A 115,343-nucleotide genomic window follows, 5' to 3' on the forward strand; every position below is an offset into this window, starting at 1 on the left:
GGCGTTGAACTCGTGCTCGGCGTACAGGATCAGCGAGGTGTGCATCGCGCGCTCCCACAGCGCCGACGGCGCCTCGCCGTGCAGCAGGTGCAGGAAGTGTCCGCCGATGGATTCGTCGTCGGTCTCGACCTCGATGCGCCGGCCGTTATGGCTGTAGTGGTACCAGTACAGCAGCATGGAGCCGAGCGAGGCCATCAGGCGGTCGGCGATATCGCGCGCGCCGGGCGTGTTGTGGTCCTCCTTCTCCGGCAGCACGGTGCCCAGCACCGACACGCCGGTGCGCATCACGTCCATCGGATGGGCCGAGGCGGGCACCCATTCGAGCGCGGCCTTGACGTTGGCGGGCAGCCCGCGCAGCGCCTTGAGCTTGCGCTTGTAGGCATCGAGCTCGGCCTGGGTGGGCAGCTTGCCGTGCACCAGCAGGTAGGCGATTTCCTCGAACTCGCAGCTCTCGGCCACGTCCAGGATGTCGTAGCCGCGGTAGTGCAGGTCGTTGCCGCTGCGCCCGACCGTGCACAGCGCGGTATTGCCGGCGGTCACGCCGGACAGCGCCACGGACTTCTTGGGCTTGGGGCCGGCGGGCTGCACGGGTGCTGTCGGAGCCGAGTGGGCTTCGGGAAAGGGCGCGGACGCTGCCGGGGCGGCGCCGGCGTCTGGCGTGCCGGACATGCCCGCGAATTCGGCGGACGGTTGCGCGTGGTTTTTCTTGGGCGAGCGTTTCGACATCCGTGTCTCCTGTGCCGCCGGCCGCCCCGCATGGGCCGGCGCAGCGTGTTGTTGTCAGCGTCTTGTTTCAGCGGTTTGCCGCTGGCGCGGCCGCATGCCGCGCTCAGTCGAAAAACAGCTCGCGGGCATTGTCGGGCAGGGCGGCCCCGGTCGCGTGCGCGCGCTGCAGCAGCGACCAGTAGTAGCGGTAGCTGGCGCGGTCGTGCAGCCGTCCCTGGTGGCGGATCGGGGCCCAGTTGTTCTCGTGCGCCGCCAGCAGGATCTCGCTGGCCAGCCCGATCTCGTCGCGCCCCGGCTGGAAGGCCTGCACGATGGGATCGATCTGGCTCGGATGGATGCTCCACTTGCGCAGGTAGCCGAACTCCGCGCGGGCCCGGTGCGCGTCCTCGCCCGCGCTTGCCGGGCGCTGGATATCGGTGCTGACGTTGTGCGACGGCACCTTGCCATGACGGTGGCAGGCCGCCGCGATCTCCAGCATGGCGCGGCGGATCAGCGGGTGTTCGAACTGCTGCGGCGAGCCCATCGCGTCGCCCGGGATGGCGCCGTGGTGCGCGGAGACGAAATCCATCAGGCCGAAGCTGAGGCATTCGACCTGCACCAGCGCCGCGATGTCGAACACCTGCTCGAGCGCGGCATGGGTCTCGATCAGCACGTGGATGGGAATATGCCGGGCCACGCCAGCGGCGCGCGCCGCCTGGTTGACCCGGTCGGTCACGCGCGCGACCTCGACCACGTCGGTGACCTTGGGCACCACCACATAGGCCAGCCGCGCGCCGGCGCGGCTCACCAGAATATCGATGTCGTCGCGCCAGTGCGGATGCGCCGGATCGTGGATGCGCACGCCGACGCGATTGTGGGCGTTGTCGGGGCCGTTGATGATGGCGGCGCACAGCTCGGCATGCTCGCGCTCGAGGCCGACGGCCGCGCCGTCCTCGCAGTCGAAGGTAATGTCGAATACCGGCCCCAGCTCCTGCTGCAACGCAAGCGACTTGCGCATCAGCTTTTCGCTGCCGGCATAGTGATCGCACACCGGCAGCTGCGCCGGTATGGCTTCGCCCTGGAACAGGACCTCGGAAGGATGCACGTTTGGCTTTGGTGGGGTAGGGGTTGGCATCAGGCGCCGCGCCGCCGCTCGCGGGCGCGGCGCCATGAAAAAACCGGGGCCCGCAGCGATCCGTGAATCGTTGCGCAGCCCCGGTCTGTCATGGTGCTGAAAGCGCTAAGCGCGATCGTCGGCGATCAGCCCAGCAGGTGCTGCACGCCGGCACGCTCCTCTTCCAGTTCCTTGAGCGTGATGTTGATCTTTTCCTGGCTGTAGGCGTCGATTTCCAGGCCCTTGACCAGCTCGTACTTGCCGTTGGCCGTGGTCACCGGGAAGCCGAACATGGTGTCGGCCGGGATGCCGTAGGAGCCGTCCGACGGGATGCCCATCGTGACCCACTTGCCGTTCGAGCCCAGCACCCAGTCGCGCACGTGGTCGATGGCGGCGTTGGCTGCCGAGGCGGCCGACGACAGGCCACGGGCCTCGATGATGGCGGCGCCGCGCTTGCCCACGGTCGGCAGGAACACGTCGTTGTTCCAGGCGTGGTCGTTGATCAGGTCCTTGACGCTCTGGCCGTCCACGGTGGCGTAGCGGTAGTCGGCGTACATGGTCGGGCTGTGGTTGCCCCACACGAACAGCTTCTCGATCGAGGCGACCGGCTTGCCGGCCTTGGCGGCGATCTGCGACAGCGCGCGGTTGTGGTCCAGGCGCAGCATCGCGGTGAAGTTCTCCTTCGGCAGGTTCGGGGCCGACTTCATGGCGATGTAGGCATTGGTGTTGGCCGGGTTGCCGACCACCAGCACCTTGACGTCGCGGCTGGCGACTTCATCCAGCGCCTTGCCCTGCACGGTGAAGATCTGGGCGTTGGCTTCGAGCAGGTCCTTGCGCTCCATGCCCTTGCTGCGGGGGCGGGCACCGACCAGCAGGGCCACGTCGGCGTCCTTGAAGGCCACCTTCGGGTCGTCGGTGATCACCACGCCGGCCAGCAGCGGGAATGCGCAGTCTTCCAGTTCCATCACCACGCCCTTGACGGCGTTCTGGGCTTGCGGCAGGTCCAGCAATTGGAGGATGACCGGCTGGTCTTTGCCCAGCATGTCGCCATTGGCGATGCGGAACAGCAGGGAGTAGCCGATCTGGCCAGCGGCGCCGGTGACTGCGACGCGCATTGGGGCTTTAGCCATGTGTAAATCTCCAAACGAGAAGAGGGGAAACTGGTCGGTGCCGCGCCGGCCATGTCGCGTGCGGGATCCGCGGGCCGCGACAGCCTGCGCCTGGACGTACCGAAGCGGGATTGCCGCCACGACGGGGAAGGCGGCCCCCCGGGCGCGGCATCGGGCCGGCGCGAGGGTCGCGACAGTCGTGGTGGCGACAAGGCGTAAGTCTACTGCCAAGCGCGGGCGCACATCCACTTTGGCGCGTCCCGGGCTGGCGGGAGTGTAGGCTTACGCACTATACGTGTCAATTCATATGTCTTATATAAGACATAAGACGTTTCATATCAGGCTGGACGCCCTTTGTCGATCTGTGGTGAAATCCGCCTATGCCTTCGCTACCTTCGTCCCTTGCCGCCGCTTCCTTGCCGGAAGCGCACGATGGCGCCGCTTCGTCCGGCGCCGGGACGTCGGTGCCTGTCCCGCCCCAGTCCGGCGCGCTCGCGCCCGCGACGCCGGCTCCCGCCGCTCCGGCCCCCGCTTCGGCGGGCTCCGCGGCATCGTCCTCCGCCCCGTCCCCCACTTTCAGCCCGCTGTACCAGCAGATCAAGGCATTGATCCTGCAAAGCCTGCAGTCGGGCGAATGGAAGCCGGGCGAGATGATCCCGAGCGAGATGGACCTCGCGGCGCGCTACAAGGTGAGCCAGGGAACGGTGCGCAAGGCCATCGACGAGCTGGCCGCCGAGAACCTGGTCGCGCGGCGCCAGGGCAAGGGCACTTTCGTCACCACGCACCACGAGGACGGCGTCAAGTTCCGCTTCCTGCGGCTGGTGCCCGACGAGGGCGAACCGCACTACGGCGCGAGCCGGGTGCTCGAATGCAAGCGGCTGCGGGCGCCGGCGGAAATCGCGCGGCTGCTGGAGATCCGCACCGGCGACAGCGTGGTGCAGATCCGCCGCGTCCTGTTCTTCTCGGGCGAGGCCACGGTGCTCGACGAGATCTGGCTGCTGGGCGCCAACTTCAAGGGCCTGACGGCCGAGAAGCTGACGGAATGGAAGGGGCCGATGTACGCCCTGTTCGAGGCGGAATTCGGCACCCGGATGATCCGCGCGACCGAAAAGATCCGCGCGGTGAGCGCCGATGCGCCCACCGCCGCGCTGCTGTCCGTGCAGCCGGGCGCGCCGCTGCTGTCGGTGGAGCGCGTGTCGTTTACCTACGGCGACCGCCCGGTCGAGGTGCGGCGTGGCCTGTACGTGACCACGCGCCACTTCTACCGCAACGAGCTGAGCTAGGCCGGCGGCGCCGGTTGTCGCGACGATTGTTGCGCAGGCCGCGATAGCCGCTCTGGCTGTTGCCGAAAATACCGCGAATGGTCCCGGCGGAAGCGGTTTTGCACGCTTGTCGTGCACGCCATGATGGTGCTCGATAGCTGAAAATTATTGGTGCGCCGCGCAACAAAGGCGCTAAAATCACGTGATTTTGCACTTTGTGCACTATGAAGTTTCGCTTTTGGCTGTACCGCGTGTCGCTGGGTTTTGCACGCGTCTTTGTTTACCGCTAGTTTGTTCTACCGCTAATGGGGTCTCGCATGGCTGAAGCCGTCAAAAAAGCCAGGCCGGAATTCCGGAACATCCATGTGACGCAGCTCGCGCGTTACAGGTTGCCCTGGGCCGGCAAGGTGTCCATCCTGCATCGCGCGAGCGGCGCGCTGATGGTTCTTCTTCTTCCCTTCGTTCTGTACCTGTTCGAGCAGAGCGTCACTTCCGAACTGAGCTTCGCAAAGTTCTCGGATCTCCTGTCCGGCGGCTTCGTCAAGCTGGTTCTGCTGGCGCTGATCTGGGCCTACCTGCACCACTTCTGCGCGGGCATCCGCTTCCTGCTGCTGGATGTGCACGTCGGCGTGCAGAAGCCCGCCTCCCGCCAGTCCGCGATTGCCGTGCTCGTCGTCAGCCTGCTGCTCACCGTGGTCTTCGGCCTCAAGCTGTTCGGCCTGTTCTGAGGAGAATCCAAGGTGGCAAATAATAATATCGGTCCCAAGCGTCTGGTCGTCGGTGCGCACTACGGTGTGAAAGACTGGCTCGCGCAACGCATCACCGCCGTGATCATGGTGATCTTCACCATCGTCCTCGCGGTCGCCTTCCTGCTGTCGAACGGCGCTTCGTACGAAGCGTGGGCAGGGCTCTTCGCCAACCAGTGGATGAAGATCCTGACGTTCCTGACCGTCCTGTCGCTGGCCTATCACGCCTGGATCGGCGTGCGCGATATCTGGATGGACTATGTGAAGCCGGCCGGCATCCGCCTGGTCCTTCATGTTCTTACGATTCTGTGGCTCGTCGGTTGCGCGGGCTACGCTGCTCAGATTCTCTGGAGGGTGTAATACATGGTCGCAGTCAAGACTGGATTGCCGCGTCGCCGCTTTGACGTGGTCATCGTCGGGGCGGGCGGCGCAGGTATGCGCGCATCCCTCCAGCTCGCCGAGGCGGGCCTGAACGTGGCCGTGCTGTCGAAGGTGTTCCCGACCCGCTCGCACACCGTGGCGGCGCAGGGCGGCATCGGCGCCTCGCTCGGCAACATGAGCGAAGACAATTGGCACTATCACTTCTACGACACCATCAAGGGCTCCGACTGGCTGGGCGACCAGGACGCCATCGAGTTCATGTGCCGTGAAGCGCCGAAGGTCGTGTACGAGCTCGAACACTTCGGCATGCCGTTCGATCGCAACCCCGACGGCACGATCTACCAGCGCCCGTTCGGGGGCCATACGGCCAACTACGGCGAGAAGCCCGTGCAGCGCGCCTGCGCCGCGGCCGACCGTACCGGCCACGCGCTGCTGCATACGCTGTACCAGCGCAACGTGCGCGCCAAGACCCACTTCTTCGTCGAATGGATGGCGCTGGACCTGATCCGCGACCAGGACGGCGACGTGCTGGGCGTGACCGCGCTCGAAATGGAAACCGGCGAGGTCTACATCCTCGAAGCCAAGACGACTCTGTTCGCCACCGGCGGCGCGGGCCGCATCTATGCCGCGTCCACCAACGCCTTCATCAATACCGGTGACGGCCTGGGCATGGCCGCGCGCGCTGGCGTGCCGCTGGAAGACATGGAGTTCTGGCAGTTCCACCCGACCGGCGTGGCCGGCGCGGGCGTGCTGATCACCGAAGGCGTGCGGGGCGAGGGCGGTATCCTGCGCAACAAGGACGGCGAGCGCTTCATGGAGCGCTACGCGCCGACGCTGAAGGATCTGGCGCCGCGCGACTTCGTGTCGCGCTCGATGGACCAGGAAATCAAGGAAGGCCGCGGCTGCGGCCCGAACGGCGACTACGTGCTGCTGGACCTCACGCACGTCGGTGCCGAGACCATCATGAAGCGGCTGCCGTCGATCCGCGAGATCGGCATGAAGTTCGCCAACGTCGACGCGATCAAGGAACCGATTCCCGTGGTGCCGACCATCCACTACCAGATGGGCGGCATTCCGACGAACTTCCACGGCCAGGTGGTCACGCCGAAGAACGGCAACCCCAACGAAGTGGTCAACGGCTTCTACGCGATCGGCGAATGCTCGTGCGTGTCGGTGCACGGCGCCAACCGCCTGGGCACCAACTCGCTGCTGGATCTGGTCGTGTTCGGCCGCGCCGCGGGCAACCACATCGTCGCCACCGCGCTCAAGCAGAAGGAACACAAGCCGCTGCCGGCCGACGCCGCCGACCTGGCGCTGTCGCGCCTGGCGAAGCTGGAAAGCTCGGCGTCGGGCGAGTACACGCAGGACATCGCCAACGACATCCGCCGCAACATGCAGTCGCATGCCGGCGTGTTCCGCACGCAGAAGCTGATGGACGAAGGCGTGGAGCGTATCCTGGAAGTGGCCGAGCGCGCCGACAACATCCACCTGAAGGACAAGTCCAAGGTCTTCAACACCGCGCTGGTCGAAGCCCTGGAAGTGGCCAACCTGGTGGAAGTGGCCAAGGCGACCATGATCTCGGCCGCGGCACGCAAGGAATCGCGTGGTGCCCACGCCCACAGCGACTTCCCGAACCGTGACGACCAGAACTGGCTCAAGCACACGCTGTTCTACAGCGAAGGCAACCGCCTCGATTACAAGCCGGTGAAGATGGAGCCGCTGACGGTGGAAAGCGTTCCGCCGAAGGCCCGTACCTTCTAAGCACCGCCGTAGAGGACCCACAGGACCTAAAGAAATGAAGCGTATTTTCGAAGTCTACCGCTACGATCCGGACAAGGACGCGGCACCCCGCATGCAGACCTACGAGGTCGAGCTCGACGGTCACGAGCGCATGCTGCTGGACGCGCTGGTCAAGCTGAAGAAGCTGGACGAGACCATCTCGTTCCGCCGCTCGTGCCGCGAAGGCGTGTGCGGTTCGGACGCGATGAACATCAACGGCAAGAACGGCCTGGCGTGCCTGACCAACATGCGCGAGCTGCCGGACCGCATCGTGCTGCGCCCGCTGCCGGGGCTGCCCGTCGTGCGCGACCTGATCGTCGACATGACGCAGTTCTTCAAGCAGTACAACTCGATCAAGCCGTTCCTGATCAACGACGAGCCGCCGCCCGAGAAGGAGCGCCTGCAGTCGCCGGAGGAACGCGACGAGCTGGACGGCCTGTACGAGTGCATTTTGTGCGCGAGCTGCTCGACGTCGTGCCCGTCGTTCTGGTGGAACCCGGACAAGTTCGTCGGCCCGGCCGGCCTGCTGCAGGCCTACCGCTTCATCGCCGACAGCCGCGACCAGGCCACCAGCGAGCGCCTGGACGACCTGAACGATCCGTACCGGCTGTTCCGTTGCCACACCATCATGAATTGCGTCGACGTGTGCCCGAAGGGACTGAACCCCACCAAGGCCATCGGCAAGATCCGTGAATTGATGGTCCGCCGCGCGGTCTGACCGGGCGGCACCAGGGGCGGGGCGGCAACGTCCCGCCCGAGAAGTACAAGCCATGACCGAGAGCCTTACCAACGCAGCCCCCGCTGCGAACTATTCCCATCAGGCCGATCCGCACAAGCGTGCGCGACTGCGGTGGCGCGCCCGGCGCGGCCTGCTTGAGAACGACATCATCGTCGAACGTTTCTTCAACCGTTACGAGGAGAGCCTGTCCGACGAGGATGTGGCATCGTTGAGCGTACTGTTCGAGCTCAGCGACAACGAGTTGATGGACCTGCTGCTTGCGCGCAAGGAGCTGGACGGTGAGCTCGACACGCCCCCGATGCAGCGCCTGGTAGGGCTGCTGCGCTCGGTGTGAGTTTGGCCAACATTACTATTCATAGCATTAGAAGGAACCGACATGACGCCGTCCGATGTGAAAGCCACGCTATCGTTCTCCGATGGTTCCCCCAGCGTTGAGCTGCCGATTTATACGGGCACCGTCGGCCCGGACGTGATCGATATCCGCAAGCTCTATGGTCAGACCGGCAAGTTCACCTACGACCCGGGCTTCATGTCGACCGCCTCCTGCAATTCGAAGATCACCTATATCGACGGCGACAAGGGCGAGCTGCTGTACCGCGGCTACCCGATCGAGCAACTGGCCGAGAAGTGCGATCACCTCGAGGTCTGCTACCTGCTGCTCAAGGGCGAGCTGCCCAACGCCAAGCAGAAGGAAGAGTTCGTCAACTCGGTGATGAACCACACGATGGTTCACGAGCAGATGCAGTTCTTCCTGCGCGGCTTCCGCCGCGACGCGCACCCGATGGCCGTGCTGACGGGCCTGGTGGGCGGCATGAGCGCCTTCTACCATGACGCGATGGACATCGACGATCCGCACCAGCGCGAGATCTCGGCCATCCGCCTGATCGCCAAGATGCCGACCCTGGTCGCCATGGCGTACAAGTACAACATCGGCCAGCCGTACATCTTCCCGCAGAACGACCTGTCCTACTCGGGCAACTTCATGCGCATGATGTTCGCCACGCCGTGCGCCCCGTACAAGGTCAACCCGGTGCTGGAGCGGGCGCTGGACCGCATCTTCATCCTGCACGCCGACCACGAGCAGAACGCCTCGACCTCGACGGTGCGCCTGGCCGGTTCGTCGGGCACCAACCCGTTCGCCGCGATCGCCGGCGGCGTGGCCTGCCTGTGGGGCCCGGCACACGGCGGCGCCAACGAGGCGGCGCTGAACATGCTGGAAGAGATCGGCAGCGTCGACAACATCAGCGAGTTCATCAAGCAGGTCAAGGACAAGAACTCGGGCGTGCGCCTGATGGGCTTCGGCCACCGCGTGTACAAGAACTACGACCCGCGCGCCAAGCTGATGCGCGAGACGTGCCACGAGGTGCTGAACGAACTGGGCCTGCACAACGACCCGCTGTTCAAGCTGGCGATGGAGCTGGAAAAGATCGCGCTGGAAGACGAGTACTTCGTCAGCCGCAAGCTGTACCCGAACGTCGATTTCTACTCGGGCATCGTGCAGCGCGCGCTGGGCATCCCGACCTCGATGTTCACCTGCATCTTCGCGCTGGCCCGCACGGTCGGCTGGATCTCGCAGTGGGAAGAGATGATCACCGATCCGGAATACAAGATCGGCCGTCCGCGCCAGCTGTTCAACGGCGCCGCCGCCCGCAACGTGCCGGACATGGGCACGCGCTGAGCGCAGCGTTCGCATCGCCGCCGGCCACCGGCGGCGGTACGAGGAAAACCCCGCGACCGTTCCCCGGCGCGGGGTTTTTTCTTTGGGCCGCGGGTCCCGCGGGGTGCGTTGAACACGACCTTTTCGCCATCGGCGAAATCCCCCTTTCGCCAATCACAGTCGGGCGCCAGGCCAGTGCCGGCGCGGTGCCGTGGCATAATCGGCCACGAAGTCAATCGCTGCAGCCACCGCGATTCGACCGCCTTTCCGCCACGATTCGCGCCGGCCACCCCGTCATGAATCCGTCCGCGCCGGCGCCACGACAGGGCCCGGCCGGTGGCGCCATTCAGGGCGGTCGCGCTGCAAAACAATATCCCCGCAAACTCATACGCGGCGCTACCCCGTTCCATGCCGGAGCGGCGGCACGCCCGCCACGCACCATGGCCAAGACGCTCTACGACAAACTCTGGGACGACCATACCGTGCACGTCGAGGAAGACGGCACGACGATGCTCTATATCGATCGCCACCTGCTGCACGAGGTGACCAGCCCGCAGGCGTTCGAGGGCCTGAAGCTGGCGCAGCGTCCCGTCTGGCGCATCAGCGCGAACCTGGCCGTGTCCGACCACAACGTGCCGACCACCGACCGCACCCACGGCATCGCCGATCCGGTCTCGAAGCTGCAGGTCGATACGCTGGACGCCAACTGCGATAGCTACGGCATCACCCAGTTCAAGATGAACGATCACCGCCAGGGCATCGTGCACGTGATCGGGCCGGAGCAGGGCGCCACGCTGCCGGGCATGACGGTGGTCTGCGGCGACTCGCATACCAGCACGCACGGCGCGTTCGGCGCGCTGGCGCACGGCATCGGCACCTCCGAGGTGGAGCACGTGCTGGCCACGCAGACGCTGCTGGGCAAGAAGGCAAAGAACATGCTGGTGCGGGTGGAAGGCAAGCTGCCGCGCGGCTGTACCGCCAAGGACATCGTGCTGGCCGTGATCGGCAAGATCGGCACCGCGGGCGGCACCGGCTACACCATCGAGTTTGCCGGCTCGGCCATTCGCGAACTGACCATGGAAGGCCGCATGACGGTGTGCAACATGGCGATCGAGGCCGGCGCGCGCGCGGGCCTGGTGGCCGTGGACGACGTCACGCTCGAATACGTCAAGGGCCGCCCGTACGCGCCGCAGGGCGTGGAGTGGGAGCAGGCCGTGCGCTACTGGCGCACGCTGCATTCCGACGCCGGCGCGCATTTCGACGCCGTGGTGGAACTGCGCGCCGAGGAAGGGCGCCCGCAGGTCACCTGGGGCACCTCGCCCGAGATGGTGGTCAGCATCGAGGACCGCGTGCCCGATCCCGAGAAGGAGAAGGACCCCAACAAGCGCAACGCCATCGAGCGCGCGCTGCAGTACATGGGACTGGAGCCGAACGTGCCGATGCAGAGCATCAACATCGACAAGGTCTTCATCGGCTCGTGCACCAACAGCCGCATCGAGGACATGCGCGCCGCCGCCTGGGTCGTGCAGAAGCTGGGCCGCCGCGTGGCGTCCAACGTGAAGCTGGCCATGGTCGTGCCGGGCTCGGGCCTGGTGAAGGAACAGGCCGAGCGCGAGGGGCTGGACAAAGTGTTCAAGGCCGCGGGCTTCGAATGGCGCGAGCCGGGCTGCTCGATGTGCCTGGCGATGAACGCCGACCGGCTGGAGCCGGGCGAGCGCTGCGCCTCGACCTCGAACCGCAATTTCGAAGGGCGCCAGGGCGCCGGTGGCCGCACCCATCTGGTCAGCCCCGCGATGGCGGCCGCCGCGGCCATCGAAGGCCACTTCGTCGACATCCGCTCGCTCGGCTGAGCCGGCCGACCGCGCAGAACGAAAGAGAACAAGCCATGGACAAGTTCACCGTACACAAGGGCCTGGTGGCTCCGCTCGACCGCGAGAACGTCGATACCGATGCCATCATCCCCAAGCAGTTCCTCAAGTCGATCAAGCGGACCGGTTTCGGTCCCAACCTGTTCGACGAATGGCGCTACCTGGATGTGGGCCAGCCCGGCCAGGACAACAGCCGCCGCCCGCTGAACCCGGACTTCGTGCTGAACCAGCCGCGCTACCAGGGCGCCTCGATCCTGCTGGCGCGCCGCAATTTCGGCTGCGGCAGCTCGCGGGAGCACGCGCCGTGGGCGCTGACGCAATACGGCTTCCGCGCCGTGATCGCGCCCAGCTTCGCCGACATCTTCTTCAACAACTGCTACAAGAACGGCCTGCTGCCGGTGTCGCTGACCGAGGCGCAGGTCGAGCAGCTGTTCGACGAGACCAATGCCTTCAACGGCTACCAGCTCACCATCGACCTGGACAAGCAGGTGGTGATGACGCCGTCCGGCACCGGCTTCGCGTTCGATATCGCGCCGTTCCGCAAGTACTGCATGCTCAACGGCTTCGACGATATCGCGCTGACGCTGCGCCATGCGGACAAGATCAAGGCATTCGAGGCCGAGCGCGTCGCCAAAATGCCGTGGCTGAACAACCGCCTGGTCGGCTGACCGTTCGCGCGAAGCCACCCCGACGGCCGGCGCGTGCGCCGGCCGCCTCACAACGAAACACAGCAAACACAAGGGCACCACAGCATGAAGATCGCAGTCCTGCCGGGTGACGGCATCGGCCCCGAGATCGTGGCGGAAGCCGTCAAGGTCCTGAACGCGCTCGACGAGAAGTTCGAGCTGGAAACCGCGCCGGTGGGCGGCGCGGGCTACGAGGCAAAGGGCCATCCCCTGCCGGACGACACGCTCAAGCTCGCCAAGGAAGCCGACGCCATCCTGTTCGGCGCGGTGGGCGACTGGAAGTACGACAGCCTGGAGCGCCCGCTGCGCCCGGAACAGGCCATCCTGGGCCTGCGCAAGCATCTGCAACTGTTCGCCAACTTCCGCCCCGCGATCTGCTATCCGGAACTGACCGGCGCCTCGAGCCTGAAGCCCGAACTGGTGGCCGGGCTGGACATCCTGATCGTGCGCGAGCTGAACGGCGACATTTACTTCGGCCAGCCGCGCGGCGTGCGCGCCGCGCCGGACGGCCCCTTCGCCGGTGCGCGCGAGGCCTTCGATACCATGCGCTACAGCGAGCCGGAGATCCGCCGCATCGCGCACGTGGCATTCCAGGCCGCCGCCAAACGCGGCAAGAAGCTGTGCAGCGTCGACAAGGCCAACGTGCTGGAGACCTTCCAGTTCTGGAAGGACATCGTCATCGACGTGCACAAGGAGTACCCGGAAGTCGAGCTGTCGCACATGTACGTCGACAACGCGGCGATGCAGCTGGTCAAGGCGCCCAAGAGCTTCGACGTGATCGTGACCGGCAATATGTTCGGCGACATCCTGTCGGACGAGGCTGCCATGCTGACCGGCTCCATCGGCATGCTGCCGTCGGCGTCGCTCGATGCGAACAACAAGGGCCTGTACGAGCCCTCGCACGGCTCGGCGCCGGATATCGCCGGCAAGGGCGTAGCCAATCCGCTGGCCACCATCCTGTCGGCGGCGATGATGCTGCGCTTCACGCTGAACAAGGCGGAGCAGGCCGACCGTATCGAGAACGCGGTCAAGAAGGTCCTGGCCCAGGGCTACCGCACCGGCGACATCCTGACGCCGGGCTGCAAGCAGGTGGGCACCCGCGAGATGGGCGACGCCGTGCTGGCGGCGCTGTAAGGCCGCGAGAAGCGCAAAGGGCGCCGAGCGGCGCCCTTTGCATGGAAATGTCGCTGGTTTTCCGCCCAATTCCGTCGTGCGGCGGCGCGGAAAAATCGTGTAGACTCGCGCAATGGTCCGAATCCTACAGTCCCTTCCGATTGTCGCAAGTAGCTGCGCCGCTGTCGTGCTGACGACGCGCGGGCTCGTGTGCATGGATTCGCACGGCCGCACGATCACCGCAACGACGATTAAAACCATTACCAAAAAAGCGATCGCCTAGATCGTTCGTCGTGCCTGCCCGTCTTCCCCGCGCAGCCACGCCGGGCGAGGAAAGTGCGGGGAAGTGTTCATACAAATCCGAGGTTAGTCATGATTGTAGGTCTCGTCGGTTGGCGGGGAATGGTTGGCAGCGTCCTGATGCAGCGCATGCAGGAAGAGCGCGATTTCGACCATATCGAGCCCGTATTCTTCAGCACGTCCAACGCCGGCGGCAAGGCGCCCGCCATGGCCAAGAACGAAACCACGCTGAAAGACGCCAATGACATCGACGCGCTGAAGAAGTGCGATGTCATCCTGACGGCACAGGGCGGCGACTATACCAACGACGTCTTTCCCCGCCTGCGCGCCGCGGGCTGGAACGGCTACTGGATCGACGCGGCTTCGTCGCTGCGGATGAAGGACGATGCCGTCATCGTGCTTGATCCGGTCAACCTCAACGTGATCAAGGACGCGCTGACCAAGGGCGGCAAGAACTTCATCGGCGGCAACTGCACGGTCAGCTGCATGATGATGGGCCTGGGCGGCCTGTTCCAGCACGACCTGGTCGAGTGGATGACCTCGATGACCTACCAGGCCGCCTCGGGCGGCGGCGCCCAGCACATGCGCGAACTGCTGACCCAGTTCGGCACGCTCAACGCCGCGGTCAAGCCGCTGCTGGACGATCCCGCCTCGGCCATCCTCGAGATCGACCGCACCATCCTCGCCACCCAGCACGGTTTGCCCGCGGAAGACACCAAGCAGTTCGGCGTGCCGCTGGCCGGCAACCTGATTCCCTGGATCGACAAGGACCTGGGCAACGGCGTGTCCCGCGAGGAATGGAAGGCAGGCGCCGAGACCAACAAGATCCTGGGCCGCGGCGAAGGCTTCGTCGGAGCCACCGGCTCCGCGCCGATCGCCGTCGACGGCCTGTGCGTGCGCATCGGCGCCATGCGCTGCCACTCGCAGGCGCTGACCATCAAGCTGCGCCGCGACGTGCCGCTTGACGAGATCGAAGGCATGCTGGCCGCCAACAACCAGTGGGCCAAGGTCGTGCCGAACACCCGCGAAGCCAGCATGACGGACCTGACGCCCGCCGCCGTGACCGGCACGCTGACCATCCCCGTCGGCCGCCTGCGCAAGATGCAGATGGGCGGCGAGTACCTGTCGGCCTTCACCGTGGGCGACCAGCTGCTGTGGGGCGCGGCCGAACCGCTGCGCCGCATGCTGCGGATCCTGATCGAGAAGTAACCGGCGATCGTCCCGGAAGTGCCCTTCAGGGCTTGCGGCACGATTCGTTGCTCCATGGCAACAGAATCGGCGCCGATCCCCGCAACGCCGCGCGCCCGCGCGGCGTTGTCATTGCCGCGTGCCTATTCGCACAGCCCATGGGTCACAATACAGCCGGCGTGGGCCCGGGCCTTCCGGTCCCAGGCCGTGTCGGTCCGGTCCGGGCCGGCCTCCGGCGATGCCGCGGCGGGGCAGGGAGTTCGCCGACTTGCCGCGCCAAACCCAATGATGCAAAGTTCGTTTCGCTACTAAAACACAACGGAGCACGAGGTGAATGTGAGCCAACATCGCCGGAAAGATGCGCCTATCGCCCGTCAGCGCTGGTCAACGCTGGCCTTCACGGCAATCGGGTTGCTGTTCGCCCAGCCCGCGGCCTACGCCGCCGGCTTCGGACAATTGCGGGTTCAGTCGAGTCTGGGTCAGCCGCTGCAGGCGGAGATCGATATCAGCGGGGTCACGCCGGAAGATACGGATAACCTCGCGGTCAAGCTCGCGCCGCCGGACGCCTATGCGCGCGCCGGCCTGACCTATCTGCCGGCGGTGAGCGGCGTGCGCCTGCAGCTGGAGCGCCGGCCCAATGGCAGCTATGTCGCCAAGGTGCGCTCCAACCAGCCGGTCAGCGAGCCCTTCGTCGACATCCTGATCGACATGACGTGGTCCAGCGGCAAGGTGACGCGGGCGTACACCTTCCTGCTCGATCCGGTCGGCTCGTCGCAGGCCAGCCAGTCGGTGTCCCCGACCCCCATCGTGCAGGCCGCCACGCCGGAGCCCGCTACCGCGCAGCCCGCGCCCGCGGTCGCCGCGGCCCCCGCGCAGCCCGTCACGCCGCGTCCGGCTCCGCAGGCCCGAGCACCGCAGCCCGCCCCGGGCGCCGCCGGCGACAGCTACACCGTGCAGCGCGGCGACAGCCTCTACGGCATCGCCGGCGACGTGTCGCAGGGCCAGGACGAGATTTCGCTGGAGCAGATGCTGGTGGCGCTGTACCGCGCCAATCCCAACGCCTTTATCGGCGGCAACATGAACCGGCTGCGCGCCGGTGCGGTGCTCAAGGTGCCGTCCGCGCAGCAGGCCCAGGAGGTGACGCCGCGCGCCGCGCGCCGCGAAGTCGTCGCCCATACGCAGGGCTTTGATGCCTATCGCAGCCGTCTCGCGACGGCCGCCGCGGCCCGCACGCCCGAGGCGGGCAGCGGGCGCGCGCAGTCCGGCAATGTGACCGCGCGCGTGCAGGAGCAGTCCGCCCCGGCGGCCGGTCCGCGCGACGAGCTGAAGCTGAGCAAGCCGGACGCCGGCGCGCAGGCGCCCAACGCGCTGGCCGAGGCCAACGTGGCCAAGGACCGGCAGTTGAAGGAGGCCGAGGCGCGGCTGGCGCAGCTGGAGAAGAACGTCGGCGACATGCAGCGCCTGCTGGAGCTGAAGAACGCAGAGATCGCGCGGCTGGCGCAGGGCAATGGCGCCAGCGCGGCCCAGGGAGCCAGGACGGCGCCCGCCGCGGACACCGCGCCGCAGGTGGTCGCCGCCGGCAATGCCGGTGGCACGGAACCCGCGGCGGCCCCGGCCGCCGCGCCGGCGCCCGAAGCGGCCGTCGCCGCCTCGGCGCCCGCCGTGCCGGCCACGCAGGCGGCCGCCTCGGCGCCGGCCGTTGCCCCCGCCACGACGGCCAGCGCCGGCAACCAGCCCGCCGATGCCTCCGCGCCGGCCGCCAAGCCGCCGGTGGTGGTGCAGGCCCAGGTGCCGCCGCCGTCGTTTATCGACGAACTGCTGGCCAATCCCATGACGCTGCCCGGCGGCGGCCTGGTCCTCGCGCTGCTCGGCGGCTATGTAATCTATCGCAGCCGCCGCAAGCAGAAGGAAGACGAGGGCGCGGCCTTCGAGAACAGCATCCTGTCGCAGGAAAGCACGGTGATGGCCGGCTCCCACTCCCTGTTCGGGACGGCGGGCGGCCAGAGCGTGGATACCTCGCAGCACAGCGTGTTCGGCGCCGATTTCCGCATCGGCAACAACGTGGCCGAGGCGCACGAGGTAGATCCCATCGCCGAGGCCGAGGTGTATATCGCCTACGGCCGCGACGCCCAGGCCGAGGAAATCCTGCGCGAGGCGCTGTCGCGGGAGCCGGAGCGCCAGGCCATCCGCCTCAAGCTGCTGGAGATCTACGCCAAGCGGGAGGATGTCGATGGCTTCCGCGTCATCGCCGAGGAAATGTTCGGGCAGACCGGCGGACAGGGCGCGGAATGGGCGCAGGCGGCCGAGATGGGCCGCCGCCTGGAGCCGGGCAACGCGCTGTATCTGACCGTGACCCCGGACGCCGATGGCGCCGGACCGCTGACCGCCGGAGGCGACCAGTGGCGCACGCAAGACCCGTCGCTGGATGCCGATGTGCCGCCTCGGGACACCGCCCTCGACAGCCCGCTCGGCGACCTGGCACTGCCGCTCGACGCCTTTCCGGCGCCCGCGCCCGGCGCGCCCATCACGGCCCCCGAATCGGCCACCCGTGCCTTCGGCGATCCGGACGGTTACCCGTCCGCGCGCCTGGACGAGGAAGCGGATCCGGGCCTGCCCGAAGGCGACGATGCGCATGCGGGCGTGCCCCGCCTGGACGAGCCCACGCGGGTCCGCCCGCTGGACTTCGACATGAGCGGCATTTCGCTCGATTTCCCGGACGCCCCGTCGGCGCCTTCGGCCCAGTCGGTGCCCCCGGCGCAGCCGTCGCCGGTGGAGCCGCAGGGCGACGGATCGGCATCGCTGCCGGCGCCGACGCTGCTGCGCGACGGCAAGCTGGTGGAGCCGCTGGACCTGTCGCACTTCTCGTCCGCCGCCCCGGCCGACACCGTCGGCGGCATCTCGCCGACCACGATGTCCGCCGATACGCTCGATGGCGGCCGCGACATGCAGATCAAGTTCGACCTGGCCAAGGCGTATATCGAGATCGGCGACAAGGAAGGCGCCCGCGAACTGCTGCAGGAGGTGGTGGACCAATCCGCCGATCCGCTGCGCGGCCAGGCGCGGCAGTTGCTGGCCGAAGTGGCCTGATATCATGGCGGCTTCGGCCTGACGCCACGCGATCGGGCGCGACATGACGCGATACGCCGGAAGCGATCCTTCCGGCGTATCGCTTTTGGCAACGACGTTTTCGCCTCCCGCAACGACGCCATTCCCGTGATGGCTCCCGGCGCCGGCCCCGCCGCGCCGCTTTCCATTAATCCATGACCCGCATCGCCCTCGGCCTTCACTATGACGGCGCGGCCTTTTCCGGCTGGCAGTCGCAACCGCACCGCAATACCGTGCAGGATCTGCTCGAGGATGCGATCGAGCGCTTCGCCGGCGTGCGGCTGCAGACCACGGTGGCGGGCCGCACCGATGCCGGCGTCCATGCGCTGGGGCAGGTGGTGCATCTGGACACCGCGTTGTCCCGCGAACCGTTTTCCTGGGTGCGCGGCATCAACGCCTTCCTGCCGCCGTCCATCGCGCTGCAATGGGCCAAGCCCGTGGACGACAGCTTTCACGCGCGTTTCCTCGCCTTCGAGCGCATGTACTACTACGCGCTCTATGTCGGGCCGCACCGTGCCCCGCTGGTGCATGGCCGCGCCGGCTACCTGATGCTGCCGCCGGGCCGCCGGCTCGACGTGGAGGCGATGCGCGAGGCCGCCGGGTGCCTGCTGGGCGAGCACGATTTCTCGGCCTTCCGCGCCGCCGAATGCCAGGCGAAGTCGCCGGTCAAGACGATGTACGACGTGACCCTGAAAGCCGACCGCGACTGGGTCTTCCTGCGCTTTCGCGCCAGCGCCTTTCTCCACCATATGGTGCGCAACCTGACCGGCTGCCTGGTGGCGGTGGGGCGCGGCCGCTATCCGGCGAGCTGGATGGCCGAGGTGCTGGCCTCGCGCCAGCGCGCACGGGCGGCCCCGACGTTCATGCCGGACGGGCTCTATCTGGCGGACGTGAAGTATCCTGAGGCGTACGGCATCCCGCCGGCCAATCTGGCGGGCAGCCTTTTTCATGGAGTGTTCAGCGATGGCTTCGGAGACCGCGCAGCAGATGGACCAGCGCCCGGCGCAAGCAGCGGCGCAAACACCGGAGCAGGCGATGCCCAGCCCTGATTTCGCCACCAGCCCGCGGGACGAGGCGGCGGCCCACCGGACGCGCATCAAGATCTGCGGCCTGACGCGGGAGGAAGACGTGCGCGCCGCGGTGGATGCCGGGGCCGACGCCATTGGCCTGGTGTTCTATCCCGGCAGCCCGCGCCATGTCGATCTCGCCCGCGCCGCCGCGCTGGCCGAGGCGGCGGGGCCCTTCGTGTCGGTGGTCGGCCTGTTCGTCAACGCGGATGCCGACGAGGTCGCCCACGTGGCCGAACGCGTGCCCCTGACCCTGCTGCAGTTCCACGGCGACGAAAGCGTGGACGCCTGCGCCCTGGCGGCCCGCCGCAGCCGGTTGCCGTTCATGCGCGCAGCCCGTGTGCGCCCGGGGCTCGATTTGGTAGAATTCGGCGATCAATACCGCGACGCCTCCGCCGTCCTGCTCGATGCCTTCGTCGAAGGCTATGGCGGCGGCGGCCACGTCTTCGACTGGACCCTGATTCCCCCCGCATGGATCGCGCCAAGCAGCAGCAACCCGATCGCAAGCGCCGCTCCTCGCATCGTTTTGAGTGGTGGCTTGAACGCGCAAAACGTCGCTGGCGCGATTGAACGCGTGCGACCCTACGCCGTCGATGTCAGCAGCGGCGTGGAGCTCGCCAAGGGCGTGAAAGACCACGCCCGCATCGCCGACTTCGTGCGCGCCGTGCGCGCGGCGGACGCGGCCTGACCCGGTGGCCGGCTTCGATTCTTCGCTACGCCCCGACCGCGTCGCGCCCGCTCCGGTCCTGCCCGGCCCTGCCGCACCCCGGCCCCATCATCGCGTTGCCGCCCCGCGGGGCGCGCATGCCATCCGGAAGCTCTGAACCATGTACGACTTGCCCGATTCCCGTGGCCACTTCGGCCCCTATGGCGGTTCCTTCGTGTCCGAAACGCTCGTCCACGCGCTGGACGAACTGCGCGAGGCCTACGAGCGCCTGCGCAATGACCCCGACTTCGATGCCGAATACCGCCGCGAACTGAAGCACTTCGTCGGCCGTCCGTCGCCGATCTACCATGCGCAGCGCTGGAGCGAGATGCTCGGCGGCGCGCAGATCTTCCTCAAGCGCGAGGACCTGAACCACACCGGCGCGCACAAGATCAACAACGTCATCGGCCAGGCGCTACTGGCCAAGCGCATGGGCAAGCCGCGCGTGATCGCCGAGACCGGGGCAGGGCAGCATGGCGTGGCGACCGCCACCATCGCCGCCCGCTTCGGCATGGAATGCGTGGTCTATATGGGCGCCGAGGACGTCAAGCGCCAGGCCGCCAACGTGTACCGGATGAAGCTGCTGGGCGCGACCGTGGTGCCCGTGGAAAGCGGCTCGCGCACGCTCAAGGACGCGCTGAACGAGGCCATGCGCGACTGGGTCACCAACGTCGAGAACACCTTCTACATCATCGGTACCGTGGCCGGGCCGCATCCCTACCCGATGATGGTGCGCGATTTCCAGTGCGTGATCGGCGAGGAAGCCAAGGTGCAGATGCCCGAGCTCACCGGGCGCCAGCCCGACGCCGTGCTCGCCTGCGTCGGCGGCGGCTCCAACGCGATGGGCATTTTCTACCCGTATATCGAGCACAAGGACGTGCGCCTGATCGGCGTCGAGCCTGCGGGCGACGGCATCGAGACTGGCCGCCACGCGGCCTCGCTGATCGCCGGCACGCCGGGCGTGCTGCACGGCAACCGCACCTACCTGTTGCAAAGCCCCGACGGCCAGATCATCGAGACGCATTCCGTGTCCGCCGGCCTGGACTACCCCGGCGTGGGCCCCGAGCATGCCTGGCTCAAGGACAGCGGCCGCGCCGAGTACGTCTCGATCACCGACGACGAGGCGCTGCAGGCTTTCCATGACTGCTGCCGCATCGAGGGCATCATCCCGGCGCTGGAGTCGAGCCACGCCATCGCCTACGCCTGCAAGCTGGCGCCGACGCTGTCTAAGGACAAGCTGCTGCTGGTCAACCTGTCGGGCCGGGGGGACAAGGACATGCACACCGTGGCCGAACGCGCCGGGCTGGTCCTCTGATGCGCGGCCTGCCTGAACCGGGCCTGGGCGGGGCGGGCGGGCCGCCCGATGGCGGCGCCGGCCCCGCGCCGATTCCGCTGTCGACGCCCCCCGCGCTGCCCAGCGAGCTGTTCCAGCAGGACATGCTCGAAGGCATCCACCGGCTGGCCGACGGCTCCATCGACCTGATCGTCGCCGACCCGCCCTACGGGCTCGGCAAGGACTACGGCAACGACTCCGACCGGCTCTCGGGCGACGCCTACCTGGCGTGGTCCGAGCGCTGGATCGACGCCGTGGTGCCCAAGCTCGCGCCGCGCGGTTCGCTGTATCTGTTCTGCACCTGGCAGTACTCGCCCGAACTGTTCGTGATGCTCAAGCGGCGGCTGACGATGATCAACGAGATCATCTGGGACCGCCGCGTGCCCAGCATGGGCGGCACCACCCGCAAGTACTCGTCGGTGCACGACAACATCGGCTTCTTCGCCAAGGCGCGCGACTACTACTTCGACCTGGACCCGGTGCGCGTGCCCTACGACGCCGAGACCAAGAAGGCCCGCAGCCGGCCGCGCTTCGAGGGCAAGAAATGGCTCGAGGTCGGCTACAACCCGAAGGACCTGTGGAGCGTCTCGCGCATCCATCGCCAGGACCCGGAGCGGGCGGACCACCCGACGCAAAAGCCGCTGGAGATCGTCGAGCGCATGGTGCTCGCCAGCTCGCCGCCGGGCGGCCTGGTGCTCGATCCGTTCGCCGGCAGCGGCACCACGGCGGTCGCCTGCGCGCGCCACGGACGCCGCTTCGTCGGCTTCGAGATCAATGCCGACTACGTAGAAGTCGCGCGGGCGCGCGTGGCGCCGATCGTGCCGCTCAAGCCCGGCCCCGAGCCAATCGCCGCGGCCTGTCCCGCCATGCCGTCCACGGTACCCCATCCCGCGGCCGCGAACGACGAGCCGTCGTCCGCCACGCTGCCCACTCTCGCACAATGACCATGTCCCGGATTTCCTCCACTTTCGCGGCCCTGTCCGCACAAGGGCGCAAGGGCCTGATTCCGTTCATCACCGCCGGCGATCCGGAACCCGGTCTCACCGTGGCGCTGATGCATGCGCTGGTCGAGGGCGGCGCCGACGTGATCGAGCTGGGCGTGCCGTTCTCCGACCCGATGGCCGACGGCCCGGTGATCCAGCGCGCCTCCGAGCGGGCGCTTGCCAACGGCGTGACGCTGGCCAAGGTGCTGGAGTGGGTGCGCGAATTCCGCGAGCGCGACGCCACCACGCCGGTGGTGCTGATGGGCTACGCCAACCCGATCGAGCGCATGGGCCAGGAAACCTTCGCCCGCGCCGCGCGCGAGGCCGGGGTCGATGGCGTGCTGGTGGTGGACTATCCGCCCGAGGAATGCGAGTCCTTCGCCGGGCTGATGCGCGAGAACGGGATGGACCCCATCTTCCTGCTGGCGCCTACCTCCACCGAGGCGCGCATCGAGGCCATGGCCAAGGTGGCGAGCGGCTATCTGTACTACGTGTCGCTCAAGGGCGTGACAGGTTCGGGCGCGCTGGACCTGGACAGCGTGGCGGCCAAGCTGCCACTGATCAAGCGCCATGTGAACCTGCCGGTGGGCGTGGGCTTCGGCATCCGCGACGCGCAGACCGCCCGCGCCATCGGCGGCATCGCCGATGCGGTGGTGATCGGCAGCCGCCTCGTGCAGCTGCTGGAAGATGCGCCGCGTGCACAGGCGGTACAATCGCTGCGCGCGTTCATCGCCGAGATCCGGGCCGCACTCGACGCCAAGGCGTGAGCGATCGGCCACATCGCGACGGTTTCGCTTAGGGGCAGGGGCGCAGGCGTGGTAAATTCGCGCCCTGGCCGCCTGACCCCTCGTAAACCCGCCCTCGGGACGGGATGCAGCGAGCCGCCGCTGCCGCAGATTTCCCGCCCGAACCGTTCGCGGGACCGGCATTATCCGAAAGGAGCCTGATATGAGCTGGTTGGATAAACTCCTGCCCCCCAAGATTCAACAGACCGACCCTTCCTCCCGCAAGGGCATCCCGGAAGGGCTGTGGGTCAAATGCCCGGCCTGCGAGTCCGTGCTGTACCGGACCGACGTCGAGGCCAATCTGCATGTCTGCCCGAAGTGCGACCACCATATGCGCATCCGCGCCCGCGAGCGCCTGGACGGCCTGCTGGACGCCGAAGGCCGCTATGAGATCGGCCAGGAGATCGTGCCGGTCGACGCGCTGAAGTTCAAGGACACCAAGAAGTATCCGGACCGCATCAAGGCGGCCATGGACGACACCGGCGAGACCGATGCCATGGTGGTGATGGGCGGCGCGATCCACACCATCCCCGTGGTGGTGAGCTGCTTCGAGTTCGAGTTCATGGGCGGCTCGATGGGCTCGGTGGTGGGCGAGCGCTTCGCCCGCGGCGCGCAGGCCGCGCTCGAGCAGAAGGTGCCGTTCATCTGCATTACCGCCACCGGCGGCGCGCGCATGCAGGAAAGCCTGCTGTCGCTGATGCAGATGGCCAAGACCACGGCCATGCTGAACCAGCTGTCCAACGCGAAGCTGCCTTTCATCAGTGTGCTGACCGATCCGACCATGGGTGGCGTGTCCGCCAGCTTCGCCTTCCTGGGCGACGTGGTGATCGCCGAGCCAAAGGCGCTGATCGGCTTCGCCGGCCCGCGCGTGATCGAGCAGACCGTGCGCGAAAAGCTGCCCGAAGGCTTCCAGCGTGCCGAATTCCTGCTGCAGAAGGGCGCCATCGACATGATCGTCGACCGCCGCAAGCTGCGCGCCGAAATCGCGCAACTGCTGGCGCTGCTGCAGAAGCAGCCGGCCGACGCGGTGGCCTGACGCGGGGCCTTCGCATCGCAGTCGCATGCAGCGCGGACCCGGTCCGCGCTTTTTCGTTTGCGGCGACGGTGGAACCACCGTCGCGCGCATCGACTCGAAATTCCGCAGCCTGACCAGCAGCCCGACAGAATCGACCATCCGCACCGGCGCGCACGACCCATCTCGTGCCCATGCCCGCTGCCCCGTGCTACCGACCATGCCAATCTTTTCTTCCCTCCCCGAATGGCTCGCCCATCTCGAAACCGCCCATCCGGTGGGCATCGACATGGGTCTGACGCGCATCACGCGTGTCAAGGAAGCGCTGGGCTTGCGCATCGATGCGGTGGTGTTCACCGTGGGCGGCACCAACGGCAAGGGCTCGACCTGCGCGATGCTCGAACGCATCCTGCTCGAAGCCGGCTACAAGGTGGGCTGCCATACCTCGCCCCATCTGCTCACGTTCAACGAGCGCGCCCGCATCAATGGCGAAATGGCCACCGACGCGCAGCTGCTGCCGCATTTCGAGGCGGTGGAGCGCGCGCGCAACAGCTTCGCCGACCCCGTGAGCCTCACGTACTTCGAATTCACCACGCTGGCCATCATCCACGCCTTCGCGGCGGCGCGGCTAGACGCGATGATTCTGGAAGTGGGCCTGGGCGGCCGGCTGGACGCGGTCAATGTGATCGACCCCGACTGCGCGGTGATCACCAGCGTCGATATCGACCATACGCAATACCTGGGCGACACGCGCGAGGCGATCGGCTACGAGAAGGCCGGCATCTTCCGCCCGCACGTGCCGGCGATCTGCGCCGACCCCATGCCGCCGAAGTCGCTGGTCGACCATGCCGAGGCCATCGGCGCGGACCTGTGGCTGGTGGGGCGCGATTTCCACCACCAGGCCGCCAAGGGCCAGGAGCGCCAGCAGTGGGACTGGAGCGGACGCGAGCGCAAGCTCAACGGCCTGGGCTACCCGGCGCTGCGCGGCGCCAACCAGCTGCTGAACGCCTCCGCCGCGCTGGCCGCGCTGCAGGCAATGCGCCCCCGGCTGCCGGTGAGCGCCCAGGAAGTGCGCAACGGGCTGGCCTTCGTCGAACTGCCGGGCCGTTTCCAGGTGCTGGCGGGGCGCCCGACCGTGATCCTGGACGTCGCGCACAACCCGCACGCCGCTGCCACGCTGGGGCAGAGCCTGGAGAACATGGGGTTCTTCCGCTACACGTACGCGGTCTTCGGCGCCATGGCCGACAAGGACATCGCCGGCGTGCTGCGCCACCTGTCCGACAAGGTCGATCACTGGTGCTTGTGCGACCTGCCGACCGAGAGGGCCGCCAGCGCGCAAAGCCTGCTCGAACGCCTGGAGGAGGGCGGGTTCCGCGCCGGCCCGGATGCCACGGCGGCGTGCTTTTCCAGCCCCGAGGCGGCGTATCGGGATGCCATCGAGAGAGCGACCGAGAATGATAGAATCCTGGTCTTCGGATCGTTCTACACCGTGGCCGGCGTGATGGCATATCGCGCCACCCAGGCCAACTAGGCCAACCAGGGTCAGCGGACTGGGCAACCAGATCAGGCAACCAGGCCGCCAGAGGCTTCCCAGCTTCGCGGTGACGAGCGGCAGAACCAGCGGCTTGTCACCACGGCCGTCGCACCGAACCAATCTATGGGCTTGTTTTCGCTGTTTTCCTCCCGCAAGGGCAATGACCCGGCACCGGCGCGCACCCGTCGCTCGCGTACCGATGCGGGCGCGGGCATCGCCTCGTCGCGCCGTCTTGCCGAGGAATATGCGGACGATACGCTCGACCCCGAATTTCCCCAGAAGCAGCGCGCCCGCCGTCGCCTGATCGGCGCCGTGGTGCTGACCGTGGCGGCCGTGATCGTGCTGCCCATCGTGTTCGAGACCGAGCCGCGTCCCGCCGTCGACAACATCGCCGTGCGCCTGTCCAACGGCCATGGTGGCGACGATGCCCGCGCGCGGCCGGAGCAGAAGAAGGCCGCGGCGCTGCCGCCCGCGCCGCAGCCGAAGATCGAGGCCCAGGCGCTCGACGCCGGCGAGGAGCTGATCAGCGGTACGCCGGCCGATGCGCGGCCCGCCGAAAAGCCCGCCGCCAGGGCCAGTGAAAAGCCGGCCGACAAGCCCGCCGACAAACCGGCGGACAAGCCCGCCCAAGCCGAGGCCAAGCCCTCCGGCAGCGGCAAGTACGTCATCCAGGTGGGCGCGTTCTCGTCCGAGGACAAGGCAAAGAACTGGGTGGCCAAGTTGAAGGCCGCCAAGGTGCCCGCATATATCGAGAAGAAGACGCTCGCCGATGGCGAGCGCGTGCTGCTGCGCGCGGGACCGTTCCCGGACCGCGGCGCCGCCGATGCCGCCGAGAAGCGCGTGCGCGCCGCCGGCCTCACCGCGAGGGTCGTGGAACAGTAGCCCCGGCCGGGCATACGGATTCCCAAGCATGCAGCCAACCTTCTTCGATTACAGCGTGGCGTTCGTGCTGGTCACCTCCGGGCTGATCGGCGTGCTGCGCGGCCTGATGCGCGAACTGCTGTCGCTGGTGGGCTGGGTGGTGGCGTTCTGGGTGGCCTACACCTATGTGGGCGTGGCGGCCGAATGGATGCCCGAGGCCATGCCTGGCGGGGCGCTGGGACGCAGCGCCGCCGGCTTTGCCGTGCTGTTCTTCGGCACCGTGATCGCCGCCGCGCTGGCCAGCGCCGTGATCGGCGGCCTGCTGGAGACCACGGGCCTGAAGCCCGCGGATCGCGGCCTGGGCCTGGTGTTCGGCCTGGCCCGTGGCGTGCTGCTGGTGATGGTGCTGGTCACCCTGGCCGGATTTACCAAGTTGCCCGAGGAACCGTTCTGGCGCGACGCGGTGTCCCGGCCCTTTGTGGTACAAGCGATGGAGGCGGCGCGGCCATGGCTGCCCCCCGAGATCGCCAAGTACGTCAAGACATGACATGACGCCGGGCACGGCGCCCGGCGCTAATTCGCAGCGCTCGCCACGGGGGCGGAGCTGCAGCCGATTCGGCAGCTTTTATTGGAGCCTGGCATGTGCGGTATCGTCGGTGTGGTGTCCTCCACGCCCGTCAACCAATTGATCTACGACAGCCTGCTGTTGTTGCAGCATCGCGGGCAGGATGCCGCCGGCATCGCAACCGCCAATGGCAGTACCTTCCACATGCACAAGGCCAACGGCCTGGTGCGCGACGTGTTCCGCACGCGCAACATGCGTGGCCTGCCGGGCTCGGCGGGCATCGGCCAGGTCCGCTACCCGACCGCCGGTTCGGCGTCGAGCGAAGAGGAGGCGCAGCCGTTCTACGTCAATGCCCCCTACGGCATCATCCTGTCGCACAACGGCAACCTGACCAACTGGCAACAGCTGCGTGAGGAGATGTTCCGCCGCGACCGACGCCATATCAACACGCACTCCGACACCGAGGTGCTGCTGAACGTGCTGGCCGACGAACTGCAGCGCGCCAGCAACGGCATGTCGCTGGACCCGGAGATCATCTTCACGGCCGTCGCCGGGATGCATCGCCGCGTGCGCGGCTCCTACGCCATCGCCGCGCAGATCGCCGGCTACGGCATGCTCGCCGTGCGCGATCCGTTCGGCATCCGCCCGCTGTGCCTGGGCAGCGTGGATACCCCGCACGGCAAGGAATGGATGGTGGCGTCCGAATCCGTGGCGCTCGAAGGCATCGGCTACCGGCTCGAGCGCGATGTGGCCCCGGGCGAGGCGATCTTCATCGACCTCGACGGCAAGCTGCACACCAAGCAGTGCGCCGACAATCCGCAGCTCAATTCCTGCATTTTCGAGTACGTGTATCTGGCCCGCCCGGATTCGTGCATCGACGGCGTGCCCGTGTACGAGGCCCGCATGCGCATGGGCGACTACCTGGCCGAGAAGATCGCCCAGGAAGTGCGCTCCGGCGACATCGACGTGGTGATGCCGATTCCCGATTCCAGCCGGCCGGCCGCCATGCAGGTGGCCAACAAGCTGGGCCTGGGCTATCGCGAGGGCTTCTTCAAGAACCGCTATGTCGGCCGCACCTTCATCATGCCGGGCCAGGCGGTGCGCAAGAAGTCGGTGCGCCAGAAGCTCAACGCGATGGGCGTGGAGTTCAAGGGCAAGAACGTGCTGATCGTCGACGACTCGATCGTGCGCGGCACCACCTCGTTCGAGATCGTGCAGATGGCGCGCGACGCCGGCGCCAACAAGGTGATCTTCGCCTCGGCCGCGCCGCCGGTGAAATTCCCCAACGTGTACGGCATCGACATGCCCACGCGCAGCGAACTGGTCGCGCACGGCCGCACCCATGACGAGATCGCGCGCATGATCGGCGCGGACCAGCTGGTCTACCAGGACGTCGAAGCGATGAAGCAGGCGGTGCGCGACATCAATCCGGCGCTGAAGGATTTCGACGCGTCGTGCTTCGATGGCAAGTACATCACCGGCGATATCGACGAGGCTTACCTGGAGCGGCTGGAAACGGCGCGCAGCCAGGCCGACCGCGACGGCACCGGCGGCGATACCGAACGTTCGCAGCTGCACCTGCAGCGCTCGGGCGGCAACGAGTAAGGACGGCGAGAGAGCATGAGCGAACCGTTCAACCCCGACGCCCTCGGCATCGACACGCTGGGCGTCCGCGCCGGCACGATGCGCAGCGAGTTCATGGAGCATTCCGAGGCGATGTACCTGACCTCGAGCTTCTGCTTCGGCAGCGCCGCAGAGGCCGCCGAGCGCTTTGCGAACTCGGAGGAGGGCTTCACCTACTCGCGCTTCACCAATCCGACCGTCAGCATGTTCCAGCAGCGGCTCGCCGCGCTGGAAGGCGCCGAGGCCTGCATGGCCACGGCCTCGGGCATGAGCGCCATCCTGTCGGTGCTGATGTCGTCGGCGCAGGCCGGCGACCACGTCGTCAGCTCGCGCGCGATCTTCGGCTCGACGATGACGCTGCTGGGCACCATCTTCGCGAAGTTCGGCATCGAGACCACCTTCGTCGACGGCACCGACTTGCAGTCCTGGCGCGCGGCCGTCAAGCCGAACACGAAGCTGTTCTTCCTGGAAACGCCGTCGAACCCGCTGACGGAAGTGGCCGACATCGCGGCCGTGGCCGATATCGCCCACAACGCCGGCGCGCTGCTGGTGGTCGACAACTGCTTCTGCTCGCCCGCGTTGCAGCAGCCGATGAAGTTCGGCGCCGACATCGTGGTGCATTCGGCCACCAAGCATATCGACGGCCAGGGCCGCGTGCTGGGCGGCGCGGTGCTGGGCTCGCGCGACTACATCATGGGCAAGGTGTTCCCGTTCGTGCGCACGGCCGGCCCGACGCTGTCCGCGTTCAACGCGTGGGTGCTGCTCAAGGGCATGGAAACGCTGGGCATCCGCATGGAGCGCCATTCGGCCAACGCGCTGGCGCTGGCCGAATTCCTCGAGTCGCATCCGGCCGTCGCGCGTGTCTACCATCCCGCGCTGAAGTCGCATCCGCAGCATGACATCGCCATGCGCCAGCAAAGCGGCGGCGGGGCCATCGTGTCGTTCGAGCTCAAGGGCGCCACGCCCGAGGCCCGGCGCGCGAATGCCTGGCGCGTGATCGACAACACCCGGCTGTGCTCGATCACCGGCAACCTGGGCGACACGCGCACCACGGTGACCCATCCGTACACCACCACGCACGCGCGGGTCAGTCCCGAGGCGAAGGCGGCGGCGGGGATCGACGAAGGGCTGATCCGCCTGGCGGTCGGCCTCGAATCGGCGGCGGACCTGAAGGCAGATCTGCTGCGCGGCCTGGGCGACTGAACGGCGAACGATCCAGCGCTGCTCCGGCAACATGAAAACGCCGCGGTGTCCCACACGCGGCGTTTGTCATTTCAGCGCAGCAGGCGCCGGCGCAGCAAGGCCAGCGCCACGACGAGCGCGACGGCGGCATAGGCCGCCAGCACGGCCACATGCAGGCCCGGATTCTCGATCGGGCGGCCCAGCATCAGCGGGCGGATCAGCGCGACCGCGTGCGACAGCGGCAGCACCTCCGTCGCGGCCCGCGCGCCGGCGGGCAACTGCTCCAGCGGGAAGAAGACGCCCGAAAGCAGCAGCATCGGCGTGATGATCAGCGTCTGGTAGAACATGAAGAAGTCGTAGCCCGGCGCCAGCGCCGTGACGATCATGGCGAGGCTGGCAAAGGCGATGCCGGCCAGCACGATCACCGGCAGCGCCAGCAGCGCGCCGGGCAGCTCGGCATAGCCGAGCGCTCCCGCGACCAGCATGATGGCCAGGCCCGACAGCACGGCCTTGCTGGCCGCCCAGGCGATCTCCCCCAGCACGATGTCGCCCAGCGTCAGCGGGGCGTGCATGATGGCCTCCCACGTGCGCTGCACGTGCATGCGAGAGAACGCGGAATACATCGATTCGAACGTCGCCGACATCATCACGCTGGACGCGGTCGTGCCGGCCGCGAGGAAGGCGATATACGAGACGCCGTCCACCTTGCCGACCAGCAGGCCCAGCCCGAGCCCCAGGCCGAACAGGTAGATCATCGGATCGGCGAGGTTGCCGATCATCGACGGGATCGCCAGCTTCTTCCACACCATGAAGTTGCGGTACCAGACCATGGTCCAGTTGCTCAGGTTCATCGGCAGCAGCGGCTGAGGGTAGGGGCGCCCCCCGCGTGGCGGGCTTCCCGCCGGCTGGACCGGGACGCGCGCCGGCGTCGGTTGCGGATCCTGTTCGCTCATGCTCAGTCCCTCATCTCGCGGCCGGTCAGCCGCAGAAACACGTCTTCCAGATTGGCCGGGCGGTGCAGATAGCGCACGCCGCCGTTGCCGTGCAGCGCGGCCAGCAGCGGGCCGGGCTCTCGCACATAGCAGAACAGCGTCTCGCCGCTTTTCTCGGTGCGCTCGGACATCGGGGCCAGGCGCGCGCGCAGCGCGTCCAGATCGTCTCCATAGACCTCGACCACGTCGCAACCGATCTGCCGGTCGATCAGCTCGTGCGGACGGCCCTCGGCGATCTTGCGGCCGCCGTCGATCACGCACAGGTGGTTGCACAGCCGTTCGGCCTCTTCCATGAAATGCGTGGTCAGCAGGATGGTCTTGCCCGCGGCCAGCAGCGACTTCAGGCGGTCCCAGATCAGGTGCCGCGCCTGCGGGTCCAGCCCGGTGGTGGGCTCGTCCAGTACCAGCAGGTCGGGATCGTTGATCAGCGCGCGCGCCACCGTCAGGCGCCGGCGCATGCCGCCGGAGAGGGCGCGCACATGCGCGTCGGCGCGGTTCTCCAGCCGGGCGAACTCGAGCAGCGCGGGCACGCGCCGCTCGATCTCCACCGAGCGCAGGCCGAAGTAGCGCCCGAAGATGCGCAGGTTCTCGACCACGGTGAAGTCCGGGTCCAGATTGTCGAACTGCGGCACCACGCCGACGCGCCGGCGCGCCTGCGGCGCGCGCTCGGGCACCGGCTCGCCGCACAGCGTCAGCGTGCCGGCCTCGGGCGTGGTGAGCCCCAGCAGCAGCCGCAGCGTGGTGGTCTTGCCGGCGCCGTTGGGGCCCAGCAGGCCGAAGCATTGGCCGCGCTGGACTTCCAGGCTCAGATCGTCGACGACGACGGTATCGCCGTACTGCTTGCGCACGTTGCGCAGTTCGAGGATGGCGGTCAAAGGCGGGAATCCGGTGGCTGCATCGGCTGACGCGATTGCCGCCATTATGCCGGTCCGCCACGCTATGGTTCCTGGCGCGCCGCAGCAGAGCAACAGGGCGCGGTGCGAGCAAAATCCGTCGCCCAAAAAACAAATCCGCCAGTCATGAGCTGGCGGATTTCTTTTGGCCGGGAGGCGCCGCGCGGCGCGTCCGTGGCCGGCACGCAGAGCGCGAATCAGTACATCTTCTTCGGCAGCATCTGCATGCGAAGGCGCTTGCGCAGACGCGACTCGGCGGCCTTCTTCTTGCGCTTACGTTCAGTCGTGGGCTTCTCGTAGGCGGTACGGCTCTTCAGTTCGACGATGAGGCCGGTCTGGAGGATAGCCCGGCGGAAACGCCGCATGGCCACTTCGACGGGTTCGCCGGGTTTCAAAACGATCTTAGTCAACTCTGTCCTTTAATGCCGAGCGGGCGGCTGGTTCGAAGATGAGACATTGCCAGCACAAACGCATTTCCGCGGCTGCGACTGGTATTGCGCTCGTTCTCAGTGGGTTTGGCGGAGCGCCCCGCGAGAACGGGGTAGAACTGAACAGGTCCGTCGCCAGCATCAAGGAAACAGCCGCCAAGATTCCTTCGAATCGAATCTTGAAGTCTTGAGGGGCCGGTTTTGGGTGCCAGTCTCCGCGGGAGTCCCTTGTCAGGGAGGGCGCCAACAACGCGCCCACTTGCTTTTACACACTCGTTCCAGGCATGTCAAGAACAGGCCATGGAATTCGTTTTTCGACAGCAGGCGAGAGGCTTATCGGCCTCCCTTCCACCATCGTTCATGGCCCGCGGCGCCGCCACCGTGGCGGATCCAGGGGACATGCTTGCCTCGCGATGAGCATCCGGCGCCGTCGACTTCCCGACACCGAATAACCACCGCAAGCCAAATGAAAAAGGCCCGCCATCTGCATGGCGGGCCTTCCCGATCTTTTGGCTCCCCGACCTGGGCTCGAACCAGGGACCTGCGGATTAACAGTCCGTCGCTCTACCGACTGAGCTATCGGGGAACAGCAGAGAAGCGAATTATATTCAGATTCTCGTCACTTCGTCAACAACGTTTCGACATTTCGTTTGGATCCGTTCCTGTCGATACGCGCCGACGAAGCCTACTGCGCTTCGCCATCCACCGTGCGGTCCGTTGGACGCGCCGCCGTGAATGTTGGCGAGGGGCGCATTATAGACGGGGGATTTCGCCGGTGCAAGAAAAAACCGCTCCGGGGAAGGCCGCGGAGCGGTTTTTTTTTCAAGCCGGGCTCAGTCGAAGACCGGCGAATCGACGCCGAGGATCTTGTGCAGCTTCGGCGAGGTGGTCGTGTACTGCATGTGGATCTTCTTCTCGGGGAAGATGTAGGGCGCGGCGCCGAACGCGGCCAGCGCGGCCTCGTGGAAGCCCGAGAGGATCAGCTTCTTCTTGCCGGGGTAGGTGTTGATGTCGCCCACGGCGAAGATGCCCGGGATATTGGTCTCGAACTTCTCGGTGTCGACCTTGATCTGCTTGCGCTCCAGGTCCAGGCCCCACTCGGCGATCGGGCCGAGCTTGGGCGACAGGCCGAAGAAGACCAGCAGGTCGTCCACGGGCATGCGGCGCGTCACGCCGTCGCCGCCGGTGACCTTGATCTCGCACAGCACGCCGTCCTTTTCCTCGAAGCCGCTGATCTGGCCCACCAGGAACTGCATCTCCATCTGCTCGCACAGGTCCTTCATCTTGGCGACGGAGGCGGGCGCGGCGCGGAAGCCGTCGCGGCGGTGGATCAGCACCACGGATTCGGCCTTGCCGACCAGGTCCAGCGTCCAGTCCAGCGCCGAGTCGCCGCCGCCGACCACCACCAGGTTGCGGCCGTGGAAGCGGCTCGGGTCCTTGACGCGGTAGTACAGCTGCTTGCCGTCGAACTTGTCGATGCCCTCGACCTTCAGCGTGCGCGGCTGGAACGAGCCCACGCCGGCCGCGATGAAGATGGTCTTGGTAATGAAGCGGGTGCCGATCGACGTTTCGACGAAGAAGCGGCCGTCTTCACGGCGCTCGACCACGGCGACTTCCTGGCCCAGGTGGAACGTGGGCTCGAACGGCTCGATCTGCTTGAGCAGGTTGTCGGTCAGTTCCTGCCCGGTGCAGATGGGCACCGCGGGGATGTCGTAGATGGGCTTGTCGGGATAGAGTTCGACGCACTGGCCGCCGACCACCTTCAGCGAATCGATGACGTGGGCCTTGATTTCGAGCAGGCCCAGTTCGAACACCTGAAACAGGCCCACCGGGCCGGCACCGACGATGAGCGCATCGATTTCGAGCGGCTGGCCGCCAGCGTTGCCGGAGGCAGCCTGCTTGGTGGTGTCCGCGACGGGATTTGGGATGCTCAAGTCCATATTGATCCTGATACGTTGTGGGCAACGACGTGCCCGGCATTGCGGGAAAGCGCGTGGGGACGGCTTTCTGTCTTGTGTCAGCGCTCCAGGTACTGCAGCTTGCCGGTGGTCTCCCGCCATTCCTCGGCCTCGGGCAGCGGGGCCTTGGTCTTGGTGATGGAGGGCCAGGCGCGGGCCAGGTCGGCATTGAGTTCGATGAACTGCTGCTGGTCCGCCGGAACGTCTTCCTCGGCATAGATGGCGTTGACCGGGCATTCCGCGACGCAGACCGCGCAGTCGATGCACTCGTCCGGATCGATGGTCAGGAAGTTCGGGCCTTCGCGGAAACAATCGACCGGACACACATCGACGCAGTCTGTAAATTTGCAGCGGATGCAGGATTCGGTGACAACGTGAGTCATTTCTGTTCCAGGAAAAACGGGCGGCTTTTGAAGGGATCGTTATGCAGGCCGCAGGCACCGTCGAGTACGGGCCCCGTCCGGGGCCACCGGGCCACCGACGGGGCGGGCGCCCCGATGGCCGCCTCGGATGTTCCGCGCGTGCGCGTGCCGTGGCCTTTCAAAGACCGTTATTGTAGCCGAGGCGCACACCCTGCACACCCGCGCTATATAGCCAGACTAGACAGTTTTCTTATTTCTTTATGCGCGAACGGGTGATCCCGGCGGCGCGGCGGCCGGGGTATTTCGCTGGTCCCGGGCCGGGTATCCGGCATTGCCGTCTGGCGCGGTGCGCATCATGGGGTAGCATGAGGGCCTGACACGGCACAGGCGTCCGGCCCCATGATCATTCAATCCCTGCTCGACACCGATCTGTACAAATTCACCATGATGCAGGTCGTGCTGCATCATTTTCCGGCGGCACAGGTCGAATACCGCTTCAAATGCCGCAATGCCGGCGTGAATCTCGTTCCCTATATCGACGAGATCCGCGCCGAACTCGACGGTCTTTGCCGGCTGCGTTTCGATGAAACCGAACTGGACTATCTGCGCGGCCTGCGCTTCATCAAGAGCGACTTCGTCGATTTTCTCGGGCTGTTCCAGCTCAATGCCAAATATGTCTCGATCACGCCGTCGCCTGCGGGCAACGGCGAAATCGAGATCGCCATCCGCGGGCCGTGGCTGCACACCATTCTGTTCGAGGTGCCGCTGCTGGCCATCGTCAACGAGGTCTATTTCCGCCGCACGCAGCGCCATCCGGACTGGAAGGAAGGGCGCCGGCGGCTGACCGAGAAGCTCGGGCTGCTCAAGCTGCCGCAGCATGCTGGCTGCGTCATTGCCGACTACGGCACGCGCCGCCGCTTCTCCCATGCCTGGCAGGAGGAAGTCGTGATGTCCATGCGGGCCGAGCTCGGGCCGCAGTTCGCGGGCACCAGCAACGTCTATTTCGCCCGCAAGCACAACCTGACGCCGCTGGGCACCATGGCACACGAGTATTTGCAGGCCTGCCAGTCGCTGGGGCCGCGGCTGCGCGATTCGCAGGTGTTCGCGCTGGAGAACTGGGCGAAGGAATATCGCGGCGACCTGGGCATCGCGCTGTCGGACACGTACGGCTTCGATGCCTTCCTGCGCGACTTCGACCTGTACTTCTGCAAGCTGTTCGACGGCGTGCGCCACGATTCTGGCGACCCCATCGCCTGGGGCGAGCGGATGCTGGCGCACTACCAGGCCAATCGCGTCGATCCGCTGACCAAGACGCTGATCTTCAGCGACAGCCTGACCATCCCGCGCGTGATCGAGCTCTCCGAGCGCTTCGGCGGGCGCTGCAAGCTGGCTTTCGGCGTCGGCACCAACCTGACCAACGATCTGGGCTACACCCCGCTGCAGATCGTGATCAAGATGGTGCGCTGCAATGGCCAACCGGTGGCGAAGCTGTCCGACACGCCGGAAAAGAGCATGTGCGACGACCCCGCGTACCTCACCTACCTGCGCCAGGTTTTCGGCGTCCAGCCGCGCGCCTGACGTTTTTCCCGGTGGCCGGGGTCTTATAATCGGCGTTTGCCCGCGGCGGCGGCCGCGCACGGCCGGGCGCGCCATCCCGGTTCACCCGTTCACCGCTCACCGCTCACCGTTCACCATTCACCATCCGACCTGCCATGGACACCAGCATCGCCCGCGACCGTATCTTCGCCCGTATCCGCGCCGCCCAGGGCAGGGCGCCACAGGCCAGCCGGGGCGAACGCGAGGCGGTGGCCGACTATCTCGCCCGCCATCCCGCCGGTCCCCGCCCCGGGGTCGACGGCGACCGCGTGGCGGCGTTCACCGCCCAGGCACAGCGGATGGCCTCGACGGTGGAGCGGGTGGCCACCCTGGCCGACGTGCCCGGCGCCGCCGCGCACTATCTCGACAGCCTCGGGCTCGTGCGCCGTGCGGTGGCCTGGAACACACTCGGCACGCTGGACTGGCAGGGCGCCGGCCTCGCGGTCGAATGCCGCCCGCCGGTGCGCGACGTGCAGGGAGACCACGACCATGGCGATCTGGTCGGCATCACCGGCTGCTTCTGCGCCATTGCCGAGACCGGTTCGCTGATGCTGCTGTCCGGCCCCGATACCTTCGCGTCGGCCGCGCTGCTGCCGGAGACGCATATCGCCGTGGTGCCCGTCTCCCGCATCGTCACCGACCTGGAGGACGCCTTCGCGCTGGTGCGCGCGGAACGCGGCGAGTTGCCGCGGGCCACCAACATCATCAGCGGACCCTCCCGCACCGGCGATATCGAGCAGACCATCGTGCTCGGCGCGCACGGTCCGTACCGCGTGCACGTGATCCTCGTCGACGCGGCATAGGCCGGCGAGGGAACCGCCTTTTTTCTACAAATCGGCGCCGGGATCCCGATGGCGCCGCCTTGCCCACAGGAGATCCGATCCGATGCATCGTGCCCCCGCGCTCGTGCCCTTGCTGGCCGTGCTGGCCCTGTTTCCGTCCCTTGCCGGGGCCGCCGAACTCGATGGCGCGACGCTGTCTCCCTTATGGGCCATGCCGTTTGCCGGCACGCTTTTGTCGATCGCGTTGTTCCCGCTGCTGGCTCCCCGCTTCTGGCATCACCACTTCGGCAAGATCACCGCGGTGTGGGGCCTGCTGTTCCTGGTGCCTTTCGCGGTCACGTTCGGCACGCATGCGGCCGCCGCCAATGCCATCCACGCGCTGCTGGGCGAGTACATCCCGTTCATTGCGCTGATCGCGGCGCTGTACGTGGTGGCGGGCGGCATCTGCGTGCGCGGCAACCTGCATGGCACGCCGGCCCTGAATACCGGCATCCTGGCGCTGGGCACGGTGTTCGCGAGCCTGATGGGGACCACGGGGGCGGCCATGCTGCTGATCCGGCCGCTGCTGCGCGCCAACGATAACCGCCAGCATGTGGCACACGTCGTGGTGTTCTTTATCTTCCTGGTGGCCAACGCGGGGGGCTCGCTCACGCCGCTGGGCGATCCGCCGCTGTTCCTCGGTTTCCTGAAAGGCGTGGATTTCTTCTGGACCATGCAGAACATCTACCTGGAGACGCTGTTCCTGTGCGTCTCACTGCTGGTCATCTTCTACTTCCTCGACCGGCACTACTTCCTGAACAAGGAAGAGCAGCTGCCGCCGGCGCTGGACCCGACGCCCGACTCGCCCGGCATCCGCATCGAGGGCAAGGTGAACTTCCTGCTGCTGCTGGCGGTGGTGTGCCTGGTGCTGATGAGCGGCCTGTGGAAGCCCGGCATCGTCTTCGACATCATGGGCACCGAGGTCGGCCTGCAGGCGGTGGTGCGCGACGTGGCCCTGGTCGCGGTGGCCCTGCTGTCGCTGCTGATCACGCCGACGTCGGCGCGCGCCGGCAACGAATTCAACTGGGAGCCGATCCTGGAGGTGGCCAAGCTGTTCGCCGGCATCTTCCTGACGATCATTCCGGTGATCGCGATGCTCAAGGCTGGCACCGAGGGCGCCTTCGCCGGCGTGATCCGGGCGGTCAGCGACAGCCAGGGGCAGCCGATCGACAGCATGTATTTCTGGGCCACGGGCCTGCTGTCGTCCTTCCTCGACAACGCGCCCACCTACCTGGTGTTCTTCAACACCGCCGGCGGCGACGCGGCGACGCTGATGACCCAGGGGGCCACCACGCTGGCCGCGATCTCGGCCGGCGCGGTGTTCATGGGCGCCAACACCTATATCGGCAACGCGCCCAACCTGATGGTCAAGGCCATCGCCGAGAACCGCGGCGTGCGCATGCCCAGCTTCTTCGGCTACATGCTGTGGTCCGGCGCCGTGCTGGTGCCGCTGTTCCTCGTGATGACGTTCCTCTTCTTCCGGGTCTGAATGCCATGAAACCGTCCGTGCTTGTCACCCGCGCCGTCTTTCCCGATGTGATCGAGCGGCTGTCGCAGTATTTCGAGGTCGACGACAACCAGCCGGACGCGGTGCTCGACGGCGCCGCGCTGAAGGCGCGGCTGGCGGGCAAGGCGGGCGTGCTGGCCAATGCCGCCGACCGCATCGACGCCGACCTGATCGCCGGCCTGCCCGGCCTGCGCGCGGTGTGCAATATGGCGGTGGGCTACAACAACCTCGACGTGCCGGCGCTGACGGCCGCCGGCATCGTCGCCACCAACACGCCCGACGTGCTCACCGAGACCACGGCCGATTTCGGCTGGGCCCTGCTGATGGCCACGGCGCGGCGCGTCACCGAGAGCGAGCATTGGCTGCGCGCGGGCAAGTGGGAACGCTGGGCCTACGACATGTTCCTGGGCATGGACCTGTACGGCAGCACGCTGGGCATTCTGGGCATGGGCCGCATCGGCCAGGCGCTGGCGCGGCGGGCGGCCGGGTTCGGCATGACCGTGCTGTACCACAACCGCAGCCAGCTGCCGGCCGGGACCGAAAGCGCGCTCAACGCGCGCTACGTCAGCAAGGACGAGCTGCTGGCGCAGTCCGACCACCTGATCCTGGTGCTGCCCTACGGCCCGGCCAGCCATCACGCCATCGGTGCCGCCGAACTGGCGCGCATGAAACCGACGGCGACGCTGATCAACCTGGCGCGCGGCGGCATCGTCGATGATGGCGCGCTCGCCCAGGCGCTGCGCGAACGACGCATCTTCGGCGCCGGCCTGGACGTATTCGAGGGCGAGCCCGCCGTCCATCCCGATCTGCTGACGGTGCCCAACGTCGTGCTGACCCCACATATCGCCAGCGCGTCCGAAAAGACCCGCCGCGCCATGGCCAACCTCGCCGCGGACAACCTGATCGCCGCGCTGGACGCGGGCCCGCGCGCCGGCCAGCCGCCCTGCGTCGTCAATCCGGAAGTGATGGCGCGGCGCCGCTGACCATGGACCTGATCGCGCTGATGACGCTGGCCGCCGCGGTGGTGGCGGTGCTGCTGCTGCTGCTGCTGGTGTTGCGTCCCGGCGGCCGCCAGGGCGGCGGCGACGCCGAGCTGCTGCGCAGCTTCGCCGAATGGCGCGATGCCGCCGAGCGCGACAGCGAACGGCTCGAGCGCGGCCTGCGCGGCGAGGTGGCGGAGACGGCGCGCATCAATCGCGACGAGGCGGGGCAGCAGATGATGCGCTTCCAGCAGGCGCTGTCGTCGCAGCTCACCAGCATCGCCACGCTGCAGAACAACCAGATCGACATGTTCGCGCAGCAGCTCGCCAAGCTGACCGAATCCGTCGCGCAGCAGCTGGAGCAGGTGCGCCAGCGCCTGCTGCAGGAAGGCGTGCAGGCGCGCGAGGAGCAGGGCGCCGCGCTGCGCCGTTTCGGCGAGGGTTTGCAGCAGCAGCTGGGCCAGATGTCCGAGGCCAACGAGCGGCGCCTGGCGGAGGTGCGCGCCACGCTCGAACAGAAGCTCAAGGATATCGAGGCCAACAACGCCGCCAAGCTGGAGGAGATGCGGCGCACCGTCGACGAGAAGCTGCATGCCACGCTGGAGCAGCGGCTGGGCGAGTCGTTCCGGCTGGTGTCGGACCGGCTGGACCAGGTGCATCGCGGCCTGGGCGAGATGCAGATGCTGGCGCAGGGCGTGGGCGATCTCAAGCGGGTGCTGACCAACGTGAAATCCCGGGGCACCTGGGGCGAGGTCCAGCTCGAGATGCTGCTGGAGCAGATCCTGACGCCCGACCAGTACGCGAAGAACGTCGAGACGGTGCGCAACACCGGGGCGCGCGTGGAATTCGCCATCCGGCTGCCGGGCAAGGACGCGTCCGGCGCGGCGGTGTGGCTGCCGATCGATGCCAAATTCCCCAAGGAACAGTACGAGCGCCTGGTCGATGCGCAGGAGCGGGGCGATGTCGACGGCGTCAACGCCGCCGGCCGCGAACTCGAAGCGGCGATCAAGCGCGAGGCGCAGACCATCGCGGAGAAGTACCTGTCGCCGCCGGCAACCACCGACTTTGCCATCCTGTTCGTGCCGACCGAGGGGCTGTACGCCGAAGTGCTGCGCCGGCCCGGATTGACCGACCTGCTGCAACGCGCCCACCGCGTGACGGTGGCGGGCCCGACGACGCTGACGGCGCTGCTCAACAGCCTGCAGATGGGCTTTCGCACGCTGGCGCTGGAAAAGCGCTCCAGCGAGGTGTGGGAGGTGCTGGGCGCGGTCAAAACGGAGTTCGGCAAGTTCGGCGACGTACTTGCCAAGACGCGCGACACGCTCGAGCGCGCCGCCCGCAATATCGAGCAGGCCGAGGTGCGCAGCCGCCAGATGGAGCGCAAGCTGCGCAAGGTCGAAGCGCTGCCGGGCGAGGCGGCCCAGCGGTTGTTGGGCACGATGGATGACACGGGCGAGGGCGACGAGCCAGTACCGGGTGGGTCGTCTTCTCTCCCGCCAGCGGGAGAAGAGCGGGGGCGAGGGTGACCGCCCGCAGTACCGCAAGACCGACAAACCCGGGATCGCACCCACAAAAAAGCCCCGCCATGCGGGGCTTTTTCATTGGATAGACCTGCGCGTCACTGCGGCGGCAGATCCCGCACCGTCACCTCGATGCCGCCGAAGCGCGCGGCCACCCAGTTGTATGCCTTGCATGCCAGCCACAGCAGTCCGAACCCGATCAGGGCATTGAGGATCAGCGCCGTGAACACCGTGATACCGGGCAGATCGCCATAGCGGATGAAGGCCACGAACAGCCCCATCGACACGATCGGCACCGAAAAGCAGAGGTAGACCAGCACCAGCGCGCGGGCGGTCTTCACGGGGTGGAGGTAAGCGATCTCCTGATTCATGACAGCAAGGGCAGTAGACGAAGTTGTGTTGCGCAAGTGTAGCGAATGGGGTCGTGGCGGGTCACCAAAACAATGGTGGCCGGGGCGTTTCGTGGCGAAAATGCAGCGCAAAAGAGACACGGTCGGAACGGCGTCTGCCCGCCCGGGCCTTCACCGCTCAAACCAGCCCATCGAACAGCATCACCTCCACCATATCGCCCGCGCCCACCGCGCCCTGCTCGTGCCCCAGCACGATGAAACAGTTGGCCTCGCTCATCGAGCGCAGCACGCCCGAACCCTGCTGGCCGGTGATCCGCACCTCCGGCACACCGTCGGCGCCGGCGCCGAGAATGCCGCGCTGGTATTCCGTGCGTCCCGGCTTCTTGCGGATTGCCTGCGCGCTGCGCACGCGCATCAACGGCAGTGGCGCGACGCTGGCGCCCATCAGCCGGTGCAGCGCCGCCCGCACGAAATGGTAGAAGGTGACCATCACCGCGACCGGATTGCCCGGCAGGCCGAACAGCAGTGCATGCTGGCCGTGCGATTCGATGCGGCCGAACGCCATCGGGCGGCCGGGACGCATGGCGATCTTCCAGAAGGTGACGTCGCCCAGCTTCGCCATGATGGCCTTGGTATGGTCGGCCTCGCCCACCGACACGCCCCCGGACGTGATCACCGCATCGGCGTTCTCGCAGGCACGGCGGAACGCCGCTTCCAGCGCCTGCGGGTCGTCGCGCACCACGCCCATGTCGAGCAGCTCGACGTTGAGCCGGCGCAGCATGCCGTGCAGCGTGTAGCGGTTGGAGTCGTAGACGCAGCCGGCGTCGAGCGGCTCGCCGATGGAGCGCAGCTCGTCGCCGGTCGAGAAGAACGCTACGCGCAGGCGCCGGCGCACCTTCACCTCGGCGATGCCCAGGGAGGCCAGCATGCCGATATCCGCCGGCTTCAGGATGCGGCCGGCGGTCAGCGCGGGCTGGCCCTGTGCCAGGTCCTCGCCCCGCAGGCGGCGGTTATCCCCCGGGCGCACCGCGTCGGCGGCGAAACGGATCCGCGTGGCACCGGCGGTTTCGTCGACGCCCTGCACGAATTCCTGCGGGATCACCGTATCGCAGCCGGCCGGCATGACGGCGCCAGTCATGATCCGCACGGCCTGGCCGGCGGCCGGGACGAGGGCCGCGGCATCGCCGGCGAAGCGCGTGCCGATCACCGTGAGCGCCACCTCGTTTCCGCCCGCCAGGTCTGCGCTGGCGAAGGCATAACCGTCCATGGCCGAGTTGTCATGCGCCGGCACGTCGATGGGCGAGATCACATCCTCGGCCAGTACCCGGTCCAGCGCCTCGCGGATGGCCAGCTGCTCGATGCCGCTGACCGGCTCCGCGACGCCCTCGATGATCTGGTTGGCCTGCGCCACGGGCAGGGCGGTGGGATCGTAGTCGGACAGGCACGAGATGACGGATTGCAGGGATGGCATGGAGCGTGTCGGCGAGAGGTTGTCGATGTGGCGGGGCGGTTCAGCGCGACTCCAGGGTCCGCAGTTCGTCCAGCGTGTTGATATTGGCGAAGGCCGCGGCGTCGTCGAACGGCACCTCGGCCACGCGGTGCGTGCGCAGCCACGCTTCGATCTTGCGGTTGCCGCCATTGAGAAAGGCCACCAGGCTGTCCAGCGCCGTGGTGGGCATCAGGCAGAACACCGGCTGCGTGCGGCGCGTGCCGTCCGCGTCCACGGTGACGGGAATCGCCAACTCCGCCTGCTCCGCTTCGATGGCCTGCGCGAGGCGCCGCACCAGGTCGGTGGGCAGGAACGGCGAGTCGCACGGGGCGGTCACCATCCACGGCGTGGCGCACTGTTCCAGGCCGGCCAGCATGCCGGCCAGCGGACCGGCGAAGTCCGGCACCGAGTCGGTGACCACCGGCACGCCGAACGATTCGTAGGCCGCCAGGTTGCGGTTGGCGTTGATCAGCATCGCGCCCGCCTGGGGGGCGAGCCGCATCAGCGTGTGCATGGCCATCGGGGCGCCGCGAAAGGCCTGCAGGCCCTTGTCGGTGCCGCCCATGCGGCTGCCGCGTCCGCCGGCGAGGATCAGCCCGGTAATGTCGTCGTGTTCGATCATGGTGGGTGCGCGGCCGTCCTGCCCCGGGGGCAGCACGTACCGGCTTGCAAGTTAAGGCCAGGAAAGCAGGGCGGCGAGGCGGGCCAGCCGGGCCGGAGCACGGCTGCGTGGCGATGGCGACATCGCCCCGGCCAGACCCCTAGCCGCCGATATAGGACATCTCGATCTTGCGCTGCGCGCGCGCCTGCCGTACCGCGGGGTTGCTGCGCTGCTCGGAGTAATTATCGGTGCGGCCACGCCACAACTGGGCGATGGCGTTGGAAATTTCGAGGTCGCTGTGTCCGGCCCGCAGCAGGGCGCGCAGATCGTGCCCCTCGGTGGCGAACAGGCAGGTGTAGAGCCGGCCCTCGGTGGACAGGCGCAGCCGCGAGCAATCGCCGCAGAAGGCGTGCGTGACGCTGGAGATCACGCCGATTTCGCCGGCGCCGTCGCGATAGCGCCAGCGCTCGGCGGTTTCGCCGGTGTAGTTGGCCGCGATGGACTCGAGCGGAAACTGGGCGTCGATGCGCGCCACGACCTCGGCGGAGGGCAGCACGTCGTCCATCCGCCAGTGGTTGCTCGCCCCAACGTCCATGAATTCGATAAAGCGCAGGATGATGCCGCTGCCGCGGAAATGCCGCGCCATCGGCACGATCTGCGCGTCGTTGGTGCCGCGCTTGACCACCATGTTGACCTTGATCGGCGCCAGGCCCGCCGCGTGCGCGGTTTCGATGCCATGAAGCACGTCGGCCACGGCGAAGTCGACATCGTTCATGCGGCGAAAGACCGTGTCGTCGATGGCGTCCAGGCTCACCGAAACGCGGGTCAGGCCCGCGTCCTTCAGCGCCCGGGCCTTGCGCGCGAGCAGCGAGGCGTTGGTGGTCAGCGTCAGGTCCAGCGGCTTGCCGGACGGCGTGACGATGCGCGCCAGCATCTCCACCAGCTTCTCGATGTTCTTGCGCAGCAGCGGCTCGCCCCCGGTCAGGCGCACCTTTTCCACGCCATGGGCGACGAACAGCCGCGCGGCGCGCTCGATCTCCTCGAAGCTGAGCAGTTCGGAATGCGGCAGGAAGGTGTAGTCCTTGTCGAACACTTCCTTGGGCATGCAGTAGATGCAGCGGAAGTTGCAGCGGTCGGTGACCGAGATGCGCAGGTCATGCAGCGGCCGGCCTCGCGCATCGGCGACCAGCCCGGTGGGCGCTTCCAGATGCGCCGGGATGGACGGCGTCATCGAGCGATACCGGTGGTCGCGCAGATCGAAAATGGGAATGACGGATTCGGTCATGTCGTGGGGGAGGCGGCGCGACGAACGGTCGTCTGCCATGTCTGCCGTCATTCTAGCCGACGGTTGACGGTATCCGTTCGAGCGTGCCCTTGGCGCGGCACGGGCAAAGAAAAAGGGACGGCAATCGCCGTCCCTTTTCCGCTGGCACCCGGGGGCGCCGGCTTATTGCTGCTGCGAGTCCGCGCTGGTCTCGCGACCGCCGGTCTCCACCAGGATCATCGGACCCTGGGGCAGCGGCGGCAGCGGCTTGCGCTCGCGCGGCACGCGGGGTGCCGGCACGATGGCGGCCGCGGCCTGCTGGGCGGCGCGATACTTCGCGTCGTCGGTGTGGACCCACTCCAGGCCGGCTGCGTTGAGCATCGGCTGCAGGTTTTCCACGGCGACCGGAGCGACCGGTGCGGCCTTGGGCGCGGCGGCCGGGGCCGGAGCCTCGGCGGCCCATGCCGGTGCGGGCACCGGCATCGCCTCGCTGGCGACGGCAGGCGTCAGTGCGGACGGGGCGATGAACTCCGTGGCGGCGCTGGCCGCTTCCACCGGCAGCGGCAGCGGCGCCGCGGGCGGCAGCGCGGCCGGTTCAGCGGCCGCGGCCACCGGCTCGGCGCGGGCGATGGCCGGCTCCTCGACCTGCGGCGCTGCGACCGGAGCGGGGGCGACCGCGTCGGCCACGGCCTCGGGCTCGGCAACCGGTGCCGGCGCGAAGGCCGGGGCCGGTGCTTCCACCGGGGCCGCCAGTTCGGCACCAGCGGTCGGTGCGGCTTGCGCCGGCGCGGCGCCGTCCGACAGCTCGGCGCCATCGCTGGCGGCTTCGCTGCCCTGCACCTCGTCGCGCTCGCGGCGATAGCGGTTGCGGCCGCGGCGGTTGCGGCGGCGGCGTTCCTCGCCTTCGCCATTCTCCGTGGTTTCGGTCGCTTCCACGCCCTCGACCAGATCGGCACGCTCGGTCACGGCCTCGTCGCGCGGGACCGGCGCGCGGGGCGCGGCGGCCACCTCGGCGATCACGGCGCCGGCTTCGGCCATGGCGATATCGGCGGGCACTTCCTCGCGCGTCTCGCGGTTGTCGCCACGCTCGCGCTGGCGCTCACGGCGGTCCTGGCCGCGCTCGCGGCGCTCGCCGCGTTCACGGCGGCCTTCGCCGCGTTCGGCCTGGGCGGCGTCGCCCTGGCGGGCCTCGATCGCCGGCGTTTCGGCCGGCTGGCGGGGCTGGCGGGGCTGGCGCTCGGCGCGCGGCTCGCGCTGCTCGGCGCGCTCGCCGGCTGCCTGGCGTTCGCCGCGCTCGGCACGGTCGCCGCGTTCTGCGCGCTCACCGCGCTCGGCGCGTTCTCCGCGCTGGCCACGGCCCTGCTGGCGTTCGCCGCGTTCACCGCGCTCGGTTCGTTCGCCGCGCTCGGCGCGTTCGCCACGCTGGCCGCGGCCTTCGCCACGCTCGGCGCGCTGGCCGCGCTCGCGACGGGCTTCGCCATTACGCGTCTCGGCGGGGGCCGGCTTGACTGGCTCCACCGGGGCGGGTGCCGGCCGGGCGCCGAACAGGCCCTTGAGCCAGCCCAGGAAACCGCCGCTGGCGATCGGCTGAGTGGCGGGAGCGGGGCGGGCGACGGGAATTTCGGGGCGCGGCGCGCGTTCCGGACGGGGCGTCGACACCGGGGCCGGCTGCTCGGGCGTGATGCCCTTGACGGCGGCTTCCTGGCGCGGCTTGGCCTCTTCCTTCTTGCGGCTGCTGTAGCTGGTGTCGGCCTCCAGTTCCTTGGCGGCGGCCTCGGCCATGCGGTAGCTGGCGGTGCTGTCCTCCAGGCGCGGATCGTCGTGGCGCAGGCGTTCCAGCTTGTAGTGCGGCGTTTCCAGATGCTTGTTCGGGATCAGCAGCACGTTGACCTTGAAGCGCATCTCGATCAGGTTGATGTCCTGGCGCTTCTCGTTGAGCAGGAAGGCGGCGACCTCGACCGGCACCTGGCAATGAATTGCCGCGGTGTTTTCCTTCATCGCCTCTTCCTGGATGATGCGCAGCACCTGCAGGGCGGACGATTCGGTATCGCGGATATGGCCGGTGCCGTTGCAGCGCGGGCAGGTGATGTGCGAGCCTTCGGACAGCGACGGGCGCAGGCGCTGGCGCGACAGCTCCATCAGGCCGAAGCGGCTGATCTTGCCCATCTGCACGCGGGCGCGGTCGTGGCGCAGGGCGTCCTTCAGGCGCGTTTCCACGTCCTTCTGGGCCTTGCTCGACTCCATGTCGATGAAGTCGATGACGATCAGGCCGCCCAGGTCGCGCAGGCGCAGCTGGCGGGCGATCTCGTCGGCGGCCTCGACGTTGGTGCGCAGCGCCGTCTCCTCGATGTCGGCGCCCTTGGTGGCGCGGGCCGAGTTGACGTCGACCGAGACCAGCGCCTCGGTATGGTCGATCACGATGGCGCCGCCGGAGGGCAGCATCACCATGCGGGAATAGGCGGACTCGATCTGGTGTTCGATCTGGAAGCGGGAGAACAGGGGAACGTCGTCGCGGTACTTCTTGACGCGGTTCATGTTGTCCGGCATCACCACGCTCATGAAGGCGCGGGCCTGTTCGTAGATCTCGTCGGTGTCGATCAGGATCTCGCCGATGTCGGGCTGGAAGTAATCGCGGATGGCGCGGATGACCAGGCTCGATTCCAGATAGATCAGCAGCGGGGCCTTGTTGTCGACGGCCGCGCCGTCGATGGCCTTCCACAGTTGCAGCAGGTAATTCAGGTCCCACTGCAGTTCCTCGGCCGAGCGGCCGATGCCGGCGGTGCGGGCGATGATGCTCATGCCATCGGGCACGGTCAGCTGGCCCATCGTCTCGCGCAGTTCCTGGCGGTCCTCGCCCTCGATGCGGCGCGACACGCCGCCGCCACGCGGGTTGTTCGGCATCAGCACCAGGTAGCGGCCGGCCAGCGAGATGAAGGTGGTCAGCGCCGCGCCCTTGTTGCCGCGCTCTTCCTTCTCGACCTGGACGATCAGTTCCTGGCCTTCGTGCAGCGCGTCCTGGATGCGCGCGTTGCGCACGTCCACGCCGTCCTTGAAGAAGGCCCGGGCGACTTCCTTGAACGGCAGGAAGCCGTGGCGCTCTTCGCCGTAGTTGACGAAGCACGCCTCGAGCGACGGCTCGATGCGGGTGATGACGCCCTTGTAGATGTTGCCCTTGCGCTGTTCGCGCCCGGCGGTTTCGATGTCGATATCGATCAGCTTCTGACCATCGACGATGGCGACGCGCAATTCCTCTTGCTGCGTCGCGTTGAATAGCATGCGTTTCATCGCAATACCTCCCTGCAGTGCCGCGCTCGACGCCCATGGTGCAAAACCGATGGGTGCGCGCGGCGTTCCGTGGAGCACGCGAGGAAGCCGGAGGAGGCGTGAGAATTGCCAAAAACGCCGGCGCGATGGACGCGGCCGGCAGGGCACGGGTGAAAGAGAGACTAGCGCGTCAACCGCGCCATCCGCGAACCGGAGAGAACGCCAGCCACGGCTCGATGGCCGCGGCTCGGTGGCGTGTCCGGTAGATCGGCTGCGGCGCGGACCGGCTGGTGGGCAGCGATCGTCATCGTGGACAGACGCCGTACCAGCGCAGGAAGAGCGGCCCGGCTACGGGGCCACGATGCGCCGCGACCGGCCGCGGAAGGCCAAGACGCGTCAAAGAGCAAATTGTCGGACACGGCTATACGGCTTTCGCGACGTGTGGACTGAAGCGACAGTCTCCGGCAGGCGCACCTGCTACTTCTTGGAGTTCTGCGACCGGGCGCCGGTATCAAATCAGTCGGTCGGAATGCACGCTCGCCGGCCGGCACCGGTTACCGATGCGGGCGGGACTTCTCTCACCGAAGCGAATGCCCGTGGGCCAGGCCCCGCGCATTCGCTTTCAAATTCTGTTCTACCTGAACACTCTGCTCCCACGTCACCGATTCCGTTGCCGAAGTCGCCTTTGGGCGGCTTCCTGCGCGAAAGCGATACCGTGCGTGCTGCTTATTACTGCCATTTGCCTGCCTGGCGCTCGCGGGGTACGCAAAGAAACGGGAGGCGGGCCGGGTTGGCGGTGACCCGAAGTGTAAAATACGGCGATTCGCTTACACGGTTCGCTTACACGGGATTGCGCTGCCGGCTTTGGCCGGAGCTGCGCGGAAATTATATTGAAAATGAATGAGTTACGCCATCGAATTGAAAAAGAGGTGCGATCCGCGCAAAGCGGTCCCCAGGTGGCGTATGTGACGATCGGGGACGAAGCCGACGGCCAGCGCATCGACAACTATCTGCTGAAAGTCGCCAAAGGCGTGCCCAAGAGCCACGTCTACCGGATCCTGCGTTCCGGCGAGGTGCGGGTAAACAAAGGCCGGGTCGACGCCACCTACCGGCTCAAGGCCGGCGACGTGGTCCGGATTCCCCCGATGCGGGTCGCGGCCGCGGAATCGTCACAGTATGTGCCGCCTGCATCATTTCCCGTTCTGTTCGAAGACGCACACATGCTGGTCATCGACAAGCCGGCCGGCATCGCCGTGCATGGCGGCTCCGGGGTAGCCTTCGGGGTGATCGAGCAATTGCGGCAGGCCCGGCCGGAGGCGAAGTTTCTGGAACTGGTGCATCGGCTGGATCGGGAAACGTCGGGCATCCTGATGCTGGCCAAGAAGCGCTCGGCGCTGGTCGGGCTGCACGAGCAGATTCGCGGCAATACGATGGACAAGCGTTATTACGCGTGCGTGGCGGGGGAAATGCCCAACGCGCGGCAGCATGCGCGTTTTCCGCTGTTCAAATACAGCACCGCGGACGGCGAGCGGCGGGTGCGGGTCCAGGAGGACGGGCTGGCGTCGCATACGGTCTTCAACCGCATCGGGATTTTCAGCGGATTCACGCTGGTCGAAGCGGAGCTCAAGACCGGCCGGACGCACCAGATCCGCGTGCACCTGTCGCATCTGGGCTTCCCGATCGTGGGCGACGACAAATACGGCGATTTCGGGCTGAACAAGACGCTGGCGCGCAGTGGCGCGGTGCCAGGCCTGAAGCGGATGTTCCTGCACGCGCACCGGCTGAGCTTCCAGCATCCGGCCAGCGGAGAAGCAATGACCGTGTCGGCGCCCATGCCCGGGGAGTGCGAGGCCTTTCTGCAACAATTGAGGCAACCGGGCGGCGCCGGCTAGGCCGCGCGGCAAGGCGGCATCCCAAGCATCAACCCGGCGCCGATGGGCGCCAACGAGGAATCTAATGGCCAGGCAACGCTTCGACTTGATCGTCTTCGACTGGGACGGGACCCTGATGGACTCCACCCCGACGATCGCCAAATGTATACAGCTCGCCAGCAAGGACCTCGGCCTGCCGGTCCCCGACGACAGTGCGGCCAGCCACGTGATCGGCCTCGGCCTGAAGGATGCCCTGTCGTATGCCGTGCCGACGCTGGACCCGGCCGACTATCCGCGCCTGGCCGAGCGCTACCGCTATCACTTTCTGACCCGCGACGCCGAACTGGTGCTGTTTCCTGGCGTGCGCGAGATGCTCGAAGCCTTGCATGCCGAGCACTATTTCCTGGGCGTGGCAACCGGCAAGACCCGCGTCGGCCTGCAGCGCGCGATGGCGGCCACCGGCCTGACCACACTGTTCGACGCCACCCGCTGCGCCGACGAGACGTTCTCCAAGCCGCACCCGGCCATGCTGCAGGAACTGACGCGCGAGCTGGGGCAGGACATGGGCAGAACGGTGATGGTCGGCGACACCACCCACGATCTCCAGATGGCGGTCAATGCCGGCGCGGCCGGGATCGGCGTGTGCTACGGCGCCCATCCGGCCGACTCGCTGCGGGCCATGGAACCGGTGCATTGCGCGAAGTCCATCGCCGATCTGTCGGACTGGTTGCTGACGCATGCCTGAGCCCATGGTGACGCCGACGCCGGAGGCACGGCGCCTGTGCGCGGCCGACGAGCTGGCGGACGGCGGTGCCGGCGTGCGCTTCACGGTGCAGGTGGGCGGGCGCGCCGTGGGCGCCTTCGTGGTCCGCTACGAGGGTGTGGTACACGGCTATCTGAACCAGTGCGCCCATGTGCCGATGGAACTGGACTGGCAGGAGGGGCAGTTCTTCGAGTCCTCGGGCCTATACTTGATGTGCGCCACACATGGCGCGGTCTATGCGCCGGACAGCGGACTGTGCGTTGGCGGCCCTTGCCGCGGCGCCTCGCTCTCCAAGCTGCGCATCGAAGAACGGGAGGGCCAGGTGTACTGGCTGCCCGAGTCTCCCTACGACGCCCCACCGGATTGACCTGCGCACCGCGCTGCGCCCGGCGCGTAGACGTCGCGTCGATGAGCAAGAACCCACGGACCGAACCTGACGAGCCGAACCTGACGAGCCAATTGCATGACAGATCAGCACAAACCGCCTTTCGATGAACCGGGTCGCGAAGACGCCGCGGCCGGTGCCACGCCGCCGCGCGAGTCGGCTCCGGCGGCCGACAACGAGCGCCTGGAAACGGCCAGCCGGTCCGACTATCCCCTCGAGGACGAAATGCGGGACGCCGAGGCGGCGGAACGGCGTGAGACGCGCGAGCGCAAGTCGTGGCTGCGGGGCGAAGGCGGCCGGCCGGTCAAGACCGGCCCCGGCTGGGAACGCGACGTGCTGGAGAAGGTGCTGATGGCCACGCTGCGCGAGCAGCGTGCGGCGCGCCGCTGGCGCATCTTTTTCCGGCTGGGCACCGTGGCGCTGCTGCTGCTGGTGTTCTTCACGTTGTTCGACCTGAAGACCGACGGCGCCATGACCGCGGGCGGTCGCCATACCGCCATGGTCACGCTCGACGGCGAGATCGCGGCCGGTACGCCGGCCAGCGCCGAAGCCATCAACGCCTCGCTGCAGGCGGCCTTCGCCGATGCGAACGCGGCCGGCGTGATCCTGAAGATCAATTCGCCGGGCGGCTCTCCGGTGCAGGCGGGCATCATCAACGACGAGATCCAGCGGCTGCGCGAGCAGTACCCGAACAAGCCGCTCTACGTGGTGGTCGAGGAAATCTGCGCGTCCGGCGGCTATTACGTGGCGGCCGCGGCGGAGAAGATCTTCGTGGACAAGGCCAGCATCGTCGGCTCCATCGGCGTGCTGATGGACGGCTTCGGCTTCACCGGCCTGATGGACAAGCTGGGCGTCGAGCGCCGGCTGTACACCGCCGGCGCCAACAAGGGCATGCTGGACCCGTTCTCGCCGCAGTCGCCGCAGCAGAAGCAGTTCGCCGAAACCATGCTCAACGAGATCCACCAGCAGTTCATCGCGGTGGTCAAGGAGGGCCGCGGCGACCGGCTCAAGGACGATCCCGAGCTGTTCTCCGGCCTGTTCTGGTCGGGCGAGCGCAGCGTCGAACTGGGTCTTGCGGACGGGCTGGGAAGCGCCGACTACGTGGCGCGGGATCTGTTCAAGGCCGAGGAAATCGTCGACTACACGGTCAAGGAAAATATCGCGGAACGGGTGGCCAAGCGCTTCGGCGCGGCGGTCGGCACGGCGGCGATGAAAACCATGCTATGGAGCGGCCGGATGCAGCCGGTGCGCTGAGCGGTCCGGTGGTGACAGGAAAGGGGCGGTCGGACCGCCCCTTTTGCTTTTGCGCTTCAGCCGGCGAGCAGCGAGAAGATCGCCGGCCGCTTGTGCAATGCAAGCTGGCCGGGTTGCCAGGCCGACAACGGTCGCGTGACGATCGTCTCGCTCGGCAGCGTCAGGTCCACCGCCACGGACAGCAGTGTCGTGCCCGCGCAGTGCTGGCGCATGGCTTCGAGCAGCGCGTCGTTGCGGTACGGCGTCTCGATAAAGACCTGGGTTTGCCGGGCCCGCCGCGACAGCTGCTCCAGTTCGCGCAGCCGTTGCGCCCGCTCGCCGGCGTCCACGGGCAGATAGCCGTTGAAAGCGAAGCTCTGGCCGTTCAGGCCGGAGCCCATCACCGCCAGCAGGATGGAACTGGGGCCGACCAGCGGCCGCACCCGCACGCCGCTGGCATGCGCCAGCCGCACGAGGTTGGCGCCCGGATCGGCCACGGCGGGCACGCCCGCTTCGGACAGCAGCCCGGTATCGCGCCCGGCCAGCGTCGGTTCGAGCAGCGCGCGCAGCGCCTCGTCCGGGGTGTTCACGTTCAGCTCGCGGATCTCGATCTGCTGGATCGCGCGATCGTGCGGGCACGTCTCGCCGCTCTTCTTCAGGAAGGCGCGCGCCGTCTTGGCGTTCTCGGCGACGAAATAGTCCAGGCGGGAGATGACCTGCTGCACGCCGGCGGGGATGACATCGGCCAGCGGGTCGGCTTCGTCGCGCTTGCCGAGGGTATTGGGGATCAGGTACAGGGTGCCGCTCATGCGTCTCTCCGGCCGGTCACGACGCGTACAGCGGATATCCCGCCTGGCGCAGCATGGTGGTCAGCGCGATCAGCGGCAGTCCCACCAGCGCGGTGGGGTCGTCCGACTCCACGCGCGACAGCAGCGCGATGCCCAGCCCCTCGGACTTGGCGCTGCCGGCCACGTCGTAGGGGTGCTCCGCATGCAGATACGCCTGCAGTTCGCTATCCGGCAGCTCGCGGAAGGTGACGCGGGTCTGCACGTCGGCGGTATGTGCCCGGCCATCGCGGCTGTCGAGCAGGCACAGGGCGGAGTGGAAAATCACCGTGCGCCCGCGCATCAGCCGCAACTGGGCCAGCGCCCGGTCGTGAGATCCCGGCTTGCCGATCTGCGCGCCGTCCAGCGTCGCGACCTGGTCCGAACCGATCACCAGGGCGCCAGGATGGCGCGCGGCGATGGCCTCCGCCTTGCGGCGGGACAGCCGCAGGGCGGTCTCGTGCGGGGCCTCGCCGGCGAGCGGCGTTTCGTCGATATCGGGCGAGGCGACCTCGAACGGAATCCGCAGGCGCTCCAGCAATTCGCGGCGATAGCGGGAACTGGAGCCCAGCACCAGGGGCGGGCGGGGCACGGACGACTGCGCTGACGACATAAGTGATTGAACAGAAAGAGGAATACGGGGCGATTCCGTTGATTGAATTTTGACCGCGGCGCGGAAAACCACGTATAATCTCGCGTTTTGCCGCCCAGCCAATTGTGGTGCCGTTGCTGTTGCAACGTGTCAGTCACTTCCTGGTCTGTCGCGCCGCTCGGGTTTTCATCGCCGCGGCGACAGCGACGGAAACGCCAGGCATGGCGGCGGGCAGCGAAGCGGTACCTTCATCGCCATGACCCAGCAGACCCAGCCGATTGACCTGCGAGCGTTCGACGTCTTCGCGTTTTGCCGTAACGGGGCTTCCCTGGCGGGCGAGATCGCGGTGCGGGAACTGCCGCGCATCATAGCCGAGACCTCGGCCGAAGCGCCAGCAACGGCGGCGGCGGAAGCGTTCAGCTACCGGGTGTCCGGCTTCGTCAGCAACGAGGCAAGCGCGCCCGGTGCGCCGGTGCGCCAGCGCTCGTATATCGAACTGGCCGTGACCGGCCAGGTATGGCTCGATTGCCAGCGTTGCCTGCAGGTGTACGCGCAGCCGGTCTCCACGTCGATGCGTTTCGAGGTGGTGGGCAGCGAGGCCGAAGCCGATGCGGCGCCGATGGACGACGACGAAGTCGACGTGATCGCCGGTTCCAAGCAGTTCGACCTCGTGGAACTGATCGAGGATGAAATCCTGCTGTCGCTGCCGGTGGCGCCCAAGCATGAAGTCTGTCCGTCGGTGCACGAAAGCCTCGTGACGGGTGCGGACGGGCAGGTGGAACCGGAAGAACCGGAAGAAGAAAAACGGCCGTCGCCCTTTGCGGCGCTGGCCAGTCTGAAGCAGAAGCACTGAAGCCGCAGGGCGGCGCGGGGCATCGCTTCCTGTAGTACCCAGATAAGCATCCGGCCGGGCCCGGCTACGCCTCGTGCGGGATGCGTGTGTTAATATCCGAAAATTCTCGAAGGAGTCATCATGGCTGTTCAACAGAACAAGAAGTCGCCGTCCAAGCGCGGCATGCACCGTTCCCACGATCATCTGTCGGTCGCACCGCTGGCCGTCGAGCCGACCACCGGCGAAACGCATCTGCGTCACCACGTCAGCCCGAACGGCTACTACCGTGGTCGCAAGGTCATCAAGACCAAGAACGACTGACAGACCGCTTGGCGTGACCTTGCGTCCCGCTCGCGCACGTTGGTGGAACACACAAAAAAGCGGCAAACTCGTTGCCGCTTTTTTGTTGGGCGCTTGAAGACGATGTGGCGTGTGTCTTCCGCAATCGGTCTGGCGCTGGCCGGGCGGGCCTGGTCTGCCGCCGATCCGTGCCTCTGTATCAGGAAACAATGACGATAAAACTTGCTATCGACTGCATGGGCGGCGATCACGGCGTATCCGTGACGGTGCCGGCGGCGATCAGTTTTCTTTCCGCTCACGAGGACGCGGAAGTCGTGCTCGTGGGCCGTCCCGACGATATCGCACGCCAGCTCAAGACACATCACGCGGTGAACCATCCCCGTATCCGCGTGGTGGCGGCGAGCGAAGTCATCACGATGGACGATCCGGTCGAGGTCGCGCTGCGCAGGAAGAAGGATTCCTCGATGCGCGTGGCCGTGAACCAGGTCAAGGAAGGGCATGCCGATGCCTGCATCTCCGCCGGCAATACCGGCGCGCTGATGGCGGTATCGCGCTACGTGCTCAAGACGCTGGAAGGCATCGAGCGTCCGGCCATCGCCACGACCATTCCGAACGAGCAGGGCTGGGGCACCACGGTGCTGGACCTGGGCGCGAACGCGGACTGCGAGCCCGAGCATCTGCTGCAGTTCGCCCGGATGGCGGAAGCCATGGTCGCCGTGGTCGACCACAAGGAGCATCCCACGGTGGGGCTGCTCAATATCGGCGAGGAAGTCATCAAGGGCAACGAGGTCGTCAAGCGCGCGGGCGAACTGTTGCGCGCCTCGGAGCTGAACTTCTACGGCAACGTCGAGGGCAACGACATCTTCAAGGGCACCACCGACATCGTGGTCTGCGACGGCTTCGTCGGCAACGTGGCGCTCAAGAGCACCGAGGGCCTGGCCAAGATGATCGGCAGCATGATCAAGGAAGAATTCACGCGCTCGTGGTTCACCAAGCTGCTGGCCGGCATCGCCATGCCGGTGCTGCGCCGGCTTGCCACCCGGCTGGATCCGGCCCGGTACAACGGCGCATCGCTGCTGGGCCTGCGCGGGCTGGTCATCAAGAGCCACGGTTCCGCGGATGCCCACTCTTTTGAGTGGGCGATCAAACGCGGGTATGATGCGGCCAGGAATGGCGTAATCGCCCGTATCACACAGGCCTTCGCCAATAAATCGGGCACGGCCGGCACGCCGCCCGGCGGTCCGGACCCGGACGCGCCGGACGCGCATCCCAGTGTGCATGTCGCCTGAGACGCCGTAGAGACGCGCAACAGACGTCGCCAGAGACCGCATCCGAGACCCGAGACAGCCCGAGACCGCTCCACTGCCTGATCCCGGCGTAGCGCCTTCGCGCCACGAGGCCGGCATCACGATCCGACACTACATGACAAGCTACGCAAAAATCATCGGCACGGGGAGCTATCTGCCTCCGCGGCGCGTCACCAATCAGGAATTGGCGGCGCAACTGGCCGAGAAGGGCATCGAGACCAGCGACGAATGGATCTTCACGCGCAGCGGCATCTCGGCACGGCATTGGGCCGACGCCGATGTGACCAGCAGCGATCTGGCCGTCAAGGCCGCCGAGCGCGCCATCGAGGCGGCCGGCATCGACCGCCAGACCATCGACCTGATCATCGTCGCCACCTCGACCCCCGACTACGTCTTCCCGAGCTCGGCCTGCCTCGTCCAGCAAAAGCTTGGCATCACCAACCACTGCGCGGCGTTCGACCTGCAGGCCGTCTGTTCCGGCTTCGCGTACGCGCTGGCCACCGCGGACAAGTTCATCCGCAGCGGTTCGCACCGCAACGTGCTGGTGATCGGCGCCGAGGTGTTCTCGCGTATCCTGGACTTCAATGACCGTACCACCTGCGTGCTGTTCGGCGATGGGGCCGGCGCCGTGGTGCTGACGGCGTCCGACGAGCCGGGTATCCTCTCGTCCGCCATGCATGCCGACGGCAGCCATGTCGATATCCTGTGCGTTCCGGGCAATGTGGCCGGCGGCAATATCACCGGCAACGCCTTCCTGCACATGGACGGCCAGGCCGTGTTCAAGCTGGCGGTGGGCGTGCTGGACAAGGTAGCGCGCGAAGCGCTGGCGGCGGCGGATTTCACCGCCGACCAGGTGGACTGGCTGATTCCGCACCAGGCCAATATCCGCATCATGCAGGGCACCGCCAAGAAACTTGGCCTGCCGGCCGAGCGGATGGTGGCGACCGTGCACGAGCACGGCAATACGTCGGCGGCATCGATTCCGCTGGCATTGGACGTGGCCGTGCGCGACGGCCGCATCCGTCCGGGACATCATGTGCTGATGGAAGGCGTCGGTGGCGGCTTCACGTGGGGCGCGGTGCTGCTGCGCATGTAGGAAGCGCGCCGGCCCGCCGCGCAAGCCGCGCAGGGCTGCCGCGAGTGTCATCGTAACGATCGGATTCCATGAAATTTTCCTTTGTATTCCCCGGCCAGGGCTCGCAGTCCGTCGGGATGCTCAACGCATTCGCCGATCACCCCGTCGTGCAGGCGACGCTGGAGGAAGCGTCGTCCGCGCTGGGGCAGGATCTGGGCCGGCTGATCGCCGAAGGCCCCGCCGAGGAACTGAACCTCACCACCAACACGCAGCCGGTCATGCTGACCGCCGCCGTGGCGATCTACCGCGTCTGGCTCGATGCCGGCGGTCCGGCACCGGCCCTGGTTGCCGGCCATAGCCTGGGCGAGTACTCGGCACTGGTGGCGGCGGGCGTGATTCCGTTCGCGCAGGCCGTGCCGCTGGTGCGCTTCCGCGCGCAGGCCATGCAGGAAGCCGTGCCGGTGGGCGAGGGCGGCATGGCCGCCATTCTGGGCCTGTCGGACGAGGACGTGCGCGCCGCCTGTGCCGAGGCATCGGCCAGCGGTGTGGTGGAGGCCGTCAATTTCAACGCGCCGGCGCAGGTGGTGATCGCCGGCCACAAAGGCGCGGTCGAGAAGGCCTGCGAAATCGCCAAGGCCAAGGGCGCCAAGCGCGCGCTGCCGTTGCCGGTGTCCGCGCCGTTCCATTCGAGCCTGCTCAAGCCGGCTTCGGACCGTCTGCGCGAGCGGATGGAAAGCCTCGCGTTCGCGGCGCCGTCGATTCCGCTGGTCAACAACGTCGACGTGGCCATCGTCGACGATCCGCAGGCCATCAAGGATGCGCTGGTGCGTCAGGCCGCGGCGCCGGTGCGCTGGGTGGAATGCGTGCAGAAGATGGCGGCAGAAGGCGTCACGCACGTGATCGAATGCGGGCCTGGCAAGGTGCTCGCGGGTCTGACCAAGCGTATCGACGGCAATCTCGTCGGCGCGGCCGTGTACGATCCGGCTTCCTTGCAGGAAGCGCTGGCCCTGGTGAAGGCTTAAGGAAAGGCTGTCATGACCAAAACTCTGGAAAATCAGATTGCGCTGGTGACCGGCGCGTCGCGCGGCATCGGCCGCGCCATCGCGCTGGAACTGGCCCGCCAGGGCGCCACCGTGATCGGTACCGCCACCAGCGAGGCTGGCGCGGCGGCGATCGGCGGCTATCTTGCCGAGGCCCAGTGCAAGGGCACCGGCGCGGTGCTGAACGTCAACGACGCGGCCCGTTGCGAATCGCTGATCGAGGAAGTCATCAAGACGCATGGCGGCCTGAACATCCTGGTCAACAATGCCGGCATCACGCAGGACCAACTCGCGATGCGGATGAAGGACGAGGACTGGGCCGCCGTCATCGACACCAACCTGTCCGCGGTATTCCGCTTGTCGCGCGCCGTGCTGCGGCCCATGATGAAGGCACGGGGCGGCCGCATCATCAATATCACCTCGGTGGTCGGATCGACCGGCAATCCGGGACAGATGAACTACGCCGCCGCCAAGGCCGGCGTGGAAGGCATGACGCGTGCGCTGGCCCGCGAGATCGGCAGCCGCAACATCACGGTCAACTGCGTGGCGCCCGGTTTTATCGACACCGATATGACCAAGGTCCTGTCGGACGAGCAGCATGCCGCACTGAAGACGCAGATTCCGCTCGGCCGGCTTGGCCAGCCGGAGGACATCGCCCACGCCGTGAGCTTTCTGGCCGGTCCGCAGGCCGCTTATGTGACCGGCACCACGCTGCATGTGAACGGCGGCATGTATATGAATTGACGGTTTCAGTACATTGCGGAAGCCCCTCGCGGCGCCCCGCAATGCGGCAGTACAAGGTTTTCTCAACTCAAACGGGCGTGTTTCTTGCAAAAGACCGCAGGCAGCATATCTAGGCAATCAAACCTGCTAAAATGCGCCCACTTTTTTGTCGAACTTCCCTGGAGGGCTACATGGACAATATCGAACAACGCGTCAAGAAGATCGTGGCAGAGCAACTTGGCGTCGCCGAGGCAGACATCAAGAACGAATCCTCGTTCGTGAACGACCTCGGTGCCGACTCGCTCGACACGGTCGAACTCGTGATGGCGTTGGAAGATGAATTCGGCATGGAAATTCCCGATGAGGAAGCCGAAAAGATCACGACCGTGCAGCAGGCTATCGACTACGCCACCGCGCACGTCAAGGCGTAAGCCTGTCGTTTCTGATTCCGGGCCACAGAAGGCGGGCGGAGGGCCAGATCGGCCCGTCGCTGCTTTCTGTGGCTTTCGTTTGTTGGAAGAGGCATTACGGGAAGGGGCCGCCGGTATCGATCGGCAGGCCCGGTCTGGCCGGGCGCGCTCCATCGACACGATGGCCGCGTCCGGTCACCCGTCCTGCCTCACGCACCCGTAGGAAATCATAGTGAGCCGTCGTCGCGTCGTCGTCACTGGGCTTGGCCTTGTGTCTCCGGTCGGAAACACGGTTGCCGAAGGCTGGGCCAATCTGGTTGCCGGCCAATCCGGCATCGCCACCATCACCAAATTCGATCACTCCGCCCTGGCTGTGCATTTCGCCGGCGAAGTGAAGGGCTTCAACGCCGAGGAATACATCCCGGCGAAAGAAGCGCCGCGCATGGATACGTTCATCCATTACGGCATCGCGGCAGGTACACAGGCGCTGAAGGACAGCGGCCTGGAAGTGACGGAAGAGAACGCCGAGCGCATCGGCGTGCTGGTCGGTTCGGGCATCGGTGGGCTGCCCATGATCGAGGACACCCATTCGGAGCTGACCAACCGCGGCCCGCGTCGCATCTCGCCGTTCTTCGTGCCCGGTTCGATCATCAACATGATCTCGGGCCACCTGTCGATCTATCACGGCCTGAAGGGTCCCAACCTTGCCGCCGTGACGGCCTGCACGACCGGGCTGCATAGCATCGGCCTGGCTGCGCGCCTGATCCAGGCCGGCGACGCCGACGCCATGCTGGCCGGCGGCGCCGAATCCACCGTGTCCCCGCTGGGCATCGGCGGCTTCGCCGCGGCCCGCGCGCTGTCGACCCGCAACGAGGATCCGGCGGCCGCTTCGCGCCCGTGGGACAAGGAGCGCGATGGCTTCGTGCTCGGCGAGGGCGGCGGCGTCATGATGCTGGAGGAATACGAGTCGGCGAAGGCCCGCGGCGCCCGCATCTACGCGGAACTCGTGGGCTTCGGCATGAGCGGCGATGCCTTCCACATGACGGCTCCCAATACCGATGGCCCGCGCCGCTGCATGGTGAACGCGCTGCGCGACGCCGGCGTCAATCCGGACGAAGTCCAGTACCTGAACGCGCACGGCACCTCGACGCCACTGGGCGACAAGAACGAGACCGACGCGATCAAGCTGGCGTTCGGCGATCATGCCTACAAGATGGTGGTGAACTCGACCAAGTCGATGACCGGCCATCTGCTGGGCGGCGCTGGCGGACTGGAGTCCGTGTTCACGGTCCTGGCGCTGCATCACCAGGTATCGCCGCCGACCATCAACCTCGTCAACCCCGATCCGGAGTGCGACCTCGACTACGTGGCCAACACGGCGCGTAAGATGAAGATCGACGTGGCGGTCAAGAACAACTTCGGTTTCGGCGGTACCAACGGCACGCTCGTCTTCCGTCGTGTCTGACACCGGCCCCGGCCGGCCAGCGTATGGCCGGTCCCCGGCCCGGTGGGCGGTGCTGGCTCTCTGTGCCTGCCAGCTGGCCGCTCTTTGCCTGTTGTGGATTCGGTGGTGGAATGCGCCGCTCACGGCTTCGCCTTCATGGCTGCTGTGCGCGGCATCGGCCCTGCTTGCGGCATGGGCAATATCGCAGTGGCCGGCGTGGTGGCGCGCCGCGGGATACCGGTTTGCCGGCATGGCACCCGGCGATCGCGCGTCCACCCGAATTCGCGTTGCGTGCCCTGACGGCGCGCTCACCGAGGCGGTGGTAACGGATAGCTGGAAACTGGGCGAGGCCGTCACGCTGCTCGCCCTGTCGGCGCAAAGCCGCCGCGTACCGCGCTTGTTGGCGGTCGTCGCGGGGGAGGGCGGGGCGACGGAATGCAGGGCGCTGCAACGGGCGATGCGCGCGGGTCCGCGCGCGCGGCCGGCCGAAGGGGCCGGCTTGCACCGACGTGCCGGGCGCTGACTGCGCCGCGGGCGACGTAGGTAAAATACAACGTTTGCTGTTTGAACAAAACCAAGAGATACACTGCAGGTGAACTATTCGTGAGCGAACGCGAAGCCGACCAGCTCCTTGTTGAACGCGTCCAGCAGGGCGACAAGCGGGCGTTTGAACTGTTGGTGGCGAAGTACCACCGCAAGATCATCCGGTTGATCTCGCGTCTGGTCAGGGATCCCGCTGAAGTGGAGGATGTGGCGCAGGATGCCTTCATCAAGGCATATCGTGCCCTGCCACAATTCCGCGGAGACTCCGCGTTCTACACCTGGCTGTACCGGATCGCCGTCAATACGGCCAAAAACTACCTGGCCACCCAGGGACGACGTCCCGAAGCATCCAGCGATATCGATGCCGAGGAGGCTGAAACTTTTGCGGATGGTGAACAACTAAGGGATATCAATACGCCGGAGTCCATGCTTCACACGCGTCAGGTGGCGGACACAGTCAACCGCGCGATGGAGGCATTGCCGGAAGAATTGCGGACCGCCATTACCCTGCGCGAAATCGAGGGCCTCAGCTATGAGGAAATCGCCGAAGCCATGGGGTGCCCGATCGGCACGGTGAGGTCCCGCATTTTCCGGGCCCGCGAGGCGATTGCGGATAAATTGCGGCCCCTGCTGGGAACGGCGGAGGGCAAGCGGTGGTAGTGGAAGTCAGAGTGTCGTGGGGCCAGCGTTGCAGCCAATTCCTGCACCGAGAAACGACAGATTGTGACGGGATTGTCGGAATTCACTGAGATATCTAGGGGTTGGAAATGGGTCAGGCTCAAAGGCAGTCGGTTCATGCAACGGAAGCAGCGGAGCAAATCTCCGCATTGATGGACGGCGAGCTGGCGCCGCAGGAAGTGGAAGCAGTGGTGGCGCTCGCAAAGAGCGACGCCGGGTTGGAAAGCTGGACCTCGTTCCAGCTGATTGGGGACTCGCTCCGTTCGGAAGACCTGCTGCATGCGGGCTCGACCACTGCCTTCGTGTCGCGCTTCGCCGCATGCCTCGATAACGAACCGCATCTGCTCGCGCCGGCCGCAGCCCGTTCGGTGGGCCGCCATCGCCTGCTGTTCAAGCCCTCGTGGATGCGCCGCGTCGTGCCGGGCACCGCCATCGCGGCGGCGGTGGCAGCGGTCAGCTGGGTCGTGGTGCCGCAGATGCAAGGCGGTACCGATCCCGCCACCGGCGCCCCCATCGTGGCGCAGGCCCCGGCGCCCGCCGCGGCAGGCGTGGTGACCGTGGCCGCCGACAACGCGGCGATGATCCGCGATCCGCGTCTGGACGAATACCTGCGCGCGCATCGCGTTTCCGTGCCGAACAGTGCCGTCGTCCCGACGATGCGCAATGTCGCCAACAGTGCCAGCTTCTCTCAGGACAATACGCAGGAATAATGCCGGACATGCAAAAAGGATGGTCGCCCGCCTATGTAGCGGGCGCACACGGAATAAGGGCCCTCAGGAGGTCCTTTTTTCTCGCCTTGTGTCTGACGGCAGCGGTTGCAACGGCGCAGACGCCGGACAATACGCTCGCTCGCCGGGATGCCGCAGCGTGGCTGAACAAGATTCACCGTGCCGCCCAACGCGAGAACTATGTCGGGACACTGATCTATCAGCGTGGCAGCGTCATGCATGCCTCGCGCATCCAGCACTACAGCGATCTCGTCAACAACGAGTACGAACGGCTCGAAACACTCGACGGCAAGCCGCGCGAGGTGCTGCGCCAGAACGATATCGTGCACAGCCTGATTCCCGAGGCCAAGCTCGTGGTCGTCGAGAAGCAGGACGCGAAGGATCGTTTTCCGGCCCTGCTGGCGACCAACAAGAGCGATGTGCTCGAGTTGTACGACATGCGCAAGCTGCCGTCCGAGCGGGTGGCGGGAATGGAGTGCGAAGTGTTCGCGCTCGAGCCGCACGACGCTTCGCGCTACGCGGTGCGCCTGTGGGCCGAGAAGAATAGCGGCCTGCTGATGCGCGCGCAGACCGTGGGCGAGGGCGGCAAGGTGCTGGAGCAGGTCGCGTTTTCGCAGATCGAGATCGGCGTGCCTTCCGAGAAGCAGAAGATTCTCGGTGCGATCAAGAATGCCAGCGGGTGGAATCACTACGAGATCACCTACCAGCCGACCAACGTGATCGACGAGGGCTGGTCCATCGCGGTTCCCGTCAAGGGCTTCCACAAGATCCGCGAGGTGCGGCGGCCGCTGGGCGAAGTGCGTGCGCCCCAGGATGCGGGCAAGAAGGGTCAGGTCTTCGAGGTCCTGCAAGTCGTGTACAGCGATGGTCTGACCGGGCTGTCGGTGTTTATCGAGCCGGTATCCGACCAGCGCGTGCGCCGCGAGGGCGTTGCGTCGATGGGCGCGACGCAGGTCGTCGTGCGCAGGGTGGCAGATTTCTGGATCACGGTCGTCGGCGAGGTGCCCGCCAGCACGGTCAAGCAATTCGCCGCGGCGGTCGATTACCGCTCGCCCAAGCCGCGTTAAGCTACAGGGTCCGGGCCGTGGTGGCGACATGCCCGGCGCGGCGTGCGACGGCGCGGCCGCCAGCGGGGCGCCACCCCGATCCGCAGGCGGCCGGGCGCGCCGGCTCACCGCCGTTTGCGCCTTCCGCGACGCGCCCACACATATACATTTCTGATTCGCCGAACACCGGGAGCCGATAATGCCGTCTCGCTATCCTGCCTTGGTCAGGACCATGGTCATGGCCGCCATTCTGGCGGCCACCCCTTTCGTGGCGGAGCAAAGTCATGCGCAGGCCACGGCTTCCCACTACAACCTGCCGGACTTCACCGACCTGGTCGACAAGGCCGGCCCGGCGGTGGTCAACATCCGCACGACCGAACGCGTCAAGCCGCGCGGTGCGCCGAGCACGGAAGAAGAGGAAATGGCCGAGTTCTTCCGCCGCTTCTTCGGCGTGCCGATGCCCGGCGCGCCGACGCCGCCGGGACGCCGCGGCCAGCCGCCGCAGGGCGAGGAGCAAAGCCGGGGCGTGGGCTCGGGCTTCATCATCAGCCAGGATGGCTACGTGATGACCAACGCGCACGTGGTGGCGGACGCCGAGACCATCTACGTCACGCTTCCCGACAAGCGGGAATTCAAGGCCAAGCTGATCGGCTCGGACAAGCGCACCGACGTCGCGCTGATCAAGGTCGAGGCCACCAATCTGCCGAGCCTGCCGCTGGGCGACTCGGACAAGGTGCGGGCGGGTGAATGGGTGCTCGCCATCGGCTCGCCCTTCGGCCTGGACAACAGCGTCACGGCGGGCATCGTCTCGGCCAAGGGGCGCGATACCGGCGACTACCTGCCGTTCATCCAGACCGACGTCGCGGTCAACCCGGGCAATTCGGGCGGCCCGCTGATCAATCTGCGCGGCGAGGTGATCGGCATCAACTCGCAGATATACAGCCGCAGCGGCGGCTACATGGGCATCTCGTTCGCCATTCCGATCCATGACGCGTTGCGGGTCACGGACCAGCTGAAGGCGACCGGCAAGGTGACCCGCGGCCGCATCGCGGTGGCCATCGGGGACGTGACCAAGGAGGTCGCGGACTCGCTCGGCCTGGGCCGCGCCCGCGGCGCGCTGGTCGGCAGCGTGGAACCGGGCGGTCCGGCCGAGAAGGCCGGCATCGAGCCGGGCGACATCATCCTGAAGTTCAATGGACGCGATATCGAGCGCGCGTCGGACCTGCCGCGCATGGTGGGCGACACCAAGCCGGGCGTGCGAGTGCCGATGCAGCTGTGGCGCAAGGGCGCGACGCGCGAGGTGACCATCACCGTGGCCGAGCTGGAAGCGGACGGCAAGCCGCGTGCCCGCGCCGGCAGCGTGCCGCGCGAGGAAAATCCCGGCGTCGCGGCCAAGCCGAATGCACTGGGCCTGGTCGTCAGCGACCTGAGCGAGGCGCGCCAGAAGGAGCTCAAGATCAAGTCGGGCGTGGAAGTCGAGGCGGCGGAAGGGCCGGCTGCCCGCGCGGGTATCCGTCCCGGCGATGTCATCCTGCGCCTGGGCGATGCCGATATCACCGGCGCGCGCCAGTTCAACGAACTGGTGCAGAAGCTGGACAAGAGCCGTATCGCCGCGGTGTTCGTGCGGCGTGGCGATGCGACCCAGGTGCTGACCATTCGCCCGAGCGGCAACGCCGGCCGCTGAGACCCGCGGCCCGTCGGAACCGACGCCTGCCGGGAAGCGGTAACCGCCACTTCCCGGCCACCTTCCCGTGCGCCGTTCCCGCGGCGCCATTTCCCGGCGGTGCCCCCTGGAAATCCGGTAAAATCGCGGTTTGGCGCGAAAATTGCGCCACCGACCTGCGGCCGGAAGCGGGCACCCTCCGGGGCGCCGCTTCCTTCCCGTTCATGACCTGCTGTGCCGCTTCGGATTCGCCGCGAGTCCCGAGCCGATGCCCCGGCGCTCCCTGACCATCAGATGGACCATATCCGTAACTTCTCGATCATCGCCCACATTGACCACGGGAAATCCACCCTGGCCGACCGCATCATCCAGCGTTGCGGCGGACTCTCCGACCGCGAGATGGAGGCTCAGGTTCTGGATTCGATGGATATCGAAAAGGAGCGCGGCATCACGATCAAGGCGCAGACCGCCGCGCTGCACTACAAGGCGCGCGACGGCAAGACCTATAACCTGAATCTGATCGACACCCCCGGACACGTGGACTTCAGCTACGAAGTCAGCCGCTCGCTGTCCGCCTGCGAAGGCGCGCTGCTGGTGGTGGACGCTTCGCAGGGTGTCGAGGCGCAGACGGTGGCCAACTGCTACACCGCCATCGAGCTCGGCGTGGAAGTGGTGCCGGTGCTCAACAAGATCGATTTGCCGTCGGCCGATCCCGACAACGCCATCCAGGAGATCGAGGACGTCATCGGCATCGACGCGCATGACGCCACGCATTGTTCCGCCAAGACGGGCCAGGGCGTGGAAGACGTCATCGAGGCGCTGATCGCCAAGGTGCCGCCGCCCGAGGGCGATCCCGACGCGCCGCTGCAGGCGCTGATCATCGACTCGTGGTTCGACAACTACGTTGGCGTCGTGATGCTGGTGCGCGTGGTGAACGGCACGCTCAAGGCCAAGGACAAGATCCTGCTGATGGCCGCCGATGCCCAGCAACTGGTGGAGCAGGTGGGCGTGTTCTCGCCGAAGGCGCTGCAGCGCGACTCGCTGTTGGCCGGCCAGGTCGGCTTCGTGATCGCCGGCATCAAGGAACTGAAGGTGGCGAAGGTGGGCGACACGATTACCACTGTCGCCCGCAAGGCCGCCGCGCCGCTGCCCGGCTTCAAGGAGGTCAAGCCGCAAGTGTTTGCCGGCCTGTATCCGGTCGAGGCCAATCAGTACGAAGCGTTGCGCGAATCCCTGGAGAAACTGAAGCTCAACGACGCCTCGCTGCAGTTCGAGCCGGAAGTGTCGCAGGCACTGGGCTTCGGTTTCCGTTGCGGCTTCCTCGGCCTGCTGCACATGGAAATCGTGCAGGAGCGCCTGGAACGCGAATTCGACATGGATCTGATCACGACCGCGCCGACGGTGGTGTATCAGGTGCAAATGCGCGACGGCACGCTGGCGCAGGTGGAAAACCCCGCGAAAATGCCGGACCCCAGCCGGATCGAGGCGATTCTGGAGCCCATCGTCACGGTCAATCTGTATATGCCGCAGGACTATGTGGGCTCGGTGATCACGCTGTGCACGCAGAAGCGCGGCACGCAGGTCAATATGAGCTACCACGGCAAGCAGGTGCAGCTGACCTATGAAATGCCGATGGCCGAAATCGTGCTCGATTTCTTCGACCGCCTGAAGTCGGTATCCCGCGGCTATGCGTCGATGGATTACGAGTTCAAGGAATACCGGGCCTCCGACGTGGTCAAGGTGGACATCCTCATCAACAGCGACAAGGTCGATGCGCTGTCGGTGATCGTGCACCGTTCCAATTCGCAGTATCGCGGCCGCGAAGTCGCCGCCAAGATGCGCGAGATCATTCCGCGCCAGATGTACGACGTGGCGATCCAGGCGGCGATCGGCGCGAACATCATCGCGCGCGAGAACGTCAAGGCCCTGCGCAAGAACGTGCTGGCCAAGTGTTATGGCGGCGATATTTCGCGCAAGAAGAAGCTGCTGGAAAAACAGAAGGCGGGCAAGAAGCGCATGAAGCAGGTCGGCACGGTGGAGATTCCGCAGGAAGCCTTCCTGGCCATTCTGCAGGTCGACGACAAGTAGGGCGACTGCGTAGTGGGCGCGCCCCTGCCAGCGGCAGTGGCGCGCGAATTCCAAGAAGATTCCGCAACATAATCAGCCGTCATGAATTTCGCACTGATCCTCTTTGTGCTCGTCGTCATCACGGGCATTGCCTGGCTGGCCGACAAACTGGTGTTCCAGAAACAGCGCCGGACGTCCGCGCAAGCCGCGCTCGCCGAATTCGATTCGCGCCTGGCGACCACGGGGCAGGGCGGCGCCGCCACGCCGGAAGTGGAAAGCTCGCGCACCCGGATCGCCGAGGAGAAGCTGCGCCAGCCATGGTGGCTGGAGTATTCCGCCAGTTTCTTTCCGGTCATCCTGGCGGTGTTCGTGCTGCGCTCGTTCGTGGTGGAGCCGTTCAAGATTCCGTCCGGCTCGATGATTCCGACCCTGGTGATCGGCGACTTTATCCTGGTCAACAAGTTCGTCTACGGCATCCGCCTGCCGGTGGTGAACAAGAAGGTCGTCGCCATTGGCGAGCCGCAGCGGGGCGACGTGATGGTGTTCCGCTATCCGAAGGAGCCGTCGCTGGACTATATCAAGCGGGTGATCGGCGTTCCGGGCGACGTGGTGCGTTACGAAAACAAGCGGCTTACCATCAATGGCAAGCCGGCCGAATACCGTCCGCTGCCCGAATATCTCGACGAGGAGCGGCTGTCCTATTCCCAGCAGTTCCGCGAGACCCTGCCCGGCGCGGTGGACCACGGCATTCTCAACGACGCCGACCGGCCTCCCTATATCTCGGGCCCGGACGCCGATTTCCCGTTCCGCGATAACTGCACTTACAATCAGCAGGGGCTGACCTGCAAGGTGCCCGCCGGTCACTATTTCGTGATGGGCGATAATCGCGACAACAGCCTGGATTCACGCTACTGGGGGTTTGTCCCGGATGAGAATATCGTCGGCAAGGCGTTCCTGATCTGGATGAACCTCGGCAATATCGGACGGGTGGGCGGTTTCAAATAAAAAGGCCAGCCCGCCGGCGCAAAAAAACACGCGGACAAAGCGAGGCAAGCGCATCATGGGTCGAACGGGTCGAAAGGGTCGAAGCGGGCGGACGGTTGGAGCCGGCCGCCGGCGGGCGGGCGGATTTTCGCTCGGCACATTGCTGGTGGCCATCGTGGTGGTGGGCGGCCTGGTGATTCCGGCGGTCCGCGCGCTTCCGAGCGTGCTGGAGTATTTCTCGGTCAAGCGCGCCGCCGGCTATGCCAAGCAGCGTGCCACCAACAAACGCGAAGTGGTCGATTATTTCGACAGGCAAGCCCAGATCGACCGGATTTCCGCCGTGCGCGGCGATGATTTGACTGTGCGTGAAGACGAAAACGGCGCGATCCGCGCGGTCGACTTCTCCTACCGGAGTGAAGTCCCGCTCTACGGTCCCTTGACCCTGTTGATCACCTATTCGGGAACGCAGTAAAGACATATGAACCTCGAAGCCCTGCAGCAACGTCTCGGCTACCGTTTCAGCAAGCCCGAATTGCTGCAGCAGGCTTTGACGCACCGCAGCCATAGCGCGCAGCACAACGAGCGCCTCGAATTCCTTGGCGACTCCGTGCTGAACTGCGCGGTGGCCGACATGCTGTACGGCATGTTCGGCAAGCTGGACGAAGGCGATCTGTCCCGCGTGCGCGCCAACCTGGTCAAGCAGCAGGCGCTGTACGAGATCGCCCAGATGCTGATGCTGTCCGAATCGCTGCGCCTGGGCGAGGGCGAACTCAAGAGCGGCGGTTTTCGCCGCCCTTCGATCCTGGCCGACGCGCTCGAAGCCATCGTCGGCGCAGTGTTCCTCGATGCCGGCTTCGAGGCCGCCCGCACGCTGATCCGCAAGCTCTATATCCCGATCCTGGAGCAGGTGGACCCGCGCACGCTGGGCAAGGACGCCAAGACGCTGCTCCAGGAATACCTGCAGGGACACAAGATCGCCCTGCCGCAGTACAACGTGATCGCGACCCATGGGGCCGCGCACAACCAGCAGTTTGAAGTCGAGTGCACGGTGCCTAAACTGGAAGTGCGCGTGTTCGGTACCGGGGCATCGCGCCGCGCGGCCGAACAGGCGGCCGCCAAGCTGGCCCTCGACGAAGTGCAGAAGCTCGTGCCGCAGCTGCTCAAACGCAGCCGCGCCGAGCGCACCGGCAAGACGCGCAAGCAACCGCTCCCGCCGGATCCCCAGTTGTCTCTCAGGTTGAAGGAATGACCGAATCCAACGATCCGCGGCAGGACGCCGCGGATACTCCCTCCGCGGCGGCATTCCGCTGCGGCACCGTGGCCATCGTCGGTCGTCCCAACGTCGGCAAGTCCACGCTGGTCAACGCCCTGGTCGGCCAGAAGATCAGCATCACGTCGCGCAAGGCGCAAACCACCCGCCACCGCATCGTCGGCATCCAGACCACCGACGACGCGCAGTATGTCTTCGTCGACACCCCCGGCTTCCAGACCCGGCACGCCAGCGCGCTGAACCGCTCGCTGAATCGCGCCGTCACCTCGACGCTGTCGTCGGTCGATCTGGTGCTGTTCGTCGTGGAGGCGGGATATTTCGGCGCCGACGACGAGAAGGTGCTGTCGCTGCTGCCCAGGAACACGCCGGTGCTGATGATCGCCAACAAGCTGGACCGGCTCTCGGGCGATCAGCGCATCGAGGTGATGATGCCCTTCCTGGAGAAGATGGGGCAGCTGTTCCCGTTCCGCGAAGTGGTGCCGATGTCGGCCAAGACGCACGACCATATCGAGCGCCTCTTTGCCGTGATCCGGCCCTATCTGCCCGAGGGCGAGCCGATGTACGACGCCGACGCGATGACCGACCGCAGCGAGCGTTTCCTCGCCTCGGAGATCATCCGCGAGAAGGTGTTCCGCTGGACCGGCGACGAATTGCCGTACACCAGCACGGTGATCATCGACAAGTTCGAGACGGAAGGGCGGCTGCGCCGCGTGTTCGCCACGATCCTGGTCGAGCGAGATTCGCACAAGGCGATGATCATCGGCAACAAGGGCAGCAAGCTCAAGCAGATTTCGACCGAAGCCCGCATCGATATGGAAAAGCTGTTCGACGGCAAGGTCTACCTGGAGATGTGGATCAAGGTCAAGAGCGGCTGGGCGGACAACGAAGCCGGATTGCGTGCCTACGGTTATGAGTGAGAAGGCGGGCGGGCCAGCGACCAGGGCCCGCCGCACCGCAGAACCGGCGCGCCGCGGCGACCCGGTGGCCGAGGAGGCCGCCGAGCTGCTGGACAGCCAGGCCGTGCCCGGCATGGCCGTGGCCGCCGAGCGCGCGATGATGGACCGCGCACTGCGCATCACCCCGGCCCGTACCGAGCTGCGGGTCTCGAACCAGCCCGGCTTCGTGCTCCATGCCTGGCCCTACCGCGAGACCAGCCTCATTCTCGATGTCTTCACGCGCGACCATGGCCGGATGGCGATGGTCGCCAAGGGCGCCAAGCGCCCGCACTCGGCCTTGCGTCCCGTGCTGCAGCACTTCCATCCCGTGTCGCTGTCATGGAGCGGGCGCGGCGAGGTCAAGACGCTGACGCGCGCCGAGTACGTCGGCGGCATGCCGCCGCTGGCCGGCGACGCGCTGCTCTCCGGCTTTTATCTGAACGAACTGCTGCTGCGATTCTGTCCGCGCGAGGACGGCCATCCGGCGCTGTTCCGCCACTACATGGCGACGCTGACCCGGCTGGGCCAGGGCGAGGCGGCGGCTCTGGTGCTGCGCGGTTTCGAGCGGGTGCTGTTGCAGGAGACCGGCTTCGCGGTGGCGTTCGATCGCTGCGCGGGTTCCGGCGAGCCGGTGCAGCCCGGGCTCGACTACGTGTACCAGCCCGAGCGGGGCGTGCGCCGCGCCCATGCCAGCGATCCGTCGTCGTGGCCGGTGGTCTCGGGGCAGACGCTGCTCGACATGTCCCGCGACGACTACGGCCGTGCGCAGACCGCCTCGCAAAGCCGCGCCCTGATGCGGTTCCTGCTGCATTATTATCTGCAGGGCATCCCGCTCAAGACCCGCCAGATTCTCATCGATCTGCAATACCTATGATCTTCCACGCTCATCCCGGCGTCATCGACCTCGGCGTCAACATCGACCACGTGGCGACCCTGCGCAACGCGCGCGGCACGGTCTATCCCGATCCGCTGCAGGCGGCGCTTCAGGCCGAGCAGGCCGGCGCGGACCTGATCACGCTGCATCTGCGCGAGGATCGCCGCCATATCCGCGATGCCGACGTGCGGGCGCTTCGCCCCACGCTGTCCACGCGCATGAACCTCGAGTGCGCCATCACCCGCGAGATGCTCGACATCGCCTGCGAGATCGGACCGCAGGACGTGTGCCTCGTGCCCGAGCGGCGCGAGGAAGTGACGACGGAAGGCGGGCTCGACGTGGCCGGCCGCTTCGAACAGGTCAAGGCCGCCTGCCAGCAGCTGGCGCAGGCCGGCATCCGCGTGTCGCTGTTCATCGACGCGCAGGCCGACCAGATCGCCGCGGCAGCCGAGTGCGGCGCCCCGGTGATCGAACTCCATACCGGACGCTATGCCGACGCCCATACGCCGGACGAACAATCCGCGGAATTCCGCCGTGTGGCCGAAGGCGTCGATGCGGGCCTGCGCCATGGTCTGGTGGTCAACGCCGGCCACGGCCTGCACTACACCAACGTGCAGCCCATTGCCGCGCTGCCGGGCATCACCGAACTCAATATCGGCCACGCGATCGTGGCGCATGCGGTATTCGTCGGCTGGCAGAACGCCGTGCGGGAGATGAAGGCCATCATGGTGGCCGCCCGCCTCGGCAGCAGCTACCCGGTCCCGGGGACGCCGGCGTGATCTACGGACTGGGCACCGACATCATCCAGATCGACCGCGTGCGCGGCGTGATGGAGCGCACCGGCGGCCGCTTCGCCGAGAAGGTGCTCGGCCCGCAGGAATTGCAGAAATACCACCAGCGCAAGGCCCGCTCGGAAAAGCGCGGGCTGGCCTTTCTCGCCACGCGCTTCGCGGCCAAGGAAGCCTTTTCGAAGGCGATCGGGCTGGGCATGCGCTGGCCGATGACATGGCGCGCGATGGAGCTGATGAACCTGCCTTCCGGCGAGCCGGTGGCGCAGTGCCACGGCGAACTCGCGCAGTGGCTGCAGCAGCGCGGCCTCGTCGTGCGGGTTTCCGTCAGCGACGAACACGAATATGCGGTCGCCTTCGCGATCGCCGAGCAGGCCCCGCAAGGCGGGCCGGATCAGAAACCTCGCAATCTCCCATGACCAAAAAGAATTCTGGCAAGCGTCCGGGCCCTGTGGTGCTGGACGTCGAAGGCAAGCAGCTGAACGCCGACGATGCGCGTCGTATCGCCCATCCCCTGACCGGCGGCGTGATCCTGTTCGCGCGCAATTTCGAGTCGCGCGCGCAACTGCAGGCGCTGACCCGCGCCATTCGCGAAGTGCGCGACGACGTGCTGATCTGCATCGACCACGAAGGCGGCCGCGTGCAACGCTGCAAGACCGATGGCTTCACGCATCTGCCGGCGATGGCTCGCCTGGGCGAGCTGTGGGACAAGGATGTGCTGATGGCCACCAAGGCGGCGGTGAGCTGCGGCTATGTGCTGGCGGCCGAACTGCGTGCCTGCGATATCGACCTGAGCTTCACGCCGGTGCTCGATCTCGATTACGGCCGCAGTGCCGTGATCGGTGACCGCGCCTTCCACGCCGACCCGCGCGTCGCGACCATGCTGGCCAATCACCTGAACCACGGCCTGCTGCTCGCCGGCATGGCCAATTGCGGCAAGCACTTCCCCGGCCACGGCTACGTCGAGGCGGACTCGCACGTGGCGATCCCCGTGGACGAGCGCGACCTCGACACCATCCTCGCGCAGGACGCACGGCCCTACGAATGGATGGGCACGACGCTCGCGTCGGTGATGCCGGCCCACGTGATCTATCCGAAGGTGGATCCCAATCCCGCCGGCTTCTCGCGCTTCTGGCTGCAGGACATTCTGCGTACGCAACTCGGGTTCGAGGGCGTGATCTTCAGCGACGACCTCAGCATGGAGGGCGCCAGCGTGGCCGGGACCGTGACGCAGGCCGCGACGGCCGCGCTGGATGCCGGCTGCGACATGGTGCTGATCTGTAACCATCCGCAGCGTGCCGACCAGTTGCTTGCCGAACTGCAGGCGCAGCCCGGCAAGGCCTCGCAGCGGCGCATCCGCAAGCTGTTCGCGCGGCGCAAGCCGATGGACTGGAACAAGCTGGAGCAGGAGCCGGAATACCGCGCGTCGCTGCGCACGCTGAAGGAACTCTCGCTGATCGCATAGCCGCGTCGCGGCGGCCCGGCCTTTCCGGGTCTCGTGTCTCTATGGCTTTTCGTCGTGGCTTTTCCATCCCCGACGCGCAGGCCGTTGCGTGCGCCCGAGGCACCTGCGCACCCCGCTTAGCATGAGGTCGCCGGCATCCGCGCTCCGCTGCGATGCCGGCACCAGTATGCCGACCAATGCGCGACCAACGGAGACACCTGTGTGGATCTTTCGAAAGTACCAAGCCATTCCCAGCGCACCACTGGCTGGACGCGCCCCCTCACCGTGGGACGATTCGGACGCGGCCGACGAAGTCAGACGAGGCCATGCGATCAATAGTCCGGCCGACGACCGCGGCCGGATCGCCCGACTGACGGACCGTTGCCACGAGGGTTTCAACAAGCATCGGAAGGTTTGCGCCGTCATGCTGTTTGCTCCCACTGCAGTGCTTGTCACCGTAGGCGGCCTGGCCGCGGCAGATGACCCGGGCGACGTGGCGACATACGGGGTGGCATTCGGAGGTGGCGCGATTCTGGCCGCTTTGACGGCGCTCGGCCTATGCGCCGCCCGCCGCCGCCCGCCGCGGTCCATATAGCGCCAACGGACACCGCAGGGCAATGAAAAAGGGCAGCCGCGCGGCTGCCCTTTTTTCGACTGCTTTCCATTGCCCGGCCGCTGCTCGCGGCAGTCGGCCAATGCGCCTTAGTTGGCGCGGCTGCGGTATTCGCCGGTACGCGTATCGATTTCGATCTTGTCGCCGATATTGCAGAACAGCGGCACCTGCAGTTCGAAACCGGTGTTGATCTTGGCGCTCTTGAGCACCTTGCCCGACGAAGTGTCGCCCTTGACGGCCGGCTCGGTGTAGATGATTTCGCGGACCAGCGTGGTCGGCATTTCGACCGAGATGGCCTTGTCGTTGTAGAACACGACCTCGACGTTCATGCCGTCCTCGAGGTAGTGCAGGGCGTCGCCCATGTTGTCGCTTTCGACTTCGTACTGGTTGTAGTCGGCGTCCATGAATACGTACATCGGATCGGCGAAGTACGAGTAGGTGCATTCACGGCGGTCGAGCACGACCACTTCGAACTTGTCGTCGGCCTTGAAGACCGATTCGCCCGGCGCGTCGGTCAGCAGGTTCTTGTACTTCATCTTCACGACCGCGGAGTTGCGGCCGGACTTGTTGTACTCGGCCTTCTGCACGACCATCGGATCGCCGCCGATCATGAATACGTTGCCGACGCGGAGTTCTTGTGCGGTTTTCATCTGAACTGGTTTCCTGAAAAAGTGTCTCGGAATTCGGTATAGCGGAAGCGCGTTTGCTGGCATGGCGGCGACCCACGGCGCTCCGAGCCGCTCGCGCTGGCTGGCCGCTTCGCCGCGGCCGGCTCGCGCAGATCGTGTGCGTCGATATGCCTGTTATGCCTTGTTGTGCCTTGATGTGCCCTGGTGAACCCGAACCATCGTTCCGGGCCCGTGTGACTTCAGGCCGCGCTTCGCGATCCGTGCCAGTCCCGAGCGGGATTCCATATGGGACATCCGGCGCTGTGCCGGAAGGCCGTGGTCAGGCGCGGTCGCCATCAAAACAACCGGCTATTCTACCCGATTCTCGCAAAACGCCACCAGGTTTGCGGCAAGGTCGCCGACGTGGGCCATGGCGCCCTCCCAGCGTGCCGCGGCGCTCGCCAGGGTCTGCAGCGAGGCATGCAGCGGCCCCCACTGGGGTACGTCGCCGGCGCCGTTCCAGGCGTGCCAGAAGGCGGTCAATGCCGCGGCCGCGGCCTGGCCCGCATCGCCGCGCCGGCGCAGCGGCGTCGTGTAGGCGTCGAGAAAGGCGTCCAGCTTGACGCGGTGCGCGTCGTCGTCCTGCGGATAGATCTGCCACACGAAGGGCCGCAGCGCCCATTGGGCCCGCACGAAGGAATCCTCGCCGCGCACGAAGTTCACGTCGCACGCCCACAGCAGTTCGTCGTACTGCTCCTGCCGCAGGAAGGGCACGACATGCAGGCGCAGATTGCCGCAGGCGTACTCGGTGCCGACCGGGGCCGGCGCGCCGGTCCAGGCTTCGACCTGCCGGGCGGACAGGCCGCCGGCAACGATGCATTGCACGGGGCCGGCGCCATCGCGCCATTGCTCCAGCAGCGCCGGCATCGCGGCGTTGCCGTACGAGAACAGGCTGATGCGCAGCGCCCCCGGCTGCGGCGTTACGCCGAGGCGGTGCCACAGCCGCGCCTGCGCGGCCGGGGACGACAGGAAGGCGGCCCGCTGCGCGCCGAGCATGGACTCGCGCAGCACGCCGCCCGTGCCGGGCTCGAACCCCGGGAAGAAGAAATATTTCGTCAGCGGCAGTCGCGGGTGGGGCGATGCCATGCCATGGTGCTCGCGCACCCAGCCTTCGGCGCTCAGGTACTCCAGGTTGATCCAGGCCGGCGGGGTGGCGCGAGCGGCCATGCGGGCGAGGAAATCGTCGGGCAGGTCGCAGGCGAAAGCCTCGACCACCACGTCGTGCGGCACCACATCGTCGCCCATGGCGGCAGCGCGGCCGCCGGTCCAGTGGCGGATCTCGACGCCGGCCAGGCGCTGGCGCGCCGCACCCGCCTCGATCTCCGGCGCGAGCCGCGCGAAGCTGGCGAGATCGTCCACCCACAGGCGCACCGCGTGGCCATGCTCCTGCGCAAGCTGGCGCGCCAGACGCCAGCAGACGCCGATGTCGCCGAAGTTGTCGACGACGGTGCAGAAGACATCCCAGGAGCGGACAGGCATGGCGGGGCGGGCGGCGCTTGGACCGAATTGCTCTAAACTTGCGATTCTAGAGCCGCGCCGCCCCTTGTCGCGCAGCCGGCGTCCAAAAGCATGCAATAGCGTTTCCCCCATCCGCGATGTCCCAGCAGGAACCCGGTTCCCTTTCCCCCAGCGACGAGTCCACGCAGCCGGCCCCCGCCGAACAGGACGCCGTGGTGCCGTTCGATGCCAAGGCCGTGATCGCCGACCTGCCGGGCCTGCCCGGCGTGTACCGCTATCTCGATGCCAGCGGCGGGGTGCTGTACGTGGGCAAGGCGCGCGATCTGAAGAAGCGCGTCTCGAGCTATTTCAACAAGACGCTGCTGTCGCCGCGCATCGCGATGATGGTGGCCAAGATCGCCCGCATCGAGACCACGGTGGTGCGCACCGAGGCCGAGGCGCTGCTGCTCGAGAACAACCTCATCAAGGCCCTGGCGCCGCGCTACAACATCCTGTTCCGCGACGACAAGTCCTATCCCTTCGTCAAGCTGACGGGCCACCGCTTTCCGCGCATGGCCTACTACCGCGGCACCACCGACCGCAGGCACCAGTACTTCGGCCCGTTCCCGAGCGCGCATGCGGTGCGCGAAAGCATGCAGATCCTGCAGAAGGTGTTCCAGTTGCGCACGTGCGAGGACACGGTGTTCAACAACCGCACGCGGCCATGCCTGCTGCACCAGATCCATCGTTGCACCGGTCCCTGCGTGGGCGCGATCTCCGAAGAGGACTATGCGCGCGACGTGTCCAATGCCGCGCGCTTTCTGCAGGGCCGGCAGAACGAAGTCCTCGCCGGCCTGCAGACGAAGATGGAAGAACATGCCGAGCGCCTGGAGTTCGAGCAGGCGGCGGCGGTGCGCGACCAGATCGGCGCGCTGTCGACGGTGCTCAAGCGCCAGGCCGTGGAGGAGGTCGGGCAAGCGCGCGATATCGATATCCTCGCCGTGGCGGTGCAGGGCGGACGCGCCTGCGTCAACCTCGCCATGGTCCGCGGCGGGCGCCACCTGGGCGACAAGGCCTACTTCCCGGCGCATGCCGACGAAGCGGCGATGATCGTCGAGGAGGAACTGGAAGAGACCGCGGCGCCGGAATCCGCGGTCGCGCCGGAAGGCGCAAGCGGCGAAGCGGCCGCCGGCGAAGCCGCCGGGAACGGCCAGGCCGTCGACGGTGGCGTGCCGGCTCGGCAGCAGGCCATCAGCGTGGACCGCATCGCCGCCAATGTGCTGGCGGCCTTCATGGCCCAGCATTACCTGGACCAGCCGCCGCCGCCCATCGTCGTCGTCAGCCACGTGCCCGCGGACGCCGCGCTGCTGGAGGCGCTGGCGATGCAGGCGGGGCGCAAGGTGTCGCTGGTACGGCAACCGCAGGGGCAGCGGCGCGCCTGGCTGGAGATGGCGCAGCAGGGCGCCGATCTGGCGCTGGCCCGCCGGCTGGCCGAACAGGGCAGCCAGCAGGCGCGCACGCGGGCGCTCGCCGAAACCATCGGTATCGAACTCGACGACCTGTCGCAGCTGCGCGTCGAGTGCTTCGACATCAGCCATACCGCCGGCGAGGCGACGCAGGCATCGTGCGTGGTATTCCACCAGCACGCGATGCAGAACAGCGAGTACCGCCGCTACAACATCGAGGGCATCACGCCGGGGGACGACTACGCCGCGATGCGCCAGGTGCTCACGCGCCGCTACCAGAAGCTGGTGGAGCGGGCGCAGGAGAGCACGGCGCTGCTGCCGCACATCGTGCTGATCGACGGCGGCAAGGGGCAGGTGGAAGTCGCGCGGCAGGTGTTCGAGGAAGTGGGCCTGGACATCGGCCTGCTGGTCGGCGTGGCCAAGGGCGAGGGGCGCAAGGTCGGCCTGGAGACCCTGGTGTTCGCCGATGGCCGGCCGTCGCTGGAACTGGGGCAGGGCAGCGCCGCGCTGATGCTGGTGGCGCTGATCCGCGACGAGGCGCACCGCTTCGCCATCACCGGCATGCGCGCGCGGCGCGCGAAGACGCGGACGACGTCGCGGCTGGAGGAAATCGAAGGGGTCGGGGCGCGGCGCCGGCAGAAGTTGTTGACCCGCTTTGGCGGGATCCGCGGCGTCATGGCGGCAAGCATCGACGAGCTGTGCAGCGTGGAGGGAATCTCGCGCGGACTGGCCGAGGAAATCTACCGGCAACTGCATTGATCGGGGCGCTGCAGGGGCCGGGCCCGCGGTCCGGAAGCGCAAGAAATGATCGGTTCGTGTGGAAATAGGCGACAATCGCGGAATTGCTGGTCGTCGATGTCCGCCTCAAGATCCCACATGCCGCTGAATATTCCGATCCTGCTGACCTGGTTGCGCGTCGCCATGATTCCCCTGGTGGTAGGTGTCTACTACCTGCCGGAAGCCTGGCTCCCCATGCATGCCAAGAACCTGACGGCGGCCGTGTTCTTCATCGTCGCGGCCGTGACCGACTGGCTCGATGGCTTTCTTGCGCGGCGCTGGAACCAGACCTCGTCGTTCGGCGCGTTCCTCGATCCGGTTGCCGACAAGCTGATGGTCACCGCCGCGCTGCTGTCGCTGCTCGCGCTGGACCGCGTGACCGACGTCATCGCGCTGATCATCATCGGCCGCGAGATCACCATTTCCGCGCTGCGCGAATGGATGGCGCAGATCGGCGCGTCCAGGAGCGTGGCCGTCAATTTTCTCGGCAAGCTCAAGACCTCCGTGCAGATGACCGCGATCCCGCTGCTGCTGTTCAACGACCGCCTGCTGGGCATCGACGCGGCGATGCTGGGATCGTGGCTGATCTACGTGGCCGCCGTGCTGACGCTGTGGTCGATGTTCTATTACATGAAGCTGGCGTGGCCGCAGATTCGCGAGCGCAGCGGCGTGTCGGGCAGGGCCTCCACGCAAAAGTGAGGGGCAATGCAAAAATATGCTTGACGCGTGTATTCGTTCTTTGCCATAATTTCGTTCTCGCTTCTGACGTAACAACGAAAACGAAGCGAGATCGCAGAGAATGCGGCACGTTGTAAGCCGTTCGATTGCGAGCGGTACATGCGGGAGTAGCTCAGTTGGTAGAGCGCAACCTTGCCAAGGTTGAGGTCGCGAGTTCGAGACTCGTCTCCCGCTCCAGGTTCTAGTCTGCCTGGTCTTGCATCACGATATGGCGCACCTTGCATCATGGCGTGATGGAATTGCCAGGCTGGCATCAGCGGTTAATGCGGGAGTAGCTCAGTTGGTAGAGCGCAACCTTGCCAAGGTTGAGGTCGCGAGTTCGAGACTCGTCTCCCGCTCCAGTCCAAAAGGGAAGCTGCGCTTCCCTTTTTGCTTGTAGCTGCGGTGGTCTGTCGCTACGCTGTCGCCAGCATGCTGTTGATGCGACGATACCGAGCGCGGTGGCAGACAGCAGTACAATTAGCAGGTCACCCGGCGGGGTGGCAGAGTGGTCATGCAGCGGCCTGCAAAGCCGTGTACGCCGGTTCGATTCCGACCCCCGCCTCCAATACCGACAACGGCGCTCATCGAGCGCCGTTGTCTTTTCCGGCGCGTGTTGCAAGCGTCGTGTCGCGACCCTCGGTCCGGCATGCGCGGCGCGGGTATCACCACCGCTTTGCGGCTGCCATTTCCCCTATTTGAAGCGCTTTCCGGGCGGTGTTCGGATTCGTCGCGGGTGGCGGCCGTGTTACATTAATCGAATCGCAGCTCCCGTCGCATGGCGGCCGTGTTCCGGCAGTCACCGTGGCGTCATGGCAGCGCACGTCGTCGGCGGACCATCGCCGGTCATCGCGTGCGTGGGCCAGGCTGGTTGCGAACTTCCCTTTGTCCCAATTCGATACGGTCGTCCGTCCCCGGACATGCCGCCAGGCAGTCGGCTTGCCCTGGCGATGCGTTCGCCGGGATACGCGACGGCGTCGAACGGGGCCCTGTGTCCGCCGGCTCGCCGGCTCATCGAAAGGAACCGACCACGCATGCACCATGCAACCCCGTTAATCAGCACCATCGTCGGCGGCATCGTCCTGGCATTCGTTCTCGGCGCCGTGGCCGGACGCCTGAAGTTGCCGCCGCTGATCGGCTATCTGTGCGCGGGGATCGTGGTGGGTCCGCATACGCCCGGCTATACGGCCGACCAGGCACTGGCTCCCGAACTCGCTGAGCTGGGCGTGATCCTGCTGATGTTCGGCGTGGGCCTGCACTTCTCGATCAAGGACTTGATGGCGGTCAAGAAGATCGCCATTCCGGGGGCGGTGGTGCAGATCGGTCTGGCCACCCTGCTGGGCATGGGAGTCGCGCTGGGGTTCGGCTGGTCATGGGGGCAGGGCTTCGTCTACGGGCTGGCGCTGTCGGTGGCAAGCACCGTGGTGCTGCTCAAGGCCCTGCAGGATCGCGACCTGGTGGAATCGCCGCAAGGCCGCATCGCCGTGGGCTGGCTGGTGGTCGAGGACCTCGCGATGGTGCTGGCGCTAGTGCTGCTGCCGCCGCTGGCCGGGCTGCTCGCCCCGACGGGGGCGGCCGCTGCGGTCGGCGCGGACGTGCTGCCCGAAGCCGGTCCCGGCGCCGCCGATATCGCCTTGGCGGTCTGCTACACGCTCGGCAAGGTGGCGGCCTTCGTGGCGGTGATGCTGATCATCGGACGCCGGTTCATTCCCTGGATGCTGGAGCGCATCGTCTGGAGCGGCAGCCGCGAACTGTTCCGGCTCGGCGTGCTGGCCACCGCGCTGGGCGTGGCCTTTGGCGCCTATTCGCTGTTCGGCGTGTCGTTCGCGCTGGGCGCCTTCTTTGCCGGCATGGTGCTGGCCGAATCCGAATTCAGCCATCGCGCCGCCGAGGAGTCGCTGCCGCTGCGCGACGCGTTCGCGGTGCTGTTCTTCGTATCGGTGGGCATGCTGTTCGATCCGAAGGTGCTGATCAACGACCCCTGGGGCGTGCTGGCGACGGTGTTCATCATCGTGGTGGGCAAGTCGGTCGCTGCCCTGGCCATCGTGCGTGCCTTCGGGCATTCGAAGGGCACCGGCTGGACCATCGCGGTCAGCCTGGCGCAGATCGGCGAGTTCTCGTTCATCCTCGCCAGCCTCGGCGTGTACCTGAATATCCTGCCCGAGCGCGGACAGGCGCTGATCCTGGCTGGTGCCTTGCTTTCCATCGTCATCAATCCGCTGCTGTTCCGGCTGCTGGACCGCTATGTCGCGCGCACGAACGCGATGGCCGCGAAGACGGAGACGGCCGCGGCCTGACGTCAGTCCGCGACCGCCGGGGCCTTTTCCCGCAAGTACTCGGTGAAGGCCAGCAGGCCCTGCGTCGGGTACTTGTCCTGGTGCACCACCAGCTGGAACGGGCGGACCCATCGTGGCAGGCCGGCGCGCAGGGCGACCAGTTCGCCGCGTGCGAGCTCGTCCGCGACCACATGCAGTGACAGGCAGCTCACGCCGAAGCCGCTCATCACCGCGCGCTTGACGGCCTCGGCATTGCCCAGTTCGAGCGCAAAACGCAGTTGCCCCAGCAGTGGGGCCAGCCGCTGCTCGATGATCTCGCGGGTGCCGGAGCCGCGCTCGCGCACAACCCAGTCCGCATCGCGCAGCGCCTCCATGTCGCCGGCCCGCTGCGCCAGCGGGTGGCCCGCGCCGGCCACTACCACCATCTCATCGTCCCCCCAGTGCACCGCCCGCAGTTCCGGTTCGTGGCAGGTGCCTTCTATCAGTCCGATATCGACATCGAGCCGCAGCAGGGCTTGCAGCACGTCCTGGGTATTGCCGATGCGCAGGTCCAGCGTGCAGGGCGCCGTCTGGGCGTGGCGAAAGCCGGTCAGCAGGGTCGGCAGCAGATAGCTGCCGATGGTGTTGCTCGCCGCGATGCGCAGTTCCACGCCGCCTTGTGCGGCGAACCGTTCGAGTTCGTGGGCCTGGTCGAGCAGAGACAATGCGCGCGGAAAGAATTGCCGTCCGGTTTCGTTGATGCTCAGGCGCCGCGCGATCCGGTCGAACAGCGGCCGTTGCAGGGCGCGCTCCAGATCGGCGAGCGCCGCGCTGACGGCCGATTGCGACATGGCAAGCCCATCGGCCGCGGCGATGGTGCTGCCGTGCCGGGCCACGGCGACGAACACGGACAACTGGCGCAGCGTGAGCCGCAGGGGTGGCTGGTCCATATCTGAAAATCCGGTAAAGGTAAGAAATATAACCCGTTTTACAGATTGAACGCCCGGCGGTAGCCTCGCGGTACTTTCATGTCACTCGAAGGACGTCCGTCCATGTCCACCGTGCCCACTACGCCAACTGTCGCCGCTTTGCCGCCCACATGGTCGCAACGCCTGTTGACCGTGATTCCGCTGGGCGGCGTGGCCTGGCTCGCCTCGGTGCTGGCCGCGCATCCCGCCATCTCGCATCTTGGTATCAGCCCGCTGATGCTGGCGATGTGCGCCGGCATGGTGGCGTGCAACACCATGCCCAGGCACTGGCTGGCGCCGCTGGGCCCAGGCATGCAGTTCGCCCGCCACCATATGCTGCGCGTGGGCGTTGCGCTATATGGGCTGCGGCTCACGTTCGGCTCGATGGCAGCGCTCGGCGCGGCCGGCGTACTGGTGCCGCTCGCCATGCTCGTCGCCACGCTGGTGGTCGGTACCTGGATCGGCACGAGATGGCTGGGCCTGACACGGCGCGAAGCCATCGTGGTCAGCGCGGGCAGCGCGGTGTGCGGCGCGGCGGCGGCGATCGCAATGGCCTCGGTCGTGCGCACCGACGATCGCCAGACGGCGGTCGCCGTTGCCACCGTGGTGCTGTTCGGCACCGCCGGGATGTTTCTCTATCCCTCTCTGTTCGAGCTGGCGACTGCGCAGTGGCACTGGGCCGTGAGCCAGCGCGCGTTCGGCATCTATACCGGCGCCACGTTGCACGAGGTGGCGCAGGTCATCGCGGCGGGCAAGATGATCGGCGATCCCGCGGCCGACGCCGCGGTGCTGGCAAAGATGGTGCGCGTGCTCGCGCTGGGCCCGCTGCTGCTGGTGATGGCCATGTGGCCGGGCATCGGCGAGGATGCGGACACGCGGGCCGGGAAGCATCGCGGCGCGGCGCAAGCGGTGCCGGCTGCCAGCCGCAGCCATCTGCGTTCGCTGCTCAAATCGGTGCCCTGGTTCGCGGTCGGCTTCGTCGCCGTGATGGCGATCAATTCGGCGGGTCTGGTGCCTTCGTCGTGGCAGCCGGGTCTGGTGGCGCTGGACAACTGGTTGCTGGCATGCGCGATGCTGGCGATCGGGCTGCATACGCGCATCGCGGATCTGCTGCGCGCCGGACGCAAGCCGCTGGTGTTGGCAGCACTGCTGTTCGGGTTCCTGATGGTGGCCGGTGCGCTGCTGTGCGCAGCCACGCTGTGAAGCCGCGTGTCGCGCGGTGAGGGGTGCGGTGGCGCTGGTGCGGCCGACGGGACTCGAACCCGTAAGCCTGGAAGGCGGCAGATTTTAAGTCTGCTGAGTCTACCGATTTCTCCACGGCCGCACGGCAAGCCCGGTATTGTGTGCGGTCGCAGACCGGGGCGCAAGTTCTTCTCCCGGAATGACGATATCCTCTATGACGGCGTGAAACTCGGGTCGCAAAGCGCCGCGCTGGATGCGTGACGTGTGGGCGTTACTGCTCGTAACAATGTAGAACCTGCCGTTTCACCTGCGTATCCGGTTGCACCTAAAATATGAATTATCAAAAACCTATCCTTTAAGCGAGGAAACGATCATGAAACGCTGGATGCTTGCGGGGCTTGGAGTGGTGGCCGCATTGGCGTCCGGGGTCGCGATGGCACGTGTGGATGTCGGCATTGCCATCGGCGTTCCGGGTGTGGTCGTCGGCGGTCCGGCCTACTACCCACCGCCGGCCTATGTCGCGCCGCCCCCGGTCTACTATGGTCCGCCGCCCGTCGTGGTGCATCCGCGTCCGTACTATGCGCCGCCGCCGCGTTATTACGGCGGTCCGGTCTACTATGGACCGCCGCGCGGACACTGGCACGGCCATCGGCATGGTTACCGTGGGCACGGTCATGGACATGGTCATGGCCGCGGACACGGACACGGCCATCGGCACTGACGTTGCCGAACACAAAAAAGGGCTCCTTGTCGGAGCCCTTTTTCATTGGTGCCGGCGGCCGTAGGCGCGTGCCGGGCGGCCGCTATCGTGGTCACCATGTGGTCGCGGCGCTATACTGCCGGCACCCATTCGATTAGATAGAGGAGAAGGGAATGCAGCAAAAGACCGTACTGACTGCGGATGATGTGAAGAAGGTGTTGGCCGCAGCGGAAACCGAGGCCAGGAATCACCACTGGGCAGTGTCGATCGCCATCGTGGATGACGGCGGCCATTTGCTGGCACTGCAACGCCTCGACGGCGCCGCGCCGATCTCGGCCTATATCGCTACCGAAAAGAGCCGCACCTCGGCGCTGGGTCGTCGTGAATCGAAGGTGTACGAGGACATGATCAACAACGGCCGCCACTCGTTCCTGTCGGCGCCGGTGCTGCACGGCATGCTCGAGGGCGGCGTGCCCATCGTCGTGAACGACCAGGTGGTCGGCGCCGTTGGCGTGTCGGGCGTCAAGTCGACCGAGGACGCGCAGATCGCGCGCGCCGGCATCGCGGCCCTGGGTCTGTAAAGACGTCGCGGCAGGCGGCCGATCGCGCGCCGCCTGCGTCCCCCTCAGCGGGCTGCCATGGCGCCCGTCCCGTCCGTTCAGTTTTCCTTTCTGCCCGGCAAACTCGCCAATCGTTACTTGGTGAGAATCAGCTTGCCGTAGCGCGTTTTCCGCAGGATATACACCTCGCCGTTATGCAGGATCGGCAGCGTCGTCGCGCCGTGCATCAGCACGTCCAGCGGCACCGCGTCGGCGGCCGCCACATTGCTGGCCGGCTTGCTGTCGCGCACCAGCGCTTCCAGCCGCGCGGGCAGGGAAGCCACGGCGGAACGCACGGTGTCCATGGCGGAGGGCGCCGGCTGCTCCCGTTCGCGCCGGGTCGGCTCGGCGGGCGCGGCCACCACGACACGGCGCAGCGACAGGCGGCGGCGGGACACTTCGCGGGGTTGGGACATCGGCAAGGTAAGCGTGCTCATGTGGGCTCCAGGCTGTGGTTGGCAACGCGCGGACAACGCGTCCTGTGTGGAATGGGTAGATCATAAATGAGAACAGTTCTCATTACAACATGCGCTGGACGTTATTTTGCCCGGCGTGCGCCGAAACGCAAAAACGCCCGCCCAAAAGCAAAACCCCACCGCAAGGGTGGGGTCGTTGCCGCGATCACGAAGCCGTCTACTGCTGCTTCGGCTCGGTGATAAAGCCGATCTTGCCGAGGCCGCCCTGCTGGGCGGCGGCCATGACTTCCGCCACGCGCTCGTAGCGGACTTCGCGGTCGGCGCGCAGATGCAGCTCCGGCTGCGGCTCGTGCTTCGCCGCTTCGGCGATGTTCGTCTGCAGCGTGGCCGGGTCGACTTCCGCCTGGTTCCAGTAGACCTTGCCGTCCGCATCGATCGATACGTTGATGTTCTGCGGCTTGGTGTCGTTCGGCTGGTTGCTGGCGCGCGGCAGGTCGATCTTTACCGCGTGATTGATCACGGGGATGGTGATGATGAAGATGATCAGCAGCACGAGCATGACGTCGACGAGCGGCGTCATGTTGATCTCGCTCATGACTGCGTCATCATCGTCGTCGAGGGTTCCGAATGCCATGATGACTTCCTGGTGAGCGTTCAGTTCTTGACGGCGAGGCGCACGGCGTTGTCGTCGGCGGTGCGGGCGTTGGTCGGGCGCACACGGGCGCCGGTCACGAAGTACGCGTGCAGGTCGTGGGCGAAGCGGTTCAGCTTCGAGATCACCGACTTGTTGCCGCGCGTCAGCGCGTTGTAGCCGAGCACCGCGGGGATGGCCACCGCCAGGCCGAAGGCCGTCATGATGAGCGCTTCGCCCACCGGGCCGGCGACCTTGTCGATCGTCGGCACGCCCGAGGCGCCGATGCCGATCAGTGCATGGTAGATGCCCCACACCGTGCCGAACAGGCCGACGAACGGCGCGGTGGAACCGACCGAGGCCAGCACGGCCAGGCCGGATTGCATGCGGGCCACGGCTTCGTCGATGGCGCTCTTGAGCGAGCGGGTCAACCAGTCCGAGATGTCCATCACGTCGTGCAGCTGCGGCTGGCTGGCGCGGTGGTGCTGGGCCGCTTCCTTGCCGGTCAGGGCCAGCGTGCGGAACGGGTTGGCGTCATTGCTGCCGAGCGTTTCGAGCGCGTGGTCGAAATCGTCCGAGTGCCAGAAGCGCTTTTCCGCGCCGTGGGCCATTTTCTTGAGGCGGAACAGATCCCACGTCTTGGTGAGAATCACGATCCACGACGCCAGCGACATGACGAGCAGAATGATGGCGGTCGCACGCATGACGAAATCGCCTTGCGCCCACAGATGGCTGAGTCCGAGGTCCTGCATGATGGTTCCTGGTGAGTCCGTATTGAGGTTCAGTTGAGTTCGAAGGCAATCGGTTGCTGCGCCGTGACGGCGATGGCGCGGCCGTTGTCCACATAAGGCTTGCACCGCATGCGCTGCACGGCGTCCACGGCGGCCTGGTCCAGGCGCGACGAGCCGCTGGAGCTCACCACGCTGGCCTTGACGACCTTGCCGGTATCGTCCGTCGTCAGTCTTACCACGGCCTTGCCGGTCTCGCCCATCCGGCGCGCCTGCGAAGGATAGGTCGGCTGCGGCGTCGAGCACTGGATTTCGCCGATGCCGACCGCGCGGGGCGCGGCGGAAACCGGAGGAGGCGGCGGCTCGGGTGCCGGGGCGGGCGGAGCGGGCGGCTCCGGCGGAGCCGGCGGCACTTCGATGGCGGTCGGGGTCGGCGGCAGCGTCGGCACGGGCTCCGGCGTCGGCTGACGCTTGGGCGGTTGCGGCTTCGGCGTGGTGACCTTGACCTGCTTGGGCGGCGTTTCTTCCTTCGGCTTGGGTTTGGGGATTTCGGGCGCCGGTTTCTGCGGCGGTTCCAGCGGGATGATTCGGGCGACGATCTCCGGCGCGATCACGGCTTCCGTGAGTTTGCGCGCGAGGCCGCTCTGGATCAGGTACAGCAATCCCGCATGGAACAGGACCACGGCGAGCGTGATCTTGATGAAGCGTTGATCAAACATGTGAGAACGACAGGTATCCGCAAACTGGCTGAGCAAAGCACGCCGCAGGGGTCATTTGCGAGAGAAGAGGACCAACGAGATGCCGAAACCGACCAGCAGGCTAATCAGCAATTCCATGTTAAACGCTCCATCAACGGGTAAGCCGGGGGGAGCGCTACTCTCTGGCAGCGTGTCAGGCGGTGAGTATAAACGATAATGATTCTTATTTGTTGAGCTTTTTACTCCACTTTTTCGCCGGATGGGCTTGCCAGGTGATTTGCGGGGCGCTGGCGGCCCGAATCGATCCGGGGCGGGCTGCGGCCTGGGGCGCGCCCACAATGGCCGATTCGCCATAATTCGCGCTAGCATACAAAAAAGCAGGGGCTTGCCGCGCCGCTCCGGCGCACCTGTGCGAGGGGACCAGCCCATGGACTTCAGCCGTTCCGCCGACGATGACCGCTCCACCGTCATCCGTCCCAATGCCGGCGTGGCCGCCACGTCCGCGCTCGACTGGATGTGCGCGCAATTCGCGCTGCGGGTGGTGTGCGCGCTCGGCCCGCGCTTCAATCTGCGCAGCAATATCAATGACGTGCTGGCCGTCAGCGCCCAGGAAATGGTCTGGCCGTATGGCGTGGTGCTGCGCGTGCAGCGTTTCCTGTCGGCCCGCTGTGCCGACATGCCGGCCTGGAAGGGCGCTTCCCGCCTGACCCCGGAGGAATTCCTCGAGCGCCATGGCCAGTGGAACAGCGCGTTCGACGAAAGCGCGCTGTTCTATTACCTCGACGAATACGTCAAGCACCATGCCAAGGACATGTTCGCGGTCTTCGACGTGTCCGCCGCAGCGCTGGCCGCCAGGCTGGATGGGGAACGCGTGCTGCTCGTGCGCAATATCGACATGCTCAGCCATGTGCTTGGCCTGCCCGAGCACGAGCGCAAGCTGCTGCTGTACGCCGCCCTCGCCAAATACAAGCGCGACCTGCGCGCGGTGATGGTGGACTGCAAGGTCGCGCACAGCCAGGAGGCGTTCCAGATCCTGGCCGGGCTGACCGGCGCCACGCCGGGCGAGGTGGCCGCCTCGCTGCGCCCGGGGTCGCGGCTGGAGACGCTGAACCTGATCGAGCAGCCGCTGCCGGAGAACAGCGTCACGGACCTCGGCGATCTCATGCGCCTGTCCGACCGCCTGTTGCACGTGCTGCTGGGCAACTACGCCAACGAGGCGGAGATGATGGCGGTGTTCACCCGTCCCGCCGCGCCGCCGACGCTGGGCACCAGCGACTATCCCCACGTCGAGGACGACGCGCGCTACCTGACGGCGCTGCTGTCCAACGCGACCCGGCAGCATGCCGAGGGCGTCAACGTGCTGATCTACGGCCCGCCGGGCACCGGCAAGACGGAATTCGCCAGGCTGCTGGCGCGCGAGGCCGGCTGCGAGCTGTACGAAGTCGATTGCCTGGACCGCGACGGCAACAGCCTCTCGGGCAAGGACCGCTACCGCTCGCTGCAGGTCTCGCAAGCGTTCCTGCGCGGCCGCCCGCGCACCGCGCTGCTGTTCGACGAGGTGGAGGACGTCTTTCCCGGCAGCGCGCGCGAGTTGATGAGCCTGTTCGGCCAGGAGGACGCGCGCGCGTCCGTCAACGGCAAGGCGTGGGTCAACCAGACGCTGGAGCGCAATCCGGTGCCGGTGATCTGGATCTCCAACTCGATCCGGCAGATCGACCCGGCCTACCTGCGCCGCTTTCAGTTCCACCTCGAACTGAAGATTCCGCCGCCGCTGGTGCGCGAGAACATCATCCGCAAGCATCTGGGCGCGCTGGACGTCAGCACGGAGTTCATCGCCGCGCTGGCCGCGCGCAAGAGCCTGACGCCGGCGCAGGTGCAATCGGCGGCGCGCTTCGTGCAACTGGCGCAGCCGGATGTACCGGAGCCGGTCGAATCGCTGATCCTGCGCCAGCTCGATCACGCGGACCGCGCCATGGGTTTGCGGCAGGAAGCCGAAGCACGTCCGGTGGTGACGCGCTACCGGCTCGACCATCTGAACCTGGAGACGAAGTACCGCGTCGACCGCATCATCGGCGCGCTCAAGGAGCGCCAGCGCGGCACCATGTGCTTCTACGGCCCGCCCGGTTCGGGCAAGACCGCGCTGGCCGAGCATATCGCCGCGGCGCTGGACCTGCCGCTGATGATCCGCCGCGCGTCCGACCTGATGAGCAAGTACGTGGGCGAGACGGAGCAGCAGATCGCGGCGATGTTCGCGCGCGCCGAGGAGGACGGGGCGGTGCTGCTGCTGGACGAGGCCGACAGCTTCATGCAGAGCCGCCAGCAGGCGGTGCGCAACTACGAGGTGTCCGAGGTCAACGAGATGCTCCAGGGCATGGAGCGCTTCAACGGCATCTTCATCTGCACCACGAATCTGTTCGACCGTCTCGACGAAGCGGCGCTGCGCCGCTTCTCGTTCAAGATCCGCTTCCTGCCGCTGCTGCCGGCGCAGCGAGAGTCGATGTTCGTGGACGAGGCGCTGGAGGGCGATGCCACGCGGCTGGATGCCGCCATGCGCGGGGAGCTGGCGGCGCTGGACGGGCTGACGCCAGGCGACTTCGCCACGGTCAAGCGCCAGAGCGTGCTGCTGGGCGACGTGCTGTCGCCCGACGAATTCCTTGCGCAACTGCGCCAGGAGCATGCGGTCAAGCCGGAGGTGCGGCAGCGACGGCCGGTCGGCTTCGTGCGCTAGGCCGGTGGGCCGCGGACGCTCAGGCGAGCGCGGGGGCGGGCTCGATCACCACCGTTTCGGCCGTGGCGTCCACGCCGAGCAATGCGGCCGCCATCGCGCGCAGATGCGCCGCCTCCATGGTCGTGCAGTAGCGATCCGCCGGTAGCGCCGTCCCATCGGCGGCGACATCGGCGGCCAGCCCATGTTCGATCAGCCGGCGCTGCAACTGGCGGGCCACCGCGACGCCGGTGTCGATCAGCGTCAACCGGTCGCCCACCATGTCGCGGATCGTGTCGGAGAGAAAGGGGTAGTGCGTGCAGCCGAGCACGAGCGTGTCTGCGCCGGCGTCCAGCATGGGCTCCAGATACCCGCGCAGCTTGTCCCGCACGGCCGGGCCCGACACGTCGCCCTGCTCGATCAGCGGCACGAGGCCGACGCCGCCCTGGCATACGAAGCGGCTGTCGCCCGACAGGGCTTCCAGCAACCGCGCGAACTTCGCGCTGCGCAGCGTGCTCGCCGTGGCCAGCACGCCGACGACCTTGCTGCGGCTGGCGGCCGCGGCCGGCTTCAGGCCGGGCTCCACGCCGACGATGGGCAGCGCCAGCCGTTCGCGCAGCGCCTGGATGCCATGCGCGGTGGCCGTGTTGCACGCGACCACCAGCGCCTTGCAGCCCTGGTCCGCCAGCCAGCCGCACACCTGGCCCGTGCGCGCCGCGACGAACGCTTCGGGCTTTTCGCCATAGGGCGCATAGCGCGAATCGGCCAGGTAAAGCAGCGATTCGCCGGGCAGCAGTGCACGGATTTCGCGCAGCACCGACAGGCCGCCGAGGCCGGAATCGTAGATGCCGATCGGGGCGCTGCGGGCGGCGCGGGGCGAAGGTGGGGAGTCGGACATCATCGCAGTGGGCAACAAAAAGGCCGGGCCATGTGGCCCGGCCAGCGGACTTGCCGTGTTGGCGATTCCGTCGGGATCAGGCCGTGGCAACCGGGATCTTGCCGATCTTCGCCTGCCATTCGGCGGGGCCGGTCTTGTGCACCGAGGTGCCCGAGCTGTCCACCGCCACCGTGACCGGCATGTCCTTCACGTCGAACTCGTAGATGGCTTCCATGCCGAGGTCTTCGAAGGCCAGCACCTTGGCGCCGCGGATTGCCTTGGAGACCAGGTAGGCGGCGCCGCCCACGGCCATCAGGTAGGCCGACTTGTGCTTCTGGATCGATTCGATCGCCACCGGGCCGCGCTCGGCCTTGCCGATCATGGCGATCAGGCCCGTCTGCGCCAGCATGGTCTCGGTGAACTTGTCCATCCGCGTCGCGGTGGTGGGGCCGGCCGGGCCGACCACCTCGTCGCGCACCGGATCGACCGGCCCCACGTAGTAGATCACGCGGTTGGTGAAGTCGATCGGCAGCTTTTCGCCCTTGGCCAGCATGTCGGCGATGCGCTTGTGCGCGGCGTCGCGGCCGGTCAGCATCTTGCCGTTGAGCAGCAGGGTCTGGCCCGGCTTCCACGAGGCCACTTCCTCGGGCGTGAGGGTGTTCAGGTCGACGCGCTTGGACGTCTCGGTGTTGGGCGCCCATTCCACCTTCGGCCATTGCGACAGGTCCGGCGCTTCGAGCTTGGCCGGGCCGCTGCCGTCCAGCGTGAAATGCACGTGACGGGTGGCCGCGCAGTTCGGGATCATCGCGACCGGCTTGGACGCCGCATGCGTCGGGCAGGCCATGATCTTGACGTCCAGCACGGTGGCCAGGCCGCCCAGGCCCTGCGCGCCGATGCCCAGCGCATTGACCTTCTCGTACAGCTCGACGCGCATTTCCTCGATCCAGTCGCGCGGACCGCGGGCGATGATGTCCTGGATGTCGATGGACTCCATCAGCGATTCCTTGGCCATGACCATGGCCTTTTCCGCGGTGCCGCCGATGCCGATGCCCAGCATGCCGGGCGGGCACCAGCCGGCGCCCATCGTGGGCACGGTCTTCAGTACCCAGTCGACGATGGAGTCGGACGGGTTCAGCATCACGAACTTGGACTTGTTCTCCGAGCCGCCGCCCTTGGCCGCCACCTGGATATCCACCGTATTGCCGGGAACCACTTCGTAGTGGATCACGGCCGGGGTGTTGTCCTTGGTGTTCTTGCGGCCGCCTTCGGGCGGGCTGACGATCGAGGCGCGCAGCACGTTGTCCGGATGCGTATAGCCCCGGCGCACGCCCTCGTTGATCATGTCGGTCAGGCCCATGGTGGCGCCGTCCCAGCGCACGTCCATGCCCACCTTGACGAAGACCGTCACGATGCCGGTGTCCTGGCACAGCGGGCGCTTGCCTTCGGCGCACATGCGGCTGTTGGTCAGGATCTGCGCGATCGCATCCTTCGCGGCCGGGCTCTGCTCCAGCTCGTAGGCACGGCCCAGGCTGGTGATGTAGTCCATCGGGTGGTAATAGCTGATGTACTGCAGCGAGTCGGCGACGCTCTGAATGAGGTCTTCCTGCTTGATGACGGTCATTTTCTTGTGGGGAGGCAGTCGGGAAAATTCAGCCCGTGATGATACACCGACCGCTGGGCCGCTGTCCGGGCGCCCGACACCCGGACAGCGGCCCAAGTGACGCCCCCGGCGCGGACTGTCGCGCCCCCGCCGCGCCGGCTTGCGCCCATGAAAAAACCGCGGCACGGGCCGCGGTTTCGGGGGCGGGGTGGCAGCGCCCGCGGTTCAGTGCTGGACCGCGTGGCCGTCGCGGCGGGCCGCCGGGGCGCCATGCGTGATCATCCGGTCCACGTAGGCCATGGCCACGGCCGACAGCAGGAAGGCCAGGTGGATGATCACTTGCCACATGATCGTGTGCGTGTCGCGCTGCGGCGCGTCGATGAAGGTCTTGAGCAGGTGGATCGAGGAGATGCCGATCAGCGCCATCGACAGCTTGACCTTGAGCACGCCGGCGTTGACGTGGTCCAGCCATTCCGGCTCGTCCGGATGCTCCTTGATGCCGAGCCGCGACACGAAGGTCTCGTAGCCGCCCACGATCACCATGATCAGCAGGTTGGAGATCATGACCACGTCGATCAGGCCCAGCACCACCAGCATGATCTTGTTCTCGTCGTACTCGGTGACGTGCGAGAGCAGGTGGAAGACCTCGATCAGGAAGTGGTACACGTAGACGCCCTGGGCCACGATCAGGCCCAGGTACAGCGGCAGCTGGAGCCAGCGCGAGGCGAAGATCAGGCGGGGAATCGGACGCAGCGGCGGCGGTGACGGCGGAAGGGTCGATGCCATGGAGTCGGGAAAAAGTGGACGAACGGAAACCGCCGGATTGTACATTGCCGGCTTTTCGCTTCTGTCGGCGGGCGCGCACTGGAGGGCTGGCATCGTGCGGCGGCTGTGCTAGCCTAATGGAGTACGCTGCACATGCGGGCCGCCCTGGCCCGGTACGATCCGCGCGGCCCCAGCCGGCCGCCGATGCGCGCGGCCCTCGCGCCGCGGCGCCCTGCGTCAGGTATGCGTAAGGACGCCGGGGTACTTTTGCAGCAAAGCAAACAAGCCACATCAGGAGACCAGGCCATGTCCGCCATCGAATCGGTGATGCAGGAGCATCGTGTATTCAACCCGCCCGAGTCGTTCGCCAGGACCGCCGCCATTCCCAGCATGGATGCGTACCGCGCGCTGTGCGACGAGGCCGCGCGCGACTACGAGGGTTTCTGGGCGCGGCATGCCCGCGAGCAGCTGCTGTGGGCCAAGCCTTTCACCAAGGTCCTGAACGAAAGCCAGCCGCCTTTCTACAAGTGGTTCGAGGACGGCCAGCTCAACGCGTCGTACAACTGCCTGGAGCGCAATCTCGACAATGGCAACGCCGACAAGGCGGCCATCGTGTTCGAGGCCGACGATGGCGCGATCACGCGCGTGACCTACCGCGAGCTGCACGCCCGCGTGTGCCAGTTCGCCAACGGGCTGAAGTCGCTCGGCATCGAGAAGGGCGACCGCGTCGTCATCTATATGCCGATGTCGATCGAGGGCGTGGTGGCGATGCAGGCGTGCGCGCGCATCGGCGCAACGCATTCGGTGGTGTTCGGCGGCTTCTCGGCCAAGTCGCTGCAGGAGCGGCTGGTTGACGTGGGCGCGGTGGCGCTCATTACCGCCGACGAGCAGATGCGCGGCGGCAAGGCGCTGCCGCTGAAGGCCATCGCCGACGAGGCGCTGGCGCTGGGCGGCTGCGAGGCCGTCAAGCACGTGGTGGTGTATCGCCGCACCGGCGGCCAGGTCAACTGGACCGAGGGGCGCGACCGCTGGATGCAGGAGCTGTGCGCGGGCCAGCCCGAGACCTGCGAGCCCGAACCGGTCGACGCGGAGCATCCGCTGTTCGTGCTCTACACCTCCGGCTCCACCGGCAAGCCCAAGGGCGTGCAGCACAGCACCGCCGGCTATCTGCTGTGGGCGCTGATGACGATGAAATGGACCTTCGACATCAAGCCCGACGACCTGTTCTGGTGTACCGCCGACATCGGCTGGGTCACCGGCCACACCTATATCGCCTATGGGCCGCTGGCCGCTGGCGCGACGCAGGTGATGTTCGAGGGCATTCCGACCTATCCGAACGCGGGCCGCTTCTGGGACATGATCGCCCGCCACAAGGTCAGCATCTTCTACACCGCGCCGACGGCGATCCGCTCGCTGATCAAGGCGGCCGAGGCGGACGAGAAGGTCCACCCGAAGCAGTACGACCTGTCGAGCCTGCGCCTGCTGGGCACCGTGGGCGAGCCCATCAATCCCGAAGCGTGGATGTGGTACTACCGCAATATCGGCAACGAGCGCTGCCCGATCGTCGACACCTTCTGGCAGACCGAGACCGGCGGCCACGTGATCACGCCGCTGCCGGGCGCCACGCCGCTGGTGCCGGGCTCGTGCACGTTGCCGCTGCCGGGCATCATGGCGGCCATCGTGGACGAGACCGGGCAGGACGTGCCCAACGGCAGCGGCGGCATCCTGGTGATCAAGCGGCCGTGGCCCGCCATGATCCGCACCATCTGGGGCGATCCCGAGCGCTTCAAGAAGAGCTACTTCCCCGCGGAACTGGGCGGCACGCTGTATCTGGCGGGCGACGGCTCCATCCGGGACAAGGACACCGGCTACTTCACCATCATGGGCCGCATCGACGACGTGCTGAACGTCTCCGGCCACCGCATGGGCACGATGGAAATCGAATCGGCGCTGGTGGCCAACCCCATCGTGGCCGAAGCCGCGGTCGTGGGCCGGCCCGACGACACCACCGGCGAGGCCATCTGCGCCTTCGTGGTGCTCAAGCGCGCGCGCCCGACCGGCGACGAGGCCGTGCAGATCGCCAACGAGCTGCGCACGTGGGTGGGCAAGGAGATCGGCCCGATCGCCAAGCCAAAGGACATCCGCTTCGGAGACAACCTGCCCAAGACCCGCTCGGGCAAGATCATGCGCCGCCTGCTGCGATCGCTCGCCAAGAACGAGGAGATCACGCAGGACACCTCCACGCTCGAAAACCCCGCCATCCTGGAACAGCTCAAGCAGGCCCAGTAAGGCCGGTCGGCCGGCGGCCCGCCTCCCGGCGGGCGCCGGCCTGTCGCGCCGGCGCCCGCCTGCCCATCCATGCCCGAGACCCAGTCGCGCTTTCGCCGCCGGCTGGCGCTGTACTACAGCGTCTTCACCCTGAGCCTGTTCGGCTTCATCGGCATGATGGGGCTGCTGGAGCGCTCCAACTCGGACGCGCTCTGGCTCGGCTACGTCTTCCTCTTCGTCACCATCGCGATCTATGCCTGCATCGGGCTGATCTGCCGTACCTCGGACCTGAACGAGTACTACGTGGCGGGGCGGCGCGTGCCGGCGCTGTACAACGGCATGGCGATCGCGGCCGACTGGATGAGCGCCGCCTCGTTCATCGGCCTGGCCGGCATCCTGTTCGCCTCCGGACACGAGGGCCTGGCCTACGTCATGGGCTGGACCGGCGGCTATTGCCTGGTCGCCTTCCTGCTCGCGCCGTATCTGCGCAAGTACGGCGGCTACACGATCCCCGATTTCCTCGCCGCCCGCTATGGCAACGGCAAGCCGGGCGGCAACCTGCCGGTGCGGGCTATCGCGGTGCTGGCCGCCTCGCTGTGCTCGTTCGTCTATCTGGTCGCGCAGATCCAGGGCGTGGGGCTGGTGGTCACGCGCTTTATCGGCGTGGAGTTCGCCGTGGGCGTGTTCTTCGGGCTCGCGGGCATCCTGGTCTGCTCCTTCCTCGGCGGCATGCGCGCCGTCACGTGGACCCAGGTGGCGCAGTACATCATGATGATCGTGGCCTTCCTGGTCACGGTGTCGATGATCGCGTGGAAGCATCACGGCGATCCCCTTCCGCAGGTTGGCTACGGCTCGATGCTCGCGCGCATCGAGGCGCGCGAGCACGAACTGCGTAACGATCCTGCGGAGCAGGCCGTGCGCGCCTCGTACCGCCAGCAGGCCATCGACCTGCAGGACCGCATCGCGCGGCTACCGGCGTCGTTCGAGCAGGAGCGGGCCGAGATCGCCGAGCGCCTGCAGGAGCTGCGGGCGCGCAACGCGCCGCTGCGCGAGATCAAGGCGCTGGAGCGCGAGCGCGCCGAGTATCCCGCCGACGTGGCCGCCGCGCAGTTGCAGTGGAACCAGATGCGCGAGGAGGCGCTGGCGCGCAGCCGTCCGGCGGTGTCGTCCACCGAGCCGTTCCCGGCGGCGTCCGCGGAAGAGCGCAAGACGCAGCGGCTGAACTTCGTGCTGCTGGTGTTCTGCCTGATGCTGGGCACCGCCAGCCTGCCGCACATCCTGACCCGGCTCTACACCACGCCCTCGGTCAAGGAGACGCGCAAGTCCGTGGCCTGGGCGCTGTTCTTCATCGCGCTGCTGTACGTGTCGGCCCCCACGCTGGCGGCGCTCGTGAAGTACGAATTCTTCGAGCACGTGGTCGGCATGCCGTTCGCGGACCTGCCGCAATGGGTCAACCAATGGCGCAAGGTCGATCCACCGGTGTTCGGCATACGGGACGTCAATGGCGACGGCATCGTGCAATGGGCCGAGATCCTGATCCAGCCCGACATGATCGTGCTGGCCGCGCCGGAAATCGCCGGTCTGCCCTACGTGATCTCGGGGCTGGTTGCCGCCGGCGCGCTGGCCGCCGCGCTGTCGACGGCGGACGGCCTGCTGCTGACCATCGCCAACGCGCTGTCGCACGACGTCTTCTATCACATGGTCGACCGCACCGCGAGCCACCAGCGGCGCGTCACCACGGCCAAGATCGTGCTGCTCGGCGTGGCCCTGTTCGCGTCGTACGTGACCTCGCTGCGGCCCGGCAACATCCTGTTCCTGGTGGGAGCGGCGTTCTCGCTCGCCGCCTCCAGCTTCTTCCCGGTGCTGGTGCTGGCCATCTTCTGGAAGCGCACCACCGCGGCCGGCGCCTTCGCCGGCATGGTCGCCGGGTTGGGCGTCGCGGTGTACTACATCTTCGTCAACTACCCGTTCTTCACCCGCATCACCGGCATCTTCGGCAACCGCTGGTTCGGCGTGGATCCCATCGCCTCGGGCGCCTTCGGCGTCCCGGCCGGGTTTGCCGTGGCCATCGTCGTCAGCCTGCTGACACCACGCAACGCGCCGGTGATCGACCGGCTGGTGACGTATCTGCGCAAAGGTTAGGGCGGGGCACGGCCGGATCGCGCCGAAACGCTTGAGTGCAAAACCAACTCTGCTATAATCGCCGACTTCCCGGAGAGATGGATGAGTGGTTTAAGTCGCACGCCTGGAAAGCGTGTATGGGTTAATAGCCCATCGGGGGTTCGAATCCCCCTCTCTCCGCCAGATTCGAATGCCCGCGCAAGCGGGCATTCTCGTTTCGGAGAGAAGCAAGCCAATAGTTTGGCTTGCGTGGGGGATTCGAAGGGATTCGCTTGCAAGCGAATCCGCGGCCTGCGCCGGTGTAGGCGAATCCCCCTCTCTCCGCCAGATTCGAATGCCCGCGCAAGCGGGCATTCTCGTTTCTGCCTGCGCAGGCGGATCCCCCTCCGATTCCGCCCCCCGGATGCGTTCCGCACTCCCGCTTCCCCGCCGCTTTCGTATCCTGTTATAGAAATGAGCTTTAGACTGCCTGAATGCCGACATGGCGCAGCCCGGCACGTCTGCGCGTTCATCGAGCCCGGCCTGTGCCGGCTCGACATGGCGCACACCGGTCGAACTGGCGGAATTCGCGAAGGAGGAAGCAAATGACCCTGTCCGACTTTATCGAAGCGAACCTGGATGGATTGATCGATGAGTGGAGCGATTACGCCAGAACGATCTGCCGGAGCGAGCCAGATCTGTCGGAAGCGCAGCTGCGCAATTCGGCCCGGGAACTGCTGACTGGCATTGCCGGCGATATGCGGAAAGCACAGACGGCGACGCAGCAACATGCCAAGTCAGTGGGAAACCGGCCGCACCCGCAATCGGACTTCAACGCGACGGCGCACCGGCACGCGGACGACCGTCTGGCGCATGGCTTCGAAATCAATGGGCTGGTGGCCGAGTATCGCGCTCTGCGGGCGAGCGTGCTACGGAGGTGGCAGGCGGCTCGTCAGCTGGACGACGCCGCGATCCAGGAAATGATCCGCTTCAATGAAGCGATCGACCAGATGCTGGCCGAATCGGTCCGGCAGTATGCCCAACGCACCGAGCGCATCCGCGATCTGTTCGCCGCCGTCCTGGCGCACGACCTGCGCTCGCCGGTCGGGGCGATCCTGAATTCGACGGCGGTGTTGCTGCAGGACGAGAATCTTGGCGCCACCAGCGTGCGGGCGGGCGCGAACCTGCAGCGCAGCGCCATGCGCATGAAGCTGCTGATCGATGACCTGTTCATCTTTACCCGCACGCGATTGGGCGACGTGCTGCCGGTGGAACCCACGAAGCAGGATCTGGGACGCATCTGCGAGGGCGCGGTGGAGGAAGTGCGCGCATTGTTTCCCGACGCGCGTATGCATCTGCAACTGGCGGGCGACCTGGCTGGCGTATGGGATGGCGGCCGGATCAGCCAGCTGCTCGTGAACCTGCTGTCGAATGCCGTGCAGCACGGCAGCGGCCGTATCACGCTGGCGGTCCGGGAGGACGGCGGCGACGTCGCGGTCTCCGTCTCCAATGAGGGCCCCCGGATTCCGGCCGATGCGCTTCCCACGCTGTTCGATCCGCTGACCCGTGTCACGCCCTTGCCGGCCGAGAGACGGACGGCGCCCGGCATGGGTCTGGGACTGTACATCTGCCGGTGTATCGCACACGCGCACCGGGGCTCCATCGCCGTGACATCGACTGAGGGCCAGACCGTCTTCACGGTCCGGATGCCGCGTAGTCCGTCGTTGCCCGCCTGAGAGGGCGACAGGGGCATGTCCGGAACACCGGCTTCCGCCACAGGGAGCCAGCGCAGTAGCCCGGCTCGCGACGGCGCGACCCATCGTCCTGGCTCTTGCCGGGCATTTCAGAGCCTTCCCATTCGTGGGGGCGAACCTCCTCGCTAAGTTTGCACTGTGGCTGCGTGACACGACGGGCGCAGCCGGGAGTGCGGCGAGCCATGGTGGCGGGGGCAGGCGTGAGCCCCGGTTCCTTCGTGTTCGCAGCACCTGTTGCCACCTTGCGATGGGGGAGCGGGCATGCGGTCAGCGGGAACATGGCCTGCCACGGACGGTGGCAGCTTGCAGCGAACGCCGGCGCGCATGGGCCGCATCGCCGCGGCGGCCCTCGTGTCGGTCGCGGGTTGCGCCATGGCGTCGGTGGTGCCGGACGGTGGATCGGCCACGGTGGTGGCGACGGGCGCCGACGGGCGGGTCACGGTCGGCATCGCCGGCACCGTCGGCGGCGTCTCCGTCAACACGTATCGGCAGTTCCATGTACTGCGAGCCGGTGTCGATCTGGACAACCGCGGCGTGGGCGCGCGCACGATACTCAACCAGGTCACCGGCACCGACCGTTCTCTGCTGGCGGGACCATTGGGCGTGCTGGGGCCGCGCGCGAACGTGGTCATCGCCAATCCCAATGGCATCAGCGTCAACGGCATGGTGCTCCGCAATGCCGGCAATCTGGCGCTGACCACCGGCCAGGTGACGTTCCGCGATTTCGCCACCGGCAATGGCGGCGTGCAGCGCAACCTCGTGCTCGATACGAGCGACGGCGCGATCGAGATCGGCGCAGAGGGACTGGCCGGCTCGCTGCTCAACCTCGAGCTGGCCGCCAGGTGGATCCGGGTCGACGGCCACGTCGAGAACCGCTACAGCGACCCCAATGCGCGCATTCGCGCGGTGGTGGGCAATAGCCGCGCCCAGATCGATACCAGCATCTCGCCCACCGATAACCTGTCGCCCTGGATCCGGTACGTGGCGCCCTCGGTGGCTGCCGGCAAGCCGGTTGCGCTGGATATCACCGCGGCGGGCGGCCTGACCGCGGGGCGCATCGAACTGCTGATCACGGACCGCGGCGCGGGCGTGCGGCATGCGGGCAACGCGCTGGCGACGGCGGGCGACTTCGTGCTTTCCACTACGGGCGATGTGCATCTGGGAGCGGGAACTGTTCGCGCCAATGGTGCAGTTCACGTGCGCGGGGCATCGGCGACGCTGGATGCCACCGCGATCGATGGCGTCGCGGGCACCGCGCTGACCGCCAACCGCATCGCCATGCAACGTGCCACCGTGCGGTCGTCCGGCGGGGCGGTGACGCTGACCGCGGCGGACGACTACGTGCAACGGGACAGCGATGTGCTGGCCGCCGCCGGTATCGCGCTGCGCGCCGGCACGGTGACGCTGGAGTCGGTGCAACGGCAGGCGACGATGATCGCGGACGGGGCAGGCGTGCTGGTGCAGTCGCGGGATGCACTGACGAACCGCGGCGCACTGGTCCAGGGCCGGTCCCGGCTCGCCGGCGAAGCCGCCTCCCGCGGTGCCGTCACGTTGCGGGCCGGCGGGACCGTCGTCAACGAATCCACGCCGCGGCATCTGGGCATCGTGTTCGGCCTGGCGGACGACATCGTCGTCGAGGCGGGAGGCGACGTGGTCAACCGCCATGCGCGCATGCTGTCGAACGGCTTCCTGAACGTGATGGCCGCCGGGGACGTTCGCAACGAGGTCACCGCCGCGCCGGCGCCGCATGGCGGGCAGCCGGTCTCCTTCCGCGACGCCGGGCGTCGCTGGCTGTGGCTGTCGAAACGCACCGCGGGCTTCGACGTGGACTACGGCGCGCTGGAGCGGCCCGGGCAGACCGCCTATTTGCTGTCCGGGAAGGGCACCACGCTGCGCGGCCGCGATGTCGTCAACCGGGGCGGCGAGATCTACGCCAATGGCGGTGACATTACCGTCCGCGCGGAGCGGTCGTTCCGCACCGAAGGCATCGCCGTGGGCAGCGCGCACTATGCCCGCCGCTGCATGATCGTGTGCCGCATGTCGGCATCGTCCACCACGGCCGTCGCGGGCGGCTTGCTGTCCGCGGGCGGAAACATCGATATCCGTGCCGGCGACAGCGCCGCCAATGTCGGCGGGCGCGTACTGGCGCTGGGCAACCTGCTCGTCGTCGCGCCGCTCACCTATGCCGTTGGACTGGCGAACTACACGCCGCTCGCGCGCGATCGCGGCTTCAAGGCCTTCTTCGGCGACACCTGGGCGCGCCTGTACGCGGCCGATGTCGGCGGCAACTGGATCGCGGTGGGCCGCGGGCGTATCGACGGCGACGCCGTCATCGAAGGCGGCAGCGTCGATGGCGACGTCGAGATCGCAGGCGACACGGCGGTCGTCCGGCCGCGGCTGCGTACGCCCGTCACCGTGGAAAACCATCTGGGCATGACGTCATGGCTGTGGCGATGAACCTGCGTATCGCCGCGTGCGGGCGGCGCCTTCCCTGGCTCGCCATGCTGGCGGTGCCGCAGGCCCTTGCTCAATTGCCGCCCGTGCCGCCGGAAGACCCGGCGCAGCGCCTGCTGCGCGAGCAGCGGCAGCGTGATATCGAGCGGGAGGCGTCGCAGAGGGGCCCGCGGATCGATCGGCGGCAGGCGCATCCGCCGGACGTCCAAGCGGACGCTTCCGGCGAGCCAGCGGTGACCTTCGCCATCGACACCATCGAAGTGCGGGGCAATACCGTGCTGCCGGAAGACACCATTGCCGCCATGACGGCGCCGTTCCTGCACAAGCGGCTGGGCAGCCGCGACATCGACCTGCTGCTGCGCCGCTTCACCGAAGCGTTCGTCGCCGCGGGCTATATCACGACCCGCGCCTACGTTGCGGCGCAGAGCCTCGCCGGCGGCCGCCTGATCGTCACCGTCGTGCCGGGCAAGGTGGAAGCCATCCGCCTGAACGACCGCAGCATCCGCCCGGACCAGGGCGGATGGTTCGATACCGTGGGCGGTGGCTGGCTGACCGATGCCGGCACCGCGTGGCAGCTGCCCGCGCCCGGGGACACGCTGCAACTGCAGGCGCTGGAGCAAGGGGTCGATCAGATCAACCGGCTGCGCCGCAACCGGGCCGAACTGCGGATATTGCCCGGGCAGAGCCCGGGTGGCTCCGTGGTGGCGCTGTCCAATCCGTATGGCGACCGCTTCCGTTTGCATCTCGGAGCGGACAACCACGGCAGCCGCGCCACGGGCATCTCCCGCACGCGGCTGGGCATCGACGCCGACAACGCGCTGGGGTTGCAGGAAGCCATATCGGGAACCTACATCGGTACGGTGGACAGCCATGCCGCCGTGATCTCCGCCGCGGTGCCGCTCGGCTTCCATACCTTCAGCTATACCGCCTCCGTGTCGGAGTACCAGGACACCATCGGCGATACCGCCTTGCTGTACGGGCGCAGCAGCGGCCATACCCTCGGCTGGAACCGGGTGGTCTCGCGCGGCCAGCGCGGGCGGCAGGCGCTGGACCTGACGCTGTCGTACCGCAGGAGCGAGCGTGACATCAACAACATGGCGCTCGAACCCCAGCGGCTGGCCGTGCTGCGCGGCGCATGGAGCTGGCTGCGCCGCTTCGCGATGGGCGGGCAGCCGGGCTACGCGACGGCGGAAGCCGGCATCTCGCGCGGCCTGACGGCGGTGGCGGCGACACGGGATCCGTCCGACATCCGACGGGACGAAGCGCATGCGCAATTCACCAAGTTCGATGCCAACGCCGCCATGCAACTGCCATTGCCCGCGTTCGGCCCGATTCGCTGGGCCTGGCGCGCGCAAGGCGCCGGTCAGTGGGCCAACGTCGCGCTGTTCGGATCGGAACAGCTGTTTGCCGGCGGGGCCAGCACGGTGCGCGGCTTTCGCGAAGGCGCGATCGCCGGCGACCGTGGCGCCTATCTGCGCAACGAGATGGTGTGGGCCAACGTGCCGGCCGCCGCGGCCCTGCGGCTGGAGCCGTATCTGTTTCTCGACGGCGGCCTGACCGGCTATGTGGCGACGCGCCGCTGGCAGGCCGTGGCCGGCGCGGGCGCCGGCGTGCGCATCGCCGCGCAGTGGGCGCAGCAGATGCTGTCCGGCGAGTTGCTGCTGGGTACGCCGCTGGCGCAGCCCGGCTATCTGCCCGCGGCCAGGGCGCTGCTGCTCGCCACCATTCACTGGACCTATTGAAGCATCGACCCGACAAGGACCCATCATGCCAATCCGCATTCGCACGCTGATCGCTTCCGCCCTGATGCTTAGCGTGCACGGCGCGCACGGCGCCACCGTCAACGGCGTCGCGATTTCGGAGGAGCAGGTGTCGCAGGCCATGGCGCAGGCGCGGCTGCCGGACTCGCCGCAGGCGCGCGCCGCGGTCAGGCAGCAGTTGATCGCCCAGGAACTGTTCCGCCAGGAGGCGGCCCGCGACAAGACACTGGAGACACGCGGCGACGTGCAGCAGGCCCTGCGCGAGGCCCGGACGCAGATACTGACCCAGGCCTGGCTCAAGGACCGCATCGAGCCGGAACCCGTCACAGAGGCGCAGGTGCGCGAGCGCTATGACGCCATCGTCGGCTCGCTTGGCGAGAAGGAATACAAGGCGCGCCTGATCGAGGTCGCGGACAACGCCACCGCGGCCGCCGCGCTTGCACGGATCGAGGGCGGGGAAGACTTCGGCAAGGTGGCGCGCGACGTGAGCCTGGCGCCGACCAAGGCTAGCGGAGGCGCGATGGACTGGGTCAGCTTCCCGGTGCCGCCGCGGGAAGGCCGCACCCAGAACCTGCCGCTTCCGCTCGCCGAGGCCATCGCCAGCCTGCCGGCCGGTGCGGCGACCACCGCTCCGATTGCGTGGAACAACCGCAGCTATCTGGTCCGCGTCGATGAGGTACGGACGACGCAGGTGCCGACCTACGACCAGGCCCGGCCCGCCATCGAGCAGGTCCTGCGCGCGCAGGCCCTGGAGCGCGCGACCGCCGCGCTGGTGGTGGAGTTGCTGGGCAAGGCCAGGATCACCCAGTAACCGAACGCCGGCGCGCGACGACCGCGAACGACACCCGCACCACCATCGCCAGGACCACACTATGACCCGTGTACCGCAGGGCAGGTCTTGCCTTGATATCGACACGGCTGGCGCGCCGCCGCCATGCATGTCGCTGGCGGATCGCGGGCGGCGCAGCGTGCCGGCCCGGATGCTGGCGGGCTTCGTCGCCGCGACGATATGGGCGGGTCCACCCGCGGCCCACGCGGCACCTATCGCCGACCCGGCCGCGCCGGTGCGCTTCGCGCCCACGATGACGGCGACCACGGGTGCGGCGGCGCCCGCCGGCGGCGTCCCCGTGGTCAATATCGCCACGCCGAACGCGCAGGGCATCTCGCTCAACCAGTACCGCAGCTTCGTGGTCGATCCCGTTGGCCTGATCCTGAACAACAGCAATATCGGCGGAGGCAGTTTCCTGGGCGGGCAGGTGCGGGCGAACCCGCACCTGTCGCGCTCGGGGCCCGCGGGTCTTATCGTCAATCAGGTCAGCGGTCAGGCGCCGGCGCGGCTCAACGGGACGGTGGAGGTCTATGGCGGCGCGGCGGGCGTGGTGATCGCCGCGCCGGGCGGCGTGTACACGCAGGGTGCCGGCTTCACCAATACGAAGGACGTCACGCTGACGACCGGTACGCCGCAATGGCTGACCGCCTCGGGCACGGCAACGGGCTTCGACGCGGCCGCAGCCGCGGGCTTTCTCGTCGAGGGCGGGCGCCTGCAGATCGGCAACGCGTACCCTGGCAATCCGGGGGCCGCGGGCATCGAGGGCACGGTCGCCAACATGCATCTGATCGCCGAACATATCGGCATCGATGCCGCCTTGTACGCGGGGGAGCGGATCGACGTCATTGCGGGACGGCAACGCGTCACGCCGGCCCCGGACGGATTCTCCGTGTCGCCGCCGATGGCCGTCGGAGCCGCGAGCACGCCGGCACCTGCGGCTCTTGCCATCGACGCGACGGCGTTCGGTGCCATGACGGCGGGACAGATCCGGCTCGTGAGCACGGCGGTGGGTTTCGGCGTGCGTGCCGACGGCGGCCTTGCGGCATCGGCGGGCAGGCTGGCCATCGACGCCGCCGGCAACGTGAAGGTGGGAAGCACCTATGCGAAGGACACGGTGCGTATCGACGCCGCGGGCGACGTGGCCACGGTGGGCGCTGGCCTGGGCGAAGGCGGCTACGCGATCCGCGCCGGCAAGGACGCACGGATCGATGGCGCGCTGGAGTCCGGCAGCGGCGTAGCGGTGTCCGCCGAAGGCGCTATCGCCGGGGGCGGCAAGGTGAAAGCCAGGGAAGCGGTGGCTCTTGCGGCGGGCGGCAGCGTCGATGTGGCCGGAGCGCTTGGCGGCGCGGCGATCCGCATCTCGGCGGCGGGCCGCGATGGCGCAGGCGATATCCGCCTCGGTGGCGACGTCGGCGCACCGGGTGCCATCGCGCTCAACGCCGCGCGCGATACCACGATCGATGGCAGCGTCGTGTCGGCAACCGGTCTCCGCCTGGCGACGCCGCGCAACCTTGCGGTTCACGGCACCGCGGGCAGCAGTGGCGACGAGGTTGCGTTGACCGGGGTGCGCGGCGACGTCGTCACTACCGGCCATGTGGTTTCTCCGCACGCGGTCACCGTGACGGCGGGCCGGGACGCCATGCTGGGCGGCAAGGTCGTCGCCAACGGGCCCGTCAGCGTCGCGGCAAGCGGGGGCAGCATCGTCGGCAGCGCGGACATCGCCACCAATGGCGACCTGACGTTGAGGGCGGGGCGGCAGGTGAACGTCGGCGGCGCGGCGCGGAGCCTGGGGACGATCGCGATCGAAGCGCGCGCCGGCTCGGCTTCGATCGCGGGCACGCTCGTCGCCGACGGCGCTGTGGCGGTCATGGCGGCGCGGGATGTTGCCATGAACGGAAGTATCGCCAGCGGCGGCGGCACCACGATCATCGCGACTGGCGGTACGGCGGCTATCGGTGGCGCGCTGGGCAGCATGGCGGATGCGACAGTGAAGGCGGGGCGCGACGTGCTGCTCGCCGGCAGCCTCACCACCGGCCGCAATGTGTCGGCGAGCGCCGGCGGCAAGCTGGCCGTGGGCGATCTGACCTGGATCGGCGGCGACGCGATGCTCGATGGCGGCGACGTTCGCATCGGCTCGGCGCCGGGCAGGGCCAACGTCGTCAACGGCAGCCTGTTTGCCACCGCCCGCGGTGGCGTCGCGCTCGGCGGCGACACGCAGGCAGACGATATCGCGTTGCTCGGCAAGGCGGTCGCCAACGAGGGCACCACCGTGGCGGCGGGGCGGATGACCGTCGGCGGCGCGCGCCTCGAGAACACAGGCATGCTGGCCGGCGAGCGGGTCGATGTCGCGACGGGCGATCTGGTCAATCGCGGCACGCTCGGCGGCCAGGACGTTGGCATTGCCGTGACGGGCGCCTTGGACAACGCGCAGGGTCTGCTGGCCGGCGCAAGGACGCTCGACGTCACGGTCGGCGCGCTGGCCGGCAACCGGGACGGGACGCTGTTCGCCGGCGACCTGACCGGCAAGGACCCCACGGTGGGCGATCTTTCGCTGGTCATCACCGGCGCCGAGGGAGGCTTCGACAATGCCGGCGGGCAGGTCGTTGCCGGCAATGACCTGACGGTCCACGCGCACAACCTGGCCTTCGATCCATTGGCCACCGACACCGGCAAGCTGGACGCCAACGGCACGCTGACGCTGGCCGTGCGCGCCATCCGCAACAGCGGCACCTGGCAGGTCGCGGGCGGCAATGCCGTGCTGCATGCCGACGAAGGCATCGCCAACACCGGCACGATGCTGAAGGCTGGCGATCTGGCGCTGCATGCGGGTGGGCAGCTCGACAACAGCGGCCAGATCATCGGCACGGGCAGCCTGTCGCTGTCCGGCTCCGCTATGGTCAACACCGGCATCGCGCACGCCAACCGCGATCTCCGGCTCGGCGGCACCGTGATCAACCGGGGCACGGCGGAGGCGCTGGGCGACATGGCGATCACGGGCGGCGGCTACGACAACCGCGGCGGCATCACGCAGGCCGGCCGCGATCTGTCGATCGACGCCTCGGGAACCGTCGACAACATCGGCAGTGTCATCGGCGCCAACGGCGACATGCATATCGCGGCGGCGGCGATCGTCAACGACAGAACGGCACCGGTCGAGGCCGGCAGCACGACAACGAAGGCGGTCAACGAAGGTCTCGTGGCGAGCACCGTCATCGGCAGTTACCGGCCATGGCTCGATGGCGGCAGCTGCGACGGGTGCACGGGCCCGGTGGAAGGGCCGCCGCAGTCGATCACACTGGCCGACCTGATGCGTGGTCCGGACGGTAGCATCAGGATGGTGATGGGGACCGAGCGCGTCTATGTCGGCGTCGAACAATCCGCGGCCGACGGCTACTTCTGGCACCTGATTCCGGCCACGGCAAGTCCGCTGGCCGTCCCCTCGGCGCACGGCGTCGGCGGCGTGCCGACGGTGGACCGGACGGTGACGAGGCAGTCGGACGGTGTCGCCGGGCAGATCGTCACCGACGGCAGTCTCGACATCGTGGCGGCAACGCTGTCCAACGTGGGCGGCGTCCTGTCGGCGGGCCGCGACGTCACGCTGGACGTGGGCCGTCTCGACAATGGCCGGTCCGCGACGCTGGCCGGTAGCGTGACCGACTCTGTGAACCGGGACGAATTCGCGGCCCTGTTGGCGACGCTGGCTTCCTACGTGAATCAGCGCTATGCCAGCACGGTCACCGGCCCGCTGGTCTATGGCGTGCCTTCGCCGCGGGGCGACTGCGACGCCTGCACGGGTCCGCCGCCGTGGTCGCCCATCGCGCTCGGGGTGGCGGGCGACGGGGCGCCGGCCTCGGCGCCGACCCTGTCCTCCGTCAGTTATCAGTTGGGCAAGGCGGGGCAGATTTTGGCGGGTGGCGATCTGCGTCTCCGCGGACGCGGCGATCTCGCCAACGACGGCGATTTCGCCGCGGCGGGCGGCATCTCGATCATGACGCCGGGCACGTTCACCAACCGCGGTGTCTACGAGAGCAGGCTGACCGCCACGCCAGGCTGCATGGCGGGTGCGCCGGATTGCCCGGACGATTCCAGTCCGCATGTGGAGAGGCTGGCGTGGCAGCAGACGCCGGCCACGGTGGCCGCGGGCCGGTCGCTGGACATTCAGGCGGCCAATATCCAGAACCTGAACGCGACCCTGGCGGCGCAGGGCAATGTCAGCCTCGGCGCCGGCGGCAGCGTGATCAACGCGTCGGGCGCCGTGCAATCGTTGCTGGGCGACGTGGCCCTCGACGCGCCGGCCTTGGTCAACAAGGCCATGGACCCGGCGAGGGTTCACAAGAGCTATGGCGGCATGAACCCGCCCTATGCGGGCGGCTGCAATCCGGCCGGGACCCATGGCAATAGCCAATGCGCCGCGGAGGAAGACACGGCGGCCGGACCCGCCGGCATCATCGCCGCCGCTCGTGACGTAAAGCTGGCCGGGACTACGCTGTCCAACCGCGGCGCGCTGATCGCCGGCGGCCGCGACGTCACGGTCGACATGGTGGACGGCGTGGACAACGCCAGCATCGCGCTGAATGCCGACTGGATCGGGCGCTGGCAAGAGAGGCGTGCCGGCGGAGACCGCTGGCACGACACCGGCGGCCGATCCGCCATTGGCAGCCTCGAGTCGGCCATCCAGGCAGGCGGCTCGCTGTCGGTCAGTGCGGGCGGCCGGATCCTCAATACCGGCAATCTGCTCGGCGGCGCGGTCGACGTCACCGGCGCCGCGCTGATCAACGGCTTCACGAGTCCGGCCCAACCGACGCCGCCGGCCACTGCCGTGCGGCAGGTGATCCCACTGGGACCGGTAGCGGCGCCGGAGGGCGCCGTGGCGGCCGCCAAGCCCGTGCGCGATCCCACGCGGCCCTGGCACTTCGCGCCCGCCGTCGTGGCGACGCCGGTTTCCCCGACGGTGGGAGGTCCCGCCACCGTGGAATGGCACTTCCATGCGGCGCTGCCCGGTGACCGTGTCTCGCCGCCCGAAGGCCGCGCGCAGTACGTTGGCCTGAGCGCCGCCCAGGCGGTCCTCGCCGGCATCACGCCAGACAGCCTGCTCGCGCAGTTGCCGGCCGAACTGCGGGGCGGCGGCGTGGCCTTCTACTACGACCCGTACACGGAAGGACTGAGACTGCAGCAGGCCGCGCTGCAACACTCCGGGCAATCGACCTTTCTCGATGGGCTGGCATGGGACAGCCAGACCCGCCTGTCCATCGCCGACCAGGAAAAGCTGGTTCTCTACCGCAACGCCGCCGAATACGCGAAGGCGCACCACATTGCGCTCGGGCAGGCGCTAACGGCCGAACAGGTTGCCGCGCTCGATGCGCCGATGCTCTGGTACGTCGAGCAGGCCGTTCCGGATCCGGACTGCGATGCGGTGGCCGGCAACGCCTGTCCGCTGGTCCATGCGCTGGTGCCGCAGGTCTACCTGCCGGCGGGACACGCACGGGCCCTGACCAAGGCTACCGGCGGCAATATCGCGGGCGGAAACGTCACGCTCGATATCCAGGGACAGCTGCGCAACAGTGGCAGGGTGCTCGCCACGGACAGCCTGTCCGTGCGGGCAGGCAGCATCGAGGCGGCGCCGAATGTCGTCAGCATCGGCACCTCCGCATACCGGACGAAGGGCGGGTGGAACGAGGTCACGGGCACGGCGGTGCAGCCCGGCGGCGTCATGAGCGCGATGCGGATGCAGATCGACGCCGGGGCCCTCCACGCGGTCAATGACGCCTTCCTGATCCGCGGGGCCGACGGGTCTGTCGACGAAGCCGCAACGCTGCGGCTGCTGGACCAACTGAAGGCGAACCTCGGGCTCGACTACACCGAGGGCACGGTCGCCGACGACATCCATACGCGCTTCATCAAGGAAAGAACCGGGGTGGGGCCGATCGGCCAGATCGCGATGATGGTGGCGGCCGTCGCGGTGGCCGTGGTCACCTCGGGTGCGGCATCTGCGGCGCTCGCCTCGGCACAGGCGGCAGCCGCCGAGTCGGGAATGACGACGTTGATCGCGACCGGTTCCGTGGTCGAAGCGTCGGCCGCCGGAGGCGTGATGGCAAGTTCGGCCTTTGCCGCGGGCGGCATCGGGAATCTCGCCATTGCCGGCGCGCTGGGCGGGATGGCGTCGAGCGCCGCCATGCAACTGGGCATGACAGGCAAGCTCGACCTGAAGCAACTGGCGACGGCGGGCGTCGCGGGGGCGGTGACGGGCGGCGTGACCGGGTATTACGGTCCCTCCTATGGCGTCGAGCGCCTGCTCGCCTCTGCCGGCACCGGTTGCGCGACCGCCGCGATACAAGGGGACGATTGCGGCGCCGGTGCCATCGCGGGCTTCGGGACCGCGGTGGTGGCATGGGCCGCCGACGCGATGCGGCAGGACCAGATCGAATCGTCGCGGCGGTTCAAGGGCATCGTCGATGCCGGCAAGGCGGGGCCGCCCGAACTGGTGTCGAACGCCACCGGCAAGAGTGTCGGCGTCAACGGGGACCGGTTCAAGCTCGCCGGTACGCGGGTCAGCGTGGATGACCTGCGCAAGTATGGGACGGTCGAGCCGCTAACCGATGGTGTGCTGGCGTTCCGGGGTGTGGCGCTGAACCCGAAGACTAAAAAGACATGGACGCTCGCCGAGGCGCTGGCAAAGGACGGCGGCTTTACCGGCGGATTCCAGGGAGGTGACGGCACGTTCGGGGGCGAGCCATATTCCCCCGGATCGTTCGCGGACAAGCTGATGGAGTCGTTCGCCGGCCCGCACGATTACCTGGGGAGTTTCGCGGGCTATGACCCACTGGGAAATCTGAGGGGAGGCATGACCACGTTTGAGCGGGCGATGTTCGAAATCCAGACCGTTATCGACATCCCGCTCGCAGCACCATTCGCAGGCGTGACGCTGCTCGAACAATACGGAATGGATTGGTCTGCGTTTCATCATCAGAACGAGCGATCGAGGAGGAACAATTGAGAACGACAGCCTGGGGTTACTGGATACTGGTCGGTGCCGCGTGCGGTGGATGCCTTCATTCCCCGGCGAACTACCCTGGTGCCGGGGGCAGCAACATCGACCCGGACCAGTACATGAACGCGGCATGCCCGGACCTGAGCGGCAGGTATGCGGGACGGGGAGACCTTCTCGAAGGAGACCCGAATACGCAGCGATGGAGCAAGACGATGCCCATTGACTATGCCTTTCCGTTCGCCAGCAACGCCGAGCAGATTGCGTTCTACAAGCCGTCCGAGTCGGACGGGCCAACCAAGGGCAGGTCCTATCCCAAGGTCGGCGAACTGCGAAAGGAGGGAAGCCGTTCCTTCCACTTCAGTGTCGACTACGCAAACGGGAAGTCTTCCTCCTACGTCGTCTCGTTCGAGAACAAGGGCGGATTCGTCTGTACCGGCGCCGATGGCAAGATCGTCTGGGGCGGCGCCAGCAAGGGGGGACGCTCCGAGTTCGGACCGAACACTTCCGATGCGATGGTCATGCTGTATCTGGACGAGCAAGGCAATCTTATTTCCGAGGAGACAACGCAGGTCCACATGAGCATGCTGTTCGGCCTGATCCCGACCGGCACCGCCAGATACTTCTCCAAATACCGCTTCCAGCGGATCAGATAGCCCGCATAAACCGCGCGCATCGACAGTGATACACTCGCGCCTGCCCGTCGGGGCGGGCGCCCGCAACCAGGCGGGCCGGCACCGTCACCGACACGATCTCCGTTTCCCCGTACGCTCCCCACGCCAATGTAAGTCCCCGCGCCTCCACCATCGTTTTCGCTTTTCACGGGCTGGAGGCCGGAACTGGTCACAGGCACACGCGCACGCGCGTGGCCGGCGTCTCCCTTCGCGTTGCCGCGCCCGCGGCCGCCATGTAGGGTCGCCTCTGCGATATCCCCAATCGCCGGCACGCGTCGCGCGCCGGGATGGCCGACCAGGGCTCGCCTCCATGCGCATCGCGTGCGCCATCGCCGTTCGCCGTACGCGCCACTGGAGTCATTGATGATCTCGAACAAATACCGCCAGGAATGGCTATCCAATATCCGCGGCGACTGCCTGTCCGGCATCGTCGTCGCGCTGGCCCTCATTCCCGAGGCGCTCGCCTTTTCCATCATCGCGGGCGTCGAGCCCAAGGTCGGCCTCTATGCCGCCTTCGCCATCGCGGTGGTCACGGCCATCGCGGGTGGCCGTCCCGGCATGATCTCCGCCGCCACCGGCGCGGTGGCGCTGCTGATCACCTCGCTGGTGAAGGATCATGGCGTGCAGTATGTGTTCGCCGCCGCGGTGCTGGCAGGCCTGCTGCAGATCGGCGCCGGTGTGCTGAAGCTCGGCGCGCTGATGCGCTTCGTCTCGCGGTCGGTGGTCACGGGCTTCGTCAATGCGCTGGCCATCCTGATCTTCCTGGCGCAGCTGCCCGAACTGATCGGCGCGCCGATGGCGGTCTATGCGCTGACCGCGGGCGGACTGGCCATCATCTACCTGTTCCCGCGCCTGACGCGCGCGGTTCCTTCGCCGCTGGTCTGCATCGTCGTGCTGACCGCCATTGCGGTCACGCTGGACCTGCCGGTACGCACGGTCGGCGATATGGGCGCCTTCCCCGACCAGTTGCCAGATTTTGCGTTGCCCGCGGTGCCGCTGACGCTCGATACGCTGCGCATCATCTTTCCCTATGCCGTCGCGATCGCGGTGGTGGGGCTGCTCGAATCGTTGATGACCGCCGCCATCGTGGACGACTTCACCGATACGTCCAGCGACAAGAACCGCGAATGCCGGGGGCAGGGCCTTGCCAACATCGTCGCGGGCTTTCTCGGCGGCATGCCGGGCTGCGCGATGATCGGCCAGTCGATCATCAACGTGAAGTCGGGCGGCCGCGGCCGGCTGTCGAGCTTCGTGGCCGGCGCCTTGCTGCTGGTGCTGGTCGTGTTCCTCGGACCCTGGGTCAAGCAGATTCCGATGGCGGCGCTGGTCGCCGTGATGATCATGGTGTCGATCAGCACGTTCAGCTGGCGCTCGCTGCTGAATCTGCGGACCCATCCGCGCAGTTCGTCCGTGGTCATGCTCGCGACGGTGGCCGTGGTGGTGTTCACGCACAACCTTGCGATCGGCGTGCTGGTGGGCGTGCTGCTCAGCGCGCTGTTCTTCGCCTCCACGGTTCGCAGCGTGCTGAAGGTGGAATCGGTGCTGGAGAACGGCGGCCAGCGCCGCCGGTATCTGGTGCGCGGCCAGGTGTTCTTCGCCTCGTCCGAGGCGCTGGTTGCCGAATTCGACTTCAAGGAGCCCGTCGCGCACGTGACGCTGGACCTGTCGCATGCTCACTTCTGGGACATCACCGCGGTCGACGCGCTCGATCGGATCGTCCACAAGTTCCGCCGCAACGGCATCGCGGTCGAGGTCTGCGGCCTGAATCGCGCCAGCGTGACGATGGTGGAGCGCTTCGGCACGCACGACAAGGCGCAAGCCGGTCCGGCCGGCCACGGTCATTGATCGTGCCCCGAGCCTCCGTTCATTGCCAGCCGGTGAGGTACTTCGCGTTGGCGACGAACTGGGACAGCAGGCTGGTCTTCGGATGGAGGACGGGCGTCAGCGCATACACCAGCACGACCGCCAGCGCGACGCCGCGGACCACGCGGTGGCGGGCCGACAGGATGCCCATCAGCGCGAAGGCCATCACCGCATAGAACCCCCCTTCGACCAGCCGCGTGCGCAGCGCGAACTGCTGGGCGTAGTCCCATGACATGGCGGGAAAGTCCGTGTGGATGCGGATGAAGTCCATGCAGAACAGGCCCGTTACCAGAAAGGCCATGCCGACGAAGGCGCCGTCGGCCACGCGGCTCTCCCGCAGCCGGCTGCCCAAGACCAGCGCGGCGAGCACCATCGCCAGTACGAAGGGCACGCCATAGCGCTTGGCGAAGTTGGCAAAGTCGTACTGGTGTCCCACGGGCCAACGGTCCAGTGCAAAGATGCCGGCGCCCAGCCATTCGGCGCCGGTTCCGAGGAAGGCGCTTTGCGGCAGCAGTACGCCGTGCTGCGCGAGCAGGGGGATCCGCGCGCCCGTGAGCAGCACCGGAAAATTGCCGACGCACAATCCCAGCACCACACCGATCACCAGCAGCCCGGCCCAGCGATGCCACGAGCGCGCCGGTGGCACCGCACCGCGCCGCATGGCGAGCTCGCCCGCGCAGGCCGCCGCCACGAGGACGATGGCGCCGGCGAGCAGGGGGCCGCCCCAGCTCCCATAACTGGCGAACGAGCGGTATGTGAGGGGCAGCACGAGCGCGCAGACGCCCACCGCCGCGAAGAACGACAGGGGGAGGCTGTCTCGGCCGCGCAGATGGCGCAATACGATGCCGAACGTGATGAGCGCGACCACGCCCAGCGGCACGTTCAGGGTCACGGTGGACAGGCCGACGCCTAGCAGCAGCGTGGCGGGCACCCCGATGCGCGGGTCCAGCGCCCACCCGCCGGGCCGGCGTTCCAAGGCGGCCAGTGCCGCTAGCGTCCATACGACGTACAGCCCGCTGACCAGCCGGCCCGGGTGCATGACGTAGAACGCCGGATTGGCCGAATCGAACAGGTAGGCCCGGGCCGTGGGATCGAAGGTATGTGCGCCGAAGAACAGCAGCGCCGCGATGGCGGCCGCGCCCGCGCGCGGCGTCTTGAAGACGCGCGCGCTGAAGTACGTCAGCGCCAAGGCGCTGCATTTGGCCAGCGTCTGCATGCCCCAGATGCCGGCGAGCAACTCCACCGGGTCGGGCAGCCCCGTGCGCGAATAGAGCGCCGGCAGCAGGAAGGCCAGCTCGTCGTAGTGGTAGGCGACCAGCGGGAAGTGCGCGCGGGCCCCGAGACGGTACGGACCGGCGAGGACCGCGGCGTGCAGCTCGCGGATGGTCGCGTCGCCGGTGACGAAGGTAAAGCCGTACTGGACCGACAGGACGGCCGCCACGCCAAGCAACGCGGCACCGGCGAGCCATGCGGCCTTGTCGCGGTCCCGCCGCCTCGCCCCGCGCAGCGCGATCCCCAGCGCCGCGGCGAGCGTCAGCGACAGGGACAACAGCGCCGCCGCCTTGGCCGGCATGGCCAGGGATACGATGCGGTTGAATCCGCACAGCA

The 115,343-nt window shown here is 67.2% G+C and carries 97 protein-coding genes and 6 tRNA genes (1 of these 103 running past the window's edge); 75 read left to right on the top strand and 28 right to left on the bottom strand.

Going from position 1 to position 115,343, the window contains the following annotated elements; translation table 11 throughout:
- The 3 genes from LDO27_RS21100 to LDO27_RS21110 all read right to left on the bottom strand — a co-directional run.
- Positions 1-669, bottom strand: a 669-nt coding sequence (locus LDO27_RS21100) for a citrate/2-methylcitrate synthase (protein ID WP_290368849.1), incomplete at its 3' end; no start/stop codon positions are given.
- Positions 670-829: 160 nt separating this feature from the next.
- Complete coding sequence (locus LDO27_RS21105) at positions 830-1,810, bottom strand: HpcH/HpaI aldolase/citrate lyase family protein (RefSeq protein WP_222204272.1); 981 nt, start codon at positions 1,808-1,810, stop codon at positions 830-832.
- A gap of 155 nt (positions 1,811-1,965) precedes the next feature.
- Positions 1,966-2,949 carry a malate dehydrogenase gene (locus LDO27_RS21110; protein ID WP_222204198.1) on the bottom strand — a complete coding sequence of 328 codons (984 nt, stop codon included), beginning with the start codon at positions 2,947-2,949 and terminating at the stop codon, positions 1,966-1,968.
- A gap of 359 nt (positions 2,950-3,308) precedes the next feature.
- Here LDO27_RS21110 and LDO27_RS21115 point away from each other — a divergent pair, with 359 nt between their 5' ends.
- The 23 genes from LDO27_RS21115 (at position 3,309) to LDO27_RS21225 (ending at position 29,424) form a co-directional block, all read left to right on the top strand.
- Complete coding sequence (locus LDO27_RS21115; protein WP_222204196.1) at positions 3,309-4,211, top strand: GntR family transcriptional regulator; 903 nt, start codon at positions 3,309-3,311, stop codon at positions 4,209-4,211.
- A 296-nt stretch (positions 4,212-4,507) separates the two neighbouring features.
- On the top strand, positions 4,508-4,918 hold the full coding sequence (sdhC, locus tag LDO27_RS21120) for a succinate dehydrogenase, cytochrome b556 subunit (RefSeq protein ID WP_222204193.1): 411 nt from the start codon (positions 4,508-4,510) through the stop codon (positions 4,916-4,918).
- A gap of 12 nt (positions 4,919-4,930) precedes the next feature.
- Complete coding sequence (gene sdhD / locus LDO27_RS21125; protein WP_222204191.1) at positions 4,931-5,296, top strand: succinate dehydrogenase, hydrophobic membrane anchor protein; 366 nt, start codon at positions 4,931-4,933, stop codon at positions 5,294-5,296.
- 3 nt (positions 5,297-5,299) lie between these two features.
- Positions 5,300-7,078 (top strand): succinate dehydrogenase flavoprotein subunit, encoded by a 1,779-nt coding sequence (sdhA, locus tag LDO27_RS21130; protein ID WP_222204189.1) that lies wholly within the window; start codon positions 5,300-5,302, stop codon positions 7,076-7,078.
- Positions 7,079-7,112: 34 nt separating this feature from the next.
- A complete protein-coding gene (locus LDO27_RS21135) occupies positions 7,113-7,814 on the top strand; it encodes a succinate dehydrogenase iron-sulfur subunit (RefSeq protein ID WP_222204187.1) in 702 nt (233 codons plus the stop codon).
- Positions 7,815-7,866: 52 nt separating this feature from the next.
- Complete coding sequence (locus tag LDO27_RS21140; RefSeq protein ID WP_222204185.1) at positions 7,867-8,169, top strand: FAD assembly factor SdhE; 303 nt, start codon at positions 7,867-7,869, stop codon at positions 8,167-8,169.
- 42 nt (positions 8,170-8,211) lie between these two features.
- A complete protein-coding gene (gene gltA / locus LDO27_RS21145; RefSeq protein WP_222204183.1) occupies positions 8,212-9,513 on the top strand; it encodes a citrate synthase in 1,302 nt (433 codons plus the stop codon).
- A gap of 419 nt (positions 9,514-9,932) precedes the next feature.
- Positions 9,933-11,342 carry a 3-isopropylmalate dehydratase large subunit gene (gene leuC, locus LDO27_RS21150; protein ID WP_224043852.1) on the top strand — a complete coding sequence of 470 codons (1,410 nt, stop codon included), beginning with the start codon at positions 9,933-9,935 and terminating at the stop codon, positions 11,340-11,342.
- 35 nt (positions 11,343-11,377) lie between these two features.
- The gene (gene leuD / locus LDO27_RS21155; protein ID WP_224043854.1) at positions 11,378-12,028 is read left to right on the top strand and encodes a 3-isopropylmalate dehydratase small subunit; all 651 of its coding nucleotides are present in this window, start codon (positions 11,378-11,380) and stop codon (positions 12,026-12,028) included.
- An 84-nt stretch (positions 12,029-12,112) separates the two neighbouring features.
- The gene (gene leuB, locus LDO27_RS21160) at positions 12,113-13,180 is read left to right on the top strand and encodes a 3-isopropylmalate dehydrogenase (RefSeq protein ID WP_224043856.1); all 1,068 of its coding nucleotides are present in this window, start codon (positions 12,113-12,115) and stop codon (positions 13,178-13,180) included.
- A gap of 351 nt (positions 13,181-13,531) precedes the next feature.
- The gene (gene asd, locus LDO27_RS21165) at positions 13,532-14,668 is read left to right on the top strand and encodes an aspartate-semialdehyde dehydrogenase (RefSeq protein WP_222204175.1); all 1,137 of its coding nucleotides are present in this window, start codon (positions 13,532-13,534) and stop codon (positions 14,666-14,668) included.
- Positions 14,669-14,977: 309 nt separating this feature from the next.
- Entirely contained in the window at positions 14,978-17,734 is a 2,757-nt protein-coding gene (locus LDO27_RS21170; protein WP_224043857.1) for a FimV/HubP family polar landmark protein, read from the top strand.
- A 173-nt stretch (positions 17,735-17,907) separates the two neighbouring features.
- Positions 17,908-18,801 carry a tRNA pseudouridine(38-40) synthase TruA gene (gene truA, locus LDO27_RS21175; protein ID WP_224043859.1) on the top strand — a complete coding sequence of 298 codons (894 nt, stop codon included), beginning with the start codon at positions 17,908-17,910 and terminating at the stop codon, positions 18,799-18,801.
- Positions 18,788-19,507 (top strand): phosphoribosylanthranilate isomerase, encoded by a 720-nt coding sequence (locus tag LDO27_RS21180; protein WP_222204269.1) that lies wholly within the window; start codon positions 18,788-18,790, stop codon positions 19,505-19,507. The genes truA and LDO27_RS21180 overlap by 14 nt, the downstream gene beginning before the upstream one ends.
- 139 nt (positions 19,508-19,646) lie before the next feature.
- Positions 19,647-20,840: a tryptophan synthase subunit beta gene (trpB, locus tag LDO27_RS21185; RefSeq protein ID WP_224043860.1), complete on the top strand. Its 1,194-nt coding sequence runs from the start codon at positions 19,647-19,649 to the stop codon at positions 20,838-20,840.
- On the top strand, positions 20,840-21,802 hold the full coding sequence (locus LDO27_RS21190) for a DNA-methyltransferase (RefSeq protein ID WP_222204166.1): 963 nt from the start codon (positions 20,840-20,842) through the stop codon (positions 21,800-21,802). Before trpB ends, LDO27_RS21190 begins: the two co-directional genes overlap by 1 nt.
- 2 nt (positions 21,803-21,804) lie before the next feature.
- Positions 21,805-22,608 (top strand): tryptophan synthase subunit alpha, encoded by an 804-nt coding sequence (gene trpA, locus LDO27_RS21195; protein WP_224043861.1) that lies wholly within the window; start codon positions 21,805-21,807, stop codon positions 22,606-22,608.
- Positions 22,609-22,789: 181 nt separating this feature from the next.
- Positions 22,790-23,662, top strand: a complete 873-nt coding sequence (gene accD, locus LDO27_RS21200; RefSeq protein ID WP_222204162.1) for an acetyl-CoA carboxylase, carboxyltransferase subunit beta — start codon at positions 22,790-22,792, stop codon at positions 23,660-23,662.
- Between the two features lie 196 nt (positions 23,663-23,858).
- Complete coding sequence (gene folC, locus LDO27_RS21205; RefSeq protein WP_224043862.1) at positions 23,859-25,169, top strand: bifunctional tetrahydrofolate synthase/dihydrofolate synthase; 1,311 nt, start codon at positions 23,859-23,861, stop codon at positions 25,167-25,169.
- Positions 25,170-25,295: 126 nt separating this feature from the next.
- Entirely contained in the window at positions 25,296-26,054 is a 759-nt protein-coding gene (locus LDO27_RS21210) for an SPOR domain-containing protein (protein ID WP_224043863.1), read from the top strand.
- Between the two features lie 28 nt (positions 26,055-26,082).
- Positions 26,083-26,580, top strand: coding sequence for a CvpA family protein (locus tag LDO27_RS21215; protein WP_222204155.1), 498 nt, complete (start codon positions 26,083-26,085; stop codon positions 26,578-26,580).
- A 93-nt stretch (positions 26,581-26,673) separates the two neighbouring features.
- Positions 26,674-28,203: an amidophosphoribosyltransferase gene (gene purF, locus LDO27_RS21220; RefSeq protein ID WP_224043864.1), complete on the top strand. Its 1,530-nt coding sequence runs from the start codon at positions 26,674-26,676 to the stop codon at positions 28,201-28,203.
- A 15-nt stretch (positions 28,204-28,218) separates the two neighbouring features.
- The gene (locus LDO27_RS21225; protein ID WP_222204151.1) at positions 28,219-29,424 is read left to right on the top strand and encodes an O-succinylhomoserine sulfhydrylase; all 1,206 of its coding nucleotides are present in this window, start codon (positions 28,219-28,221) and stop codon (positions 29,422-29,424) included.
- A 71-nt stretch (positions 29,425-29,495) separates the two neighbouring features.
- Here the strand turns inward: LDO27_RS21225 and LDO27_RS21230 are convergent, their stop codons facing one another.
- The 6 genes from LDO27_RS21230 to fdxA form a co-directional block, all read right to left on the bottom strand.
- Positions 29,496-30,356: an ABC transporter permease gene (locus LDO27_RS21230; RefSeq protein WP_290368847.1), complete on the bottom strand. Its 861-nt coding sequence runs from the start codon at positions 30,354-30,356 to the stop codon at positions 29,496-29,498.
- A gap of 2 nt (positions 30,357-30,358) precedes the next feature.
- On the bottom strand, positions 30,359-31,270 hold the full coding sequence (gene nodI / locus LDO27_RS21235; RefSeq protein ID WP_253074090.1) for a nodulation factor ABC transporter ATP-binding protein NodI: 912 nt from the start codon (positions 31,268-31,270) through the stop codon (positions 30,359-30,361).
- Between the two features lie 215 nt (positions 31,271-31,485).
- Positions 31,486-31,698, bottom strand: coding sequence for a 30S ribosomal protein S21 (gene rpsU, locus LDO27_RS21240; protein WP_006158571.1), 213 nt, complete (start codon positions 31,696-31,698; stop codon positions 31,486-31,488).
- Positions 31,699-32,226: 528 nt separating this feature from the next.
- Positions 32,227-32,302, bottom strand: a tRNA-Asn gene (locus LDO27_RS21245).
- 247 nt (positions 32,303-32,549) lie between these two features.
- The gene (locus tag LDO27_RS21250; RefSeq protein WP_224043867.1) at positions 32,550-33,656 is read right to left on the bottom strand and encodes an NAD(P)/FAD-dependent oxidoreductase; all 1,107 of its coding nucleotides are present in this window, start codon (positions 33,654-33,656) and stop codon (positions 32,550-32,552) included.
- 77 nt (positions 33,657-33,733) lie between these two features.
- On the bottom strand, positions 33,734-34,057 hold the full coding sequence (fdxA, locus tag LDO27_RS21255) for a ferredoxin FdxA (RefSeq protein ID WP_222204143.1): 324 nt from the start codon (positions 34,055-34,057) through the stop codon (positions 33,734-33,736).
- A gap of 378 nt (positions 34,058-34,435) precedes the next feature.
- Between fdxA and pncB the strand changes: the two genes are divergently transcribed.
- The 5 genes from pncB (at position 34,436) to rmuC (ending at position 40,466) form a co-directional block, all read left to right on the top strand.
- Complete coding sequence (pncB, locus tag LDO27_RS21260) at positions 34,436-35,614, top strand: nicotinate phosphoribosyltransferase (protein ID WP_222204141.1); 1,179 nt, start codon at positions 34,436-34,438, stop codon at positions 35,612-35,614.
- 134 nt (positions 35,615-35,748) lie between these two features.
- The gene (locus LDO27_RS21265; RefSeq protein ID WP_222204139.1) at positions 35,749-36,435 is read left to right on the top strand and encodes a LutC/YkgG family protein; all 687 of its coding nucleotides are present in this window, start codon (positions 35,749-35,751) and stop codon (positions 36,433-36,435) included.
- Positions 36,436-36,517: 82 nt separating this feature from the next.
- The gene (locus LDO27_RS21270) at positions 36,518-37,942 is read left to right on the top strand and encodes a sodium:proton antiporter (RefSeq protein WP_224043869.1); all 1,425 of its coding nucleotides are present in this window, start codon (positions 36,518-36,520) and stop codon (positions 37,940-37,942) included.
- A gap of 5 nt (positions 37,943-37,947) precedes the next feature.
- Positions 37,948-38,943, top strand: coding sequence for a 2-hydroxyacid dehydrogenase (locus tag LDO27_RS21275; RefSeq protein WP_224043871.1), 996 nt, complete (start codon positions 37,948-37,950; stop codon positions 38,941-38,943).
- A 2-nt stretch (positions 38,944-38,945) separates the two neighbouring features.
- Positions 38,946-40,466: a DNA recombination protein RmuC gene (gene rmuC, locus LDO27_RS21280; protein WP_224043873.1), complete on the top strand. Its 1,521-nt coding sequence runs from the start codon at positions 38,946-38,948 to the stop codon at positions 40,464-40,466.
- A 92-nt stretch (positions 40,467-40,558) separates the two neighbouring features.
- Here rmuC and LDO27_RS21285 read toward each other — a convergent pair whose 3' ends face one another.
- The 5 genes from LDO27_RS21285 to LDO27_RS21305 all read right to left on the bottom strand — a co-directional run bounded on the left by LDO27_RS21285 (position 40,559) and on the right by LDO27_RS21305 (position 47,449).
- Positions 40,559-40,831, bottom strand: coding sequence for a hypothetical protein (locus LDO27_RS21285; RefSeq protein ID WP_222204130.1), 273 nt, complete (start codon positions 40,829-40,831; stop codon positions 40,559-40,561).
- A gap of 157 nt (positions 40,832-40,988) precedes the next feature.
- The gene (gene moeA / locus LDO27_RS21290; protein WP_224043874.1) at positions 40,989-42,281 is read right to left on the bottom strand and encodes a molybdopterin molybdotransferase MoeA; all 1,293 of its coding nucleotides are present in this window, start codon (positions 42,279-42,281) and stop codon (positions 40,989-40,991) included.
- Between the two features lie 40 nt (positions 42,282-42,321).
- The gene (gene mobA / locus LDO27_RS21295; protein ID WP_224043877.1) at positions 42,322-42,921 is read right to left on the bottom strand and encodes a molybdenum cofactor guanylyltransferase MobA; all 600 of its coding nucleotides are present in this window, start codon (positions 42,919-42,921) and stop codon (positions 42,322-42,324) included.
- A gap of 139 nt (positions 42,922-43,060) precedes the next feature.
- On the bottom strand, positions 43,061-44,185 hold the full coding sequence (gene moaA / locus LDO27_RS21300) for a GTP 3',8-cyclase MoaA (RefSeq protein ID WP_224043997.1): 1,125 nt from the start codon (positions 44,183-44,185) through the stop codon (positions 43,061-43,063).
- A gap of 162 nt (positions 44,186-44,347) precedes the next feature.
- On the bottom strand, positions 44,348-47,449 hold the full coding sequence (locus LDO27_RS21305) for an Rne/Rng family ribonuclease (protein ID WP_224043878.1): 3,102 nt from the start codon (positions 47,447-47,449) through the stop codon (positions 44,348-44,350).
- A gap of 875 nt (positions 47,450-48,324) precedes the next feature.
- Here LDO27_RS21305 and LDO27_RS21310 point away from each other — a divergent pair.
- The 4 genes from LDO27_RS21310 to LDO27_RS21325 all read left to right on the top strand — a co-directional run bounded on the left by LDO27_RS21310 (position 48,325) and on the right by LDO27_RS21325 (position 51,701).
- On the top strand, positions 48,325-49,320 hold the full coding sequence (locus LDO27_RS21310; RefSeq protein WP_222204121.1) for an RluA family pseudouridine synthase: 996 nt from the start codon (positions 48,325-48,327) through the stop codon (positions 49,318-49,320).
- A gap of 64 nt (positions 49,321-49,384) precedes the next feature.
- Entirely contained in the window at positions 49,385-50,044 is a 660-nt protein-coding gene (locus tag LDO27_RS21315; protein WP_224043880.1) for an HAD-IA family hydrolase, read from the top strand.
- Entirely contained in the window at positions 50,037-50,429 is a 393-nt protein-coding gene (locus LDO27_RS21320; protein ID WP_224043881.1) for a Rieske (2Fe-2S) protein, read from the top strand. Before LDO27_RS21315 ends, LDO27_RS21320 begins: the two co-directional genes overlap by 8 nt.
- Positions 50,430-50,525: 96 nt before the next feature.
- Positions 50,526-51,701 (top strand): S49 family peptidase, encoded by a 1,176-nt coding sequence (locus LDO27_RS21325; protein ID WP_224043884.1) that lies wholly within the window; start codon positions 50,526-50,528, stop codon positions 51,699-51,701.
- Between the two features lie 56 nt (positions 51,702-51,757).
- Here the strand turns inward: LDO27_RS21325 and LDO27_RS21330 are convergent, their stop codons facing one another.
- Both LDO27_RS21330 and LDO27_RS21335 read right to left on the bottom strand, forming a co-directional pair.
- Positions 51,758-52,489, bottom strand: a complete 732-nt coding sequence (locus LDO27_RS21330) for an SAM-dependent methyltransferase (RefSeq protein ID WP_224043885.1) — start codon at positions 52,487-52,489, stop codon at positions 51,758-51,760.
- Positions 52,490-52,505: 16 nt separating this feature from the next.
- The gene (locus tag LDO27_RS21335; RefSeq protein WP_224043887.1) at positions 52,506-53,117 is read right to left on the bottom strand and encodes a Maf-like protein; all 612 of its coding nucleotides are present in this window, start codon (positions 53,115-53,117) and stop codon (positions 52,506-52,508) included.
- 235 nt (positions 53,118-53,352) lie between these two features.
- Here LDO27_RS21335 and LDO27_RS21340 point away from each other — a divergent pair, with 235 nt between their 5' ends.
- From LDO27_RS21340 to nagZ, 22 genes are all read left to right on the top strand, one after another.
- Positions 53,353-53,949, top strand: a complete 597-nt coding sequence (locus LDO27_RS21340) for a DUF177 domain-containing protein (RefSeq protein ID WP_224043889.1) — start codon at positions 53,353-53,355, stop codon at positions 53,947-53,949.
- 120 nt (positions 53,950-54,069) lie between these two features.
- Complete coding sequence (gene rpmF / locus LDO27_RS21345; protein ID WP_008644820.1) at positions 54,070-54,249, top strand: 50S ribosomal protein L32; 180 nt, start codon at positions 54,070-54,072, stop codon at positions 54,247-54,249.
- Positions 54,250-54,437: 188 nt separating this feature from the next.
- Positions 54,438-55,517: a phosphate acyltransferase PlsX gene (gene plsX / locus LDO27_RS21350; RefSeq protein WP_222204103.1), complete on the top strand. Its 1,080-nt coding sequence runs from the start codon at positions 54,438-54,440 to the stop codon at positions 55,515-55,517.
- Between the two features lie 133 nt (positions 55,518-55,650).
- Positions 55,651-56,631: a beta-ketoacyl-ACP synthase III gene (locus LDO27_RS21355; protein WP_222204102.1), complete on the top strand. Its 981-nt coding sequence runs from the start codon at positions 55,651-55,653 to the stop codon at positions 56,629-56,631.
- Positions 56,632-56,699: 68 nt separating this feature from the next.
- On the top strand, positions 56,700-57,632 hold the full coding sequence (gene fabD, locus LDO27_RS21360; protein WP_222204100.1) for an ACP S-malonyltransferase: 933 nt from the start codon (positions 56,700-56,702) through the stop codon (positions 57,630-57,632).
- A 12-nt stretch (positions 57,633-57,644) separates the two neighbouring features.
- Complete coding sequence (fabG, locus tag LDO27_RS21365; RefSeq protein ID WP_224043891.1) at positions 57,645-58,394, top strand: 3-oxoacyl-ACP reductase FabG; 750 nt, start codon at positions 57,645-57,647, stop codon at positions 58,392-58,394.
- A 170-nt stretch (positions 58,395-58,564) separates the two neighbouring features.
- A complete protein-coding gene (gene acpP, locus LDO27_RS21370) occupies positions 58,565-58,804 on the top strand; it encodes an acyl carrier protein (protein ID WP_008644813.1) in 240 nt (79 codons plus the stop codon).
- Positions 58,805-59,015: 211 nt separating this feature from the next.
- Positions 59,016-60,248 carry a beta-ketoacyl-ACP synthase II gene (gene fabF / locus LDO27_RS21375; RefSeq protein ID WP_224043893.1) on the top strand — a complete coding sequence of 411 codons (1,233 nt, stop codon included), beginning with the start codon at positions 59,016-59,018 and terminating at the stop codon, positions 60,246-60,248.
- A gap of 229 nt (positions 60,249-60,477) precedes the next feature.
- Positions 60,478-60,750, top strand: a complete 273-nt coding sequence (locus LDO27_RS21380) for a hypothetical protein (RefSeq protein ID WP_222204095.1) — start codon at positions 60,478-60,480, stop codon at positions 60,748-60,750.
- Between the two features lie 80 nt (positions 60,751-60,830).
- Entirely contained in the window at positions 60,831-61,430 is a 600-nt protein-coding gene (gene rpoE / locus LDO27_RS21385; protein WP_222204093.1) for an RNA polymerase sigma factor RpoE, read from the top strand.
- Between the two features lie 107 nt (positions 61,431-61,537).
- Positions 61,538-62,158: a sigma-E factor negative regulatory protein gene (locus LDO27_RS21390; protein WP_222204091.1), complete on the top strand. Its 621-nt coding sequence runs from the start codon at positions 61,538-61,540 to the stop codon at positions 62,156-62,158.
- Positions 62,159-62,166: 8 nt separating this feature from the next.
- Positions 62,167-63,243 carry a MucB/RseB C-terminal domain-containing protein gene (locus tag LDO27_RS21395; protein WP_222204088.1) on the top strand — a complete coding sequence of 359 codons (1,077 nt, stop codon included), beginning with the start codon at positions 62,167-62,169 and terminating at the stop codon, positions 63,241-63,243.
- 178 nt (positions 63,244-63,421) lie between these two features.
- Positions 63,422-64,906, top strand: coding sequence for a DegQ family serine endoprotease (locus LDO27_RS21400; protein WP_222204086.1), 1,485 nt, complete (start codon positions 63,422-63,424; stop codon positions 64,904-64,906).
- A 273-nt stretch (positions 64,907-65,179) separates the two neighbouring features.
- Positions 65,180-66,973, top strand: coding sequence for a translation elongation factor 4 (lepA, locus tag LDO27_RS21405; RefSeq protein WP_224043900.1), 1,794 nt, complete (start codon positions 65,180-65,182; stop codon positions 66,971-66,973).
- Between the two features lie 81 nt (positions 66,974-67,054).
- Positions 67,055-67,957: a signal peptidase I gene (gene lepB / locus LDO27_RS21410; protein ID WP_222204082.1), complete on the top strand. Its 903-nt coding sequence runs from the start codon at positions 67,055-67,057 to the stop codon at positions 67,955-67,957.
- Between the two features lie 55 nt (positions 67,958-68,012).
- Entirely contained in the window at positions 68,013-68,408 is a 396-nt protein-coding gene (locus LDO27_RS21415; RefSeq protein WP_222204080.1) for a DUF4845 domain-containing protein, read from the top strand.
- Positions 68,409-68,414: 6 nt separating this feature from the next.
- Entirely contained in the window at positions 68,415-69,185 is a 771-nt protein-coding gene (gene rnc, locus LDO27_RS21420; protein WP_222204077.1) for a ribonuclease III, read from the top strand.
- Positions 69,182-70,123 carry a GTPase Era gene (gene era, locus LDO27_RS21425; protein ID WP_222204075.1) on the top strand — a complete coding sequence of 314 codons (942 nt, stop codon included), beginning with the start codon at positions 69,182-69,184 and terminating at the stop codon, positions 70,121-70,123. The genes rnc and era overlap by 4 nt, the downstream gene beginning before the upstream one ends.
- Positions 70,116-71,015: a DNA repair protein RecO gene (gene recO / locus LDO27_RS21430; RefSeq protein WP_224043901.1), complete on the top strand. Its 900-nt coding sequence runs from the start codon at positions 70,116-70,118 to the stop codon at positions 71,013-71,015. Before era ends, recO begins: the two co-directional genes overlap by 8 nt.
- A complete protein-coding gene (gene pdxJ / locus LDO27_RS21435) occupies positions 71,012-71,794 on the top strand; it encodes a pyridoxine 5'-phosphate synthase (protein WP_222204072.1) in 783 nt (260 codons plus the stop codon). The genes recO and pdxJ overlap by 4 nt, the downstream gene beginning before the upstream one ends.
- On the top strand, positions 71,791-72,222 hold the full coding sequence (gene acpS, locus LDO27_RS21440; protein ID WP_222204070.1) for a holo-ACP synthase: 432 nt from the start codon (positions 71,791-71,793) through the stop codon (positions 72,220-72,222). Before pdxJ ends, acpS begins: the two co-directional genes overlap by 4 nt.
- A complete protein-coding gene (gene nagZ, locus LDO27_RS21445) occupies positions 72,219-73,268 on the top strand; it encodes a beta-N-acetylhexosaminidase (RefSeq protein ID WP_222204068.1) in 1,050 nt (349 codons plus the stop codon). The genes acpS and nagZ overlap by 4 nt, the downstream gene beginning before the upstream one ends.
- A 681-nt stretch (positions 73,269-73,949) precedes the next feature.
- Here the strand turns inward: nagZ and efp are convergent.
- On the bottom strand, positions 73,950-74,510 hold the full coding sequence (efp, locus tag LDO27_RS21450; protein ID WP_222204066.1) for an elongation factor P: 561 nt from the start codon (positions 74,508-74,510) through the stop codon (positions 73,950-73,952).
- A 327-nt stretch (positions 74,511-74,837) separates the two neighbouring features.
- The gene (earP, locus tag LDO27_RS21455) at positions 74,838-76,007 is read right to left on the bottom strand and encodes an elongation factor P maturation arginine rhamnosyltransferase EarP (protein ID WP_224043904.1); all 1,170 of its coding nucleotides are present in this window, start codon (positions 76,005-76,007) and stop codon (positions 74,838-74,840) included.
- A 116-nt stretch (positions 76,008-76,123) separates the two neighbouring features.
- Here earP and uvrC point away from each other — a divergent pair, with 116 nt between their 5' ends.
- The 6 genes from uvrC (at position 76,124) to LDO27_RS21485 (ending at position 81,222) form a co-directional block, all read left to right on the top strand.
- Positions 76,124-78,190: an excinuclease ABC subunit UvrC gene (gene uvrC / locus LDO27_RS21460; protein ID WP_224043911.1), complete on the top strand. Its 2,067-nt coding sequence runs from the start codon at positions 76,124-76,126 to the stop codon at positions 78,188-78,190.
- Positions 78,191-78,307: 117 nt separating this feature from the next.
- Positions 78,308-78,907, top strand: a complete 600-nt coding sequence (pgsA, locus tag LDO27_RS21465) for a CDP-diacylglycerol--glycerol-3-phosphate 3-phosphatidyltransferase (protein WP_224043913.1) — start codon at positions 78,308-78,310, stop codon at positions 78,905-78,907.
- 140 nt (positions 78,908-79,047) lie between these two features.
- Positions 79,048-79,123, top strand: a tRNA-Gly gene (locus tag LDO27_RS21470).
- 88 nt (positions 79,124-79,211) lie between these two features.
- A tRNA-Gly gene (locus LDO27_RS21475) sits at positions 79,212-79,287 on the top strand.
- Between the two features lie 132 nt (positions 79,288-79,419).
- Positions 79,420-79,493: transfer RNA gene (locus tag LDO27_RS21480), tRNA-Cys, on the top strand.
- A gap of 466 nt (positions 79,494-79,959) precedes the next feature.
- A complete protein-coding gene (locus LDO27_RS21485) occupies positions 79,960-81,222 on the top strand; it encodes a cation:proton antiporter domain-containing protein (protein ID WP_222204056.1) in 1,263 nt (420 codons plus the stop codon).
- A gap of 2 nt (positions 81,223-81,224) precedes the next feature.
- Here LDO27_RS21485 and LDO27_RS21490 read toward each other — a convergent pair whose 3' ends face one another.
- A complete protein-coding gene (locus LDO27_RS21490; RefSeq protein WP_222204054.1) occupies positions 81,225-82,130 on the bottom strand; it encodes a LysR family transcriptional regulator in 906 nt (301 codons plus the stop codon).
- Positions 82,131-82,232: 102 nt separating this feature from the next.
- Between LDO27_RS21490 and LDO27_RS21495 the strand changes: the two genes are divergently transcribed.
- Positions 82,233-83,351, top strand: a complete 1,119-nt coding sequence (locus tag LDO27_RS21495; protein ID WP_224043914.1) for a YeiH family protein — start codon at positions 82,233-82,235, stop codon at positions 83,349-83,351.
- A 35-nt stretch (positions 83,352-83,386) separates the two neighbouring features.
- Here the strand turns inward: LDO27_RS21495 and LDO27_RS21500 are convergent.
- Positions 83,387-83,472 (bottom strand) — tRNA-Leu (locus tag LDO27_RS21500).
- Between the two features lie 231 nt (positions 83,473-83,703).
- On the opposite strand from LDO27_RS21500, the gene LDO27_RS21505 reads away from it, so the two are divergent.
- Both LDO27_RS21505 and LDO27_RS21510 read left to right on the top strand, forming a co-directional pair.
- A complete protein-coding gene (locus LDO27_RS21505; protein WP_224043915.1) occupies positions 83,704-84,051 on the top strand; it encodes a hypothetical protein in 348 nt (115 codons plus the stop codon).
- Positions 84,052-84,203: 152 nt separating this feature from the next.
- Positions 84,204-84,611 carry a heme-binding protein gene (locus LDO27_RS21510; RefSeq protein WP_222204048.1) on the top strand — a complete coding sequence of 136 codons (408 nt, stop codon included), beginning with the start codon at positions 84,204-84,206 and terminating at the stop codon, positions 84,609-84,611.
- A 113-nt stretch (positions 84,612-84,724) separates the two neighbouring features.
- Here LDO27_RS21510 and LDO27_RS21515 read toward each other — a convergent pair whose 3' ends face one another.
- The 4 genes from LDO27_RS21515 to LDO27_RS21530 all read right to left on the bottom strand — a co-directional run bounded on the left by LDO27_RS21515 (position 84,725) and on the right by LDO27_RS21530 (position 87,123).
- Positions 84,725-85,066, bottom strand: coding sequence for a hemin uptake protein HemP (locus LDO27_RS21515; protein WP_224043916.1), 342 nt, complete (start codon positions 85,064-85,066; stop codon positions 84,725-84,727).
- Positions 85,067-85,262: 196 nt separating this feature from the next.
- Positions 85,263-85,679, bottom strand: a complete 417-nt coding sequence (locus LDO27_RS21520) for an ExbD/TolR family protein (RefSeq protein ID WP_222204044.1) — start codon at positions 85,677-85,679, stop codon at positions 85,263-85,265.
- 20 nt (positions 85,680-85,699) lie between these two features.
- Positions 85,700-86,428: a MotA/TolQ/ExbB proton channel family protein gene (locus LDO27_RS21525; protein WP_222204042.1), complete on the bottom strand. Its 729-nt coding sequence runs from the start codon at positions 86,426-86,428 to the stop codon at positions 85,700-85,702.
- Between the two features lie 29 nt (positions 86,429-86,457).
- Positions 86,458-87,123, bottom strand: coding sequence for an energy transducer TonB (locus tag LDO27_RS21530; RefSeq protein WP_222204264.1), 666 nt, complete (start codon positions 87,121-87,123; stop codon positions 86,458-86,460).
- Between LDO27_RS21530 and LDO27_RS21535 the strand changes: the two genes are divergently transcribed.
- Both LDO27_RS21535 and LDO27_RS21540 read left to right on the top strand, forming a co-directional pair.
- On the top strand, positions 87,073-87,264 hold the full coding sequence (locus LDO27_RS21535) for a hypothetical protein (RefSeq protein WP_222204278.1): 192 nt from the start codon (positions 87,073-87,075) through the stop codon (positions 87,262-87,264). The genes LDO27_RS21530 and LDO27_RS21535 overlap by 51 nt on opposite strands.
- Positions 87,265-87,529: 265 nt before the next feature.
- The gene (locus LDO27_RS21540; RefSeq protein ID WP_224043917.1) at positions 87,530-89,830 is read left to right on the top strand and encodes an AAA family ATPase; all 2,301 of its coding nucleotides are present in this window, start codon (positions 87,530-87,532) and stop codon (positions 89,828-89,830) included.
- Positions 89,831-89,849: 19 nt separating this feature from the next.
- Here the strand turns inward: LDO27_RS21540 and murI are convergent, their stop codons facing one another.
- From murI to LDO27_RS21555, 3 genes are all read right to left on the bottom strand, one after another.
- Complete coding sequence (gene murI, locus LDO27_RS21545) at positions 89,850-90,707, bottom strand: glutamate racemase (RefSeq protein ID WP_224043918.1); 858 nt, start codon at positions 90,705-90,707, stop codon at positions 89,850-89,852.
- Positions 90,708-90,780: 73 nt separating this feature from the next.
- Entirely contained in the window at positions 90,781-92,304 is a 1,524-nt protein-coding gene (locus LDO27_RS21550) for a fumarate hydratase (RefSeq protein ID WP_222204037.1), read from the bottom strand.
- 204 nt (positions 92,305-92,508) lie between these two features.
- Positions 92,509-93,069 carry a TIGR00645 family protein gene (locus LDO27_RS21555; protein ID WP_224043919.1) on the bottom strand — a complete coding sequence of 187 codons (561 nt, stop codon included), beginning with the start codon at positions 93,067-93,069 and terminating at the stop codon, positions 92,509-92,511.
- A gap of 285 nt (positions 93,070-93,354) precedes the next feature.
- Between LDO27_RS21555 and acs the strand changes: the two genes are divergently transcribed.
- The 10 genes from acs to LDO27_RS21605 all read left to right on the top strand — a co-directional run bounded on the left by acs (position 93,355) and on the right by LDO27_RS21605 (position 113,717).
- On the top strand, positions 93,355-95,337 hold the full coding sequence (gene acs / locus LDO27_RS21560) for an acetate--CoA ligase (protein WP_224043920.1): 1,983 nt from the start codon (positions 93,355-93,357) through the stop codon (positions 95,335-95,337).
- Positions 95,338-95,406: 69 nt separating this feature from the next.
- The gene (locus LDO27_RS21565) at positions 95,407-97,458 is read left to right on the top strand and encodes a sodium:solute symporter family protein (protein WP_224043921.1); all 2,052 of its coding nucleotides are present in this window, start codon (positions 95,407-95,409) and stop codon (positions 97,456-97,458) included.
- A gap of 71 nt (positions 97,459-97,529) precedes the next feature.
- Positions 97,530-97,620: transfer RNA gene (locus LDO27_RS21570), tRNA-Ser, on the top strand.
- A gap of 401 nt (positions 97,621-98,021) precedes the next feature.
- Positions 98,022-99,152 (top strand): sensor histidine kinase, encoded by a 1,131-nt coding sequence (locus LDO27_RS21575; protein WP_224043922.1) that lies wholly within the window; start codon positions 98,022-98,024, stop codon positions 99,150-99,152.
- A gap of 321 nt (positions 99,153-99,473) precedes the next feature.
- Complete coding sequence (locus tag LDO27_RS21580; RefSeq protein WP_224043923.1) at positions 99,474-101,627, top strand: two-partner secretion domain-containing protein; 2,154 nt, start codon at positions 99,474-99,476, stop codon at positions 101,625-101,627.
- Positions 101,624-103,366, top strand: coding sequence for a ShlB/FhaC/HecB family hemolysin secretion/activation protein (locus tag LDO27_RS21585; RefSeq protein ID WP_224043924.1), 1,743 nt, complete (start codon positions 101,624-101,626; stop codon positions 103,364-103,366). The genes LDO27_RS21580 and LDO27_RS21585 overlap by 4 nt, the downstream gene beginning before the upstream one ends.
- 25 nt (positions 103,367-103,391) lie before the next feature.
- Positions 103,392-104,195 carry a peptidylprolyl isomerase gene (locus tag LDO27_RS21590; RefSeq protein ID WP_224043925.1) on the top strand — a complete coding sequence of 268 codons (804 nt, stop codon included), beginning with the start codon at positions 103,392-103,394 and terminating at the stop codon, positions 104,193-104,195.
- A gap of 61 nt (positions 104,196-104,256) precedes the next feature.
- Positions 104,257-111,207: a two-partner secretion domain-containing protein gene (locus LDO27_RS21595; protein ID WP_224043926.1), complete on the top strand. Its 6,951-nt coding sequence runs from the start codon at positions 104,257-104,259 to the stop codon at positions 111,205-111,207.
- Positions 111,208-111,413: 206 nt separating this feature from the next.
- Entirely contained in the window at positions 111,414-111,854 is a 441-nt protein-coding gene (locus LDO27_RS21600; RefSeq protein WP_224043927.1) for a hypothetical protein, read from the top strand.
- 381 nt (positions 111,855-112,235) lie between these two features.
- On the top strand, positions 112,236-113,717 hold the full coding sequence (locus LDO27_RS21605; RefSeq protein WP_224043928.1) for a SulP family inorganic anion transporter: 1,482 nt from the start codon (positions 112,236-112,238) through the stop codon (positions 113,715-113,717).
- Between the two features lie 19 nt (positions 113,718-113,736).
- On the opposite strand, the gene LDO27_RS21610 is transcribed toward LDO27_RS21605, so the two are convergent.
- Positions 113,737-115,343 carry the 3' portion of an OBAP family protein gene (locus tag LDO27_RS21610; RefSeq protein WP_224043929.1) on the bottom strand. It continues 1,165 nt past the right edge of the window, so 1,607 of the gene's 2,772 nt are visible here — the last part of the coding sequence; the start codon falls outside the window, past its right edge; its stop codon occupies positions 113,737-113,739.

The organism is Cupriavidus respiraculi, from assembly GCF_914271545.1.
Lineage (GTDB): Bacteria > Pseudomonadota > Gammaproteobacteria > Burkholderiales > Burkholderiaceae > Cupriavidus > Cupriavidus respiraculi.

Coding starts and splice junctions, on each gene's coding strand:
- LDO27_RS21110 (WP_222204198.1), bottom strand. CDS start 2,949: ATGGCTAAAGCCCCAATGCGCGTCGCAGTCACCGGCGCCGCTGGCCAG.
- LDO27_RS21115 (WP_222204196.1), top strand. CDS start 3,309: ATGCCTTCGCTACCTTCGTCCCTTGCCGCCGCTTCCTTGCCGGAAGCG.
- sdhC (WP_222204193.1), top strand. CDS start 4,508: ATGGCTGAAGCCGTCAAAAAAGCCAGGCCGGAATTCCGGAACATCCAT.
- sdhA (WP_222204189.1), top strand. CDS start 5,300: ATGGTCGCAGTCAAGACTGGATTGCCGCGTCGCCGCTTTGACGTGGTC.
- LDO27_RS21135 (WP_222204187.1), top strand. CDS start 7,113: ATGAAGCGTATTTTCGAAGTCTACCGCTACGATCCGGACAAGGACGCG.
- LDO27_RS21140 (WP_222204185.1), top strand. CDS start 7,867: ATGACCGAGAGCCTTACCAACGCAGCCCCCGCTGCGAACTATTCCCAT.
- gltA (WP_222204183.1), top strand. CDS start 8,212: ATGACGCCGTCCGATGTGAAAGCCACGCTATCGTTCTCCGATGGTTCC.
- leuC (WP_224043852.1), top strand. CDS start 9,933: ATGGCCAAGACGCTCTACGACAAACTCTGGGACGACCATACCGTGCAC.
- leuD (WP_224043854.1), top strand. CDS start 11,378: ATGGACAAGTTCACCGTACACAAGGGCCTGGTGGCTCCGCTCGACCGC.
- leuB (WP_224043856.1), top strand. CDS start 12,113: ATGAAGATCGCAGTCCTGCCGGGTGACGGCATCGGCCCCGAGATCGTG.
- asd (WP_222204175.1), top strand. CDS start 13,532: ATGATTGTAGGTCTCGTCGGTTGGCGGGGAATGGTTGGCAGCGTCCTG.
- truA (WP_224043859.1), top strand. CDS start 17,908: ATGACCCGCATCGCCCTCGGCCTTCACTATGACGGCGCGGCCTTTTCC.
- LDO27_RS21180 (WP_222204269.1), top strand. CDS start 18,788: ATGCCCAGCCCTGATTTCGCCACCAGCCCGCGGGACGAGGCGGCGGCC.
- trpB (WP_224043860.1), top strand. CDS start 19,647: ATGTACGACTTGCCCGATTCCCGTGGCCACTTCGGCCCCTATGGCGGT.
- LDO27_RS21190 (WP_222204166.1), top strand. CDS start 20,840: ATGCGCGGCCTGCCTGAACCGGGCCTGGGCGGGGCGGGCGGGCCGCCC.
- trpA (WP_224043861.1), top strand. CDS start 21,805: ATGTCCCGGATTTCCTCCACTTTCGCGGCCCTGTCCGCACAAGGGCGC.
- accD (WP_222204162.1), top strand. CDS start 22,790: ATGAGCTGGTTGGATAAACTCCTGCCCCCCAAGATTCAACAGACCGAC.
- folC (WP_224043862.1), top strand. CDS start 23,859: ATGCCAATCTTTTCTTCCCTCCCCGAATGGCTCGCCCATCTCGAAACC.
- LDO27_RS21210 (WP_224043863.1), top strand. CDS start 25,296: ATGGGCTTGTTTTCGCTGTTTTCCTCCCGCAAGGGCAATGACCCGGCA.
- LDO27_RS21215 (WP_222204155.1), top strand. CDS start 26,083: ATGCAGCCAACCTTCTTCGATTACAGCGTGGCGTTCGTGCTGGTCACC.
- purF (WP_224043864.1), top strand. CDS start 26,674: ATGTGCGGTATCGTCGGTGTGGTGTCCTCCACGCCCGTCAACCAATTG.
- LDO27_RS21225 (WP_222204151.1), top strand. CDS start 28,219: ATGAGCGAACCGTTCAACCCCGACGCCCTCGGCATCGACACGCTGGGC.
- LDO27_RS21230 (WP_290368847.1), bottom strand. CDS start 30,356: ATGAGCGAACAGGATCCGCAACCGACGCCGGCGCGCGTCCCGGTCCAG.
- LDO27_RS21250 (WP_224043867.1), bottom strand. CDS start 33,656: ATGGACTTGAGCATCCCAAATCCCGTCGCGGACACCACCAAGCAGGCT.
- fdxA (WP_222204143.1), bottom strand. CDS start 34,057: ATGACTCACGTTGTCACCGAATCCTGCATCCGCTGCAAATTTACAGAC.
- pncB (WP_222204141.1), top strand. CDS start 34,436: ATGATCATTCAATCCCTGCTCGACACCGATCTGTACAAATTCACCATG.
- LDO27_RS21265 (WP_222204139.1), top strand. CDS start 35,749: ATGGACACCAGCATCGCCCGCGACCGTATCTTCGCCCGTATCCGCGCC.
- LDO27_RS21270 (WP_224043869.1), top strand. CDS start 36,518: ATGCATCGTGCCCCCGCGCTCGTGCCCTTGCTGGCCGTGCTGGCCCTG.
- LDO27_RS21275 (WP_224043871.1), top strand. CDS start 37,948: ATGAAACCGTCCGTGCTTGTCACCCGCGCCGTCTTTCCCGATGTGATC.
- rmuC (WP_224043873.1), top strand. CDS start 38,946: ATGGACCTGATCGCGCTGATGACGCTGGCCGCCGCGGTGGTGGCGGTG.
- LDO27_RS21285 (WP_222204130.1), bottom strand. CDS start 40,831: ATGAATCAGGAGATCGCTTACCTCCACCCCGTGAAGACCGCCCGCGCG.
- moeA (WP_224043874.1), bottom strand. CDS start 42,281: ATGCCATCCCTGCAATCCGTCATCTCGTGCCTGTCCGACTACGATCCC.
- mobA (WP_224043877.1), bottom strand. CDS start 42,921: ATGATCGAACACGACGACATTACCGGGCTGATCCTCGCCGGCGGACGC.
- moaA (WP_224043997.1), bottom strand. CDS start 44,185: ATGACCGAATCCGTCATTCCCATTTTCGATCTGCGCGACCACCGGTAT.
- LDO27_RS21305 (WP_224043878.1), bottom strand. CDS start 47,449: ATGAAACGCATGCTATTCAACGCGACGCAGCAAGAGGAATTGCGCGTC.
- LDO27_RS21310 (WP_222204121.1), top strand. CDS start 48,325: ATGAATGAGTTACGCCATCGAATTGAAAAAGAGGTGCGATCCGCGCAA.
- LDO27_RS21315 (WP_224043880.1), top strand. CDS start 49,385: ATGGCCAGGCAACGCTTCGACTTGATCGTCTTCGACTGGGACGGGACC.
- LDO27_RS21320 (WP_224043881.1), top strand. CDS start 50,037: ATGCCTGAGCCCATGGTGACGCCGACGCCGGAGGCACGGCGCCTGTGC.
- LDO27_RS21325 (WP_224043884.1), top strand. CDS start 50,526: ATGACAGATCAGCACAAACCGCCTTTCGATGAACCGGGTCGCGAAGAC.
- LDO27_RS21330 (WP_224043885.1), bottom strand. CDS start 52,489: ATGAGCGGCACCCTGTACCTGATCCCCAATACCCTCGGCAAGCGCGAC.
- LDO27_RS21335 (WP_224043887.1), bottom strand. CDS start 53,117: ATGTCGTCAGCGCAGTCGTCCGTGCCCCGCCCGCCCCTGGTGCTGGGC.
- LDO27_RS21340 (WP_224043889.1), top strand. CDS start 53,353: ATGACCCAGCAGACCCAGCCGATTGACCTGCGAGCGTTCGACGTCTTC.
- rpmF (WP_008644820.1), top strand. CDS start 54,070: ATGGCTGTTCAACAGAACAAGAAGTCGCCGTCCAAGCGCGGCATGCAC.
- plsX (WP_222204103.1), top strand. CDS start 54,438: ATGACGATAAAACTTGCTATCGACTGCATGGGCGGCGATCACGGCGTA.
- LDO27_RS21355 (WP_222204102.1), top strand. CDS start 55,651: ATGACAAGCTACGCAAAAATCATCGGCACGGGGAGCTATCTGCCTCCG.
- fabD (WP_222204100.1), top strand. CDS start 56,700: ATGAAATTTTCCTTTGTATTCCCCGGCCAGGGCTCGCAGTCCGTCGGG.
- fabG (WP_224043891.1), top strand. CDS start 57,645: ATGACCAAAACTCTGGAAAATCAGATTGCGCTGGTGACCGGCGCGTCG.
- acpP (WP_008644813.1), top strand. CDS start 58,565: ATGGACAATATCGAACAACGCGTCAAGAAGATCGTGGCAGAGCAACTT.
- LDO27_RS21380 (WP_222204095.1), top strand. CDS start 60,478: ATGGCACCCGGCGATCGCGCGTCCACCCGAATTCGCGTTGCGTGCCCT.
- LDO27_RS21390 (WP_222204091.1), top strand. CDS start 61,538: ATGGGTCAGGCTCAAAGGCAGTCGGTTCATGCAACGGAAGCAGCGGAG.
- LDO27_RS21395 (WP_222204088.1), top strand. CDS start 62,167: ATGCAAAAAGGATGGTCGCCCGCCTATGTAGCGGGCGCACACGGAATA.
- LDO27_RS21400 (WP_222204086.1), top strand. CDS start 63,422: ATGCCGTCTCGCTATCCTGCCTTGGTCAGGACCATGGTCATGGCCGCC.
- lepA (WP_224043900.1), top strand. CDS start 65,180: ATGGACCATATCCGTAACTTCTCGATCATCGCCCACATTGACCACGGG.
- lepB (WP_222204082.1), top strand. CDS start 67,055: ATGAATTTCGCACTGATCCTCTTTGTGCTCGTCGTCATCACGGGCATT.
- LDO27_RS21415 (WP_222204080.1), top strand. CDS start 68,013: ATGGGTCGAACGGGTCGAAAGGGTCGAAGCGGGCGGACGGTTGGAGCC.
- rnc (WP_222204077.1), top strand. CDS start 68,415: ATGAACCTCGAAGCCCTGCAGCAACGTCTCGGCTACCGTTTCAGCAAG.
- era (WP_222204075.1), top strand. CDS start 69,182: ATGACCGAATCCAACGATCCGCGGCAGGACGCCGCGGATACTCCCTCC.
- recO (WP_224043901.1), top strand. CDS start 70,116: ATGAGTGAGAAGGCGGGCGGGCCAGCGACCAGGGCCCGCCGCACCGCA.
- pdxJ (WP_222204072.1), top strand. CDS start 71,012: ATGATCTTCCACGCTCATCCCGGCGTCATCGACCTCGGCGTCAACATC.
- nagZ (WP_222204068.1), top strand. CDS start 72,219: ATGACCAAAAAGAATTCTGGCAAGCGTCCGGGCCCTGTGGTGCTGGAC.
- efp (WP_222204066.1), bottom strand. CDS start 74,510: ATGAAAACCGCACAAGAACTCCGCGTCGGCAACGTATTCATGATCGGC.
- earP (WP_224043904.1), bottom strand. CDS start 76,007: ATGCCTGTCCGCTCCTGGGATGTCTTCTGCACCGTCGTCGACAACTTC.
- uvrC (WP_224043911.1), top strand. CDS start 76,124: ATGTCCCAGCAGGAACCCGGTTCCCTTTCCCCCAGCGACGAGTCCACG.
- pgsA (WP_224043913.1), top strand. CDS start 78,308: ATGCCGCTGAATATTCCGATCCTGCTGACCTGGTTGCGCGTCGCCATG.
- LDO27_RS21485 (WP_222204056.1), top strand. CDS start 79,960: ATGCACCATGCAACCCCGTTAATCAGCACCATCGTCGGCGGCATCGTC.
- LDO27_RS21490 (WP_222204054.1), bottom strand. CDS start 82,130: ATGGACCAGCCACCCCTGCGGCTCACGCTGCGCCAGTTGTCCGTGTTC.
- LDO27_RS21495 (WP_224043914.1), top strand. CDS start 82,233: ATGTCCACCGTGCCCACTACGCCAACTGTCGCCGCTTTGCCGCCCACA.
- LDO27_RS21505 (WP_224043915.1), top strand. CDS start 83,704: ATGAAACGCTGGATGCTTGCGGGGCTTGGAGTGGTGGCCGCATTGGCG.
- LDO27_RS21510 (WP_222204048.1), top strand. CDS start 84,204: ATGCAGCAAAAGACCGTACTGACTGCGGATGATGTGAAGAAGGTGTTG.
- LDO27_RS21515 (WP_224043916.1), bottom strand. CDS start 85,066: ATGAGCACGCTTACCTTGCCGATGTCCCAACCCCGCGAAGTGTCCCGC.
- LDO27_RS21520 (WP_222204044.1), bottom strand. CDS start 85,679: ATGGCATTCGGAACCCTCGACGACGATGATGACGCAGTCATGAGCGAG.
- LDO27_RS21525 (WP_222204042.1), bottom strand. CDS start 86,428: ATGCAGGACCTCGGACTCAGCCATCTGTGGGCGCAAGGCGATTTCGTC.
- LDO27_RS21535 (WP_222204278.1), top strand. CDS start 87,073: ATGGAACAGGACCACGGCGAGCGTGATCTTGATGAAGCGTTGATCAAA.
- LDO27_RS21530 (WP_222204264.1), bottom strand. CDS start 87,123: ATGTTTGATCAACGCTTCATCAAGATCACGCTCGCCGTGGTCCTGTTC.
- LDO27_RS21540 (WP_224043917.1), top strand. CDS start 87,530: ATGGACTTCAGCCGTTCCGCCGACGATGACCGCTCCACCGTCATCCGT.
- murI (WP_224043918.1), bottom strand. CDS start 90,707: ATGATGTCCGACTCCCCACCTTCGCCCCGCGCCGCCCGCAGCGCCCCG.
- LDO27_RS21550 (WP_222204037.1), bottom strand. CDS start 92,304: ATGACCGTCATCAAGCAGGAAGACCTCATTCAGAGCGTCGCCGACTCG.
- LDO27_RS21555 (WP_224043919.1), bottom strand. CDS start 93,069: ATGGCATCGACCCTTCCGCCGTCACCGCCGCCGCTGCGTCCGATTCCC.
- acs (WP_224043920.1), top strand. CDS start 93,355: ATGTCCGCCATCGAATCGGTGATGCAGGAGCATCGTGTATTCAACCCG.
- LDO27_RS21565 (WP_224043921.1), top strand. CDS start 95,407: ATGCCCGAGACCCAGTCGCGCTTTCGCCGCCGGCTGGCGCTGTACTAC.
- LDO27_RS21575 (WP_224043922.1), top strand. CDS start 98,022: ATGACCCTGTCCGACTTTATCGAAGCGAACCTGGATGGATTGATCGAT.
- LDO27_RS21585 (WP_224043924.1), top strand. CDS start 101,624: ATGAACCTGCGTATCGCCGCGTGCGGGCGGCGCCTTCCCTGGCTCGCC.
- LDO27_RS21590 (WP_224043925.1), top strand. CDS start 103,392: ATGCCAATCCGCATTCGCACGCTGATCGCTTCCGCCCTGATGCTTAGC.
- LDO27_RS21595 (WP_224043926.1), top strand. CDS start 104,257: ATGACCCGTGTACCGCAGGGCAGGTCTTGCCTTGATATCGACACGGCT.
- LDO27_RS21600 (WP_224043927.1), top strand. CDS start 111,414: ATGCCCATTGACTATGCCTTTCCGTTCGCCAGCAACGCCGAGCAGATT.
- LDO27_RS21605 (WP_224043928.1), top strand. CDS start 112,236: ATGATCTCGAACAAATACCGCCAGGAATGGCTATCCAATATCCGCGGC.